Source organism: Flavobacterium sp. PLA-DH12, assembly GCF_059511845.1.
The window spans coordinates 1-112053 of record NZ_JCAMPD010000015.1 but is presented as its reverse complement, the minus strand read 5'-3'; the positions used below and the strand labels follow the sequence as shown (position 1 = coordinate 112053).

Here is a 112053-nt window from a genome sequence, read left to right as displayed (position 1 = left end):
GAATTATTACAATATTTATATTACTATAATCACGAAAGACCACATCAGGGAATTGATGGAAAAAAGCCAATTGAAATGATAAATCCGTTACCGAAATAAGTGACTTTTACAGAAATGACAAAACAGTGCGTGACAGTTCAAAACAACAGTCACAAACAAAAGAATAAAAGAATAAAAAACTAATAAATAAAAAAAACAAAAAATGAGTACTATTCCTTGGCAAGACAGACCCGAAAACAGTAAAGATGTAATGTGGAGATATTCTGAGAATCCAATTATCGATAGATATTCGATTCCTTCATCAAACAGTATATTCAATAGTGCAGTTGTACCTTTTGGAGACGGATATGCTGGGGTTTTCAGATGTGATAATAAAGCGGTTCAGATGAATATTTTTGCTGGTTTTAGTAAAGATGGTATCAATTGGGACATTAACCATGAACCAATTGAGATGAAATCTGGAAATACAGAAATGATCGAATCTGCTTATAAATATGATCCTCGTGTGGTTTGGATCGAAGACCGTTACTGGATTACGTGGTGTAACGGTTACAACGGACCAACAATTGGTATTGGTTACACTTTCGATTTTAAAGAATTTTTCCAATGTGAAAACGCCTTTTTACCATTCAACAGAAACGGAGTTTTATTTCCACAAAAAATTAATGGAAAATATGCGATGTTAAGCCGTCCAAGTGATAACGGACACACGCCATTTGGTGATATCTGGATTAGCTATAGCCCAGATATGAAATATTGGGGAGAACACAGATTGGTGATGAAACCAAGTCCGTTTGAGCAAAGCGCTTGGCAATGTACAAAAGTAGGTGCAGGACCAATTCCGATTTTAACTGTCGAAGGATGGTTAATGATTTACCACGGAGTGATCAATACTTGCAACGGTTTTCGTTATGCAATGGGGTCAGCACTTTTAGATGTTGATTCGCCAGATCAAGTAAAATACAGAACGCAACCTTATTTATTAGGACCAGCAGAGACTTATGAAATGGTTGGAGATGTTCCAAACGTAGTTTTCCCTTGTGCTGCTTTACACGATATTGAAGAAGATAAATTGGCAGTTTATTATGGTGCAGCAGATACTCATGTAGCAATTGCTTTCGGAAAATTAAGTGAAGTAATTCAGTTTACAAAAGATAATAGTTTATAATATAAAGATGCATAGTAGAGGTAAATTATTGTCCCTAGCCGTTTTTTTTGTTGGATTGATGAGTTACGCGCAATCTGAAAAACCGGTTACGCCGAAAAGTTATATTGCGTATAAAACTTCAAATGAAATTGTTATTGACGGAGACGGAGCAGACAAAGCTTGGGAAAAAGCGTCTTGGACAACTCCTTTTGTCGACATAGAAGGCGTTGAAAAACCAAAATACAATACTCAGGTCAAAATGCTGTGGGACGATAATTACTACTATATTCTCGCTAAAATAGAAGAACCTCACGTTTGGGCAAATCTAAGACAGCGCGATACTATTATTTTTTACAATAATGATTTTGAGGTTTTTATTGATCCCGATAATGATACGCACAATTATTATGAATTGGAAATTAATGCACTGAATACCGCTTGGGATTTATTCATCAATAAACCCTACCGCGAAAAAAATACGGTTTTAAATGACTGGAATATCGACGGATTAAAATCGGCTGTAAAGGTAGACGGAACTTTAAATAATGCTTCAGATACAGATAAAGGCTGGACATTAGAAATTGCCATTCCGTGGTCGGTTTATAAAACATCTTATTTTGATGATATTGTTCCAAAAGATAAGTTTTGGAGAGTCAATTTTTCTCGGGTAAATTGGCAGCATTCGGTTATTGATGGAAAATATGAACGAAAAAAAGATTCAGAAGGAAAGTTTCTCCCAGAATACAATTGGGTTTGGTCGCCTATGGGAGTCATCAATATGCATGAGCCCGAAAAATGGGCTTATGTATACTTTTCTTCAAAAGAAAGCGACGATAAATTTACAATTCCACAGGAAGAAAAAGTAAAATGGGAACTATATACCTTGTACCGTGCTCAAAAGAGATATTTCGATAAAAATAAATCTTGGGCAAAATCACTGCAAAGTATCAGCTCAAAAAATATAATTGTTGATGGAAAAGTTTTAAAACCAGTTTTAGAAAATCATTCGTCAGGATTTAATATCTTGGTAAAGAGTCCTTTTTCAAACAAAACCTTAATAATTAAAGAAGATGGAAAAATTATTACGAACGAATAAGCTGCAAAAACTATCAAAAGTTTTAGTATTAGCGCTTTCGCTGAGTTTATTCTCTTGCGGACAAAAAGAAAATAAAGAACAGGAAAACGGAAAATTCACTTTTGGTGTTTGGACCACTGCTGACGCTAAAAAATCGGATGCCGATTATTCGAAAGAATTCAAAAAATACAAAGACGGTGGAATTGATGAAGTTTTAATTAACACGCAAACCGATCCGAAACTATTAGCAAGATTAGTTCCGCTTGCAAAAAAAGAAGGACTAAAAGTGCATGCTTGGATTATGGCAATGAATCGTCCAAATGATTCAGTTTCTCTACAACATCCAGATTGGTATCAAGTAAGCAAAGAAGGAAAATCTTGTTTTGATAACCGTCCGTATGTAGATTATTACCAATGGCTTTGCCCAACTAAAGAAGCATCTAGAAATCACGTTTTAGGTTTGGTTGAAGGTTTAGCAAAAGTAGAAGGAATTGAAAGTGTACATTTAGATTATATTCGTTTCCCAGATATTTTCTTGCCAATTAGTTTGTTACCTAAATACAACTTAGTTCAAGACGTAGAATTACCACAATTCGATTTCTGTTATTGTGATGCTTGCGTAAGCAAATTCGAAAAAGAACATCACAAAAATCCAAAAAATAGCCACAACACTTCAATTGATATGGAGTGGAAAAATTTTAGATTAAATGCAGTAAAAGCGGTGGTTGACGATGCGTATAAAATCGCTCATAAACACAATAAAAAATTGACAGCAGCAGTATTTCCTTATCCAGAAATGGCAGATCACATGGTGCGTCAGCGTTGGGACAAATGGAATATTGACGAAGTATATCCAATGATTTATCATAGTTTTTATGATGAAGAAATTGACTGGGTAGGTTATGCAACTAAACAAGGTGTAGCCGATTTAGAAGGAAAACAGACGAAAATAAATACAGGAATTTATATTCCTGGATTAAAATCGGATGCAGAATTGAAAGAAGCAATTTTGCTGGCTAAGAAAAATGGTGCAACGGGAGTTTCATTTTTTGACGGAAATGCTTTATCAGAAAGTAATTTAAGGACGATTGCAGCCGTAAAATCGGTCATGTAGTAGATTTTACTGGGATTAAAAAAGATTACTGATTAATTTAGCAACGTTAAGAACATTTTGTTTCTGAAAGTTGAATTTAAACCAAAAGACATGTCAAATAGAAGAGATTTTATTAAGAAAACCACTCTAGGCACTTTAGCCATAAGTTCTGTTTTGGGCGTAAGCGGATTTGCTGCCAATCATGAAAATGAACCAGAAGCTGAATCAAAAGAAAAAAAACAGACCAAACCAATCATCATCTCGACATGGAATCATGGTTTGCCTGCTAATAAAGAATCTTGGAAGAATTTAAAAGAAGGAAAATCGGCTTTGGATGCTATCGAAGCTGGAATGAAAATACCTGAAGCCGATCCAACTGTTCGTAGTGTTGGTTATGGAGGATATCCAGATCGCGAAGGAAAAGTTACCCTTGATGCCTGTATCATGGATCACAACAGTAATTGCGGTTCTGTTTGTTTTTTACAAGGAATAATGCATCCAATTTCTGTTGCAAAAAGAGTATTGCAAAATACGCCTCACGTCATGTTAGCTGGGCAAGGTGCATTGCAGTTTGCTTTGTCTGAAGGTTTTAAAGAAGAAAATTTATTGACACCAGAATCTGAAAAAGACTGGAAAAAATGGCTGGAAGATTCCAAATACAAACCGGTCATTAATATAGAAAATCACGATACCATAAGCATGTTAATGTTAGACCAAGATGGCAACCTTTCTGGCGGATGTACCACGAGCGGTGCAGCTTGGAAAATGCACGGACGCGTCGGTGACTCCCCAATAATCGGCGCGGGTCTTTTTTTGGACAACGAAGTAGGCGCAGCAGCTGCAACAGGTTTGGGCGAAGCAGTAATTAGAACTGCCGGAAGTGCTATGGTGGTAGAATTAATGCGTCAAGGAAAATCTCCTTATGATGCTTGTAAAGAAATCACAGAGCGTATTTATAACAAACATAAAAACCACAAAGACATGGAATATCTCCAAGTTGGTTTTATTGCCTTGAATAAAAGCGGTGAATATGCAGGTTATAGTCTAAGATCTGGATTTAATTACGCCGTTTCTGATGACGTAAAAGGCCACAGAATGGAAGACGCGAAATTTAAAATGTCTTGGGATAAATAAAACTAGGCGTAAATATTTTTAAACACATAGAAACATAGAATTTGTTGTGGTTAAAGACGTTTCACTTAGAATAAATAACATGGCGAGTTTAGAACTTTGTCAAAGTTTCAAACTTTGACAAAGTTTAACGACACAGTTTTGTCATCCTGAGGAACGAAGGATCACACTCGGGATTCGACAAAGAATATACGCAATATTTGTCATTTCGACGAAGGAGAAATCTCCGCAAGAAACTCTACAAAGATTGGCGAGTTATTTTGAGGAGCTACTAACGAAGATTTCTCCTTACGTCGAAATGACAAACTGAAGTCAAAAACTTCAAAACATAAAAATGAAACCAGTTTCTATGTGTATTCATGCAAAGTGAAACGCCTTTTTTAAGCTTAAAAAAAACTATGTCTCAATGTGTTTAAAAAAATAACCGCAAAGAGAAACCAAAAAATAAAGATGAAAAAAGTACTATTCTTATTAACCGTAATTATTTCAATTTTCTCGGCTAACGCGCAGAAAGTTTACACGGAAAGTGATATTCGTATCATTCCGAAACCGACTCAGACTCTGATTAAAACAGGTGTTTTTGAATTTACAAAAGACACGAAGTTTGTCGTAAACGGTGATTTCCAGAAAGATGCTGCAAATGCTTTGGCTTCTAAATTTGGTACTGCCGCAGGATGGAAACCAGAAGTGACTACAAAAGCTCCTGCGAGTAATTATGTTTTATTAAAAACAGATCCGAACTTAAAGAATGAAGCTTACGTTTTAGATGTAAATCCAACTAATATTGTTATTTCTGCAAAAGGGAATAACGGTTTTTTATACGCCTTAGAAAGCATCAGACAATTACTTCCTGAGGCGATTGAAAGTCAATTTGCGATTACTTCTGCAAAATGGCAGATTCCAAGTTTAACGATTAATGATGAACCTCGTTTTAAATGGAGAGGTTTAATGCTGGATTTTTCACGTCATTTTTTTGATAAAAATTATGTTTTAGCCACAATCGATCGTTTGGCTGCACATAAAATGAATGTTCTGCATATGCATTTAGTAGATGATCAAGGCTGGAGAATCGAAATCAAAAAATATCCAAAACTGACCGAAGTTGGTGCTTGGAGAGTAGATCAGGAAAATGTTTCTTGGAATGCCAGATTAACTACAAATCCTGACGAAAAAGGAACTTACGGCGGATTCTTCACGCAAGATGAATTAAAAGAAATTGTAAAATATGCAGCTACAAAAGGAGTTGAAGTAATTCCAGAAATCGAAATGCCGGCACACGTAAGCAGTGCAATTGCGGCTTATCCAGAATTGGCTTGTTTTAACCAGAGAATTGGTGTTCCGTCAGGTGGAGTTTGGCCTTTAACGGATATTTATTGTGCTGGAAAAGAAACTACGTTCGAATTTTTGCAAAATGTAATTGATGAAGTAATTGCCATTTTTCCTTCAAAATACATTCACATTGGTGGAGACGAAGCGACTAAAACCAATTGGGCAAAATGTCCGCACTGCCAAAAAAGAATCAAGGATGAACATTTGAAAAACGTAAACGAATTACAAAGCTACTTTGTAAAACGTATGGAAAAATACATCAATTCAAAAGGTAAAAAAGTAATTGGTTGGGATGAAATCTTAGAAGGCGGTTTGGCTCCAGATGCTACAGTAATGAGCTGGAGAGGAACAAAAGGCGGAATCGAAGCGGCAGATCAAGGTCATGATGTAATTATGACACCAGAAACGCCTTGTTATTTCAACTTTTATCAAGGTCCACAAAATGAGGAACCTTTAGCATTTGATGCTTATAATCCGTTAAGTGAAGTGTATAAATTTGATCCTGTTGTTTCTACTATGACGCCACAAGAATCAGCGCATGTTTTGGGCGGACAAGCTAATTTATGGGCAGAACATATTGCAGGGCCGAAAGATTCTGAATATATGATTTTTCCAAGATTAGCGGCTTTATCAGAGACTTTATGGAGTCCGAAAGAGAAGCGCAATTGGAACGATTTTACCTCGAGATTGTTCTCAATGTTTAAACGTTACGATTATCAGGGATTAAATTATGCGAAAAGCGCTTATTTGGTAACCGCTTCTTCAACAGCAGATTTAGCGAATAAACAAGTGAAAGTGGAATTGAAAAATGAATTTCCAAATCCAGATATTCGCTATGTTTTAGGAAACCAAAGCATTGATCATCACGCTATAAAATATACTACTCCAATTGAAATTGCAGCAACTACAGTTTTAAAAGCTTCTTTATTTCAAGACGAAAAACCAGTTGGAAAAACATTTACAGATACTATTGTTTTTCATAAAGGATTTGCGAAGAAAGTGAAATACTTAACGCCTTTTAATGAAAATTATAAAGGAGATGCCAATACAATGGCTAATGTAATCAGAGGAAGCAAAAATTTCCATGACGGACAATGGCAAGCTTGGCTGGTTAATGATATGGAATTGGTAATTGATCTCGAGAAAGTAGAAAGTATTGAACAAGTTATAGTTGGAGCTTTAGAAAGTCAAGGTGCAGGAGTTAATTTCCCAATTCAAGTGAAAGTATTGATTTCTACTGATGGAATTAAATATACGCAAGTTGGAAAAATAACACGTCCGTATGCAGCAAATCCAGTTCCGGAGTTGAAAGATTTCAAAATCAATTTCCAAAAACAAAATGCACGGTTTGTAAAAGTAATCGGTGGCAACTTAAAGAAAAGTCCAAAAGGAGAAAGTTCTTGGTTGTTTGTGGATGAGATTTTGGTGAATTAAATATTTTTAAACACATAGAAACATAGATTTTTTTGACTTTGAAAAGAGTTTAGAAAGAAACTAGTTTCTAACACATAGTTTAACGTGAAATGCTTGTGACAGCTTTGTCAAAGTTTCAAACTTTGACAAAGCTTTAAAGTCATAAATGTATAATCTGAAAAAAAATGAATAAGATATTATTTAAGCTCGGAGTATTATTGATTTGCTTGATGCCGTTTTTTACAAAGGCTCAAACAAAAGGATTTTCTATATCTAATGGAGAATTTCAAAAAGATGGGAAGATTGTAAAAATACATTCAGGAGAAATGCACTATGAGCGTATTCCTAAAGAGTATTGGAGACATCGATTGCAAATGATTAAAGCGATGGGATTGAATACCGTGGCAACTTATGTGTTTTGGAATTATCACGAAATAGAACCAGGTGTATGGGATTTTAAAACAGGAAATAGAGATTTGGCAGAGTTTTTACGCATTGCTAAAAGTGAAGGATTATATGTAATTCTTAGACCAGGTCCGTATGCATGTGGTGAATGGGAGTTTGGCGGATATCCTTGGTGGCTGCAAAATAATCCAGATTTAGTAATTCGTACCAATAACAAAGCATTTTTAGATGCTTGTAAAACGTATCTAGAACATTTATATGCAGTAGTAAAAGGAAATTTTGCTAATCAGGGAGGCCCAATTATTATGGTTCAGGCTGAAAATGAATTTGGTTCTTATGTTTCTCAAAGAACCGATATTAGTGCTGAAGATCATAAAGCATACAAGACTGCAATTTACAATATACTTAAAGAAACGGGTTTTCCAGAGCCTTTTTTTACTTCTGATGGTTCTTGGTTATTTGAAGGCGGCATGGTGGAAGGCGTATTGCCAACTGCAAATGGAGAATCAAACATAGAAAATTTAAAGAAACAAGTTGATAAATACCATAACGGGCAAGGACCTTATATGGTAGCAGAGTTTTATTCTGGTTGGTTGGATCATTGGGCAGAACCATTTATTAAAGTTGGATCTGAGGAGATTGCAAGTCAGACCCAAAAGTACCTTGATGCAGGTGTTTCTTTTAATTATTATATGGTGCATGGCGGTACTAATTTTGGATTTACCTCTGGAGCAAATTACAATGAAGAGAGTGATATTCAGCCAGATATTACAAGCTATGATTATGATGCGCCTATTAGCGAAGCAGGTTGGGCAACACCAAAATTCATGGCTATTCGTGAAGTAATGCAAAAGTATTCTAAAACAAAATTAGCACCGATTCCTGAGAAAATACAAGTTACAAAATATCCTAATCAGCCTGTCAAATCAAGTATGGATGTTTTAAGTTGGATCAAAAAAGAAAAAGCGGTCGTAAATGATCAGCCTTTAACATTTGAAAAGTTAGGTCAGGGAAATGGATATGTTTTATATCGTAAACGATTTACGCAGCCAATTTCTTCTGGCAAATTGAAAATTGAGGGATTAAGAGACTTTGCTACAGTTTATGTAAATGGAGTTAAGGTAGGTGAATTGAATAGAGTTTTCAAAAATTACGAACTGACCGTTTCTATTCCGTTTAACGGTATTTTAGAAATTCTGGTTGAAAATATGGGACGTATTAATTACGGAGCCGAAATAGTACATAATACTAAAGGAATTATTTCTCCAGTATTCATTAATGAATATGAAATTAGTGGTGGATGGGAAATGTATAAAATGCCAATGAGCGAAGTGCCAGCTATTAAAAATGAAACGGTAAAATCGGGACGTCCAGTTTTATATGAAGCTACAGTAAACATCGATAAACCAGCCGATACTTTTCTTGATATGTCTGCTTGGGGAAAAGGAATTGTATTTGTTAACGGACACAATCTTGGTCGCTATTGGAAAGTAGGACCGCAACAAACACTTTATGTACCTGGCTGTTGGTTGAAAGCGGGTGAGAATAAGTTTGTTGTATTGGAGCAACTTAATGAAATTAACCAAACAGAATTAACTTTTACAGATCAGCCGATACTTGATAAACTAAACTAAAAAACAAAGAATAATAAATTATAAATTAGATTAAAGATGAAAAAAGGAATATTCATAATCGCCCTTTTATTTTCAGCTCAGATATTCGCTCAGGCGATTTATGAAGATGAAAGATACGTACCAGAAACTGATCCGTTAGTTTTAAAGAACTTAGACGAGTGGCAAGGCAAGAAATTTGGTCTGCTAATGCACTGGGGAACTTACAGCCAGTGGGGTATTGTAGAATCTTGGTCTATTTGTCCAGAAGATTATGGATGGTGTGAACGTAAAAAAGGAAGTAATCCGTCTAATTATAATGACTATATTAAAGATTACGAAGGATTAAGAAAGACTTTTAATCCTGTAAAATTTGACCCTGCAAAATGGGCAAAAGCGGCCAAATATGCTGGAATGAAATACATGGTTTTTACCACCAAACACCATGACGGATTCAACATGTACGATACTAAATATTCTGATTACAAGATTACTAGTAAAGATGTTCCTTTTCATACCAACCCGAAAGCAGACGTTTTAAAAGAGATTTTCAATTCTTTTAGAGGCGAAGGGATTTCAACTGGAGCTTATTTCTCTAAACCAGACTGGCATAACGAAAACTATTGGGATCCATATTTTCCTCCTTTCGACAGAAACGTAAACTACGATCCTTCTTTATATCCAGAAAAATGGCAAAAGTATGTTGATTTCACTCACAATCAAATCTTAGAAATTCTTTCTAACTACGGAAAAGTAGATATCTTATGGTTAGATGGTGGATGGGTTAGAAAAAGAGACCAAGTAAACATTAAAGAAAACTACGACGAGAAGTTTGCAGAAAACGAATCTAAAAATGGTTTCATTAAACATAGAGTTGTTGATCAAGATCCGAAAATGGATGAGTTAGTGATTAAAGCGCGTCAAAAACAACCAGGTTTAATTGTAGTAGACAGAGCGGTTCATGGTAAAAACCAAAACTATTTAACTCCAGAAGGACGTGTTCCTGAAAAAACATTGCCTTATCCTTGGGAATCTTGTATTCCAGCTGGTGGCGGATGGTCTTATTCTCCAGGTGCAACTTACATGACTGGAAGACAAGGAATTCATTTGTTGATTGATATTGTAGCTAAAGGCGGAAACTTATTATTAAACGTTGCTCCAAGTCCAGAAGGAGAATGGGATAAAGGTGCTTACGATTTATTGCAAGCTTATGGTGATTGGATGAAAGTAAACAGCACAGCGATTTACAATACAAAACCAATTGAGCCTTACAAAGAAGAAAACATTTGTTTCACACAAAATAAAGCAGGTAATGTATTTGCATTTTATTTAGCTAAAGAAGGAGAAGACAAAATTCCTACTGAAGTTACAGTAAAAGCTATCAGTCCTAAAAAAGGAACTAAGATTACGATGTTAGGTTCTAAAACTTCTTTAAAATGGACAAAAGAAGGAAACGGATTTAAAGTAATTATTCCAGAAAGCTTAAGAAATAATCTTCCTGCAAAAGAAGCGTGGACTTTAAAAATTGAAGCGATCAACAGATAAAAATGAAACCTATGGTTTTAAATACAAACAAATTTCAAACAGCATGTATTTTTTGCATGCTGTTTTTTAGCATTACAATTTTTGCGCAGGAACCTGCTGATTTCGTGAATCCGTTTATTGGAACTTCTAATTATGGAGCGGCTTTTCCAGGACCAATTGCTCCGCGCGGAATGGCAAGTATCAGTCCGTTTAATGTGGCTGGAGTAAAGAATACTCCAATGGAAAAAGACAGCCAGTGGCTTTCGAATCCGTATGTGAATGAGAATACCTTTTTGACGGGATTTAGTCAGGTGAATTTAAGCGGAGTTGGCTGTCCAGATTTGGGTGTTATTTTATTGATGCCAACAACTGGAAATATAGAAATCGATCATTTAAAATACGGTTCAACGTATTCTAATGAAGTTGCCAAAGCAGCTTATTACAGCGTAAACATCGACAAATACAAAGTTAAAGGCGAATTTACCACTTCAAAGCGAGTGGGAGTAAGCCGATTCACTTTCCCGAAAGGGCAATCTAATATTTTATTAAATCTTGGTTTAGGTTTAACAAATGAAGAAGGCGCGATGATAAAAGTGGTTTCTTCTACAGAAATTGAAGGAATGCGTTCGGTTGGTTCGTTTTGTTATAACAGTCCAGAAGATGCTTATCCGGTTTATTTTGTGGCTCAATTTTCTAAACCTGCCCATAAATTTGGAGTTTGGAAAAAAACTGCAAAATACAACGGCGTTGAAGCACAATGGATGGGTTACAACGGAAAAGCGAGAATAATGGAAAATACCATTAAAACCGTAGTAGGTGATAGTATTGGAAGTTATTTTACATATAAATTCGACAAACAAGAAACGGTTGAAGTGAAGATTGGAATTTCGTACGTAAGTATCGAAAATGCCCGTGAAAACTTAGCAAAAGAAGTTGGTAACAGATCTTTTGATGCAATTTACAAAGAAACCTACAACGAATGGAACGAAGAATTGTCTAAAATTTTGGTTGAAGGCGGTACAAAAGATGACAATACGATTTTCTACACAGCTTTGTATCACACTTTAATTCACCCAAATACTTTAAATGATATTAACGGACAATATCCCGTAATCAAAAGAAGTAAAATTGCTAAAACCGATGATACCCGTTATACCGTATTTTCTTTGTGGGATACGTATAGAAATGTACATCCATTGATGTCTTTGGTTTATCCAAAACAGCAATCTGATATGGTAAAAAGTATGTTGACTATGTTTGATGAAAACGGTTGGTTACCCAAATGGGAACTGAATTCGACTGAAACTTTTACCATGGTTGGAGACCCTGCAAGTATTGTAATTACAGATAGTTACATGAGGGGAGTTCGTGATTATGATGTTAATAAAGCCTATTATGCGATGTTGAAAGGCGCAGATAACATTGAAAATAATCCGCTTCGTCCTGGATTGAAAGATTATATCAAAAAAGGATATTTAACAACCGACAATAAAGGCCCAGTTTCTACAACTCAGGAATACAATATTTCAGATTATTCTATTTCGCTTATGGCCAACGAATTCGGTGACAAAGACAATGTAAAACGTTTTAAAGAACGTTCATTATCCTACAGAAAATTATTCGATAAAAACTTAAATCTGCTTCGTCCAAGAACTCCTGACGGAAAATGGTACGAACCATTTGATCCAAATTCAGGAGCTAATTTTGAAGAAAATGTTGGTTTTATAGAAGGAAATGCTTGGCAGTATGCTTTTATGGTTCCTCACGACATTATCGGATTAAAGAAATTAATGGGGGGTGATATACCATTTTCAGCACAATTGCAGAAAATATTCGACACCAAACAATTTGATATGGCAAACGAACCAGATATTGCCAATCCGTATTTGTTTAATTATGTGAAAGGCGAAGAATATAAATCTCAGGATATGGTAAAGAAATTGGTTCGCGAATATTTCAAAAATGAACCAAAAGGATTGCCAGGAAATGACGATACGGGGACAATGTCGGCTTGGCTAGTGTATTCGATGATGGGAATTTATCCAATATCGCCTGGAGATCCAATTTACACCATTACAACGCCAATGTTTCATAGAGTGACGATCAAATTAGATCCAAGATATTATAAAAAGGAAAGCATCGTAATTGAAAGACAAGAAAATAATGGCGGAAAAATCAATTCGATTGAGCTAAACGGAAAATCACTTAATACTTTCTTTATTTCACATGATGATTTTGTGAATGGCACAAAGCTTAAGGTGATTCAAAACTAAACACACAACACAACTATGTTACAATTAAGAATGAGAAAAACGGCCATTATTTTTGTAATGGCTGTTGGTTTTTTAAACCAGATCCACGCCCAGAAAAAGTATCCGTATCAGGATGCCAAATTACCAGTAGAAGAAAGAGTTCAAGATTTACTAAGCCGTATGACACTTGAGGAAAAAGTGCGTCAGATGGATATGTATAGAGGTGATTTTTTTAAAGATAAAGAAGATTTTGCTAAAGCTAAATCAGCAGAAAAAATCGGGAAATTAGGAATTGGAGCAATTCATGATTTATATCCGCGTTCGGCGAAAATGATCAATGATTTGCAGACGAATGTAATTAAAGGAAACCGTTGGGGAATTCCAGCTTTGATTATGTGTGAAATGCTTCATGGTTATTTAGACGAAGGAAGTACCGCTTTCCCAATGAACATTGGTCTTGGAGCAACTTGGGATATCGCTACGATGGACAAAGTCGGAAAAGTAATTGGAATGGAAGCCAGAGCTCATGGAGTTCATTTCGGTTTTGGACCCAACTTAGATTTAGGACGCGAACCAAGATGGGGACGTGTTGCTGAAACTTTTGGTGAAGATGCTTTCCTGAATAGCGAAATTGGTTTGGCTTTTATTAAAGGAATGCAAGGAGACGATTTAAAATCAGACCGTTCTATTATTGCAGAGCCGAAACACTTTGCCGTTCACGGTATTCCGCAGGCAGGAGGAAATTCTTCACCAATTTTGGTTGGAGAACGTTCTGCAAGAGAAGACCACTTACCATCTTTTGAAAAAGCATTTAGAAAAGGCGGTGCGTTAGGAACAATGTGCGCGTATTCAGAGTTAGATGGAATTCCTTGTGCAGCCAATCACTGGTTATTGACAGATGTTTTAAGAAAAGAATGGGGTTTTAAAGGCCTTGTAGTTTCAGATTTAGGAGCTATTAAATACATTCAAACCACTCACAAAGTGGCTGATTCTCCAAAAGATGCTATTAGAGAAGCGGTTTCGGCTGGTGTTGATATGCAGTTTTATGATTTTTCGAACGAATTCTGGCAAAATACAGTCATTGAATTGGTTAATGAAAAAAAATTGACAATAGAAAACATTGACCGTGCGGCGGGAGCAGTTTTGCGTTTGAAATTTTTATTAGGATTATTTGAAAATCCGTACACAGATAAAAATCTGATTAAAGAGCGTTTTCATACAAAAGAAAACCAAGCTGTTGCTTTAGAAGCGGCTCAGAAATCAATGGTTTTATTGAAAAATGAGAACAATATTTTGCCTTTAAGCAAAAACTTAAAAAATATTGCGGTTATCGGACCAAATGCAAATGCTTCAAGATTGGGAGGTTATGCTCCAAAAAATAGTGTCGGAATGACGGTTTACGAAGGAGTTAAGGAATTGGTTGGAAAAACAGCAAATGTAGTTTATGAAGAAGGAGTTCCTTTAATCGTAAAAGGACAAATTATTCCATCTAAATATTTATTTACTCCAGACGAATCTCAAAACGGATTAAAAGGAGAATATTTCAATAACAGAAATCTGGAAGGAACTCCAGCATTGACTCGTATCGATAGTCAGTTAGAATTTGACTGGCCTTGGGCACCTGGTGATGGCGTGAATGTGGATGATTTTTCTATCAGATGGACAGGATTTTTAAAATCAGATCAGGCTCTTGACGGATGGTTAGGTTTAAGTTCTGATGACGGAATTAGAATGTATATTGATGATCAATTGGTAATTGACAATTGGACAAAAGGTGCGACAAGCATGGTCACAACTCCAAAAAACATCGAAAAAGGTAAAAAGTACAAAGTCCGCATTGAAATGTGGGAAGGAGGCTGGGGAGCCAGAGCTCATTTCCGTTGGAATTTAGAAAAAGTAAACTTACAGCCAGCAATCGATGCCGCTAAAAAAGCTGATATTGCGATTGTGGTTTTAGGAGAATCTAACGAATTGGTAGAAGAAAACAGAGATGTTGCTTCTTTAGACTTATTTGGAATTCAGCAGCAATTAATTGAAGAGATTCAAAAAACTGGAACTCCAGTAGTTTGCGTTTTATTAAACGGTCGTCCGCTTTCTACAAACTGGATTGCTGAAAATATTCCGGCAGTTTTAGAGGGTTGGTTTCCAGGTGAATTAGGAGGTAGAGCGGTAGCTGATGTTTTATTTGGAGATTATAATCCAGGTGGAAGATTGCCAATTACAGTTCCAAAATCAGTTGGGCAGTTACCAATATATTATAACCAAAAACCATCTGCGATTCATAAATATGTAGCAGAAAGCGAGCATCCTTTATATACATTTGGTTACGGATTAAGTTATACGAAGTTTGAATATTCTAATTTAAAACTGAATACTAATGAAATTAAACCAAATGGAGAAGTAAAAGTTTCTGTTGATGTTAAAAACGTCGGAGACAGAGATGGAGATGAAGTAGTTCAGCTATACATTAATGATGTTTACAGTTCAGTAACAACTCCTGAAAAAACGTTAAAAGGATTCAAAAGATTAAATATCAAAAAGGGCGAAACTACAACTGTTGAGTTTACACTTACACCAGATGAGCTATCTCTTTGGAACAGAGAAATGAAGCGCGTTGTAGAGCCTGGAGATTTTGAAGTGATGGTCGGTGGAAATTCGACCGATTTACTTAAAACTAAATTCAAGGTTTTGAACTAAAAAACCAAAAACGCCGAAGATTTTTCGGCGTTTTTACTTTAAAAAAATGAATACAATTATAAAAGACCGAATTCTATTCAATAATAGAATTTGGTCTTTTAATTTAAGGCAGAGTAAGATTACAAATGAAAACGTTTTCTTTCAATAAAACGCTTAAGATTTACCTACACCTTTTCAAAATTGTCATTTGTCGAAATTATATTTTGTTAACAGAATGTATTCTTAAGTTTAACATGTTATTAACTCTAAAAAAACAACTAATATGATTAAAAACGTACTAAAATTACTGTTTGTCATATGCCTTTTCGGGTTTCAAGCCCTAGAAGCGCAGACAACAGTAAAAGGAACGATAACAGATGCTCAAAGCGGGATTCCGATTCCTGGAGCAAATATTATTGTTAAAGGAACTAAAACAAGTGCTTCAACAGATTTTGATGGTAAGTACAGCATTAGTGTTCCAAATCAATCAGCAGTTTTAGTTTTTACTTATGTAGGATCTGCTACAAAAGAAGTTGCTGTGGGATCACAATCTACAATTAATGTAACTCTTGGCCCAGATACGCAGCAGTTAGGAGAAGTAGTGGTTACGGCTCTTGGTATTAAAAGAGAGAAAAAAGCCATTACGTATTCTGCACAAAACGTTTCTGTAGATGAGTTATCTGAAGCAAGATCATTAAACGTTGCCAACTCACTTTCTGGTAAAGTTGCAGGTCTTAACTTCTCTACTACTTCAAATGGTGTTGGTTCTTCTTCTAGAATTACTTTAAGAGGTAACAGATCGCTTAACGGAAACAACCAGCCTCTTTACGTAGTAGATGGTGTGCCAATTTCTAACGGAACAACAAATACAAATCCTGATATTGATACAGGAGGAACTACACAACCTGATGGTATTTCTAACATTAACCCAGAAGACATTGCTTCGATGACTGTTTTGAAAGGTCCATCTGCAGCAGCTCTTTATGGTTCCAGAGCATCAAATGGTGTAATCGTAATTACAACTAAATCGGGTAAAGCTGGAAAAACTTCGGTTTCGTTATCATCTAACTTTATGGCTTCTTCTGCTTATAATTTGATGAACTTGCAAAACGAATACGGTCAAGGAACAAACGGAAACTATGTTTCTAACTCAAGCTCAAGCTGGGGTGCGCCTTTAGACGGACGTCAGGTATCTGCTTGGCAGTTGGTTCGTAATCCAAATTATGCGGGACCAGCTACACAAAGCTATTCTCCACAGAAAAACAACGTTATTGATTTCTACAAAACAGGTTATAATTTGGCAAACACTTTGACAGTTACTGCTGGTAACGAAAAAGCGCAAGGTTATTTCTCTTATACTAACACACGTGCTGAAGGTATTGTGGGCGGAAACCAAATGGACAGACACAATCTTAACTTAAGATTGACAAGCAAGATTACAGATAAATTAACTTTAGATGCTAAAACAAACTACATCGTTCAAGATATCGATAACTTATTGAGAACAGGTGAGGAGTCTATTGGAACATCTGCTTATTTATTGCCTCGTAGTATTGCTTATAACGATTATAAAGATTTCGAATATTTTGACGCAGCCGGACAAAGACAAGTAAACTATTTCCTTGACGAAACTGGAGCTCCTGGAGGAAACCCATTCTGGTCTGCTTTAAGAGATGATGCTCGTACAGATAAAAGAAATAGATTTATTGGTTTAGCGTCTCTTAAATATGAGTTTACAAAAACGTTAAGCTTACAAGGTAGAGCTGGTTTAGACCAAATGACAAACAAAAACGTAAGAAACAGATATGCAACTGCGGCTTTCAACAGTAACATGGGTTCTTATAGCGAATCTTATGAAACAGTAAGCGAATTAAACATTGATGCTTTACTTTCTTACAATGAAAAATTCGGAGATTTCTCTGTTGGTCTTAATGCAGGAGCGAGTTCATTACAGCAAAATAGTTCAGCTTTAAATTCTGGCGGTGTTTTAAGTAAAAGAAACTTCTTCGCGTTATCAAACGTTCAAACGGTTCAATCTACGTCTACAGCTTCAGAAAAAAGAATTAATTCTGTTTACGGATTTGGTCAAATTGGTTTCAGAAACTATTTATTCTTAGACTTAACAGCTAGAAATGACTGGTCTTCTACTTTGCCTCAAGATTATTTCTATCCATCTTTCGGACTTTCTGCTGTAATTTCAGATATGGTTACATTACCTGAAGTAATAAGCTTTGCTAAATTAAGAGCTTCTTATGCACAAGTGGGTAATGATACAGATCCTTATCAAACACAGCAAAGATTCTCTTACATTGGTGGAAACGGTGGTATGTTATACGGACAAAGCACAAAAGCAAATCCAAACTTAAAACCAGAGATTTCTTCTTCTACAGAGTTTGGTGCCGATGTTAGATTCTTCAACAATCGTTTAGGTTTAGATTTCACATATTTCAATACCTTGACTAATAATCAAATTTTCTACATCAATACACCAGAACCTTCTGGATATTCTAGAGCGATCGTAAATGGTGGAGATATTGAAAATAAAGGTATCGAGCTTACGCTTACTGCAACTCCAATTCAGACAGAAAACTTTACTTGGGATATTACAGCAAACTACGCTTCTTATAAGTCAAAAGTAAAATCTATCTTTGAAGGAAGAGATGAATTAGTTCTTGGAGAAGGGCGTTTAGTGAGAAGTAAAGTGGTTGTTGGAGGTGAATATGGTGATTTATACATTAAAGGTTTCCAAAGAGATCCAAACGGAAATATCATTGTAAATAGTGCAGGTATTCCATTAGCTACAAATGGTTTTGATGTTCGTGCAGGTAACTTTAACCCAGATTGGACTGCAGGTTTCAAAAACAACTTTAAATACAAAGATTTCTCTTTAAGCTTCTTGGTTGACTTTAGAATTGGTGGTGAAGTTATTTCATACACTCAAGCTAGACAAGCTGGTTTAGGGGTTAGCGATATTACTTTAGCAGGAAGAAATGGCGGAATTATTGTGGATGGTGTTGTAGCTAACGGAAACGGAACTTACTCTCCAAACACAACAAGCATCAATGCTGAACAATACTGGACAGCTATCGGACAGAGAACTCCAATTGCAGAGCCATTTATTTATGATGCTACAAACATCAGATTAAGAGAGCTTGTTTTTGGTTACTCAATGCCAAAACGTTTATTAGGTAACTCTGGATTTACAAGCATCGATTTCTCATTAGTAGGTAGAAATTTATTCTTCTTCTTAAACAAAGCTAAATACTTTGATCCAGAAGCGGGCGCAGGTACAGGTAACTTACAAGGTATAGAATCTTTCAACATTCCATCAACGAGAGATTATGGAGTGAATGTTAAATTCGGATTTTAATTAAAAAAGAGATATCATGAAATATAGTTTTAAAATAAAAACATTAGGAGTTGCATTAATGGCAGTTTCGATTTTATCAAGCTGTACTGGCGATTTTGATGAAATAAACAAAGATCCTAATTCGTTGACTGAAGATCAGTTAGATGCTACATTGGCAGGTCCTGCATTTGCATCTGCATTGTACGCAGGTATCCACAATGGTTCTTATTCATCACCAAGTGGTATAGATGATCAAGGTACGTGGGGTATTGCTACAGGTATTTTATCTTCAACTTTTATCCACTATTTAAACTGTGGATATGGAACGGAAAGAAATGCTTTCGTAAATGGATACGAAGGAAGAGGATGGACAAGATTTTACACTGTAGCGGCTCCAGCTTTATCAAATGCTTTTAAAGCATCTCAAGGAAACGCAGAAGCTACAGCTGTTCTTAAAATCTGGAAAGTTTTTATGTACAACCAAATGGTTGATGCTTACGGACCAATTCCTTATACTGAAGCTGGTAACGGAAAAGATAAAGTTTCTTACGATAGCGTAGAATTTATTTATGCAGATTTCTTTAAATTATTAGACGAAGCAAATGCAACATTAACTTCTACTTCTGCAACTTCAGTTGCTTCTCTTGCCCCAAATGATAGAGTTTATGCAGGAAGTGTTGACAAATGGAGAATCTTTGGAAACAGTATGAGATTGCGTTTGGCTTTAAGAATTTCTGATAAAGATCCTGCAAATGCAAAAACTCAAGCTGAAGCTGCCGTTGCTGCCGGAGTAATGCAAACAAATGATCAAAGTGCATTCTTTAAAGCAAGTAACATTACGCCAAACAACTTAAACATGATTGTAAACAGCTGGGGTTATGTAATGACATCTTCTATGGAAAGTATCTTAGTAGGTTACAACGATCCACGTTTAGCTAAATGGTTTGCACCAATTGCTTCAGGAGTGTATAGAGGAAATCCAGTTGGAGGTTTAGAAGATCAATTCGGAACTACTGAATTCTCTAAATTCAACAATAATGTTTTAGGAAATGGTCCTAATAATACACTTAGTGAAACTAAAAACATTGAAATCTTCATGGCTTCTGAAAACTATTTAAGTAGAGCAGAAGGAGCTTTAAATGGATGGAATATGGGAGCAGATGCTAAAACTTTGTATGAAACAGGTATTAGATTATCGCTTGCACAATGGGGAATTACAGAAGTAGCTGATGTTAACGCTTACATTGCAGGAACATCATTGCCAACATTGCCAAACATTCTGACCGTATATCCAACTTTAGATTTACAAGATATTCCAGTTAAATTGCCAGTGGCATGGTCTGCATCTACTGCTGATCAAAGAACTCAAATTGCAGTTCAGAAATACTTAGCAATTTTCCCAGAATCTTGGGAAGCTTGGGCAGATTTAAGAAGAAGCGATGCTAAAGTAATCTATCCAGTTTTAAATACTGATAATCCAGATGCTGGAGTTGGAAAATCTTTGATGAAAAGAATTATTTACACGACAAACGAGTACTCATCAAACAAAGCTGCTGTAGAAGATGGAGTTTCTAAATTAGGAGGTCCAGACTCTGGTGGAACAAGACTTTGGTGGGACACAAAATAATTAATTTGGTAAAGTAATAGATCGATCGATTTGTTACTTGAGCAGAAGGAGAGGTAACTCTCCTTTTGTTTTTATAGAGAAGTAAGTGAATTTTTGCCCCAACTTTAATTCATAAGCAATTCCCTTTGTGAGAAATTGAACAAATTTAATTTTAACACATAGAAACATAGGTTCTTTGCCTAAAAAGAAAAGCAAAGAGAAAAATATTTCTTTAGCATAGCTATGTGTGAGAAACTAGTTTCTTTATTCTTTTTTTTTAAATAAAATCTATGTTTCTATGTGTTTAATAATTTAAAAATAAAATGATTTTAAAGACAAAATATACTGTTGCAGCGCTATTGGCTTTATTTCTTTTTTCGAATGAAATAAAAGCACAGATAAAAGCTGTAAATATCGAAAGCAGTTATATTGCCGATCCGCCTGTTACTACAAACAGTCACGCCTCAACGTTGGTTGAATATAAGCCAAACGAAATTTTAGCAGCTTGGTTTGGTGGAAAATATGAAGGCGCAAAAGATGTCGGAATTTATATTTCGGCTTACAAAGACAAAAAATGGTCTGTACCAAAAGAACTGATTCAGCCTTTAATTAAAAACGGTGATACCCTGCCATGCTGGAATCCAGTTTTGTTTAAAAGCAAAAGTCAGAACTTATATTTGTTTTATAAAATTGGAAAAAATCCGAGAGAATGGTTTGGCGCTATGATGGTTTCAAAAGATAACGGAACAACATGGAGAGAACCAAAGTATCTTCCAGAAGGAATTTTAGGTCCAATTCGAAATAAACCAATCGAAACAACTCAAGGCGTAATTTTATGCGGAAGCAGTACAGAAAGTGTAAGTACCGATGAATGGCGTGTGCATGTTGAAGAATATACAGAAGCTACCGATTCTTGGAAGAAAATAGCGGTAGAAAACAATCAGAACTTTGATATTATTCAGCCAACATTTTTAATTCATAGCAAGAGTGATATTCAGATGCTGTCTCGAAGCAAACACAATAAAGTGGTTTCGAGCTGGTCTGGAGATAATGGTAAAAGCTGGATTAGAACCAACACCATAAATGTCATTAATTCAAATTCTGGAATTGATGCCTTAACAATCAATAAAAATCTGTTTTTACTGGTAAATAATCCGCTTCCAATTGGAAAAGACTGGTTTAACGGACGAAATATTCTAGATGTTGAATATTCTAAAGATGGTTTAAAATGGACGAAATTATTCGATCTTGAAAAACAGGAAAAAGGAGAATTTAGTTATCCAGCCATAATTCAAACTACAGATAAAAGAATACACGTTTTGTATACTTATGATCGAAAATATATTAAACATACCTCTTTTGATTTATAAGATAATAGTACGCTGATAAAACGGATTCACTTCGTGAAAACGCTGATTTTTACGGATTTTTTCATTCCATTTTTTGTAAAATATCTGTGTTCATCCGCGTCTTTGCAAAGCAAATCCGTGTCATCCGCGTTCCATTCTATAGACAACAAATTATGAAAAAACTCTCTATTGCAATTCTTTTCTTTTGCTACACTTTCGTGAATGCACAAATGGCTAAGACCTTTTACAAACATGACAAATATCTTTCATCAGATAAATTGGAAGGGCGTTTTGTGGGAACTAAAGGAAATAATGATGCGGCTGCGTATATCAAAAAATATTTTAAGAAATATGGTTTACAGCAATTCAATGATAGTTATTATCAGCCTTTCAAAGTGTTTGTCAAAGAAGGAATCAATAAAATGAAATGGGATAGTATGGCAACGCAAAACGTTGTGGGCTACATTGAAGGTTCTGATCCTAATTTGAAAAGAGAATACATCGTAATCGGTGCGCATTACGATCATTGGGGCTGGGGCGGACAAGGTTCTGGAAGTAAAAAGAAAGAAGCCTTTGCCATTCATAATGGCGCAGATGATAATGCCTCTGGAGTTTCGGCTTTGCTGTACATTTTAGAAGAAATCTCAAAACAAAAAGTAAACCCTAAACGAAGCATCATTTTTATTTCGTTTAGCGGAGAAGAAGAAGGATTACTCGGTTCAAAGTATTTTGTGAATCATCTTCCAGTTCCAAAAGAAGCTGTAAAAGTAATGCTCAATATGGATATGGTCGGAAGATTGAACGATAAAAAAGAACTTTATATGGGAGGCGCAGGAACTTTTCCAAACGGAGTTGAATTAATGAAAAAGCTGCAAGAAAATAGCGGATTAAATCCTGTTATTCATGCTGGTGATGTAGGCGGTTCAGATCATGTTTCATTTTATAAAGAATCCATTTCGGCCGTTGGTTTCCATACAGGCGGACATCCGCAATACCACACGCCAGACGATGATATTGAGCTGATTAATTCAGATGGAGGCGCATTAGTTTCAAAATATATTTTTAATGCACTTGTAGAAATAGCCAATTACGAAGAAGCTTTGGTTTTCATTAAACAGAACTAAACAAAGCACTATTCCATACAATAAATTAAGTCGACTAGTGAAATTAATGCCTGTTCAATTTTACAAAATGAGTTAAGTTAATTAGTTTTTGTTTGTTAGAAAAGACGGTGTCTATTAAGTGGTATAGACGCCGTCTTTTATTTAAAATCTAATTGATTGCTTCAAAATTCTAATCATAAAAAAAACATTCCGCTTACTATAAATAGAAGCGGAATGTTCGATTAAAAAAAAACTCAAGTGATGAATTTTTCACAGACCGTTTTCACAGCCGTATATTTTTAGAATACACCAATATAGTGGTTTCCAGGTTTGTTCAATAATTTGGCACCTTTAGTAACTTTTCCAGAAGGAATATCAATTACATAAATGTTACCGTCTTTTCCAACTGGAGTAACAGCAATGTAGAAGCTGTTTCCATCAACAACAAAACCTTGGTATTGTCCGAAATCTAAGTCAGCATCATAATCAATGCCTTCAACTTTTTGTGCTGTTCTAGCATTCAAATCAAGTCTTGCTACATAACCTTGATTCGTACCTTCAAAAGTATAAACCGCATAAGCAATTCCGTTTCCTACATATCTCCAAGCATCAATATAGCTTCCTTTTACTCCTAAAGCAGTATCTAAACTAAAGACATAATTGTCATCGTATTGATTGTTCTGATTGATTTTTAAAATATAAGAACCTTTTTGAGTATCTCTTTGTGTTGCCTGATAAATGTTTCCGTCAGTAGCCACAAAACTGTTAAAACTTCTGTATCCGCTAGTATCACCAAAAGCAACTTTTGAAGTAATTACCACTGGATTTTCTAAAGAAGGATAATCAACCACAACAGATTTTGAACCTAAACGAGTAAATGAACTTTCGTTTTCTTTTGGGTTAGTTATGTCTGTTTTACGCATCCAAGTTCCAATGATCAATTTGTTGCCCGCTTTGTTTAAAGTTGGAGCATCCAAACGGAAAATGTGGTGTCCTTGTGCTTCTTCTTCAGCAGTTAACGGAATGTCATATTGTTTGTAAGCAGAGATTAAAGTTTGTTTCATGTCTAGAGACAAAACAGTCGCTTTTCCTCTTGTATTTTTATATGATTTGTCTTCGTTTACACTAACAATTGGAGCAGCAATGTTTACTGCAACACCTGTTTTATCTCCATCAAAAAGTTTTACCCATCTTGGAGAAGTACCCGCATATTGAGAGATATTTACTTTAGCATCAGATTGTGCAAAATTGTTTCCTCCGTTTACTTTGTACGTCATAAATTCTCCACCATTTGCACCAGTATACGTGATGTTGAAAAGCGTGGTTCCGTCGACAGAAGATTGTAAACGTGCCGTTCTGCTAGATTGAACCGGTACACCTTGATCGTAAACATTTACAGAAAAATTAGGATCAATAGCATTCGCTTTACTAATAGCGTACACTTTTGTTCCGCCGTTTCCGTCTCCTGGATCGGTCTGCATTACTGCTCCAGCTACTGTAATCCAACGTCCGTCTGTTTCTGGGTTAACAGGTTCAGTATTTTTGTTATCGTCGCTGCTGCAAGCTGTTGTCAATGCAAATGCACCAATTAGCAAGCTAGAGGTAAATAATTTAAATGTGTTTTTTTTCATTTTTATTGCATTTAAAAATTAGTTATGTATTGAATGATTAAAATTTATTTAAGGTATAGTTGAGTTTTAAATAAAAGGCTCTTCCTGGCTTTTGAGCTGCGAAATTGTCATAAACCTGTTCGTCAAAAACATTTCTTGCATCAAAACTAACCGTGATCTGCTTGTTTGGAAAAACATAACTCAAACCTAAATCTTGCGGAAACTGGGCTGTAGTTCTGTCGGTTTCTAACCATGAAGTATAAAATGGCGCAACATAACCGCAGTAGTAATATAAATTAAGCTCTGATTTGCTCTGAATTACATTTCTAAAATTGTATTGAAGATTTCCATTTAAATTAAAGAAAGGCTCATTTGGAAGCTGTTTATTATAGTTCGGAAGAATGTTTCCGTTTTTATCATATTTATCTTTAAACAGCGAATTGAATTTTGAAAGATTCATACCCGCAAAAAAACGATTGTTGAAAGAGTATTGAAAAGAAGCTTCAAAACCTACAGATTGCGCTTTTCCTAAGTTTACGAAAGGTGAAGCTTGAATCGCTTCGTTTACACGATCACTAATCTGACGTACAATTTTATCTTCGGTATTTCTCCAGAAAGCGTTTCCTGAAACGGTAAATTTGTGATGATTAATTTCGTATGGACCAAAACGTAAACCGGCATTAAAATTATTGCTCTGTTCAGGTTTTAGACCAGAATTGCTGATGATGTTTTCTCCAGGATTACCAAATATTTCATTTTCAGAAGGAAGTCTGATTGCTTTTTCAGCAGAAGCCATAACCATAACTTTTGGCAGAATAGAGTAGGAAGTGGCCATTCCGTACCCAGTATAATTGGTTCTTTTAGAGGTAATGACTTCTTTTACTACATTTTGGCCGTTTTGAGTTACAACCTGAGGATCTCTCTGTTCATTTTTCAGATTGTAATTTTTTACGAAAAGATTCGCTCTAAATCGAGATTGAAACGCCGTCATTTCATAAGCAAATGAAGAAATGGTTTTAGCTAAATCTCTAGTAATTATAAAGTTTCTAGTAATTTCTGGCTGCATTTCATCATAATCATTTCGATCAAGAATGTAAGTCATAACATTCACCAAAACCTTGTGATTTTCAGTAATCGTATAACTTAAACCTGCACGAGTATTAAAAATATCCGATCTCATATGATTGATGGTTGGCGCGCCCTGTTGTGCTCCAGTATTGGTTAAAATGGGCTGACCATAGAGACCCAACGCTTTTTCGCCATTCCAGTTGTAGTTCCATTTTACGGTATCGTTGATCACATCGTTTCTGTGACTGTAAACCGAAATAAGAGAAAAATCAAGGTTTTTAATTAGGAAGTCTTTTTTGCTATAATTCAAGCTAAATACATTGGCTGCCGATTCACTAAAACGACCTTTATAAGGTTTAGTCATGTATTGCCCGTGCTGAATCTGGTTAAAATCTTGCGAACCATTGTAGCTGATAAGTAGATTATCTGCCCAATCGACATTGGTAAAACCAGCTTCTAATCGTCCCCCAAAAGAACGGTACATACTCTCAAATCTCTTCGCACGAATGTATTCGTAACGTCCGTTTGGAGCGATATTGTAAACCCATTTTCCCCAAACTTCATAATCATTATCCGAGTAATTCTGAAATGCATTTGCTTTTACTGTAAATCCGTTTTTATCTCGGTAAGAAGCATTCACATTCGATTGTACGGTATTGAATGATCCGTAAGAAACAGAAGCGTTTAGACTGTTTTTTGCTCCTTTCTTTAAAACCACATTGATTGCGCCTCCAAGTGAATCATCAGCTAAATAAGCTGGAACAACTCCTTTGAAAACCTCAATTCTTTCAATTAATGCAGGCGGAATACTATTTAAACTGAAAGAAGCGCCGTAAGTCTGAATCGGAACTCCGTCAATAAAAATTCGAATCGCATTTCCAGACATTCCGTTGATGTTGTACGTTACAGCAGAACCCAAACCTCCATTTTGTCTGATTCTTACTCCGCCAGAACGGTCTAATAAATCGTTGGTTTGCAGATTTCTTTTTGCAGCTTCTTGCGTTTCAATGACATTTACCGCAAATCCTTTTTCTATAATGTCTTTTTTGAATGTTTTCTTTTCAATTTTGACTTCTTTAAGCGCTTTCGGATCTGTTATTTTTTCTAATGCGATATTGATTTGATGTGATGGACGATTTACGGATATGTTTACTTTTTTTGGTTTTGCTTCCATTGAAGAAATTTCCAAATCGTAACTTCCGTAAGCCAAGCCTTTTATTTCAAATTGACCATCATTGTCAACGACAACAAATTTTTTAGTTCCCGTTATTTGAACTGATGCTCCAAAAGCGGTTTCATTATTGGCAAAATAGACTTTTCCTGTAATTTTTCCGGTTTGAGACCACCCAGAAAAAGTCATCATAAAAAAGAGAGCGTAAAGAATTCTCATGTAAGTTTACTATTTATAGGACTGCAAACTTATACGATAATTTAAATTTAATCTAAATAAAGCAATTAGAAGATTATTAGAATTTGGAGAAGTATTCTAATGTTATTTTAATGTTGTCTTTTGGAGTTATGAATTAAGAGTTATGAATTATGAGTTTCCAATTGATAATTAATAATTGATAATTCGGTTGTCTTCGTGAGCAATCCCGAAGTTTCGGAAGAAGGGTTTTCGTAAAGTGTTTTTATTAGTAATGCAAATGAAATAATCTCGCAATCCCGATAGTTATCGGGAGCAAGGCCTCAAAGCTTATTTATGAGTTGCCTCTAGCTTTAGCTGGAGGTTATTTTGAAAGGAAATGAAAAAGGCTTTAGCCAAAATAAGTTTGGCTAAAGCCTTCTTATGTAGATATATTTATACCTCCAGCTAAAGCTAAAGTCAACTCAAAACTCATAACTCATAACTTATAAGAGAAGTTCTTAGACTTAATAATTTTCCCTTTATCCGTAATCATCACACAACTGTAATCTGGGAATTTTTGCAATAAAAGCAAACCTTCTTTCTGACCTAAAACCATCATAGAAGTACTTAATCCGTTAGCGGTTTCAGCGTTTGGACCAAAGACTGTTACACTGCACAAACCAGTGGCAGGATAACCCGTTGCAGGATTTATAATATGTGAATAACGTTTTCCATTAAAAACTACAAATTTTTCGTAACTGCCTGAAGTTGTTACAGCACCGTCTATTAAAGGAACAGCTGCCAAAATCTTTTCTGGTTTAAACGGATTTGTGATTCCGATTTTCCAATCTTTTCCATTAGGTTGTTTTCCCCAAGTGCTCATATCTCCAGAACCATTTATAATTCCGGCCTGAACGTCTTTTGCAATCATCATCGCACGGCATTTGTCGGTTGCATAACCTTCACCTAAAGCGCCGAATCCAATTTTCATTCCTTTTAATTTTAAGAAAATAGTCGATTCTGTGCTGTCTAGAATAATGTTTTTATAGCCGACTTTTTCTACCGATTTTTTTATGGCTTCCGCCGAAGGCATTTCCGTCATTGAGCCGTCAAATTTCCAGATTCTGTCCATTGCCGCAAAGCTAATATCAAAACCGCCATTTGTAATTTCAGAAAGTTTGATGGCTCTTTTAGTCAATTCAAAAACTTCACGGTCCACTTTTACAGGTTTTATTCCAGCGTTCTGATTGACTTCAGAAACTTGAGAAGTGGGTTTCCAATCGGATATTAAATATTCAATTCGTGTAATCTCGGCAATAACTTCATCTATATTTTTTTCTGCCGAAAGAGAATCTTTGTCTACAATAGAAATATCAAAACGTCCGCCCATCAAAAGCGTCGTTCTTTTTCGTAATACTTGAGAATGTGTAGATACACAGCAAATAATTACAAAAAATAATGAAATTTTATATGATAATAAGTTATGCATGAAAATGTATTAAAAAGTCGAAAGTCAAAAGTCGAAAGTCAAAAGTCAAAAGTTGAAAATTAGAAATCAACAATCTAAAATCTAAAATTACTCTAATAACAATCTGTCAAAAATTGTTTGTTGGCTTTATATTCAGAGAGCGTTTTTAATCCTTTTGCTAAACACATTTCGCTCAAAATAGCTTCGACATCTTTCTGCATGGCAAGTGAACCACAAATCATAATAACCCCGCCTTTGTTTAATAAATTCACAAAGAAAATAGAATCTCTTTTAATCAAATCCATTACATAAATATGTTCAGCTTCACGAGATAGCGCCACATGAAAATTATCCAGATGTTCTTTTTGAATCATGATTCCAGCGAACTTTTTATACGCCATTAATGTTGGCGTTTCCATTCTAAATCCGCTGTACAAATGAAGTTCTTGTTTAGCTTTATTCTGTTCGATCATTCCTAAGAAAGGAGCAATTCCTGTTCCGTTAGAAATAAAAGCAACTTTTGAAGCTTTTTTAGGAAGATGAAAAGCAGGATTTTTTACAATCTGAGCTTTTATGACATTTCCTGGTTCTAACGAATTTAAAAAACCAGAACCTAATCCGTTTGGATGCAATTTTACAACCAATTGAATATTTCCAGAATGATTTCCGATAGAGTAGAGGCGTTCTCTAGAATCGTTGGCAGGATAAATTGCCAATAAATCGCCAGAACTGAATTTAACTCTTGCACTTGCTCTTAAAGTCAGAATGAAAGTATGTTCGGTATCAGAAATTGGCGTTTTGTCTAAAACCATTAATTTCTGTAAACCTTTTGGAATATGATTATATAGCGATGGAGTTGTTGCCAGCGGAATTCCCGTTTTTTCGCTCCATAATTTCACCCATTCTACAAATTCAACAGCCGATTTATCATTGACAGTTTTCAAATCTAAATAACGATCTGCCCACTTTTGTTTTCCTAAAAGCTGATCTATTTCAATTGCAAATTGGCAAAAATCAGGATAAGATTTAGAACCAAAACCAACCACAGAGAAATTAATGTTCTGATCTTGATTTTGTTTTTCTATTAATGTTTTGAATTGTGTTCCGTTAGAAGGTGCATCTCCTAAACCATGAGTTGAAGTGAAAACAACAATATGTTCAGCCTTTGGATAAGTTGTAAATTTATTCAGTTCGCTTACAAAGACTTTTTGTCCATTCTCAATTAATTGCTTCTGAATCGCATTGGCAAATCGGAAAGTGCTTCCGTTTTCGGAACCGATTAAAAAGATAAAAGTACTCTCGCTTGCTTTAAATTTATTTTTAATTCGGCTAGATCTTCTTTTCAAAGTAATTGCAAAACCAGAATAAATAAAGAATAGAATGTTGATACACGCAATTGCTAAGATTACAGCCCAGATTCCGTTAATTCTTCCCGTATGAAGATCAAGACTTAATGCAGCAAATTGAGCCGTCATTGGAGAACGTTTTTCAGAAATTATAGCACCTGTAACCTGATTGACTTCAATCTCGCGATCTTTTGTTTCAATGATATAATATTCTTCGGGATCGTCTGTAAAAGGAAATTCGATTTTTTTTACTTCAGATAATAAAGTGGTATTGAAAACTGAAGTTATTTTGGCGTTTTCTGAAAGTGCTGTTTTTATAGGTTTTGCTTTTTCTTCACCTATAAAAAAGTTGAATCTTTCGAGCGATAAATAGGTACCTGTAAGTGCAATAATCAAAATAGGAATAAGAGCCAATCTTCCTAAAAGAACATGGTAATATTGAGCAAAATATTCTTTGATTATTTTAGAAAAGAAATTTCGGATGCCACGCTGTCTTTTCAGAACTAGAACAAAACCCGAAATGGCAATTAATAACAAGCAAAAAGAAATTACACCCACAAAAAAACGCCCTGCTTCGTGAAGAAATAGCGAACGGTGAAAACTTGTAATCCAATTTATGAATTCGGATTTTTTTGCAGGAGTTCCTAATGCTTTTCCTGTTTTTGGATCAATGTATGCCTTAACATCATTTCCATCAGCATCAATAGCCTGAAGCGTTACAAACTGATTGTAATCGACACTTAATTCGGTAATTTCTGGGTACGCTTTCTTAAGAATAGGAAGGGTTTCGCCCAAAGTTATTTCATTAAAATTTTCAGCTTTGTACGGAAGTGTTTTTTCCTGAACCGCATCGACTGCCAGAATAATTCCGGTTACCGAAGCTAAAAGCAAAAAAATAGAAGAAAACAAGGCCAAAGCCAAGTGTGCGTAACGCCAGAAAGAAAGAGTCATTGAGTGTATTCTATTATAAAACGTTTAAAGCTTTGTCAAAGTTTAAAACGATGACAAAGCTCAGATTTTAATTCTAAGCACAAAAATAAAATTTGTACTCATTATAAGGTTAAAAAATAATGTGCTTAAGATTATATTTTGTTTAATCTTACATATTTGATGTAACCTTTACCGTCTGTTTTATCAGCCATAGCTTCTGTTGTAAGCGGAATTTCAAGATCGCTCACATAGTATTTCTGATCTTCGACAGCCGACTCAAAACGAAGTTTATATCCTTTGTTAATTTTAGAATTTTCAATTTCGATTGTAGTTACACTACGGTCTCCACCAGTTACAGAAGCTCCAGTTTTAGCGCTGATATCATCATTTTTCTGCGTATGGAATTTGTTCCATTCTTTTAGAGATTTGTACCATTTTTTATCATCGCCCATTACATAAAGCGTTTTTTCGTACTCACCAGCCGAATTAACAAGAGAAACAACGATATAAGCACCTTCTCCCATATAATTGTTCATTTGAAGCATGATTTTATACTTGCTCGATTGTGCCTGAGATTGGAAAGAAACTAAAAAGATAAAAGCGCCTGTAAGAGCAATTTTTAATATTGATTTCATGAAATTAAATTATGAATTATAAGTTATGAATTTTAATTATGATTTATGAGTTTTAAGTTATTAATTACGGCTTGAATTTTCCACTCATAATTCATAACTCAAAACTCATAATTTTTTTAAAGTTATTTTAAAAACTCAACTGAGATATTATTTTTTGTAAGCAGTTCATTTTCTTTTGCTAAAGCATAAGCAGTTTCGTCAAATTCTGTGCTGATGTCTTTTTTAGCACCAGCTGAAACTAGATATTTCAAGATGGCATCATCTTTAGAAGTCATTGCCGCTCTGTGTAAAGCTGTTAAACCGTCTTTGTTTTTAGCGTTGATGTCTACTTTTAAATCAGTAATTTTTTTAAGAAGAGAAACATCATTTTTAGTGATCGCTAAATGATATAAAGTATTTCCATCTTTTTGAGGAGCTGCAAGGTTTAAACCTTTATCCTGAAGTAATTTTGCTTTTGCATCAAAAGGGTCTGTCGCCGCTTTTTCTCTTCCTGCTGGACGATAAGATTGTACTAAATAAACACCTAAATTGTTTCCGTCTTTATCTTTCACATTTACATCGGCACCTTTTGCTAAAAGTAAATTTACAGCTTCTGGAGTTCCATTTTTTACAGCAAATGTCAAAGCAGATTCTCCTTTTAGATTTTGCGCATTTACGTTTTTAGCTTTTGGAAGAAAAAGTTCCAAAGCAGCTGCATCTCTTGCTGCGGCTGCAGCCATTAATGGTGTATTTCCTTCTTTATCTGCTTTATTAACATCAACACCTTTTGCTAAGAAATATTGAATAATTTCTGTCTGATTTGGTTTTCCAGCCAAAATATGCAATACATTTTGTCCCGCTTTATTTTGAGCAGTTGCTTTGATTTTTACTTCGTCAACCAAATATTTATAGGTTTCAAGAGTATTGGTTTCCCTTCTGCTTCCTTGCGCAGCAAATAAAAGAGCGCCATCAGTTGGTTTGATTCCTTTTTCTAAAAGTTTTTTCAAAAGAGCAATATTTCCAGATCTTGCTGCATAAGAGAAAGCTGTATTTCCATCATTATCCACATCTTTTAAAGACATTCCTTTAGTAGAAAAATATTCGGCAGCTTTTAAATCTTTATCAGAAGCAATAGCTAAGAGTAAAAGGTTTGCCCCATTAGCATATTTTTTTGTCGGATTAAGTCCAGCTTTAAAGAAAGTATCATACATTGCTGGAGCTGACTGACCGTTTGAAGCAGCAAAATCCGCAGGCGCAGTTCCGTGGCTGTCTTCATAATTTATATCAGAACCTTTAGAAATTAAATATTGTACTAATTCTGTATTTCCTCTATAAGCTGCCCAGTGCAGATAGATACGATTATCGTGAGTTAATTTTGTAACTGAATTTCCAGGCTGTTCTACCAAAAATTTGATAGTTGCAAAAGGCGCATCATTATTAATAGCGAAAGTAGTAACGTCAAATGCATTGGCATTAGCTTCAGCTGGATTATTTCCTTTAGAGATTTCTGATTGAACCGTTTCTACAGTTGGTGAAGTTTTCCAGAAAGCGGCATCTAGCAGAGAGTTTTTTTGTTGGGCACTTACAAATAAAGTAGCAGCAAATGCAAAAGAAACAAAAAGGTTCTTTTTCATATTTCGATAATTTATGGTTATAGAATTGTTCAAGATTGATTTAATTTTCGGAAATATTTTTAATCTATTTAGAATAAATAAAAATAAAAGCAAATGTAAAAATTAATATTCTTAAAGCAAGAATAATTTGCTGTAAAAAGGCATTTCGGCTTTAGTTTTTCTAAAAATTAAGGATTGCTTAAGTAAATTTTAATTTTGTTTTAATCTGGTTCGTTTTTGAACCATAAATAAAAGCGTCTTTTCTTAGAGAAAAAAGTGCTCTTTTTAAGAAGGGATTATCGTTTTTTCCTCTTTTTTGATGTAACTACTTTTGGAAATGAGATTTTAGTAGATTCTTCAGCCTTATTTCGTTGTTTTCTGTGAATTTCAAAACTTTTTTATAATATGTAGATATTAAATTACTGTAATAATGATTGTTATGTTTTTGCGGTTCAAAGTATTATTTAGAATAATTATTAATAACTAGCGTTTTTTCCAAGCAAAATTCTTCTTCAAATTTCTGTTTTCAAAATACGAATGTTGATAACTGTTTTTATTACTGTCTTCAAAAAGACCATTTTTTGATGTTGATAACTTGATATTAATTTTAGGGAAAATGCTAGTTCATTGCAAATTACAGAACATTATTTTCATGTTGATAAAATTTGAGTCATACCGAATTTTTGAAGTTTTAAAACTGTTGATAATTGGATGGATTTTTAACATCTAAAATGGGACAAAAGAATAACTGTAGGTTAAATTTGTAATTATAGAAATCACGCTAATCCCTCCCCAATTTAAGCGCTCATATTTCTGTCTCTAAAATAGTCACTTAAAACTCTATATATATGTCAATTTTTGATAAAAGAATCAATTACAAACCTTTTGAGTATCCTGAGGTTCTGCAATTTACCGAAGCGATCAATAAAGCGTACTGGGTACACACCGAAGTAGACTTTACTGCCGATACACAAGATTTTCATGCACATTTAAATCTGGCAGAAAAAACAGCAATTAAAAATAGTTTGTTGGCAATTGCACAGATTGAGGTAGCTGTAAAAAGTTTTTGGGGTAATATATATGAGCATTTTCCGAAACCAGAATTCAACGGTTTGGGAACTACTTTTGCGGAATGTGAATTTAGACATTCAGAAGCATATTCTCGTTTGCTGGAAGTTTTAGGATATAATGATGAGTTTGAAAAGCTGTTAGATGTCCCTGTAATACGCAGACGTGTAGATTATCTTTCGAATGTACTGAAAGATACCAAATCTCAGGATAACAGAAAGTATATGGTTTCACTGATTTTGTTCAGTATCCTGATTGAGAATGTATCTTTATTTAGTCAGTTTGCCATTTTGCTGTCTTTTACAAGATTCAAAGGTTATATGAAAAATGTGAGCAATATTATTGCTTGGACTTCGATCGACGAACAAATTCACGCTAATGGCGGAATCTATATCATTAATAAAATTCGTGAAGAGTTTCCAGAATATTTTGATGCAGAAACTTTAGAGTTAATTAGAGAAACAGTAAAAGAATCTATTAGTGTTGAAGCTGCTATTTTGGACTGGATTTTTGAGGATGGAGCGATAGAAACCATAAATAAAGAAGATTTAGTAAACTTCATGAAATTTAGAATTGACGAGAGCTTAAAACAAATCAATATTGAAACTATTTTTAATGTGGCTCCAGAAGAATATTCAAAAATGACTTGGTTTGAAGAAGAGGTTTTTGCAAACAGTTTAGACGATTTCTTTGCAAAACGTCCAGTAGAATATACAAAACACGATAAAAGCATTACAGCAAACGACCTTTTTTAATACAAGCCCAGAATACTTATGAATACGACAGACACAAACTCAGCAAATACTAATTTTGAAACGCAAAACGACAGTAAAATGTGGTGGAAAAATTCTGAAAGTGAACAGATTTTAAATCGTGGCTATCTTTTAAAAGGAGAAACTGTAGAAGGGGCAATCGATAGAATTTGTACGGCTGCAGCGAAAAGGCTGTACAAACCAGAATTGAAAGAATCTTTCATGGAAATGATCGAAAGAGGTTGGATGAGCATAAGTTCGCCAGTTTGGGCCAATATGGGAACCGAAAGAGGTTTGCCAATTTCTTGTTTTAATGTTCATGTTCCAGACAAGATTGAAGGGATTACACATAAACTGGGTGAAGTAATTATGCAGACTAAAATTGGAGGTGGAACTTCTGGTTATTTTGGTGAATTACGTGAACGCGGAAGTGCTGTAACTGATAACGGAAAGAGTAGTGGAGCGGTTAGTTTTATGAAACTTTTTGATACGGCAATGGACACTATTTCTCAAGGTGGAGTTCGTCGTGGTGCGTTTGCTGCTTATTTAGATATTGACCATCCGGATATTGAGGAATTTTTAAAAATTAAAAGTATCGGAAACCCAATTCAAAACCTGTTTACGGGAATCTGTGTGCCAGATTACTGGATGCAGGAAATGATTGATGGCGATGTTGATAAAAGACAAATTTGGGCGAAAGTATTGGAAAGCCGCCAACAAAAAGGATTACCGTATATTTTCTTTAGTGACAACGTAAATAAAAATAAGCCGCAAGTTTATAAAGATCAGAATCTAAGAATCAACGCCAGTAATTTATGCAGTGAGATTATGCTTCCGTCTACGCATGATGAATCATTTATCTGCTGTTTATCTTCTATGAACTTAGAATTATATGAAGAATGGAAAGATACTGAAGCGGTAAAATTGGCGATCTTTTTCTTAGATGCTGTTTTGCAGGAATTTATTGAAAAAACAGAAGGTAACTATTATCTTTCTGCAGCGAATAAATTTGCTAAAAGACACCGTGCGCTTGGTTTAGGAGTTTTAGGATGGCATTCTTATTTGCAGAAAAATATGATTCCGTTTGAAGGAATGGAAGCTAAAATGAAAACAACAGAGATTTTCAAACATATTAGCGATAAAGCAGATAAAGCTAGTCAAGAATTGGCTAGAATTTATGGCGAACCAGAATTGCTAAAAGGTTACGGAAGACGTAATACAACCACAATGGCAATTGCGCCAACAACTTCATCTTCTGCAATTTTAGGGCAAACTTCGCCAGGAATCGAACCTTTTAGCAGTAACTATTATAAAGCTGGATTGAGTAAAGGTAACTTTATGCGTAAAAACAAATACCTTAAAAAGTTGCTTGAAGAAAAAGGGCTAGACAACGAAGAAGTTTGGAGAGGAATTATGCTAAACGGAGGAAGTGTGCAACACATGGAGCAGCTGACACAAACTGAAAAAGATGTTTTTAAAACATTTAAAGAAATTAGCCAGTTAGAAATTGTGCAGCAAGCAGGAATTCGTCAGAAATTTGTTGATCAAGGACAAAGTTTAAATCTTAATATTCCAGCAGAATTGGCAATCAAAGATGTAAACCGTTTAATGATTGAAGCTTGGCAGCAAGGAGTAAAAAGTCTGTATTACCAAAGAAGCCAGAGTGTTTCTAAAGAATTGGTAACAAGTCTTGTTTCTTGCAGCAGCTGTGAATCATAAAAATCAAAAGGCCGAATCTTAATTTAGATTCGGCTTTTTTTTATTGTGAATCTTTACCGTAAAGATTCACTAAGATTTATATGCAAGAAACGCAAAGGGTTTCACGCAGATTTTAAAAGATTTAAGCTGATTAAGACAGATATGAATTGCCTCCAGCTTTAGCTGGAGGTTTTTGTTTTAAATTGTAAAAGGCTTTAGCCAAACTTTGAATTTGGCTAAAGCCTTCTTATTCTCCTTTTTGACCTCCAGCTAAAGCTGGAGGCAATTCATATTGAAATAATAATTTAATTAAATTTACGAATTGTTTCGCGCGTGGCTAAAAATAACTTAGAGTCTTAGCGTCTTAGTGGCTAAAAAAAAAGCTCTAAACTTTAGATTTCAACCTACTCAAAGTTTCCTGTGAAATATTAATATAAGAAGCAACAATTTTATTTGGCAATCTTTTCACAATGGAAGGATTTATTTTCAAAAGCTGATTGTATCTTTCTAAAGCATCCATAGTTGTAAAAGACATTAATCGATTGGCATTATTTACATAAGCTTTTTCCAAATAATTGCTGTAAAACTCACGCCATTGCGGAATTATTGTCATCAAATGATTGAAATTTTCATGAGAAATGCTCAGCAATTCTGATTTCTCCACAACTTGAATATTTTCTAACGCTGGCATTTTGGTGATAAAACTAACTAAAGCTGTTGCAAATTGATTTTCGAATGCAATATATCGCGTAGCATCTTTTCCTTCTTCATTAATAAAAAAGATGCGTAGACAGCCTTTTGCAACAAAAAATGTTTCTTGACTTACTTGGCCTTGAGCCAGCAAAATTTCATTTTTTCCTTTTTTGATAAGTTTAAAATAGGAGAGAATGGTTTCTAAATCTTCATCAGAAACGTTAATGCTTTTTCGAATAGAATTGCCAAGCTGTTCGTATATCATTTAGTTATAATCTCTAACGAATTTGCGGTAGTAAATAATATCTTCTATTGACAAAACCACTAAGTCGTGTTCTTGTGCAAAGCTAACAATTTTGTCTAGTTTCGCCATGCTACCGTCTTCGTTCATCAATTCGCAAAGGACAGCTTCAGGTTGTAAACCCGCCAATTTCATTAAATCGACACTTCCTTCAGTATGACCATTTCTTCCTAAAACACCATTATTGTTTGCTCTAAGAGGAAAAATATGTCCAGGTTTTGCTAAATCTTCTGGTTTTGCGTTTGCTGCAATAGCTGTTTTGATAGTGGTAGTTCGATCTTTTGCAGAAACTCCAGTTGTAACTCCGTTTCTGGCTTCAATTGTTATCGTGAAAGGAGTTTGAAAACTGCTTGTGTTTTCTTTTACCATGTAGGGAAGTTCCAATTCATCCGCTTTTTCATTCGTTAGGCAAAGGCAGACAATGCCGCTGCATTCGCGAATCATTAAAGCCATATTCTGAACAGTTATGTGTTGTGCAGAAAATATAAGATCTCCCTCATTTTCTCGGTTTTCATCGTCGGTTACCAAAACACCTTTTCCTTTTTTAAGCTGTTCTAAAGCATTTTCTACACGTTCTTTACTCGAAATTCCAAATTGTATTAACGGACTTAATTCTGTACTTGTCATAAAACCTTTTTAGAAATAATAAGAAGCAAATCTAAAGTTGTTTAAAGCCAAAAAGTTTGACATAAGTCAATAAATTGGTATTCTATTTTTTTAATTTAGTTGTCATAAAATCTTAATTTAGTACCCAAATTCCATAAATCAAAATCTAATCAAAACCATCTCAAATGGATAATATTACCGTTATCATAATGCTGCTTTTCGGTGTGGCTTTTCTTAGCCTTGTTAGTAAAAGATATAATTTTCCGATTCCTATTGTTTTGGTTTTATGCGGTGTTGTTATTAGTGTTGTTCCTGGACTTCCTGTAATTGCTTTAAGTCCAGAAATCGTATTCATTATATTTTTGCCACCTCTTTTATACCATGCAGCATGGCATACAAGCTGGTCAGATTTTAAGCAGTCCATACGTCCGATAACTTTTGCTGCTGTGGGTTTGGTTTTTTTTACAACAGGACTTGTTGCTGTTTCAGCACATTGGCTTATTGATGATATGTCTTGGCCGTTAGCTTTTTTGCTTGGTGCTATTGTTTCTCCTCCCGATGCCGTTTCGGCAACGGCGATTACAAAAGGGTTAGGGCTTAATCCGAGGTTAATTGCGATCCTAGAAGGAGAAAGTTTAGTAAACGATGCAAGTGGTCTGGTTGCCTATAAATATGCGCTTACAGCAATTACAGCAGGTAATTTTGTTTTGTGGCAGGCAGGATTAAATTTTGTATTAATGTCAGTTTTAGGTATAGCAATAGGCTTGGCTGTTGGATATATTATGTATTATATCCATAAAAGATTTGTTTGTGATGATATTATCGAAGTAACACTTACATTATTGACGCCATTTGCTTCTTATCTTCTTGCGGAGCATTTTGAAGGTTCTGGAGTTTTGGCTGTGGTAACAACAGGCCTTTTTCTGGCAGCAAGATCAGGAACTATTTTTTCGCATGAAAGCCGAATTATGACGAATACAATTTGGGATGTGCTTAATAATATTCTGAATGGTTTAATCTTTATTTTAATTGGACTTCAGTTAAGACAAATCATTGCAGGAATAAGTAATTATTCTGGCAGTTCGTTATTCATTTGGGGAGCAGTTATAAGTATTGTAGTGATTTTAGTTCGTTTTTTATGGGTTATTCCCGCTACAATTCTTCCTCGGGTAATCAGTAAAAAGATTCGAGAAAAAGAACAATTTGATTATCGAAACATGATCATTTTCGGATGGTCAGGAATGCGAGGTGTAGTTTCTATGGCTGCGGCTTTGGCACTTCCGTTAATGTTGAATAAAACAGAAGAATTTCCGCTTCGAAATTTAATTATATACTTAGTTTTCTGTGTAATACTTTCAACTTTGGTCATACAAGGGCTTACGCTTCCTTGGCTCATCAAAAAGTTGAAAATTGAGCGTTATTCAATACTTGCCGAAGAATATAATATACGAAACGTGATTGTTTCAGAAACGATCGCGCACATAGAAGATAATTTCTCTTTACTGAATGATGAATTGCTTCATAACATAAAAAGCAAATACGAAGTAAAATTCAACCGACTTCAAAAGACAGAACTTCCAGCTAATTTCTTCGGAAATGGAAAACTTCTTGGCGGTGAAATTTTCAATGATTTTACTAAAATCCAGATCGATCTGCTGAATGTAGAACGAGCAAAATTAGAATCGATGCATAAATTTGGTTCTGTCAATGAAGAAATCTTCCGCAAAATAGAAAAAGAACTCGATTTAGAAGAAACGCGTTTGTGGATGGAAATGTACGAGGAAAATTAATTGTTAATTGTAAATGGTGAATTGTGAATGTCTTCTTTGCATACAGAAAATAATTCACCATTCACCATTTACAATTCACCATTAAATAACCCCCATTTTCTGCATTAAGAATGTTGCGCTTTTGTTTTTACAGATTCCGTTTCGGAGTTTGTAATCAAAATGTAAATCGTTGTTTTGGATCTCAACTTCGAAACATTGATTGGTTAAAATTTCAGGATATTCATTTGTAGTCAAACAAACTTCAATGTCGTGTGTTGCGATGGCACCGATTGCTTTTTTAGAAATTATTTTCTTCACCACTTCAATTGTTCCGTTTCTTTTATCATCAGAATTCGTACCTCTTAAAATCTCATCTAATAAAACAAAAGCGGGCTGATTTTCAAGTTCATCCATAATCTGTTTTAAACGTTTAATTTCAGCAAAAAAGTAAGATTCAGAATCAGATAAAGAATCTGATAATCGCATTGAAACTAATACTGGAAGTGGATGTACTTTAGCTTCTGATGCACAAATAACTGAACCAATTCCGCTAAGTACCATATTGATTCCTAAACTTCTTAAAAATGTACTTTTACCAGACATATTAGATCCGGTCAAAATCACAAAAGATTGTGGATGAAATCGAGTGTCATTTCCAACTCTTGTTGCGGGGTTCAATAACGGATGGCTTAGATTTTTAAACTCGATTTTATAATCAGAATTGATTTCAGGAAAAACGAAATCTTCATTATTGTAAGCTAGATTAGCTAGACTATTTAACGCCTCAATTTCGCCAATTATAGCAATCCAATGATTCATTTCTGAAGCATAATCTTCTTTCCATTTTAAAAGTGCTTTTAAAACATGCAGATTGAATAAGAATGTTCCGTTGAATAAAGTGGCTGTTACAAAGTTGTTTATCGTATCCATTCTTGAAAATAACTCAGAAAGCTGTTTAAAATGCTGGCTCGCTTTTGCATTCTTAAAGTTAAGCTGTTCTTGTAAGCGAATTAGTTTCTTAGATTGGAAAGATTCATGTTCAATTTTTTCAATCAATAAACTGTATTGCTTTATGATGTTGGCGACATTATCAGCTTTTGCTATTTCCGATTGAATTCTCTTTACAGCTCTTCCTAAAACAATTAAATTGGCAATAAAGACATATGTTAAATAAGAAAGTATAATGGTTTTAGATGTAATAAAGTACGCAGCCAGAAATCCAAAAAAGGTTACTGGAAGAATTAATGATAATGCGACTAAAACTTTAGGTAAGGAATTATTTGTAAAAGAAGTCCAATGTTTTATCGCTTCATAAGATTGTTTAGAATCTTGACTTAAGATTGCTAAAGCCTGAAATTCTTGCCTCCAATCTATTTTGCTTTTTAATTCATTAATAGCTTCTTGATTTTCTAAAATTTCGGTTTCGGGTAGCGTATGCAGTAATAATTCCGCAAGTGTTTTTTTTCCGATAAAAGAGGCAGTTCTATTTAGGTTTTGAAATAAAGAATGGTCTCCAAAAATATCCAAATCGTAAGCATACGGATGATGAAAATCGATAAATTCAGCTCCGTTTTCAAAAGGTGTTTTTTCTCTTTTCAGAAAAGCAATTTCGTTCTGATTAATTTTTAAAAGTGTTTCTGCCAGCAATCTTTGAAATGATACTCTCGAATGTATTCTCATAAAAAAAATAAAACCAGCAAAAGACAAAACAGCTAGGGTAACATAAAGTATTTGATCTGTCTTGATGTAATAAAACATAAAAAACAAGAAAAGGAAAATACTTAATAGTCTCAAAAGACTTATGCTGTTGTATTTTTTGTTGGTTTTATTATAGAGTTCTGAGTATTTTGTAACGTTGTCTGGATATGCTTTCATTCTATTATTTTGGTTGAAATACAAATATAGCTTTTAAGTCACAAAATCATCACTATTGCCATTTAATCTTCATGCATAACCAAAATTGGAATGGTTACTTCTTTGGCAATCTTTTTTGAAAAGCTTGAATCAAATAGACTTTCAAAGAATGAGCGTTTATGTGTAATTGTGGTTAAAACATCAATGTCTTTGTAAAGAATAAAGTCAAGAATGGTTTCTTTGACGTCATCACTTGGTAAAACTAAAAATTCTACATTTTCTTCAGAGAATTCTTTTTCCCATTCTTTTCTAGTTTCTTCTGAAACATCTGAATTAGAAGTTTTAACGTATAAACTTTTTACCTTAGCACCGGTTTTTTTAGCGATTTTCAGAATTTTTTTCAGTTCTTTTTTATCTTTTTCACGGTAGCGTGTAGTAAAGCCAATAGTTTTTACTTTTCTGTATTTTGCATCGATAGGAATACACAGAACAGGAACTTCGACTCCAGAAATCACAGATTCGGTATTAGAACCTGTAAAGAATTTAGTCCAGTCAGAAGCGCTATTGGTTCCCATAATCACAAAATCGACTTGATCTTCTTCTACGGCATTTTTTAGGTTGTAGATAAGATCACCATCCATTAAACGGTGTTTGATTACAATATCTTCTAATTTACGTTCGGCAGCAATTTGGCGTAGTTTTGGAATTTCGTCTTTAAACATTTCAAATTTTGCCAATTCGATTGAACTGTATATAGAAGCATAATTCTCTGGAAAGAATTGGCTGTCGTAAACGGGAATCTCGAATGTATGAAGTAAGATTAATTCGGCGTTTACCACTTTAGCAAATTCTAAAGCATGGACAAATGCATTGGTAGCAGCATCAGAGAAATCGGTTGGAAATAATATCTTTTTCATAGTACTTAAGATTAAGGTTTGTCTCTCAAATTTACTCATTCTGCGAAGAAAACAACCTGATATTTATCAGTATTTTAACAATTAATAATTTATTAATCTCAATTAATTTGAAGATTTCTTGTTTGAATCGAGTTGCATTAACGCAGAAAAGAATTTGAGCGTTTTTTTATACCTTTGCAGCATGATAAATCAAGATTCTATAGTTGCTTTGGCCACGCCTTCGGGAGCTGGAGCTATCGCCATAATTCGTATTTCTGGAGCCGAAGCCATTACAATTGGCAATTCGGTATTTAAATCTATTAAAAACAAGGATTTAACAAAACAGAAGACGCATACACTTCATTTAGGGCATATTGTAGACGGAAGTAAAACATTAGACGAAGTTTTGGTTTCGGTATTTAAAGGTCCGAATTCTTATACGGGAGAAGATACGATTGAAATTTCTTGTCACGGATCGACTTATATTCAGCAGCAGATTATTCAGTTATTGCTTCGAAATGGCTGTAGAATGGCTGATGCTGGTGAATTTACATTAAGAGCTTTCTTAAATGGAAAACTGGATTTATCGCAAGCAGAAGCGGTGGCAGATTTGATTTCGTCAGACAACGAAGCTTCTCATCAAATTGCGATGCAGCAAATGCGTGGCGGATTCAGTAATGAAATTGCGAAACTAAGAGAAGAGCTTTTAAATTTTGCTTCTTTAATAGAATTGGAATTGGATTTTGCAGAAGAAGATGTAGAATTTGCAGACCGAACACAATTTCATGAATTATTAAACCGTATTGAATTTGTTTTAAAACGTTTAATCGATTCGTTTGCTGTTGGAAATGTAATCAAAAACGGAATCCCAGTTGCGATTGTAGGTGAACCAAATGTTGGTAAATCGACTTTATTGAATGCTTTGTTGAACGAAGAACGTGCCATTGTTTCAGACATTGCAGGAACTACGCGCGATACCATTGAAGACGAATTAGTAATTGGCGGTATTGGATTTAGATTTATTGATACTGCAGGAATTCGTGATACAAAAGACGTTGTAGAAAGTATCGGAATCAAGAAAACTTTCGAAAAAATAGAACAGGCTCAAGTTGTAATTTATTTGTTTGATGGATTAAAGTTTCAGACATCAAGTTCTGAATTTGTAAATGAAATTGAGCAGATCAAAAATAAATATCCACTAAAACCGCTGCTTATTGTAGTGAACAAAAAAGATATTCTATCTGCTGATGAAGTAGCTAATATAACCAATCAGTTAGAGAATTTAAATGCAAAATTGCTATTGATCTCTGCGAAAGAAAAAATAGGAGTAGAAGATTTAAAGAATGAATTGTTGTCTTTTGTGAATACAGGAGCGCTTCGAAATAATGAAACGATTGTTACCAATACAAGACATTATGATTCGTTATTAAAAGCTTTAGATGAAATTCAGAAAGTAAAATTTGGTTTAGAATCAGGTCTTTCAAGTGATCTAATGGCGCTTGATATTCGCGAAGCTTTATATCAATTCGGACTGATTACAGGACAAGTTTCTAATGACGAATTATTGGGGAATATTTTTGCGAATTTCTGCATCGGGAAGTAGAAGGAACAAAGAAACGCAAAACAAAAAATAACAAAAAGAGTTAAGGTGTTGGTAATTAACATTTTGACTCTTTTTTTATTGATTTTTATTTTGGAATATTTGGTATTGCTTTGCTTAAATCTGTACCTTATTTGTACCTCGGATTTCGAGGTACAAATTTTGTGACAAAAAGGGATAAATGATGGCACAAATGTACATTTTGCTGAGGTTTTCAAAGATCGGATTTTTGGAGGAGAAATTAGCAAAAATGTTATTTTTTGAGCATATCGTTTGTCTTGTGCCCTTATATTTTGGCAAGGCAGATTCCAGAGTTTGGAAAGTAACTATGGAAGTTCGAAGGACATTTAAGTGCAGTAGGAAACTTAAATTTAAAAATTATGGGTTCAAACATTAGGATTTCCAAAATCTGTCAGTTCTGTAATAGTGAATTTACAGCAAAGACAATTAAAACAAAATTTTGCTCGCTAACCTGCGGAAGCAAGAATTACAAGAAGAGAAGCAGCGAAAAAAAGAAAGAGGCCAGACGGCAAGAAATGAAATCCATACTTGACGCGGGTATCGAGCAGCTGGAAAAACTTGAAATTTTCACTATTGATCAAGCATGTCTTTTTATGGGAGTAAGCAGGAGGACGCTTTATAGGGTAATTTCAAGGAATGAAATTGCCATTAGTAAAATTGGAGGTAAAACTATTATAAGACGTTCAGATATTGATAGTTTTTTTGAACGGTTGTACGAAAGCAGAAAAAATGAAGAAACTTTTCAGAAATTTCCAGGAATTGAGCACTGCTATACAATTTCTGAAATACAGAAGAAGCTGAATATTTCTCCTGCTGCCTTATACGGCATTTTGCTGAGAGCAAGGATTGAAAAATACAGTGTAAGCAGGTTTGTTTATGTTTCCAAAAGAGATATAGATTTATTATTTAACATTCAGAGCCATGAGTAAAAGTATCGTAACACTTAGAAAGAAAGCTATTTCTCAGGGAAGAATGTCTCTCTATTTGGATTTCTATCCTCCCGTGTGGGATTCAAGAACAAACGACTACACCAGACGCGAGTTTTTGAAACTCTATATCTATCAGAAACCGGCAGATCAGTATCAGAAGCTGTCAAATTCTGAAAATCTGCATACGGCAGAACTGATCCGTGCAAGAAGACAGAATGAAATCAATAAATCGGAGATCTATTCTCCATTTGAAAAAGAACAGCTGCAGATTCAGGCCCGCGGAAACGAATCATTTCTCCAATACTATAAAAAGCTAGGAGAGAAAAAAACAGGGAATAATCTATCGATATGGAACTGTGCCATAGCGCACTTTGAAGCATTTTTAAATGGAAATGATCTGCTGTTTAAGGATGTTACGGTTACAGTTATTGAAGACTTCAGAGATTATCTTCTCAAAGCGAGAAGCATGCGAAAGAATAATAAGCAGATTTCTCGCAATACTGCGCTTTCCTATTACAATAAAATAAAAACAACTCTAAAAGGGGCGTATAAAGAGGATAAACTAAGAACAGACATAAACGCAAAAATTGGATCTATTAAAGAAATGGAATCTCAGCGCAATTTTATGACTATTGAAGAGACCCGAAAACTTTTTTCTACTCCCTGTCCAAATTCCTTAGTGCGTAAAATTTCGATGTTTTCTGTATTGACAGGAATACGTTATGTAGATATTGCGAAGCTGCTCTGGTCTGAGGTCCATTACATTGAAAATGATGGTTACTATATCATATTCCGTCAGAAAAAAACTCAAGGAGCTGAAACAATGCCTATTTCTGACAAAGCTTTTGAACTGCTTGGAAAAAGAAAAGGTGAAAAGGAATTGGTGTTTAAAGGATTAAATAAATGGGATGTTGACCGGGTGCTTCCAGTATGGGTAGCATTATCTGGCATTAATAAGCATATTACCTTTCACTGCTTTAGGCATACTTATGCAACGCTCCAGCTCACTGCGGGAACAGATATTTTTACCATTTCAAAAATGCTAGGACATAGGAGCGTTAAGACCACGCAGGTATATGTAAAAGTGATTGACCAGAAAAAAAGGGATGCCGCAAACAGAATATCATTAGAATAATATTTAAAAATAAAGCAAGCCTTATAATCAATAAGGCTTGTTTTTAAAAGTACTGACAGCTTAAAATTGGTTTTACAGCTAAATTAATAGGTATTAACTAAAAATTATTGTTTAAAAAGTTACAAGTTTTGCAATAAATTATTCCTTCGGGAGAGAGTTTTTTTTCCTGCCTAATTTTAGTAGGAGTGTGAATATTTTGATTCAATTGATCATCTTTTACGATTTCATCGCTTTCCGAATCTTTTAAAAAATGCTTCACTCTTGCTTCCGCCAAAATTCTTAAAAAAGATAATATTTCCGTAGCTTCTTCTAAGGTTACATTCATCCCTTCGTCAGTTAACATTTTTAATGCTTTTTGAGGTGTAATTTTTCCACGCTGATTTTCATTGTATTCCATTTCTTTATTATTTTACTGTTGTTTGTAATGTAAAGATATTCAATTGTTTATGGGGAATAAAGAATGGTTTGGTTTGTATCGTAAGGGGAGCCTTACGATACAAATTACAAACCATCATTTTTTGGATGATTTGGAAAGACTTTTAAATATAAATGAATCGTCTGATAATGTGTTGTTCTATAGTGAATTAAGTATAGCGGCTTAATTAATTTCTTTATTTTTAGAGAGCTTGAAAACAGCAAAATAATAGTGATGCAAACCTTTTTGCATCTATAAAACATATGCATATTATGAAACCATATAAATTTGAAGATTTGCCAGATATTTTAGGAACCCTTTCTTTGCGTATAGAAAATATTGAAAGGATTTTAAAAAATAACGCGAATGAGGATAAAGAGATTGATGATAATTTGCTTACTATCCAGGATGCTTCAAAACTCTTGAAGCTTTCTGTTGCCACAATATATTCTAAAGTATGCAGGAATGAACTGCCAGTAAGCAAAAAGGGCAAGCGGCTATATTTTCAAAAGACTGAATTGCTTGATTGGATTAAGTCCGGGCGGATTAAAACGATAGCAGAAATCCAAAAAGAAGTAAATAACAGGTTGGATAAAAGATATTAAAATTAAGAACTGCGATTTTTTTGCAGTTTTTTTATTTGTACCCCATTTGTATCTCTTGTCAATGCATCCCTTACAAATTCTGGAAAGTGAATTTCTGGAACTGATCCCAGCACTAAGAATCTACGTTAGTCAAAAAACTTTAAAGTTATCTTTAACAATTTCCTCCTTCTTGAAAAGTTAGTTAGTTAGTTAGTTAGTTAGTTAGTTAGTTAGTTAGTTAGTTAGTTAGTTAGTTAGTTAGTTAGTTAGTTAGTTAGTTAGTTAGTTAGTTAGTTAGTTAGTTTTTATGTTTTTCTTTTAGATTGATTTTAGTTTTTTTTTGATTTTGGCCGGTGATGGGAATGCTGGTGAAAAGGGATTTGTTTGAATGGACTGATGGTCTTATTGTTATTTGATTGCTGAGGATCTATTAGGGTAAAATCACTAGGATGCTAGTTAAATGGTTTATGTATGGAGTTTTACTCCTGCTAAAAACAAAAAAACTTCGGATCGCTGTGAAGCTTTTTTGTCTTTTTATTTCTTTTGGCCTTTCGTAATGAACCATTGCGGGCAATAACCTTTTTGAGACGCAGCGGCGGACTCTGTATTTTTCTTTAGTCTGTTACACGAAGATAATCGTAATCATCCTTTAGAACTGTATAAGCCGCCTTTGGATTAAAATTCTCTCCTTTGATTGTAATAGTATCGCCTATGTTGGCGGAATTGGACGAAATGGTCTGGATAGTGGGGGAGGCAATTCGGGATTTGGGTTCTGGACTTCTTCTTCGTTAGTGCCAGAACACCCAATTGAAAGGTATAGCGCTAAAAAGAAAAGCAGATATTTCGTTCTGAGAATTTTTTTTAAGGGAGTATTTTTTAGATGCTTGTATTTTCAAAAAGATTCCATAACGTCATGAGCTGAAATCTGGGAATCTTATACTTTTATATAACGGAGTTGGAGTGATTGTATTTTTTTTCTCCTCTTTTGATAGGCTTAAAAATCGATTTGATTTCACAGTTGTTTTTTTGGAGAATATTTTACAGTGCACTATCTAAACTTAAAAAAAAACAGCTTTGGCTGTTTGCGGCAGAAAGAGGGGCGGCTCCATCTTTACTGCGCCACGATGCTGCTATTCTGCTGCTGGCTCCATTTATATATTCTTGAAATCTCAAGAAATACTTAGATTAGTTTTTGTATAAGAAATAAGGTTTAATAGCTAGCTATAGAGAATAGGCCTGCAATGTTTTTTTTGCCCATTTTCCCCAGTCTTTCAAAGCATCCAAAAGTATTTTGTTTAGTCCTTTATTGTTAGTAGGCTTGCCTTTAACTGGTGGAGCTAAATCTTTGTCAGAAACTGGAATTTCAGTAACTTTTGTGGCAAACCATGTCATGTTTTCATGCGGGAGAGCCATGCCTAAAATTGTTCCGGGCAGTCCTGTGAAAGATTCAGGGCCTCCTGAGAATGGAATCTGAATTGTGTAGTAGGCAACAACATAAACAGAATCGAGAACTATAGCATTTGCTCTGCGGCATTCGTAACCCGCAATTTCTCTGGTTTCATCGGTAATTTTCCAATCAATTTTGCGCAAGCTGTCTTTAACTAGGTATAAATCATCGTATACGTTTTTTTGTGTAATGCTGGTTTGCGTATCAAGATCTGTGGCGATAACATTTTTTAAATTGGCCATTGCGTCGTCAGCAATCCAATGGTTGGTTGCTGGTTGATTTGTTTCAACCCAGTTGTATAAACTCTTGTTTTTTGAAAAACTGAGTGTGCTCTTTGTTGTTTTAAATTGTGGATTGTTTTTTTTATAGCTATCAAAAGCAGCTTGATAATAACCGTCAGTTTCTCCTTTTATTTTTTTTGTAATCAAAGCATACATATTCGATTTTTTCTCATATTCGATTACGCCATTTTCAATAAAGTGGTCATTTTGAGCAAAAGTATTGCCGCTTGCCAATACCGTTATTAAAATTAAGATGCGATTTATTATTGTTTTCATGGTTTTAGTTTTGTTTAATTTCTCCTCCGCCCATTTTGCTGAAATCCCAGCTTACAGAGAACATAAAGTATCTTTGGATAGTGGTATAAGTGCTTTGGCTGATGTTTCCATTATAAGCCGAACGATTAAATCCGACATTTTGGTTCAAAAGATCTCTTCCTGTTATTGAAACTTTTAAATTATCTGATTTTAAGAATTTTTTGGTGATAGATGCATTCAAAATAAAACGTTCAAAAGTTTCCTGAATCACTTGCGTTTTTCCATTATATTGATAATTGCCATCTGTACTAATTTGTAGTTTGAAAGGTAATTCTATACTGGTCCAGAAATTTCCATTAAAACCCCAGCCATTACTATCGCTATTTTCGTTGATGCTTGCATCTGCAACATTGTATGTGGGCCCAAAGCTGGTATTAAAATTATATTTTTTTTCTTTATACTTTGATAAGTTTAAATTAAAGGAATAGGTTGAGTTTTTAGTTTGATTCAGTTTTGTGTTTATGTAATTATAGTTTACATTTTTGTTGGCGCTTAAGCCAATTCCTGCTGTCATGTCTATGGCTTTGACTGTTTTGCCAAAATTACCGTTCAAATAATAACTTGTTGCTGCTTTGTTTTCTATGTTTACAAATTTTGATATGCTTTCTCCTCTATCATTTGTAATCACATTACTTATTATTGGATTTAGCGTAAAATTATATGATCCACTAATCGAAAAATATTGATTAGTGAGCACTTTATAGGAGTAATAGCTACCTCTAAAAATATTTTTAAAAGAAGGATCTAAATTTGGATTACCCACAATTGTATTCAATTGGTTTTGATTGTTTCGGATAGGCTGCAGCTGATCTAATGTTGGCTGTTCGATGTTTCCATTATACGATAGGCGCAATGATTCTCTTTGTTTGAAATTATATTGATAGTTTATCTGAGGCATGTAGTTCACAAATTTTTGCCTAAAATAATTATCTGTATAAACATCATATTGTTTAAAGTTTACACCGCTAAATTTAGAACCAAAAGAAAAAACAGTTTTATTTTTTTTATAGTTAAAAATTGCTCCAAGCTGGTTTATCGTTTGGTCTAATTCATAATTATTACTAAAGATGGAATCCAAAACATTATAATCGCCATCTGGAGATTGATTAAAAGATTTGCGATCAGCTTTTCCGTTGCTAATATTGAATCCATAATTAAGAATTAAAGATAGGCTTTTGGTTAAAGGCTCGGTATAGATTAAATTTGATTTAAAAGCTCTATTGCTAATAGTATTGACTTTATTTTGATCGACTATTTTGGTGCTATCTGGATTAATTATAGATGGTGTGAAAAATTCAGCTCTAGAATTTAAGTAACCATTACTTTTGCTATCTGTAGTTGATTGGTTTAAATTAAGAGATAATGTTCGTCCTGTTTTTTTAAGTCTTTTGGTTAATAAAGCATTTATATTAAATGTTTTATCATCAGCATCGTTTGTAGTTGTCTGTTGCAAATTATTCAATTGGTTGCCTTGTTCGTCAGAGCCTTTTCGCATTTCTGCTTCACTTGAATTACTGTTTTTAAACAATCCGTCTACATTTAATTTTAAAGTTAATGTGGTGTCAATTTTAATCTCATAAGTCAGATCAAGCTTGTTTTTAGTCATGTTTTTCTCAAAACCTTTGTCTGAAGTATTATAAATGCTGCTCGAACTTAAATTTTGCTGGTTAATATCATTTCGGTTTCCTGAAAGTTTAATATCGCCAATTTTATAATTTATATTGATAGATTCTTTATCACCGTTCCATTTATTGTCAAAATGTATTCCTCCAGTTTGAGCTACTGGAATTCCTTCACCATTAAATTGTCCATCCCAGCTTTCAAATTCATCATTTCCATTGTTTGAAAAATAAATACCGCCGTCATCAGTTACTTGATAACTGTTTTGGCCATATTTGTCTTTGTCTCCCCATCCTAATCCTACTTGTCCGGTATTGCCTAAAATGCCATATGCTGCTAATTTTTTCTTATCCCAAAACTTATTAAACATAGCCTGGCCTTTGTAAAAATTATCAGTTCCTCCTCCGAGTTCTGCTTTCCCAAAATAGCCATTTTTTTTGTCTTCTTTAAGCTTTACATTCAGCGTTTTGGTTTTCTGACCGTCATCAATTCCAGTAAAAGCGGCCTGATCGCTTTTTTTGTCGTACAGTTGCACTTTATCAACCATATCGGCACGCAGGTTTTTTGTAACTAAAGTGGGATCATCTCCAAAAAATTCCTCTCCATCAACCAAAACTTTGGTTACGGTTTCACCCTGAGCGGTTATTTTTCCGTCTTTATCAATTTGTATTCCTGGGAATTGCTTTATCAGATCTTCCACTTTTGCATTGGGCTCTATTTTAAATGCTTTTGGATCAAATTCTAATGTATCTCCTTTGATTTTCATAGCTGCCCTATTGCCTTTTATGATGATTTCAGAAAGCAGTCGGCCTTTATCAGCCAAATTGATTTTACCGTAATCTTTGGTTAGCTTTGTTGAATCAAGAGAAAATTGATCTACAAAATCAGCATATTTAGGATAGGAAATCAGCAGAATAAATTTACCGGGTTTAATATTATGCAGCTCAAAATAGCCATTTTCTTTGGCCCTGGTAAATTTTATTAAAATGGAATCCTGTGCTCTTAACAGAGAGACTGATGCTTTCGATAAAGGCGAATTGTTTATGGTGTCTATGGCATATCCTTTTACTGTGCCTGATGTTTGTGCCAGTAAAATATTTGATAAAAAAAGAAAGCAACATAATAATAGAATGGTTTGTCTCATTAATTGGTATTGGTTTTTTGAAAAAAGGCATGATCGTTCTATTCCATTTTTTGGAAACAGAAGTAAAATGCGCTTGCTGTGTGATTTGTTTTTGGGTAAGAAGGATTGCAGATTCTAATATGGAAATTGAAATGGCGCCTTTTGATGCAGGCAAACTGAAGTATAATGGCTAGATTTTATGGAATTCATAATTTTTTTCTGCTAGGTTTTGATGGTTAGAGGTGTGGTTTTAATAGTTTTAAGAGGCAATTGCCATTATAATAGTTAAATGTGAATATGGTCCAAAAGTATATAAAAATACTACAACATTAAAAAGAGACTTGCTTTTGCTTTCCTGATTAACCATTAACTAATTAATATAAGGAATACGCTTTTTTTTTAGTGCATTTGAGCAATATATAATAATTGGACATAGGGCTTATAAAGTTTCTTGCTATGAAAATGCGATATTGATTAGAGGATGTGCTTGATATTATTCGCTATACGTTCGAATTTTTTTGCCGAAGCCCAGCCTAAAAGGATATCACTCCAGTAGTGCCAGCAAGTTGTAGAATACTTTAAGGTACACAGTTTATCTCCAATTTTTTCCTTGGAAACCCAAATTCTGATTGTATAGCAAAATTTAAAATTCAACAAATTAATCTTTTATGTTCACCATTTTTAAGAGCTTTAAATACAAGAGTTTAATAGCACTGTTTCTGTTTATCCCATTTTGATTAAAATAGAAAACATCAGGAATGGGGTAGCTGGCTTTTTTATTCTTACAGATCACTTTATAATCTATCATATCATAGAATAGACATTCAAATTCATTTTTGAATATTATTGCCCCATTATCCCATCTGATCCTGTCAGACACACCCTGAGCTATTATATGATCAAAAAAGACTCTAAAATCGCCATTCATGTTTCCTTTAACGGTTAGATATGTCATACTTTGTATATTATCGGGGAAATCAAAAATAGAATGTCCCAAAGCTAATTCATGATAAAGAAAATTGCATTCCACGAAAGAAAAATGCTCCTCCTGCGTAAACACATATTTATAATCTCTGCTTTTCGTAAAAAGCAGATTCATTTTTTCCGTATTGCGGTAAAGACAGAAAGTTCCTGTTATAAAATCATGGCGACTATTTATTATATCATAGTTCTGGAGCAATTCATCTGTCAAAAATCCCCTTATGTCACCATACACCATATCTATATCTCCATGACCCCAAAAATCATATGAGTCAAAGATTTCTGAAAATAAATAGCCATATGCAGGTTTAAAATCACACATTTTATATGGATTATTTAGCGTAATCTCAAAACCTAGTTTATTCGAGGCATTAATCTTAAATTCTTCTAAAGTTTTATAAATGACTTTAACATTGGCAGGTTTATTCTTAATTTCATCCAGATTATCCGTTATTAGAATAAAATCAATTGAAGGGTTGTAAATACAAGACTTTATAAAATAGGGAAAATACCATGGATACTCTCCATACCAGCAAGTCATTATAGCAATTGAAGGTGATATCGTCATTTTTTTAATATTTTCGACATTGTGGAAATATTCCAGTGCAATTGGCTGAAAATACATTCAGCCAACTTGTTTTAACTTTATCCTCGATGGTAGCAGAAACCGTTATAGCAGACATTAAGCCCGTTTTGTCCATTACAGGTTATTCCTATGCAATTGATGTCAAAGGTGCAAGGACAATAACCCCATGGCGCTCCACTTCCTGCCATAATAGTTTTCATTTCGTTTCTCGATAACTTTGTCTGCGCATTTGCAAGACTCATTTTTAGTTTTTTCATAATTTATTTAATTTAAGGTTAACTAATATTTTTTTAGTTCAATCACGTGCACTTGATTTATTAAAAAAATTATTGACATTTTTTTTTCCAGTTTAAACTCTAAATGCTCTACGAATGTATAGATCTATGGTTATATTTATTGCCTTATTAAATTCCTTATGCAGGGATTAAACCAACTACTGTTTGTTGGAGTTTTGCAAAAAAAGCGAAGAGATTTAAATAATAGCTTTATTGGCAATAAGCAGGTCTTAAATTGGCGATTACAAATAAAGTAAAGTAAAAGAACATGACGCTTAAAAGACATCTCTCGAACTGGAGTAATTGGCCGAAATATTAATTCCAGCCAATTTAGATATTACCCTCTATGATGGCATACTCCATTATAACATGTGTCAAAGCCCCCACCATTGCAGCTCATGGACAGGCATTGCTCACTAAATGCACATGGACAGTAGACTATGGTGCCAGAATAGCTTCCTGCCATAATAGTCTTCATTTCACTTCTCGATAATTTTGTCTGCGCTGTGGCAAGACTCATTTTTAATCTTTTCATAATCTTAATTGTTTTATTTGTTTAATTATCTAATTACATTCCTTAATTTCAATCACGTGCACTTGATCTAATCTTAGAATATTTTTTGAGGACATAATCTAACTTACGCTGCTAAAATTATATAGGGCAATAATTGATTTTTTTTATGCTTAGGCAATTTTTACAATTTATTGACCATTTGAAATAAATTGAAAATGCTCTGCAATTAAAACATGATCAAATTCATCGGATAGAGCGACTCTGGTAATTTTTATGTTTTCTAGAATGTTAGGAATTATTTCAGAAATATAGAACAAAATCAATAGTGGATAAGTTTTTCGATGGATAAACGTAGGAAATCAGATATGATTTTTTACTGGCTAATGTTTAAAACTTTTAATTTTGATTTCTCCCACATCTTAATCACTAGCTACATTTTGAAAGCTAAAATCGTCTTCCATCAAGTCTTCTATAAAAAATACAAGATTTTTTCGTTCATACATGTACGGAAATTCATATCCATTTAGAAAAAGAACAGGAGTGAAATTATATCCATTTGTCTCACACCAATTATTTTGTGATTCCAATATATAATCAAACTTTTCGGTCACATCTAATGAAAACTCAAGGAGCCATTTTTGTAAATTCTGCTCATTAAACCAAGATTTTAGTGCATTCAAGAATGAAATTTGGCCTTCTTTAAAATAAATTTGCAACAGAATTCGGAATAATTTCTTTTTATCTTCGGTTTCATTGTTAAGATCTGTTTTAAATATCAGCTCAACATATATATCATCAAATTTCTCCAAAAGTCCGTCGATCATAATATGGGCATCTTTACAGTGTCCGCAGAAAGGATTGGAAATTAAAGTGATTTTTGTTTTACTCAATTTGCTACCAATAATTATTTGATCTTGTGTAAGAATTTTTTCTTTTTTCGACATTAGGCTGTTTCTAAACATATCGTAATTTCTCATAAATCGATTATTCGATATTTGCGCTTGTTTCAAATCTTTGGAGTGTTCCAGAACATGTTTTAAATAGGACCATGATAATGCTGTGGAACTTATAATGAAAAAATATGACACAATTAATAATTGTGAAAAAATCAAATTGACATCTTGAAGATAATAGATGTATACTAATTCGAATGCCATGGTACCAATTATAAGCAAGCAGACAGGGCACCATTTCTTTTCAATAAATTTTTGATAATACAGCGACACTGCTGCAAAAGGAGCTGAACAGATTAGAAGCATGGCCTGAAGGCTGAGAAAAATGCTGGCATTCCCTAAAAGAAGAAAAATAATTAGGCTAATAAATTGGGAAGCAAAAAAAACGATACTAAGATCACTAAAATTAATAACTTCAAAAAGTTTCCATTTTTTTGATCCAATAATACTGTTGCAGTCCGTAGCAATTGTTATATTACAGAATTTTGAAACAAGCTCATTTTGGATATTAAAAAGTTCTTTAAATGCAATAAAGGAAAGGAGAATTCCTGCTAAGGGCAAAAGAATAAAAAGCTTTTCCCCTATACCTGCTTGAGATTTAGATAATAGCGAAAGTAAGGCTAAAATAAATAATGCAATTAAGCAATTCATGTAATTGCCCTTATTCTTTTCTATTTCTTTTCCAGCATCATCCTGCTCTTTACTCAACAGCAAAACAACATTTCTCCAGCGGGACTCTAACTCTGCTCTGGAAAGCAGCAGCTTTTTTTTGTCTGTGTAGTAATAATAGTCATTTCCTTTGTGCTCTATAAAATATGGTTCCGAAACACCAGAACTTCCACTTAAAAATGCAACAAATTTATCGGGCAGATTATCTATCTCTTCCATTGGCATCTGAAAGGCAAAATTACCAATGTTAAAAAAAGTTACCGCATCGCATATTGCTAGTAGCGTGCCTCTGTTAGGATGAGATTCAACCTGAAATATAAATTCAGATCTATCTATTGCAATGTTCTCGTTTTCCAGATATTGGAAAAGAAAGTTAAAATTTTCAATCATGGGTTATGCGGTTAGATAGTAAAAGATTATTCAGTAAATTTAATTTCAAAAACACAGGGCCACATTTTTCCAGTAACCAGAAATGTTTTTTTTGTTTTATTATAAGCTATTCCATTCATTTCCAATGCCCCCACGAACCGGCTTTTAGCCTCTTGGCTTAAGGCATCTAGATTCATAGTTTTTATGACTTCACCATTTGAGGGGTCAATTTTGACTATATTGCTAGTCGTGTACACATTGGCATAGATGTATCCATCAACATATTCTAATTCATTTAAATTATTGATGGGTTTTCCATTATCTAGAACCTGAAGTCGGCTAATTGCCTTAAAACCATCAGGATTGACAAAAGTTAGATTATTTGTCCCATCGCTCATGATTAAAGTTCCATCTTCGGTATTAGTCAGCCCCCATCCCTCTTCACTTTCAAACTGAAAAGTTCCGATCTGTTTAAATGTCTTTGAATTGTAAATGAAGCCAACCTTATTTTTATAAGTTAGTTGGAATATCTTATCTTTAGATTTTGCAATACCTTCTCCAAAGAAAAACTTTTTATCTAATTCAGCTTTTATATCAATTGAGCCTGATTTTAGGTCTAAAATGCCAAAAACCGACTTCGTTTCCGGGAGATCAGCAGGGGAGCCTGTGCTTTCAAAAAGTGTTTCACCATCACAAAACAGTCCTTCTGTAAAAGAGTTCATGTCATGGGCATATATCGATATTATTTCAAAATCCTGCCTTTCAGGTTTGATGCTTTCAATAATCGGAGTTTCATTTTTTTTACATGAAAATAGAAAAAATGAAAGAACAGCAAAAAGCCTACAGAATAATTTAAAAGTAAAATTCATGTTTTCAGTAAATCAAATTTGGTAAGAAAATTATGCTGTAAACTTAGTTTTTTTTCTGCTTTTTTTTTAAGATTGACTTTTAAGAAAAAATATGATTTTAATGATTTATGTTAAAAACATAAGTTTTATATGATAAAAGCAAAAGATGAAAAAAAAACATGATGTGTTTTTGTTAAGTTTTTTTAAGATCATAATTAAGCTTAAATTGCCATCTGTACTGAAAATAATCAAGTTTTTTAACTATATGAATCTATTTACTGGCCTACTGGCCTTAGCGGTAAGAAACTTAAATGTTGCGGGAGTGCATAGAACTCATTTGCTACTGTAATGATGACACATAGCTGTGTGCAGAAAACATTTTAATACTAACATACAACCTTAATAATTATGGAAGGGGAGAATATAGCTGCCAGTTTTATGAGGTTTTTTTTAAAAAGGGATGCCATATGGCAAGTAAAATCATAAATGCTGCAATTTTTATATATAAAAAAAGGATTTAAAATTTTACAGGAGTGGAAGAATGGGAATCTATACTGCGTAAAATTCTAGAGTGACATAATTGTCTTTTTAAGCTGTAGTGTTTTAGAATGTAAAAAAAATGTAAGCAAATCTTGAAAATGTAGCAGAAGCAGTTTTTTATGCTGTAGCCACGTTTGAGATAGTAATGTCAGATATAACTAAAGACGCACCGATTTTGCCTTTTAAATACAATAGGCAGGTCATATTTTTTATAACTTTAAAGCCGGTATCTATATATCTAAAGAATAAGAAATTGTTTAAGCCTAATTGTAATATTTAATTAGGCATTATTAAATCTGTTCGAAAATACTTTTAAACTGATACAGTATCCGTTCGATCAAACGCAGATTTTCGGTTATGATTTCAGCGCTTCCTTTCATTTCCTGCTGGAAAGCAATCTTTTTATTGTATGATGTTTCTAGTCCGTTTGGAAGAGCAACATCTATAAGAATGTTTCCTTCCTTATCTGGCACCAATGAAATGTTTTTGATTTGGCCTTTCAAAACGCCAAATTCTCGATCTGGGTAATTTGCCAAACGTATATTGACTTTCTGCCCTATTTTTATTTTTCCTGAATTTAGAGCAGGCGCTTTCACTTTTCCTACATAACTGTTTTTAGCATTCGGAATTATAGAAAATACATTATCTCCAGCGCTTATGGTCTGGTTTTCATTCCAGACCTGAAGGAAAGTCACTTTACCGCTGATGGAAGACTGTAGTGCATAAGCCATTTCCCAGTCTCGTATCGTTTTTTTGAGCTGATAGAAAGACTGCGATACGCTGCGTCCGAGATTGGCCTCTTCTTTTGTGCTGTTTATCTGCAGATTATGGCTTGATTTTGCATTGTCAATCAGAGAGGATTTTAACTGCGAAATGGATGACAGCAAGCTTCTATAGTTTTTCTGCGCTTGGAGGAAATTTAGATTTTTGGCTTCCATTTCCTGCGCAGAAATGATTCCTTTATTAAACAGCGTTTCAAAACGGACCATTTCATTTTTCTGAAGTTCCAGCTCCCTTTCGTTAATTAGTTTCTGCTGCTTCAAAATTTCTATCCTTTCCGTTATCTGGATTTTTTCAGACTGCTGCGCTCTAGTGTCCACTTCAAAAGGGTGCAGGTCTTTATTTAGTTCCTGGGCCTGATAATCTTTTTGGAATGCCGCAAAAGCACTTTCTACCTCTCCTAATTGCTTGTTTTGCAATAATGCGAAAGGAAATCCTTTTTGGGAATTATTTATATCATATCTAGCGACAATATTTTTAAGCAGAAAAACATCTTTGTAATTTGCCGTGTTTTCAATAATGGCCAGTGTGCTGTTTTTAGCATTCTCTGTTTTATCTTTTACTAAAATTGCTTCAATTCGCCCAGAAGATTTTGATACAATCTTCTCTGGGGGAATATTGGTTGTAATAATAATTTCTGTTTTAACTGCATCAGGGTATTTGACAAACCAGGAGATAAAAAACAGTATTATGATGATGGCAAATATCAGAACAGTCCCCCATCGTATCATCCAATGCGGCACTTTGGTCAGGATATCCTGAACCTCTTCGCTTCTTAATTCAAATGTATCTTCGGCCATGATTAATTTCCTAATTGCAATTGGTTTCGAACCAGTTCAAAATAATTCCCTTTCTGTTCAACAAGCGCGGAGTGGTTTCCAATTTCAATGATTTTTCCTTTGTCCAAAACCACAATCTGGTCGGCGTTCATGACCGTGCTCAGACGGTGCGCAATGACCACAACAGTCTTATCCCTAAAGAAGATGTCAAGCTTCCGCATAATTTCTTTTTCGTTATTGGCGTCCAAAGCAGATGTTGCTTCGTCAAAAAATAAGATTTCAGGATTCTTGTACACCGCCCTTGCAATCAGCAGACGCTGTTTCTGTCCGGTGCTCATTCCTGTTCCTTCCGAACCGATTTTGGTATTGAAGCCCAAGGGAAGCCCGGTTATATACTGTCTGATATTCGCCACATCTGATGCGTAAACCAGCCTTTCTTTATCAATTTTATCTGCTCCAATAGCAATGTTATTGGCAATGGTATCGCTGAAAATAAAGCCTTCCTGCATAACGGCCCCGATATTGGATCGCCAAGCTTTTTGCGTGATATTCTTGAGCTGGGTATTTCCTATGGTAATTTCTCCTTTTTCCGGTTCGTAGAACTTTAAAAGCAGTTTCATCAGGGTTGTTTTTCCGCTTCCACTGGTTCCTACTATTGCAGTTATTTTATTGGCAGGAATTTTTAAGCTTAAATTGTCTAAAACCGGAATGTCTGAACCTAAATATCTGTAGGAAACATTTTTCAATTCGATATCCGAATCATAAGGAACATCATTTGACTGATCGTCTTCCTGCTGCGTTTCACTCTCTTTTTTATGAATTTCGGAAAGTCTAGCCAGCGAAATTTTAGCATCCTGCAACTCTCTTACAAATTCAATTAACTGGGTTATGGGGCCGTTCAGGCTTCCTACGATGGAACTGATGGCAAGCATCATTCCCAGTGTTATTAAACCGTCTATAACCAATTTGGCAGAAAGGAAAATAATAAATATATTTTTTAATTCATTAATAATTGAAGAACCTATTGTCTGCGTCTGTTCTAATACAAGACCCTTTATCGAGACCCTGAAAAGTCTTGCCTGGACATATTCCCAGCTCCAGCGCTTCTCCTTTTCTGCATTATGAAGCTTGATTTCCTGCATGCCGTTTATCAGCTCTATTACTTTACTCTGCTCATTTGAAACCTCGGAAAACCTTTTGTGGTCCAACGCTTCTCTTCTTTTTAAGAATAATATTATCCATCCAAAATAAAGAAAACTTCCCGCAGAAAATACTAAGAATATCTGAAGGCTATAATATGCTAAAACAGCGCCCATAATAAGCACATTGATAAGTGAAAATAATACATTTAATGAAGATGTGGTTAGAATTTTTTCGATGCGACGGTGATCATTTATTCGCTGCATAATATCTCCGGTCATCCGGACATCAAAAAAAGAGATAGGCAGATCCATTAATTTAATAAAGAAATCTGATATCAGTGAAATATTAATTCTGGTTGATAAATGCAGCAGAATCCAGCTTCTAATAAACTCCAGTCCAGTTCTTCCCGCAAAAAGGAACAATTGTGCAAAAAGGATGAGATAGATAAAGCTAATGTTCTGGTTCTGGATTCCCACATCAACAATGCTTTGGGTTAAAAAAGGAAATATAAGCTGCAATAAGCTACTGGCCAACAAGCCAATACTCAACTGAAACAAAAATGATCTATAGCGCAGGATATACTGCGATAAAAGGCCAAAACCGAAAGCCTTATGGTCTTCGTTATCTAAATCGGACTGAAAAAAATTAGGAGTTGGTTCCAGCAGCAGCACAATGCCATCCTGAGTATGGTCTTCAGTATTGCTGCCAATCCAGGATTTTAGAAAATCTTTTTTCTGATATTCTATTAAACCGAAAGCGGGGTCTGAAATGTAATAAGTTTCTTTATTGATTTTATAAAGCACCACATAATGATTTTTATTCCAATACACTATACAGGGCAAAGTGGCGTCTTGCAGACTTTCAATACTCAGCTTGACACCTAATGTTCTAAAACCGGTTTTCTCGGCGGCATCACTCAGAAAAAGGAGATTGCTTCCCCTGCGGGTAGTCTCGCTAATATTTCTCAGATACTGTATGTCTAATGTTTTACCGTAATACTTAGCAATAATCTTTAAGCATGTCGGGCCACAATCCTTCATATCTGCCTGTCTATAATGAGGAAATCTTTTCAATTTTACTTTCTTTTAAATATCTTTGTTAAAATTTGAGTATATTGCAATTTTGGCAGCCAGCATATTATGATTGCATTATCTCGAATGATAAATTTTTGTTTTGCTTAAATAATATTTATTCGGAATATTTTTGGGTGCTTTCTTCGCGAAATATTCTTTTTTAAACCAGAATAAATGGTACATAATCCCTTCAAATTTATTTTTATAATATACCCTTCCATTTTCAAAAGTTATTCGCCCTGTTAATCCTTCCAAGAGTATAAAATCAAAATGTGCTTTAATTTCTCCAGATGCGGCAGCTCCTTTTATTAAGTGCGTAAAACTTTCTATATCTGTTTTGATCTCGAAAATTGATTTCCCAATAGTCAGTTCGTCCCACGCAAAATTGCATTCATCAAAGCAATAATGGTCAGGATTGGAGAATACTGTTTTAAAATCCTTACTGCGCATAAAAAAGCGATTGATAGTTTCATTATTTTTGTAGAGCGCAAAACAGCCAGTGGTGTAATCATGTCGCATGCTTATAAAATCAAAATGCTCAAGTAGATCTTCAGTTAAGAAATCCCGAATGTTTCCATAAATTACATCAAGGTCACTTTGTCCCCAAAAATCATAGCCTTTTATCAGATCTGAGAATAAATATCCATAGGCCGGCTTAAAATCGCATAATTTGTAAGGGTAATCGATATTGACCTCAAAGCCGAGCTTGTCAGAAGCTAAGTGTTTAATCTGATCTAATGATTTATCAATTATTCTTACATTCGATGGTTTCTTCGGGATTACTTCTTTATTGTCAGTTATAATAAAGAAGTCGATACTGCTATTAAATGAACAGGAATGTATAAAATATGGAAAGTACCATGGATACGAGCCTGACCAGCATATAATGATGGCAATGGAATTAGATTTTTTTTTCATATAAACTTATTGTATTTTATGCGTTTTTTTTGGGAAAAAATAGAGGCCATATTTATGAGCGATGTTAAAGATCTAATTGAATGTATAGGATCAGTATCTTTTCTGCAAAATGATATAATAGAGATGGGTATCCAGAATTACTTCAAAAAAAGTAAGATTTTTTTTCAAATATTGTAAAAAAAATGATGGGGTGCAAGCATGAAAAAACATTGCTTAAATTTATTCAAAGAAATGTGTTTATTAAGGTTTTGATCTTTAAAGAGTTGTCTTTTTCTTGCGATACTACGGATGTGTTTTTGTAGTGTTTTTATTAATATATTCAAAAAAAGTTGTCTTGGAAATTTAGATGCGGAGTATAAATTAGCTTTGATTGCGTGTTATGGATTGTTTTCAGTTTGATTTTTAGACTATAGGTAAGGGAGTTCAGTTATCTCATTTAAGAGCTTTCATGATTATTGTGGCTGAGTGTCTTTGGTTGGTTGGTTGGTTGGTTGGTTGGTTGGTTGGTTGGTTGGTTGGTTGGTTGGTATTAGTTAGTTAGTTAGTTAGTTAGTTAGTTAGTTAGTTAGTTAGTTAGTTAGTTAGTTAGTTAGTTAGTTAGTTAGTTAGTTAGTTAGTTAGTTAGTTAGTTAGTTAGTTAGTTAGTTAGTTAGTTTTCTTTTGTTTCTTGTGAGTGTTTTTGATTTTTGTTTTAGCCGGCGATGGGGAGGTTGGTTGGAGAGGTTCATTATTTTTATTTATAGATTTCTTTTTGAATGTGTCATAGGGAAGCAGGAGTTTAATTGGGAGTAAAAAGCAGAGCGAGATATTATACATATTCGAAGGTGATATGGGTGGGTTTTGACCTTTCAATGCTTAAAGGATTCAATTAAATTTGTTTTTAAACTGTTGAAAGCTGCTTTTTAGTATTTTTGTTGCTAACAGATACATTTATTAAAATGATGATTAATTAAGCTAAAAATTAGAAAAATTTAATTTAGTTTAATAATAATGATATAATATGGCGAAAAATATAAATAATGCTGCTATTGTAGAAACTGATTTATTCAGTGAATTATCCCGGCTTGTGGAACAGACCCAGCAGCAGGTTATAGTTCAGAACAATAGTGCTCTAACATTGCTTTTCTGGGAGATTGGTTTTAGAATTAATGAAACGATGCTTCATAACAAACGCGCGGAATATGGAAAACAGATTGTACCTGCGCTGTCTGCAGAATTGAAGAATAAGTACGGAAGAAATTTCGAAGAGAAAAATCTTCGAAGAATGATGCAGTTTGCCGATCAGTTTAGAGACAGGGAAATTGTCGTGACACTGTCACGACAATTAAGCTGGTCTCATTTTTTAGTTATCCTGCCGATCAAAAATGCAGAGGCAAAACTGTTTTATGCCAGTCAGGTAAGCGACCAGCTGATGAGTGTCAGGGATTTGCGCAGGCAGATAGCGACAAAGGCTTTCGAACGAACTTCAATAGCTAACATCCAGACAGCTTCATCTGAAGATAATCTGCAGTATTCATTTAAAGATCCTTATTTGTTGGATTTTCTAAATTTAGGAAATGCCTATCTGGAAAAGGATCTGGAACAGGCAATACTGGATGAACTGGAAAAATTTATTCTGGAACTGGGAAAAGGATTCTCATTTGTGGAGCGCCAGAAAAGAATGATTATAGACGGTGAAGATTTTAATTTGGATCTGTTGTTTTACCACAGAAAGTTAAAGCGGTTAGTAGCCATTGAATTAAAGTTGGGCAAGTTTCAGGCTAAACATAAGGGGCAGATGGAACTGTATTTGCGCTGGCTGGATAGATACGAAAAACAGGATGGGGAAAATACACCGATAGGCCTAATACTCTGTGCGGAAAGCAGCAGGGAACAGATTGAGTTGCTGGAAATGCATAAAGACGGGATAATAGTTGCGGAATACTGGACCGATCTGCCGCCTAAAAAACAGTTTGAGGAAAAAATACATTCAATACTGGCTGAAGCAAAAGAAAAAATAGAAAGAAAATATCTGTCAGAATAAATTTTAAGTGCGATCATCTGCAGAGTGTATACACAATTTGAAGAACAAGTATAATTTTTCATAAAGGTCCGTTATCAATCGATTTATCATATGTCTTGGCTAATCTGGATCCTACTGGCATTTTCAGAAGTTTATCTCGATTTTTAATTTGTGCAAGCGCCTCTTGCACAAATCTATTAAGCATTATTATAAGCATGATGCGAAAAGGCAAGATGTAAAAGCTAAATTGATACCACAAAAAACATTAAGCAATTATATTGAAGTTATAAATGAAATCAAGTTCGATAAACTCAAAAAAAATCAATCATGAGAGAACACAAAACAACAACGACACCGACCCAGAAGAAGATTATAGAGGCTATGGATCAAGTTTCTGAAAAATTAATTGAGTTTAAAAAGAAGAATAACAGCGATCTAGTGGTTATGAAGGATGGTAAAATCGTAAGAATTAAAGCAAGCTCTTTATAAAACAGTATTCCAATGAAACTTGAAAGCTCTCAGAAATGAGGGCTTTTTTTATTCTTAGTTAGTTAGTTAGTTAGTTAGTTAGTTAGTTAGTTAGTTAGTTAGGTTTTCTTTTTGAGACTTCTTTGTGATATGGTTTCTTTTATTAGTCTTTCTAGCTTTATTTTGGCTAGTGATTGTCAAGTCCTAAGATGAGTGTGGTTGATTTTATTGGCAGATATTTTTTATAGTTACTTATTTGCAGATGATTAATAGGATTTACAAGATCAGGTTAAAGTTATGTAGCCTTTAGACTTATATTTTTCTTTTTTACAAGCTATATTTTTTTCTGTTCATTTTTTTCCCAATGGAGCATTATAAATCTAGACTTACTCCTTGCTGTTATACTAAGGTTGAAAGTCGGTTTAACTAAATTGGATCGCAGATAGAATATGAATAAAGTCTGTGAAAAGGAGAATATTATTTTTTTAAATTGCATTGCAATCCAAGCTCCTTCATATATCTCTTTACGGTTGTGAGAGAAATTACAAAGCCTTCATTTTGAAGCATCGCAGCAATTCTAAGGGCGCCGTATCGCTGCTGCGAGTTAAAAAAAGCCTCCTTTATCTTCTGCTGTCTTAGTGCTTTTAGCTTCTGCGTCTTGTTGGGTATATTTCTTTTCCATTTGTGGTAGAAAGATCTGTTAATATTTAATACGTTGCACATTAGCCTAATGCTGTACTCTTTTTCGTTTTTTAGGATAAAGTTCAAAAGTACGGCCGCTTCTTTATTTAAGTATCGGCCAGCGGCTTTTAGAATCAGGAATTTTTCATCCATGTGCTTTATTTTTTTTTCTAGTTCTTGAATTTTCCCCTTTTCGAGACGGAGCCTCGAAAAATATTCTGCCTTAAAATTGTCGTTTCCCCATTTCTCATGCTTCTGGCGCCAATCGGTCAGCAGGCCTCTATATAGGCAGAATTCTTTCTCCAGCTTTATGATGCTTTTGTTTCCGTAACTCATGATGACAAGCTTTTCTTTAAAATTAGGATCGTATTTTCGTCTCATTGTATTTCTAAATGCGAATTATAAATGGTTTGGTTTTCTGCTGCGAACTGCTCAATGGTCTTATAGTTGAGATAGGAATGGATTCTTTTTCTGTTATACCATGTTTCTATAAAATCGTAAATTTCTTTCCTCATCTGCCTTTGGTTTATCAGTTTGATCTTCTGATGAATCAATTCATTTTTTAAGGTGCTGAAAAAACTCTCGCATACCGCATTATCATAGGAATTCCATTTTCGACTCATGCTTCGGATGCAGCCGAATGAATCAAGAATGCCACTTAAGGCTTTGCAGGCATACTGCACTCCTCTGTCCGAGTGGAATATCATGTCCCGCAAAACTTTACGGTTTTTTATTGCCATCTCCCATGATGGCAGAATGGTATTTTCTGCAGATATGCTGACGCTTAGATTCCAGCCTATTATTTTTCTGTCATATAGATCCATTATGACAGTAAGATACATAAAGCGTTTTTTTGTTTTGATATATGTTATGTCTGAAACCCATACTTTTGAGGGAGCTTCTACAGTAAAATTTCTATTTAAGACATTGGGGGCGATGTAATGGTTATGGAAAGAATCGGTGGTTGCCACAAATTTTCTTTTTGGAATCCTTTTCAGCTTCAGCTGGCGCATGTAGAAATCTACCTTGGATTGTTTCAGATTGTATCCAAGCTTATTTAATTCGGATGTGATTTGTTTGCTCCCGTAGCGTTTGTTTGAGTTAAGGAATATTTTAATGATATTTTTTTTTAAAGCAATGATATGGCTCTTCTTCTCAGAGAGGCCGTTCTTTTTCCATATATTGTATCTTTTTTTACCTACATCCAGTACCTGGCACATCTGTACCAGGTCATATTTTTTATGGTTGTTTTTTATGAACTGGTAGATTTCTTCATTCCCGTTGTAGAGATGCGGAGTGGCATTTTGCAATATTTCGTATCTCAGTTCGGCTTTTTTTAATTTTTGTTCAAGTTCATATATGGTCTTTTGTTCAGGATGCACCTTTATTTGGCCTTTTCCGCAAAAGCTACCATCGCCGAATTGTCTATGCTCCCTACGCCATCTCTGGATAAAATGCATTTCTATTCCCAATTCATCGGCAGATTCTTTAGTGCTGTTCTTCTGATAGCTTAGCTTAACGGCATTTCTTTTGAAATCAGGGCTAAATACTCTTCTTTTTTCTACCATAATACTCTTTTTTAATATTATTAATAGAAGAAATTTAAAAAAAAATATTCTATTATAACAGGAAGATTTATAAAGTAATATGCTTATTCCTCTAAAAGGTAAGATATTGACAGGCATTCCTATGTCATTCCTTTTGGATTATTCCCTATGAGTGGTCAGCAGCTTGATAAAAAGTTTTTAAAATGAGAGCCCTTCGGTTTCTCGTCAAACAACTTCTGTATTTTCAGTATATGGTGACTTGTTAAAACTAATTATACATTTGTTTTTTGCTTAAAAAGTTTTAGTGTCGAGTTTGAAATTATGAATCTGGACTAATAATTAGTGGTAGTATCCTTAGTGCTGATATAATATTATAATAAAGATCGGTAGATTTAAGGCTTTTTAATTGAAACACAAAGACCTAATTCACACATGTACCTTGCCGTGGTTGAGCTTGAGATCTTGTAGCCTCTTTTTTGAAGTTCAGCGGCTATTCTCATATAACCGTATCTTTTTTTACTTTCATTAAAAAGAGCCGTTATGTTCTGCTGTAATTCTATTTTTCTTTTTTTTCTTTCGTGCGTATAATAGTGGTTTTTCCATCTGCTATAGGAACGCTGGTCTACGCCAAGAATTTTGCAAATTTGTTTTGCAGAACACTTTTTTTCAAATCTCTCAATGAAGTGATATATGGCAATTCGTCCCATAGAAAGATAAGGAACTGCATTTGATATAATTGAAGAATGAAGTTCCGCTTTCTCAATTCTTTTTTTGAGCAGATAAATTTTATTGTCTTCTGGATTTAGTCTAGGATTTCCACAACCAGGAAAGCTTCCTTTGCCATATTTATTAAAATCCTGCCGCCATCGATTCAGGAGTGTTTTTGTGATACCGAGTTCTTGCTCAACTTTTTCAATAGTACTTCCCTTATGACTCAACATTACAGCCATTACTTTGAAATCACGATCATAAATTCTTTGACTCTTTTTCATATAGAATAAAATTTTTGTGCAATATGGAAATTAATAAGTTTTATGGTTTATGGGAAGCATTAAATTCTTCAATAGTCAGATAATTGAGGGAGGAATGTATTCTTATTTTGTTGTACCAATTTTCTATGTAATCAATAATCAATATTTTAATATCCTTCCTAGGCAATAATTTGTTTTGATATATCAATTCTCTTTTAAGTGTATTGAAGAAACTCTCAGCATGGGCATTATCCAGTGAGTTTTTTCTGCGACTCATACTACGGATGATACCTTTATATGATTCCAGTCTGTTGGTAAAAGCTCTGCAGGCGTACTGTACGCCACGATCAGAATGAAATATTAACCCTTCTGAAACTGAGCGATTCACAACGGCCATGTCCCAGGCAGCAATTGTGGTTTTCAGGGCAGACATAGTAGTGCTAAGACTCCATCCAATTATTTTCCGGTCGTACAAATCCATGATGACCGTAAGATATAAAAACCTTTTATCGGTTTGTATATAAGTAATGTCCGAAACCCAGACCATTGACTCAGACGTAACATTAAACTTTCGGTAGAGAAGATTGGGTGATGTGTAGTTATTGTGTTTGGAATTAGTTGTGATTTTGAATTTCCTTTTTGCTTTTTGCCGCAGTCGCATCTCTTTCATGTATAACCCTACTTGGGTGTAAGATATTTTTGTGCCATTATTGGTGAGTTCTTGAGCAATTTTAGTGCAGCCATAAAATCCATGGGAATTTTTAAATGTCTCTGTTATCTTTTCTTTTAGTAAAATTATACGCTTCTTAGTATTTGAAAGTGGCTCGGCTTTCCAGATACGATAGCTGCTTTCAGATATTTGCAATACCCGACACATTCTATGAAGGGTATATTTTCTTTCATTTTCTTTTACGAACTCAAATACGGCAAGTCGACCTTTACGAAAGTAGGGAACGCAGTTCTTTAAGATTTCACAATTAAGCTCTGAATCGAGGCATTTTTTTTCCAGTTCAATTATTTTTTGGCGTGGGGGATCTATTCGGCTTCTGCCATTTCCGCAGAAACATCCCGGGCCAAATTTTTCATAGGTTTTGCGCCAGCAATGAAGACGTCCACCCGGTATATTGAGTTCTCTTTCCAGTTTTGAAATACTAGTACTCCCATAACTTTGCTGCACCACTTTCTCCTTAAATTCAGGACTAAAGAAAAGGTTCTTTGATTTTCTGCTTTTTTTTGATTGATCAGTAACAATAAAACTCTCCATTTTCACTTTAGGTTTGCCTTTACCGGGGAAACAATAGTTACCCAATAGTTCGTACTCCCTGCGCCATTTATGTAATAGACCTTGCGGTATATTGAGTTCTCTTTCAGTTTTGCTGTTATTGCTTCGGTTATAACTTAACAGTACTGCTTTTTCTTTAAACTCGGGATCAAAATAACGATGTGATGCTCCCATATAGATTTGATTTATTATTAAAATAAAACGTTTAATATATATAGTTTTAATGTAATTATTTGTAAAACAGCATGTTAATTATGTTGTGCTAAATTAAATAAAATCCCAATGATAATTTAGAGCATATTACAATTATGTTCAATTATTTATGACTGTTCAAAGTTGTAAGATTATTTCTTTTATATTTGCACTAACTACTACGTTAAATGTTCTGCGAAAAGGCTGTTATTTGACCAAATATTATCAAAATAACCAATATTGTTTTTTGTAAGATTTTAAAGTGTAAAATTTGTACCTTATTTGTACCTCGACATTGCTTAAACCTTATTAAATAAGGAAAGTTAATTTCTGCATCGGGAAATAGAGGGCGTAAAGAAACATAAAATAAAAATAAATGAAACAGTTAAAATGTTAATTATTAATGTTTTAGATGTTTTTTTTATTCAATTTTTTTTTGAATATGTGAGTATTTACGATCAAGAGATTAAAGCATTATGATGCAGTGGGAAAAAGGATGTTAAGTCAACTTTAAGTTTTATGTCCTTATTTTTTTACAACTTTAGTTATATAGAGCCTACTCTTTTAGTCACAAAAAAGTATCAACTCCATTTTTAAATAATTTTAATAGTGCAATTTGCAAAGGAAGATCATTTACGACTATATTTGACAACGACAAAACCTGCTTTTTAGAAGAATAAAAAATCGGTATTCTAATAAATGGTTTTAAGTAAACTTTTTTTACGCATAAAATGCTTCAACAAAAATTACAGAATTGGCTAAACCAATTTAAGCAGTACTTTTTTACGTACAGCAATGGTTTCTATCATCTTCCTTATAGCAGTAAATCTCCGCAGGATCTGGTAGAGAGTCTTGCCAACTACCCGTTTATGAAACACAATCGAGTAAAGCAGAGTGTTTATGCTAATACGCCATTTTGTTCAGGAGGTTTTAACTATCAAGAATTAGAAGAGGGCCTTTGGGTTATTTATTCTAAGATGAAATATAAAACGAATGTTGCCTTTGATCTTATTTATGATAATCCTCAGGAATTGAAAATTGAGGATGGAGGCTATTATATGCTTAGTCTAAATAATGTTACAACTCGTGTAGTAGCTGATATGAAAATCTGTGAAAAACAATTATGTTTCGCGAATTACAGTTGGACATTCTTTAAACCAAAAGAACGCAATTGTGATGTGAATTTTAAAGGCGCAAATAATAAATACATCACTCTGTATTTTAGTGAAGAATGGCTGCAAAAAAATCTTGTTCAAAATAGTTTGTTCTCTGAAGCGGGATTAAATGATTTTATAGCATCTGATACACCTTATATTGCTTGGCCGCTTGATGAAGAAGAAGAGGTATTGAAAAATTTTGGCTTGTTTGACGAAGTTATGAATATGAATAATGAATCAACTCATATCGATTTTCTCCAGTTTAAACTTTATACTTTGAATCTTATTTTTGATTTCTTGAAAATTTGCAAGAAACAAGAAGTGATTAAAAGACATTCTGTCATTGACTATAATGATAAATTTAGTATCAATAAAGTCGAAAACTATTTATTAGGTAATTTATTTGACAAATTTCCTGGAATTGATTTTTTGGCTGAAAAATTTAAGATTTCTGAAAGCAAACTCAAATCAGATTTTAAGCAGTTTTTTGGAAAACCCATCTATAAATATTTTCAGGAAAAACAGATGATCTTAGCCAAAGAACTTATTATAGAAAACAAACTTCTCATAAAGGAAATTTCATATAAGTTTGGTTACGAAAACACCAGTAAATTTAGTACCGCTTTTAAAAAACATCATGGTGTTCTGCCGTCTGAACTTCAAAAACAAGAATTAGAAGTAGCTCTATAAACTTCCTTTTTGCTTTGATTATATAGTCAAAATGACTTTTTGGGCTATAGATTTTTTTGAATAAAACTTTTTGGAGTATCTCTTACCATAGCCTCTATTTTACTTTTGTCTGCAAAAAATAGAATATGACAAAAATTACTTATTCGCTGAGAGTGGTCTTAAAAAAAACACGCGATCGGCTGCTTTCCAGATTATCGATACTGATGGTTTTTATTTTGCTGAATTTTGCCAGCGGGATAGCACAGACATCTCAATCATTTTGCGGTTCTGCAACTGTTACCAATTTGAGTACAGGGACTACTGTCGGCAGTAGTTATAAATGGTACAGCTCCGACATCAGCCAAACAGCATTGAACTCAACTACAGCACTCGCTACTGGTACTTATTATTTAGAAGAAACATTTGCTCCCATAACATTAGGAAGTGGCTTCAATAAAGAAACTTCAATTGCCGTAGATGCAGCAGGAACTATTTATGTGTCAGATCAGCTTAATAACGCAATAAAAAAAATGTCTCCTGACGGGCTTACTATTACAACTTTAAAAAGTGGACTCAGTGGTCCATTTGGTATTGCTTTAGATGCCGCCGGAAATGTTTATGTAGCAGAAAGTACTAATAATGCAGTTAAAAAAATATCTGCTGACGGAAGTACTGTTACAACTTTAGGAGGCAGTTTTAACAGACCTTGTAATGTGGCTGTAGATGCTGCTGGATACATTTATGTAGCAGATCAATTTAATAATGCTATAAAAAAAATCTCTCCTGATGGCGTTACTACAACAACATTGGCAATTGGATTTAATCATCCGCAAGGAATTGCTTTAGATGCTGCCGGAAACATTTATGTATCAGATACCAACAATAATGCTATTAAAAAAATAGCTCCTGATGGGAGTGTTAAAAGTTTAAGGACTATTGGAATTAATAATCCAATTGGACTTGCAATAGATGCTTTTGGAAATATATATGAAGCAGATTACGGAACAAACAGCATTAATAAAATATCTCCTGATGGACTTACTATGTCAACTGTAAGAAATGATTTTAACCGTCCGTACGGTGTTTTTATAGATGGTTCGGGAAATATTTTTGTAGCAGATACCAACAATAGTCTCGTAAAAAAAATTGTTGTTACCAGAAATGCAGTGAATGTTGCTGTAAATCCTGTACCTGCCGCACCTACTGTGTCTACTCCGGTAGTTTATACTCTTGGAGCAACGGCGTCTGCCTTAACTACGACAAACGGTACAAATTTGAAATGGTATACAGATGCAACAACAAGCACAAGCGTTTCGACAATTACGCCTTTAACTAGTGCTTTGGGAACAACTTCTTATTGGGTTTCGCAAACTGTAAACGGTTGCGAAAGTACAAGGGCGAAAATTAATGTTACGGTAAATCCAGCCGTACCAAATATTTCATATGCGGGAGTTAAGACAACATATATTACGGGAACTGCTATAGCATCTTTGACTCCTACCAATACAGGAGGTACACCGGAACCAAACCCTACAAAAACTTATACAATTAGTCCGGCTTTACCTGTCGGTTTGTATTTTGATACTACATCGGGTGTTATTTCGGGTACACCAACGGCTCCAACTGCCTCAAATACTTATACTATTACTACACAAAATGCTGGTGGTGTAAATAATACAAAAATCACGTTTGCTATCTCTGTGCCAATTGTAACAAGTGTAGATGTTCCTGCAAATAAAATATACACTGTTGGGAATAGCCTGGATTTTATAGTTAATTTCAATGGAAATATTACGGTTACCGGCACACCTCAATTGGAAATAGCCATTGGAGCAACAACGCGCCAGGCTATTTATATGAGTGGTTCGGGGACGAGTGGTTTATTGTTTAGATACATTGTTCAATCTGGGGAATTAGATAATGATGGTATTACTATCGGTACTTTAGTTCTTAACGGAGGCACTTTAAAAGACTCTGGAACAAACGATGCTGACTTACTATTAAATAATGTAGGTGAGACTACAGCTGTTTTAGTTGATGCTGTCGGACCAACCGCATATATAGTGGTTGCAGATATAAACTTGACGATTGGTAAAACGAGTTTGGTAACTTTTACTTTTTCAGAAGCAGTGACAGGTTTTACCAATGCTGATTTTACAGTAGAAAGCGGAACAGTAAGCGCAGTAAGTTCATCAGATGGCGGTGTTACTTGGACAGCCTATCTTACACCAACACAAAATATTACAGATGCAAGTAATATTATAACATTGAACAATGCTGGCATAACAGATCTAGCAGGTAATGCAGGGAACGCTAGGACCTATTCTAATAACTATGCCGTAGATACAGCTGCACCAACCGCATCTATAGAGGTTGCAGATACAAATTTGAAGATTGGTGAAACGAGTTTGGTAACTTTTACTTTTTCAGAAGCAGTGACAGGTTTTACCAATGCTGGTTTTATAGTAGAAGGTGGAACATTAGGTGCAGTACGTTCATTAGATGGCGGTGTTACTTGGACAGCCTATCTTACACCGACGCCAAATATTGCAGAAGCGACTAATATTATAACATTGTTCAATACTGGTGTAACAGATGCAGCAGGTAATACAGGAATCGGAACTACCGTTTCTAATAACTATGCCATAGATACAGCTGCACCAGAAGTAATAAATTTGACTGTACCTGTAAATGGAACATATACAACTGGAAATACTCTAGATTTTACGGTTAATTTTCCTGAAAGTGTATTCGTTAGTGGCACACCGCAATTAGCAATAACTATTGGGGCTACAACTCGCCAAGTTGATTATTTTAGTGGCTCAGGTTCGAGTAGTTTAACCTTTAGATACATCGTTCAAGCTGGAGAATTAGATACTGATGGTATTGAGATTGGCACTATAAGGCTTAATGGAGGAGCTTTAAGAGACTTTGCAACAAACGATGCAAATTTACTGTTGAATAATGTAGGTGTGACTACGGCTGTTTTAGTCGATGCAGCTATTAGCCCTACGATTACTTTTGCAGATATTAGCAAAATCTATGGCGATGCTGATTTTGATTTAACTGCAATTTCTGATTCTCCAGGAAACATCAGTTATTCTATAATTGCAGGAGGAACAGGTTCGGTAATTTTGTCCGAAACAAATAATAAAAAAGTTACATTAGTCAATGCTGGTACTGTAACAATACGTGCGACTCAGGTTGCTGATGGGAATTATAGATCAGGATTAAGAGACATTACTCTTACTATTGAAAAAAAATCAATTTCAATCACAGCAGATAGTCAAACAAAAACTTACGGCTCAATCGATCCTGCTTTGAGTTATATGTCTTTACCGGGTCTAGTTGGAAGTGATACCTTTACAGGAGCTTTATCAAGAACAGCAGGCGAGAATGTAGGATCTTATACTATCGGACAAGGAACCTTAAGTGCTGGTTCAAATTATGCAATTAGTTTCACAGAAAGCAATCTTGCAGTTACCGTTAAACCAATTGCAGTTACAGCAGATAGTCAAACCAAAATCTATGGTTCTGCTGATCCTGTTTTGACCTATACATTTTCACCGGGTTTAGTTGGAAGTGATGCCTTTACGGGGGCCTTATCAAGAACAGCAGGTGAGAATGTAGGATCTTATGCTATTGGACAAGGAACCTTAAGTGCTGGTTCAAATTATGCAATTAGTTTCACAGAAAGCGATTTTGCAGTTACTGCTAAACCAATTTCAGTCATAGCAGATAGTCAAACAAAAACTTATGGTTCTGCTGATCCTGTTTTGACTTATACATTTTCACCGGGTTTAGTTGGAAGTGATGTCTTTACAGGAGCTTTATCAAGAACAGCAGGCGAGAATGTAGGATCTTATGCTATTGGACAAGGAACCTTAAGTGCTGGTTCAAATTATGCAATTAGTTTCACAGAAAGCGATTTTGCAGTTACTGCTAAACCAATTTCAGTCACAGCAGATAGTAAAACCAAAATCTATGGTTCTGCTGATCCTGCTTTGACTTATACATTTTTACCTGGTCTAGTTGGAAGTGATGCCTTTACGGGGGCTTTATCAAGAACAGCAGGCGAGAATGTAGGATCTTATGCTATCGGACAAGGAAGCTTAAGTGCTGGTCCAAATTATGCGATTAGTTTCACAGAAAGCGATCTTGCAGTTACCGCTAAACCAATTGCAGTCACAGCAGATAGTAAAACAAAGGCTTACGGTTCAGCTGATCCCGTTTTGACTTATACATTTTCACCAGGTTTAGTTGGAAGCGATTACTTTACAGGAGCTTTATCAAGAACAGCAGGCGAGAATGTAGGATCTTATGCTATCGGACAAGGAACCTTAAGCGCTGGTTCAAATTATGCAATTAGTTTCACAGAAAGCGATCTTGCAGTTACTGCTAAACCAATTGCAGTGACAGCAGATAGTAAAACAAAGGTTTACGGTTCAGCTGATCCTGTTTTGACTTATACATTTTCACCAGGTTTAGTTGGAAGTGATTACTTTACAGGAGCTTTATCAAGAACAGCAGGCGAGAATGTAGGATCTTATCCTATCGGACAAGGAAGCTTGAGCGCTGGTTCAAATTATACGATTAGTTACACAGAAAGCGATCTTGCAGTTACTGCTAAACCAATTGCAGTGACAGCAGATAGTAAAACCAAAATCTACAGCTCTGCTGATCCTGTTTTGACTTATACATTTTCACCGGGTTTAGTTGGAAGTGATGCCTTTACAGGAGCTTTATCAAGAACAGCAGGCGAGAATGTAGGATCTTATGCTATCGGACAAGGAAACTTAAGCGCTGGTCCAAATTATGCGATTAGTTACACAGAAAGCAATCTTATAGTTACCGCTAAACCAATAACTGTAACGGCAGATGATTTTCAAACAAAAGTATACGGAGAAACAGATTCAACTCTTACCTATTCGGTTTCACCTGCTTTAGTTAGAAATGATATTTTCTCAGGTACATTAAAAAGAGCAATTGGAGAGAATGTTGGAACTTATGAAATAGGACAAGGAACTTTGACTGCGGGTAACAATTATGCCATTACGTATATAGGCAAAGACTTTGAAATTACCAGAGCAAATCAGGTAATCACTTGGAATCAAACTTTAGTTTCGAATTGTGACGGAGCAACTACAACTGTATTAACTGCTAGTTCAAATAGTGGTTTACCAATAAGTTATGTTTCTTCGAATATAGATGTGGTAACGATTTTCAATAATGAATTAATCTTTAAAAATTCTGGTTCAGGAACAATTATGGCTTCACAAGCTGGTAATAACAATTACTATGCAGCTGAAAGTATAACGTTACCAGTTTTAAATAGCCAGCCAAATTTAATCAGGCAACAGTTTGACAATGTTATTTTCTTTGACAATAGTTCAAAAGAATTTACATCGTATGCGTGGTACAAAGACGGAATTCTTGTTGCAGGTCAAACTTTGCAATATTACAAAGAAGCTGGAGGTTTAAATGGAACATATTACGCAGTTGCTAAAAAATTAGACGGAACATTAATCACTTCTTGTCCATTAAAGTTGTCTTCAACTGCAACAAATGAGGTGATTAAAATTATTCCGAATCCAGTTAAAAGTAATGAGACTTATCAATTGGTTACCAATTTTGATCCAGCTAAAATGATAAATTCTCGTGTTGACGTGTTTAGTATAAGTGGATCGTTGGTAGATCAAAAAGTGACCAATGAAAATGAGACTACTTTACTGGCTCCAGCTGTTGAAGGTGTCTATATTGTAAGGCTCACTTTAACAAATGGTAAAACGTTTACAAAAAACCTTTTAGTGAAAAACTAAATAAATGAATGGGTATGAAGTCCCCATTATTTATAAATGGGGATGGATTATTCTGGTAAAAAATAACAGACATGAAATTTAATCGTAAACACATATTAGGAATTATATTAGCGCTTTTTTCTACAATTGCGAATGCTCAATTTTACGTTGGGGTACAAACAGGAGCGGCTAGTCTTGAAAGCAACGTAGCAGGAACAGTAGCCGAAACTAAAATGGGAGGAGCTGTAAAAGTTGGATATATCTATTCCTTTACAAAAAACATCGGAATTGGATCAGGATTAGAATTCTCACAATACAAGCAAAATGTATCTTTGGTTTCTTCTTCTACTACACTGACAAATTATGAAGTAGATGCTTCTGGTTCGGCATTTATTTATAGTGTTACTACCAGTAATTATAAAGAAAAACAAACATTGCAGGCCCTTCAAATCCCACTTTTTTTGCAATTTAAAATGAACATTAACAAAGGGATTGATTTTAATTTTAGAGGAGGAGTAAAGTATTTTTTACCGGTTAGTTATAAAATAAAAGCGACTGCAGATAATGTAAATGGTAGTGCTTATTATCCTGATTTTAATTTGACAATTAATGATTTACCAGAATATGGAATAGGGCAGGGAAGCAGTTATTCTGGATCAGGGGAATATGAAACAAAAGGTATTTTTATGAGCTCTTTTGAGTTCGGATTTACATTTGATATTGGTAAAAAGAATGCTTTATATGCTGCGATGTTTCTCGAAAACGGATATGGAACCATACTTGATCAAAACAAGAATCAGTCTTATGTTGGATACAATCCAGCATCAACCGCCGACAGAAAAGCTAATGGTTTGTATAGTACAGAACAAAATGCTAAAATCACTCCAGCAGCATTTGGTTTGACATTGGGATGGAATTTTAAATGATAATATATCAAATGTTTAGGCGATTATTATTCTGTCAAACATTTGCAGATAATTAAGAAATAATAGAATAAAATTAAAACAACTTTCGGGTTGTTTTTTTTATTTAATAATGTTTTTGCAGTTTACATTCTAATCTCAGATGAAGCTTTTAAACTAAGAAAGAATGTTTATAATAATGTTATATTTAAGGATAAAAATATATTTTCGTTTTAGTAGATTTGTTATAAATTAGAGCAATTTGGGTTGTCATAATTTAAGAGGAAAAAATGATACTATTTTGTATTAGAGTTTAGTAGTATTTGCATGTTTTAAAATTTCATCATATAATAAATAGTTCAATCAATGGAAAATTATAACAAAGACGTTACAGATTACATTGCAAAAATGGCTGACTTTGCAAAGCCTATTTTAAACCATTTACGAGAGATAATTTTTAGTGCCTGTCCCGAGGCAGAGGAGAATATTAAATGGGGAACGCCACATTATTCTTACAAAGGCGATCATTTAGTTATGATGGGCGGTTTTAAACAGCATTGCTCATTTAGTTTGTATAAAGCTGAATTAATGAAGGACAAAGAGATTCAGGCAAGCGTGCAGGCGGGCAAGAAATTTGGATATTTAGACAAGATAAAAGACTTATCTGAATTGCCAAGCAAAGAAAAATTAATTGCGTATATTAAAGAAGCAATGGTTTTAAATGAGAATGGCACTGCTAAACCTAAACCAGTAAAAGAAAAATCAGCTGCAGAAGTTGTCGCTCCTCAAGAATTTATAGATGCATTGAAGAAGGATGGTAAAGCGACTGAAATTTTTGAAAGTAAATCGCCATCATTCCGTAAAAATTATATTATCTGGATTGCAGACGCAAAAACAGATGAAACTAGAAACAAGAGAATTGCGCAATCTCTAGAATGGATTGCAGAGGGGAAAGATAGATTTTGGCAATCCAAGAAATAATAAGGTGAGATTAGTTCAATTGTTTGCATTTGCGCAGTGACTCTTATTGATGCCAGTTGTTGGACAGAAGGAGTTTTACGTATATTGCCAATAAAATATCTGACTTACAACGTAAATATTTTTTCTAATTTATCTGTCCATGAAAAATAGTATAGTCCTTTTAATAACACTAATAATTTCTGTTTGTTCGTGCCAGCTAGTTAGAGCTTTAAAAAAAAATGAAATCATGCAAAAAGATATCCTGCATTTGGTGCATCAGAATGATACCTTAGGAGTTGTGAAAGCTTTAGAGAATGGAGCGAATGTAAATACCACGGACAGTAATAAACGTTCTCTACTGCTTATTGCCACAATGGGTAAGCAAGTAGAAATGGCGAAGATTTTAGTAAAGCATAAGGCAGATGTGAACCAGCAAGCTGAGAACAAGGACAGCGCTTTTCTATATGCTGGTGCAAGTGGTCAGACTGAATTGGTGCAGTTATTTTTGAATAATGGTGCACGTTTTGATATTTTCAACCGCTATAATGGATCGGCACTTATACCTGCCTGTGAACGTGGTCATATTGAAACAGTGAGATTGCTTGCTAATACCAAGAACTATCCGATTGATCATATTAACCGTTTAGGATGGACCGCTTTAATGGAGGCTATTGTACTAGGAGATGGAAGCTTGAAATACCAGCAGATTGTTCGAATTTTGAAAGATGCAGGAGCGAAAATGGATATCCCTGACCACGATGGCGTAACCCCATTACAGCATGCGGAATCAAAAGGGTTTAAGGAAATCGTGGCTATCATAAAATCATAAATATACTCGATGAGGTAGCGTATTTCCTGCGAAGCTTATTGGCTTATTTATGCATATTAGAAGTAATGAAAGAAGTTCCAATTGCTCATGATGTTAAATTTCCTTCAGCAAAAAAGTAAGCTTTAACATCTTGCTTACGTTTGCGGTCTACGGTCTACGGTGCAACCGTAGACCGAAACCACAATAAAATAAATAATAAAAAGTGATAATTCGCGACAGCGAGGTTTGGTTTATTGTAAATACTAACAATAGTAAATAGTTAGTATTATAGTTTGTAAAAGCTTAATTTTCAAGAGTTATGGTTTTTCCGTTAAAATTTATTCTTCCGCTTTGAATGTCATTAGATCCATCTGGTTGTTTTCCTCCAACAAAAATGGTAAACCAGCCAGGTTCTACAACTCTCTGTTTTTTCTTATTGATCATAGAAAGCTGTCTTGGAGTAATGGTAAAAGTAACGGTCTTTGTTTCTCCTTTTTTAAGATGAATTCGCTCAAAACCTTCTAACTGGCATATCGGACGTGGAGTTGAGGCTTTTTCGTCTTTAATGTACAATTCAGCCACTTCATCTCCATCGCGTTCCCCTGTATTGGTTATGTCAACAGAGACTTTAAAATTTACATCAGAATTGAAATCTTTAGGAAGATGTAAATTAGAATATTTAAAAGTCGTGTAGCTTAAACCAAATCCGAAAGGATAAAGAGGTGTTTTATGAAAATATCTATAAGTTCTGCCTTCCATATCATAATTTTCAAATTTAGGAAGCTGATCTACAGATTTGTAATATGTTACAGGAAGTCTTCCAGCTGGATTGTAATCTCCAAAAAGAACATCTGCAATTGCATTACCGCCTTGCTGCCCTGGATATCCCGCCGTTAAAATAGCAGGCAGATTATCATTGGCCCAATTTACAGAAAGTGCACTTCCATTAATTAAAACTAAAACAACAGGTTTACCGGTAGCTTTAACCGCTTTCATAAGTTCTTCTTGATTGGCGGGAAGATCCAAACTTGTTCGGTCACCACCATTAAAACCATCCGCTTCCACTTTCATTTCTTCGCCTTCAAGACGCTCATTAAGCCCTAAAACAAGAACTACGGCATCTGCTTGCTCTGCTGTCTGGACTGCCTTTTGCAATATGTCTTCTTCAGGTTCTGCCCATAATAGCTGTGCAATGGCATCTCCATAGAAGTTCTGGTATTTAACTTCTATTTTATATTTTTTGCCTGCCTCTAAATCTATTTTCTGCGGACGAAAACGAGGATGATGATTATTTTTTCCTCCAGTAGTTTTTCCGCCTTCAATTTCAACAGTCATAAAAGGTTTCGACCATTCTGAAATATTGTAAGTTCCCGTTTTAGGAACCGTTAGATAACCAGTCCATTTTACACTATAGTTGCCCATTTTCAAACGAGGATCAGGAGTGTTGATGTCCCAATGAAAATCAACATTGTCGTCTATACGAGTGAAAAGAGGTATTCCGTTCCATTCACGGTTGGCATAATATTCTCCAATTAAACCTTGCGTTCCGTTTTCATTCTGGAAATATATTGATGGTATAATTTTCATTTCAGGAACTCCTTTTGCTAAATCAGTTCCTTTAGCATATAAAACTTTTGCATTTGGCTCCAATTTATTCTGAATTCCTTTTAAAACGGTAACAGGATTACTTGGAACTCCGCTATAATTTCCCCATAAAGATTGAATGTCATCAGCATTTGGTCCAATAACAGCAATCGTTTTGATATCTTTAGAAAGCGGCAATGCGTTATTTTGGTTTTTCAAAAGAACAATGCTTTTTTGCGAAGCCGTCCTGGCTAGAAAATCGTTTGCCGCATTATTGTTTACTGAAAATGGAATTTGCGCAAAAGGAACAATCTCATCTGGATCAAACATTCCTAACTTAAAGCGAGCAGTAAATAAACGCTTCACGGCAGTATCAATGTCTGCTTCAGCAATTAATTTACGGTCAACAGCTTCTTTCAGAGATTGGAAACTGCTTCCACATTCTAAATCTAAACCATTTTTTACCGCCAATGCAGAAGCACTTGCGGCATCATTTGTTATTTTATGATATTTCCAAATATCCGTGACAGCGCCACAATCAGATACGATATAACCCTTAAATCCCCAGACATTTCTCAAAATATTGAAAAGAAAAGGGCTTGCACTGGCCGACTCCCCTCTAAAACGGTTGTACGCGCCCATTACAGAATAAACATGCCCCTCCTTTACCAAAGTTCTAAAGGCAGGAAGATAAGTTTCATAAAGATCAATATCGCTCGTATTCGCATCAAAAAAATGGCGGGACGGTTCTGGACCAGAATGCACGGCATAGTGTTTGGCTGTAGCGACTACTTTTAAATATTTTTCGTTATTGCCTTGAAGGCCATTTACATAATTAAGACCTAATTGGCTTGTTAGAAACGGATCTTCCCCATACGTTTCATGTCCGCGTCCCCAGCGTGGATCGCGAAATATGTTCACATTAGGTGACCAAAAAGTCAATCCCTGATACATTCCGTGCTGTCCTCTTCGTAGATATTCATGATGTTTGGCACGAGCTTCATCAGAAATTGCGTTTGCAACATCCAATATCAACTGGCGGTCCCAAGAGGAAGCAATTGAAATAGATTGTGGAAAAACAGTGGCAAATCCTGCGCGAGCAACGCCATGCAGCGATTCGTTCCACCAGTTGTATTCTGGAATTCCTAAACGGTCAATTGCAGGAGCAGAATCCATTAACTGATTTATTTTTTCGTCTAATGACATTCTCGATACCAAGTCATTGACACGCTGTTCTGTTGGCAGATTTGGATTTTTGTACGGAAAACTTTCTTGCGCAAAGGTGGTTATAGCAAAAAAATGTAACGCAATAACTATGGATTTTCTTTTCATAGGTTTTGGATAGTATTAGGTTTATTATTTTTTGATTCGCTGTTTTTACAACAGGAATACGAATGAGCAAACATCAATAGTAAAGCAAAAAGCTATTTTGTTTTCTGCTGACTTACAAAATTAGATTTTTATACCTCTAAAGTTGGGATAAATTACTAATTAAAGTATGCTATAAAGCTTTACATTAATAATTTATGATTTTTGCTCAAAATGAAGAAGGGAGACAAATTGCTATTTTTATGGTGGTATTTTGCTGCAATAGTCACTTCTCCTAGGTTAGGAAAAGAATTTTGATATTTTTGTGATCTACTTAATTTTATAAAGTTTTAAATGAAAAGAAATCTACTCGTATTTTTTTTTTGCTGGATAGGCGTTTTGTGCATCGCACAGCCTTCTGGTACATTGACTCATTTTGCAAACGATTTAAAGTTAAGGCAATCTCGTATTCTTGATATTCAGCAAGACAAAAAGGGATTTATTTGGCTCTCTACTTTTAACGGATTGATTCGTTACGATGGAAACACATTTCAGAAATTTAGAGTAAAACAAAACAGTTCACTGAATTTAATTTCCAATCGCGTTTTTAAATTTAAGTTTGATAATAGCGACCGAATTTGGATTCAGTCTGAGAAAAATGATATTTATTATTTTGATACTCGCGAGTTAAGTTTTCATTATCCAATTGAAGTCGTGCCCTTAAAGACTGCAAATATTGCATTTGTAGATTTTAAGGTAATGCCTTCGGGAAGAGTTTGGCTTTTTCCCGAAGAAAAAAATTATGTGATTGCTTTTGAAAAAAATAAAGAAGTTAGGAAAATTGCCTTTGATCCAGCAAAGCGCTGTGGAAAAATCCGTGATATTTTTGAGGATAAACAGGGAGCAACCTGGTTTTTTACCGAAGCAGGCACTTGCAGATTAGACAAGTCTGGTAGAGAGCCTCAATATTTCTTTTTTAATGGAAAACCTTGTTTGTACAATTCATTTTTAGAAACCAAAGAAGAGATCATCTTTGGAGGAAACAATGGAGAACTGGCACGTTATAATAAAAAAGCAAGTACATTTTTTGACTTTCTCCTTGATATTAAGCAAGATATCATTTATACCGAACTTGTTGCCAATACTAAAATGCTTATAATAACGGCAGGGCAGATTTTTTATTTTTATGATCTGAAAACAGGAAAGTTAGATGCATATAATAGCAAAACTTTAGCGGGATTTCCAAATAAAAAAATCAATTATTTAGGCTCAACACGTTCCAGACAATTTTGGTTTGAAGCTCAAGGAGAAGGTGTGTTTCAGTTCGATCTGCTGACCAAAAAGATCACGCGTATGCTTGTTGATTACAGTGATTCTGCAACAGCTGGAGGGCAAAGGAAGAGTTTTATGATTACTTCTCCAAATGGAACGGTTTGGATACAATCTGGAAATGCTCCATTTTCTTATTGGGATGAAAAAAATAATAAACTTTCTTCTATCATTAGATGCATTAACGAATCAAAAGAGTCGGTTTCAGATTTAATGCATACGGCAATGTTTGACAGACTAGGAAATCTTTGGTTTTGCTCTTTTAAACAAGGACTAGATTTGGTGACTTTTAGCAACAGCAATTTTTCGACTCTAAACCTCGATTCTTCAAATGATCATCATAAACACAATGTGCGAAGTTTGATGAAAGATAGCAGAGGGAATCTTTGGGTTGCAAGCCGAAAAGAGAAAATCGCTTTGTTTGACAGTCAAAAAAAGAAAATCGGATTTCTGGCTTCTGACGGAACATTATCCTCTTCAGGGCCGGGTTGGGGAGCCGATATTTACAGTATGCTTCAGGATAACAAAGGCAGAATTTGGGTAGGAACTAGAGGAAACGGATTATTTTGCCTATCTCCAACTGATCAGTCTTTTAAATATAAAGTTGTTCATTACAAATACAATGAAAATGAAAATGACAAATACGGTTTAAACTCAGATGATGTTTTTAAAATCTTTCAAGCTTCAAATGGACAGATTTATATTGCAACTTGGGGTGGCGGGGTCAATATTATTCGTGAATCAGGCGGCAGAATTCAATTCATTAATTTTAAAAATGAATTAAAAAACTATCCAATAAAAACAGCAGATAAAGTCCGTTCGATTGTAGAAAACAAAGACCATAAGATATTTTTTATTTCATCCTATAAATTGTTTTCTTTTTCAGAAGATACTAAATCGACAAACAAAATAAAATTTAATGAATATTCTCAAGTTTCAGGAAACGATATTTTGGATATTCTAATCACCCATGACAATCAGATGGCATTGGCAACCAACGGCATGGGATTGATAATGGCAGATTTAGATAAAAAAGGACAATTGAATGTTAAATCTATTTGGAATGAAATGGTTTCTTTTCCAGTTGAAGGAGTTGTAGCCATTCAGGAAGATAAAGCGGGTAAAATCTGGCTCATGAGCGACAATCAGATTGTTCGTTTTGATCCTAAAAATAACAGCGCCGAAACGTTTCCAGAATTAAAATCAATTATTGGAACCGAGATATTTTCTGAAGCAACAAAATGCGAACTTTTAAATGGAGAAATAGCTGTAGGATATTCTAATGGCGTAATTTATTTCAAACCAGAAAATATAAAACCTTTCCATTTTAAACCTTATTTAGCGATTTCTGGATTTTTGGTGAATAATAAAGAATTACACGAAATAAATCCTGAAACTCCAAAAAATCCTGATTTGCTGGAAGAAGTTACGCTGGAGCACAATCAGAATTTTTTCAGAGTGCAAATTTCGGCTTTGGATTATTTAAAAAGCGAAAATATTGTATACCGCTACAAATTGGAAGGTATTGATAAACAATGGAACTACATTAAAGGCGGACAGTCTATTAACTATACCAATTTGGGCAGAGGAAGTTATACGCTTTTGGTTTCTTCTACAAACGGACATAATTTATGGATGAACAATGAAAGGCGAATTAAGATCACGATTCGACCTTCGATCTGGGGAACTAATTTTGCTTATTTCTGCTATTTAATATTAGCTGGAGGTTTATTTTTCTTAACAAGAAGAGCCATTATTACTATTTTAAAACTTCGAAATGATGTGAAGCTTGAAAAGCAAATGAGCGAATTGAAACTAAAATTCTTTACTGATATTTCGCATGAAATTCGCACGCCGCTTACTATGATTGCAGCACCTTTGGAAGTGATGCTTGCAGATGATGATTTGAAAGATACTGCAAAAGGACAGCTGCGTATTATTGAAAAAAGCAGTAATAAATTATTGAACCTCGTCAATCAGATTTTGGATTTGAGAAGAGTTCAAGATAAAAAACTGGCTATTCGCGAAATCAATCTGGGAGAATTCGTATCTCAAATGTGTGAGGATTTTAGTGAGATGAGTACGCAGAGCAATATAAATTTGAAAGTTGATATTAATTCTTCAGAATCAAAAATTTGGGTAGATCCAGACAGTTTGGATAAAATTTTAATCAACTTACTTTCTAATGCTTTTAAATATTGCAACAAAGGAGATTCTATAGAGGTAAAAGTAGAAGAATCTGAGAAACATGTCTTTTTAACTGTAAGCGATAATGGACCAGGAATTAGTCCGACACTTCAAAAAAGGCTATTTGTGCGTTTTTCAAATTACAATGAAAACTTTTCTAATCCGAGTACAGGTCTTGGACTTTCTATTATTAAAGATATTGCCGATAAACATGGAGCTGAAATTTTAATTGATAGTATTCAAGGAAAAGGAAGCAGTTTTCAAATTGCATTTTTAAAAGGTTATCAGCACTTCAAAGACGATGTTGATATTTTATTGGAAGAAACGGAAGAGCATTTTTCTGATGAAATAAATCAAGATTTCGAAACGGAGCAAGAAGCAATAATTATAGAAGAATCTGCTAGAGAGCATCCAATTGGACTTGTTGTAGAAGATGATCCAGAATTGCGCGCCTTTATTGTTTCTATTTTAGAAAGCGATTATACGATTTATACTGCCGAAAATGGTGATGGAGGTTACATAAAAGCAGAAGAGATTTTGCCAGATTTTGTTATTAGCGATATTATGATGCCAGAAAAAGACGGAATCGAAATGCTGAAGTCCATTCGAGATAATCTAGCAACCAGTCATATTCCTGTTATTTTACTTAGCGCTAAATCATCGATTGAAAGCAAATTGGAAGGTTTAGAATATGGAGCAGATGATTATGTGACCAAACCGTTTAATGTCAGTTTGTTAAGAGCAAGGGTAAAAAATGTTCTAGATCAGCGTGCTCGTTTGCAGCAATTGTTTTCTAGCGGAAGCACAATCGAAATTTTCAAAGAAGAACCGCTTCAAATATCCAATAAAGACCAGAAATTTATGTTTCAGGTTATTGAATTCGTTAAAGAAAATATGTCAAATTCTGATTTTTCTGTTGACGAATTGGGGAAATTAATGTGCATGTCACGCGCTAGTTTTTTCAATAAGCTCAAAAGCATTACAGGTGCTTCTCCCGTTGTTTTCATTCGAGACATGCGATTAAGTGAAGCTGCAAGACTTTTGAAAGAAGATGATTTATTGATAAAGGAAATCTGTTTTGAAGTAGGTTTTAATGATCTAAAATACTTCGGAAAATGTTTCAGAGCAAAGTACGATCATACTCCAGCAGAATACCGCCGACAATTTAATTGATTCAGTTATCTAAATAAAGACTATTTATATAGGAGCCTCATTATTTTAATGAGGCTTCTTTTTTAAAGAAAATAAAATAATCAAAAATAAGTCTTTAAATAAGCCATTACGATATCTCTTTTTATTGATGCTGTTTTTTTTGCATTGTATAAAAAAAAGTAAGAAAATTTATTGAATAACTGTTTCTGAGTGCTTAAATAGCGATTTGTACCATTTCGAAAAGCAAAAATTACCCCATTATCAGATATGCGATTTCTAGTTTTGCTTCATAATCTTGATTGATTTTTAACTAACTAACCTTAAAACCAAAATTATGAACCAAACTAAATTTAACATTCAACTGCCTATTTTGGACTGTAGTCCTAAATATGAATCAAACAGAAAATTTTCATCGTTTTTAAATTTTTAGAGATATGAAAATGATCAAAAATATGATTCTTGGAGCGGGGATTTTTTTTCTTCTTAATTCTTGCTCTAGTGACGACCTTAAATATGAAAGCCATACAGTTAAAAAACTAGATTTTCAATTAAACGGAGAACCTTGGAATTTAAACGTAGGCATTTCAACCAGACCTGTTTTTGTATATAAGGAAAACGGAGAATATTTTGCGAACTACAGTTCGCTGTATCCTTTTTCTTTAGACGATGGAAAATACAAATTGATAGCAACAGATTATCCAGAGCAAATGGTTCCATCTCCAACGAACCTTAACGAATTAATTGTTCCGCAGCCTGCATTGGCAAACCAGCCAGTAAATTTATCAGATGCGATGCCTTACGCTTCGCCATTTGAAGAACCATTGACGCTGAATATTGTTACGAGAACAGGAATTCTTCGTTTGAAGACTTTAGACATTGTGGCCGATAAAAGTTATACCACAATTAAGACTACAGTTTTGGTGAAGCGAAGTGGCTACAAAGTGGTCGACGGAACTTACATAAAAGAAGACATGTTTGTAACTAGAAGCAAAGCAACAACAAGTGGAGGGATAAACTACACAGATGATTTTGTTTTATTTCAAACAGGAGAAGAGGCAAATAACGTTCGTGTTAAAATAGAATGCCTCAACCAGAATATGGAAGTTGTGAAAACAAAAGAATTGCAAGGAACTTTTGCTATTGAAGGCAGTAAAGTTACAAGTGTCGACTTCCTTATAAACGAACCTTGATAAACTTCTTGTCAAGATAAACTAAAACCAAATACTATTAGCCGCCATTGAATTTACTGAAACGTAAATACGATAGCCATAGAAAGTTATAATCTGAGCTTTGCTATGTTTTATCTAATAATTCAAACAAAGGCTTTTAATCAAATAAAAAAATATTCTAGTTATGACTATAAAAAAATATATCTGGAGCATTTTAGCCGTCCTATTTTTGGCAGGAGGTGCTTATGCTCAGAAGCGTGTAACCGTGAGCGGTTCGGTTAGAGATAACATGGGAGGTATTCCTGGCGCAACAATTATGGTAAAGAATGAAAAAACCAATGGAGTTACTGATTTTGATGGGAAATTCAGTATAACAGTAGCAGATCCAGAAACAGCGGTTTTGATTATCAAATTTGTTGGTATGAATGATGAAGTAGTGCCATTAAAAGGACGCGTATCTGGAATTACAGTAACAATGAAAGAATCGAATAGCGAGTTAAATGAAGTTGTTGTAATTGGTTACGGTACGCAAAAACGTAAAAACTTAACTGGAGCAGTTGCCAGTATAAAAGGTACCGAATTGGCAAAAGTACCAACCTCAAACGTAGCTGAAGCCTTGACGGGAAGACTTCCTGGAGTGCAGGTTACAACGGTTGATGGTTCGCCAGGATCTGAAGTAAAAATTAGAGTTCGTGGAGGAGGGTCTATTACAGAAGACAATTCGCCATTAATTTTGGTTGATGGTTTTGAGGTTGCCAACTTAAATGATATTCCGCCAACAGATATCGAATCGGTAGAAGTTTTGAAAGATGCTGCGTCTACAGCCGTTTATGGTGCAAGAGGAGCAAACGGAGTTATCATCGTTACAACTAAAGTTCCAAAAGCTGGAAAAGTTTCGGTAAACATTCATAACTATACACAAATTAAAACGCTTGCCAATCACTTGGATGTTATGGATCCTTATGAATTTGTGATGATGCAGTACGAGTTTGCGCGCAAGGGAACTTCTAATCCAACTGCATTTTATAATATGTATGGCAAACCAAGCGAATTTTACATTTATAAAGGAAATAAAGGTACAGATTGGCAAAATGAAATTTTCGGAAGCAATCCAATTGCAAGATACACAGATGTTAATGTAAATGGCGGAAGCGAAAAAACGAAGTTCAAATTTACGTTTGTAAATCAGGATCAGCCTGGTGTTTTGGTTGGAACAGGTATGCGTCAGAATTATATTTATCTGATTTTAAATTCAAAATTAACAGACAATCTTACGTTCGAATATCAAACCCGTTTAACGAATCAAACCATAGACGGTTCAGGAACAGATGGAGTGAGCTTGCTTAGAGCTTTACGTGAGGCGCCAACAGGAGGTTTAGAAGATTATATGACTTTACCTGAAGATAATACTTATTTTGATCCAGACGATTATGAAATTAAACCTCGTTTTAATCCATTCGAAGAAGCAGAGAAAAACTATCGTAAACGTACTACGAGAATATTTAACACTACTGGAGCTTTAACATGGACAATCAAAAAAGGATTGACCCTTCGCTCTTCATTCGGTTACGAATATAAATATCAGGAAGATGGTCGTTTCTGGGGAACAGATACTAAAACAGCATTAGAGAATAACAATATGCCTCTAACATATTGGTCTATGACCCAATCGCCACGCTGGCAGCTGAATAACGTATTGAACTACGGGTTTAAATTAAAAGAGCGCCACGATTTTCAATTGATGGTTGGACAGGAAATAAAAGATCAGGAAAGTTCAATTAAGTTTTTTCGTACCCGTTATTTCCCTGAAGATATAACTGGAGAAAAAGCTTTAGACAACCTAGCTTTGGGAACTCCTTTTGATAATGGTTCAAATGCAGAATCTCCAAATAGAATTTCGTCGTTTTTTGGAAGAGCGAATTACGGTTATGACGATCGTTATTTATTTACGTTTACAGTGCGTACCGACGGTTCTACAAAATTTGGTCCAGACAATAGATGGGGAGTTTTCCCAGCGGGAGCTTTTGCTTGGAGGGTTTCGAATGAAAGTTTCCTAAAAAATAGCGAAACGGTTTCGAACTTAAAACTTCGTTTGAGTTATGGAGCTTCGGGTAACGATAGAATTAAAGGCGATTTATATGCAAAATATTACGGCGTATCTAGAGATCGTTCTGTAGGATGGGGAGAAGAAAACCATTACTACTATAATTTTTATAATGACAAATATCTGAACAATCCAAACGTAAAATGGGAAACAACTTATACGGCAAACGTAGGTCTAGATTTTGGGTTTTTCAAAGAAAGGCTTACCGGAACTTTAGATTTCTATCACAATAAAGTAAAAGATTTATTAGTGCCATCTGATATTGCTTCCGTTTCTGGTTTTACCAAAATGATGACCAATGTTGGGCAGACTTCTAATAGAGGTGTTGAATTTGCAATTAACGGAAGTGTAATTAAGAAAAAAGATTTTCAAGTTGATTTGACTTTTAATATTGGTTACAACAAAAATAAAATTGACAAACTAGCGAGCGGCGAACAAGAATGGATTTTAAGTTCGGGCTGGGCAGGAACACAATTGTTAAATGACGATGATTATCGTGCTTATGTAGGCGGAACAAAAGGCCTGATTTATGGTTTCGTAAACGACGGTTTCTACACAATGGATGACTTTGAATCTTTTGATGCAGTAACTAAAACGTGGAAATTAAAAGAGGGTGTTGCCAATTCAAAAAATCTTTCGGGAGATCCAGTTCCAGGAAATGCTAAATTTAAAAAACTGACTCCTGTTGATCCTTCAGACCCAAATAGCTATGTAATTGGAGATAAAGACAGAAAGGTTATCGGAGACACAAATCCTGATTTTTCTGGAGGTTTTGGTGTAAATGCGATTTGGAAAAATTTCGACTTGACCGCATTTTTCAATTTCATGTCAGGGTTTGATGTATACAACGCCAATAAGATTATGACGACTTCTTTCTTCCAGAACAACCAAAACAATTTCAGTATGGATGTAGGATTGAACAATCGTTGGAGAAATTATGATGACATGGGCAACGATCTTCGCTATTCGCCTGAACAGCTGGCAAAACAAAACGAAAATGCTACGATGTGGAATCCTGTTTCTATTGGACGTCCTATTGCTATGTCTTATGCAGTTGAAGATGGTTCTTTCTTGAGATTAAACACTTTGAGCATTGGTTATACCATTCCAAAACAAAACAGTTCAAAAGCAGGATTCAGCAGAATTAGACTATATGTTACAGGAAGCAACTTATTTGTTTGGACAAACTATTCAGGATACGATCCAGACATCAATCTGGAAACAGGATTAACACCAAATATTGATTACAATGCTTATCCAAGAACGCGCAATTATGCTTTTGGAGTGCAATTGTCATTTTAATTAAACAATATTAAATCTCACAAAGATGAATAAAAAGATAATATTTAGTTTGCTGCTAGTTGTTGCGCTGTCTTTTACAGCCTGCGATGAATATCTAGATGTACAGCCAGGATCTGGCTTTACCCAAGCAGAAGTTTTTAAATCAGAGAAAGACATTCAGTCTGCGGTTGCAGGTGTCTATACGCTTATGCTGACTGATGATGCTTATGCTAACCGTCTTGCTTTTGTTTTTAATATGAATACAGATGTAGAAATGTCTGGCGTTTCGACCAATACAGTAAACGGAAACGGTTCTGATATTGCGTGTTACGATCCAAAACCATATTGGACTACTTTAAATGGTACTTGGAGTGCGATGTACAAAATAATCAATACTGCCAATGATGTAATTGAAGGAATCGAAAGTTCTGATTTGTATAAAGCAGATCCAAAAAATGCTCCTTCTACTATTATGCAGATGTATGGAGAGGTAAAAACAATTCGTGCAATGGTTTATTTAGACATTATCCGTATTTGGGGAGACGTTGTCTTTCGTACCAAATCTTCAACTGGTGATGAGAATTTTGCTGTAGGAACTACGGATCGAAATGTGATTCTTGAATTTTTAATTGACGATTTAAAGTCAGTTGAGCCTTATATGAAAAATGCAAACGAATTGGATTATGGAGTGGAACGTGCTTCTAGAAGTTTCAATCAAGGTTTGATCGGATTATTGGCGCTTACAAGAGGAGGATGGACGCTTCGCCCAGACGAAAACAATCCAGCAAGTATTGGGCACATGGAAAGAGGAAAAAATTACGAGGAATATTATGATATCGCAATCCAATATTTGGAAAAAGTGATTTTAGGCAGACAGCATGATTTAAAATTGAGTTATAGAGATTTCTGGATGAAACAGAATAATTGGGAAACACCAGTTAATGACGACGTTATTTTCTCAATTCCGATGCTGAAAAACTCTACAGGAGAGTATGGATATCTTGCTGGAATTCCGATTGCAGAGGGGAATCATCCTTACGGAAGCGCTTCTGGAACTCTTAGTTTATGCGGAGAATACCTTTATTCATTTGACAATAAAGATTTAAGAAGAGATGTTACCTGCGCTCCGCTTTCTTATGATCAAAACTTAAATCAGGTAATTCGTCTGGATTTGGCACGTTTGGCAGTGGGAAAATGGTCTAAATTATGGATGAATGATCCGTTGGGAAGCACGAGCCAGAAAGGTACGGGAATCAACTATTCTTGGATGCGTTTTGCAGATGTATTGTTAATGTATGCAGAAGCGGTGAATGAACGTTTTGGACCTCGCGAAGATGCACGTGAATGTTTGAGACGTGTGAGAAGAAGAGCTTTCGCTCAAGCAGATTGGGCAACTAAAGTAGATAATTATGTAATGTCTAAGTCATCGCCAGATTTATTCTTTAAAGCTATTATGGACGAGCGTAAATGGGAATTTGGTGGAGAAAGCAAACGTAAATTCGATTTGGCCCGCTGGAATAAATTCAGCGAAGTGATTTACAATCAATATTTCAAACTGTATAATTGGGGACGTGTAGCCAATGGAGCTTATGTGGCTGGAATTGATCAAGTTCCGGGAAGTATTTATTACAAAAATATTCCAGATCCTATTAACTCAGGTAGAACAATCTTAGATATCAAAGGAATTGATGAAATTTTACAGGCTCGTCCTGCGGGTTATACAGAACTTCCGTTTGCAGTAAGCTGGTATTCATTAAACAACGAAACAGCAAGTTACGAACCAAGAAACGATATCAAATGGAGTTTTAGAGGATTCATCAATTACAACAACGCTTCATCGGTATCTCCAACAGATCCATTACGTTATTTATGTCCGTATCCTTCTAAGGTAATTACAGACCATAGAGGAGCTATTCAAAATTATTATGGATTTAATTTTTAAATCGAGCCAAGCATGAAAAAATTTAGAAAAATACTTTATATATTATCTCTTCTTGGTATCATTGCCTGTGGAGAAATGCTGATATCTTGTGAAAACGATGAGTTTAAATATCCGCAAGAACAAGATCTGTTTCAGCCAAAATTTGTACTTACAGCTCCTTTAGTAAAAGGCAACTCAATAGCTATTGTATGGTATAAAGTCAACGATGCGAAATCTTATACCGTAGAGTTGCATTTAGACAATTATTATAAAAGTTTGTACAAATCGTATACAACGACAGAAACGCAGCTTTTGATGGATGATATTCCATATAAAACCCAGTTTTATATTAGGGTGAAATCTAACCATGTAATTGATGGACATAATTCACAATGGTCCTATACCAATGCTTTAACAGAAGAGCGTCCGCCGTTTGATCCAATTTTGCATACAGTAGAAAAGGTTAATATTACAGAAACTGAAGTTACAGTAAACTGGGATATTTCTCCTCAGAATCCAGTAGACAGTATTTCTGTTTCGCCTGCACAATCTGCTGAAATTCCTGCAATTGGTCGTAAGCTAACTTCTGCGGAAATTGCTAAAGGAGAAGCAACAGTAGTTGGCTTAGAAAAAAACACATTGTACAATGTAAATATTTTCGACAACAACAAACCAAGACGTTACGATAAGCCTTATAATCAGGTTTCTTTCCGTTCGGCAGGTCCTTCAACATCAACTATTATTGTAACAAAAGGAATGGACTTAGATGCTTTATTGAGAACAAACAATGATGATCCGACCATTCCAGAAGGAACAGAATATTTCCTTGAAGCAGGTTCATTGTTTAAAATTACGCCTTTTACCATTTCAAAAGGATTTAAACTTACAGGAGGAACTGAAGGAGAACGCCCTCAGATCGAAATGAACGGAAACTGGAATATTGCAGAAGGTTCTTATTTATCAGAATTGGCTTTTGAGAACATTCGTTTTTATCAGACTATTGATGCAAGTTATTTCTTTAATAGCGGAACAGCTTGGAAATTAGATAAAATTACTTTCTACAATTGTGTTTTCAATTATTTCAAACGTGGATTCTGGAGACATCAAGGAAACGGAAAATACAAAGAAATTGGTGAATTTGATATGAGCTACTGTACGTTTGATCAGGTTGGAGGACACTCAGGACCATACGGAACATTTGTATTCGGTTCTGCTGGAGCTGATAATGTGAAGAAAGCCAAATTCTCAAACTGTACTTTCATGAGAGATTATTATCAGACAACAGACAAGAATCGAAACTTTAAAAACCTGTTTGATTATGGCACATCGGCTTATCCAATTCAATTAGAATACCAAAATATTACGATTTATGATTATGCATATAATAGGTCATTAATCAATATTCCGAATGCTGTCGGATCTACTTTAATCTTTAAGAATGTGTTATTGGCATCTTCTTGTGGTAAAGTAATTCAGGCAATTGCAGCCAATACACCTGCAACTTACGGAAACAATTATACAACAACAGATTATCTATTAGGTGCTGCTGCAATTCAGGGAACCGATCTGGGTATAAGTGCACAAAATTTATTTGTTGATCCTGCAAATGGCAATTTGATGATTAAAGATCCAAATTCTCCAATTGTAACCAATAGAGTAGGAGATACAAGATGGTTGCCTTAAGTTTTGTTAATTAAGTGGTTTCAGTACTTTCATGAAGTATCCTTGTGGTTGAGGATACTTCAGTGTACTGTATTCCCGAGATTAATAAAAGGAAATTAGACTTTAAAACAGCAAGACTTTTTTGTTGATGTTTTAATGAAGCGAATTATATAATAAAAATCAATACAATGAAATTCAAACAATTACTATTCGCCTTAGGATTATTTTGGTATTTAGGAGCAAATGCACAAGGCTGGAACGCCGATTTGGGAAATGGAAAATATAAAAACCCAATCTTACATGTAGATTATTCTGATCCCGATGTTTGTGCTGGAGAAGATGGTTATTACATGACAGCCTCTAGTTTTAACAGTGTTCCGGGACTTCCAATACTTCATTCTAAAGACCTTGTAAACTGGGAATTGATTGGATATGCATTGCAGAATCTATTTCCGATAGAACATTATCAAACCGTTCGTCATGGCGATGGTGTTTGGGCGCCGTCTATTCGTTACCACAATGGTGAGTATTTTATTTACTGGGGAGATCCTGATTTTGGAATATTTATGGTAAAAACTAAGAACCCTGCTGGTGTTTGGGATGAGCCTATTTTAGTAAAAGAAGCAAAAGGAATTATAGATACGTGCCCATTTTGGGATGAAGACGGAAAAGCGTATTTATCTTATGCTTTTGCAGGAAGCCGCGCCAATGTGAAAACAGTTTTAATGCTGTCTGAAATGGCACCAGACGGAACGAAACTAATTGGAAATCCAGCTTTGGTTTTTGACGGGCATAATGGTCACACTACTGTCGAAGGTTCAAAAGTGTACAAACGTGAAGGATACTATTGGATTATGGCTCCTGCAGGTGGCGTAAAGCCAGGATGGCAATTGGCAATGCGTTCAAAAAATGTTTGGGGACCTTATGAATATAAAGTGGTTCTTCATCAAGGAGATTCACCATTTAACGGGCCTCATCAAGGCGGATATGTAGAAACTCCAAACGGAGACGGATGGTTTTTGCATTTTCAAGACCGTTGGGCTTACGGGCGCGTGGTTCATTTGCAGCCTGTGATTTGGAAAGACGGTTGGCCAATTATGGGAAAAGATTCCAATAAAGACGGAATTGGAGAGCCTGTTATGGAATGGACAAAACCAAACGTAGGAAAAAATTATCCAGCAACGCCATTAGTTTCTTCAGATGAATTTAATAGCCATCAATTGGGACTGCAATGGCAATGGCAAGCTAATCAGAATCCTGCGGAGCATTGGGGATGGTCTTCTGCAAATCTTGGTTTTATGCGTCTAAATTGTATTCCGAAAAAAGAAGGAATAAAAACCATGTGGATGATGCCGAATCTTTTATTGCAAAAATTTCCCGGTGCCAATTTTACGGCAACAACAAAATTGACTTTCGAAAATAATCCAGATGCAGGAGTAAGCGGTTCAGGCTTGATTGTATTTGGCGAAGATTACGCTTACATCGCAATAGAACAGGATAAAGCTGGCAATTTAAATTTGGTGCAACGCATTATGAAAAGCGCCAGAACTTCTAAAGAATTGGAGAAAGAAATGGCATCGATTCCTGTCAATAAAAAAGAAGTGAGTCTGCGTACCAAAGTAGAAATGGTTCAGAACAAAGAACCTTTTGATGCGAGAGTCACTTTTTACTACAGTATTGATGGAAAGAATTTTAAAAAACTGGGAGAATCTTTCAAGCCAAGCGCGGGAAGATGGGTTGGAGCTAAAATTGGACTTTTTGCAACAGGATCGAAAACTATAAATGACAGCAGTTATGCCGATTACGATTGGTTTAGAGTCGAAGAAAATTAGAAATAGTATGAAGTATAAAATGAAATATTGTTTTCTTGCTTTGTTCGTTAGCATCATTTCTTTCGGGCAATCAAGATCTGCAGATAAAAAAGAATTATCTCCAATAGAATGGGCAATTAAAATGGCCGATTCAGATCAAAAACGTGTTCCAAATCCAGTATTTCTGGATGGCGTCAAATATCCCAAATGGAATTATACCAATGGCTTGGTGGCTCTTGCTAATCAGAAATTGTACGATTATACTAAAAATCAGAAATATTGGGATTACGGACTTTCTTATGCCGAACAATTAATTGACAAAGATGGAAACATATTAGGAGGCTATGAACTCGATAAATACAGTTTGGATCTGATAAATTCTGGAAAAATACTTTTTGAAATTTATAAAAAGACAAATGATTCGCGCTATAAAAAAGCGATGGATTTATTGCACAAACAATTAGAAGGACATCCAAGGAATTCTGATGGTGGTTATTGGCATAAAAAGAGCTATCCATGGCAAATGTGGCTGGATGGCGTTTATATGGCAGATCCTTTTTCAGCGCAATACGGAGAAGTTTTCAGTGATCCAAAAGCGATTGATGATGCTATCCTTCAAGCACAATTAATTCAGAAACACACTTTTGATGCTAAAACAGGTTTGAATTTTCATGGTTACGATGAAAAACGTGCGCAATTCTGGGCAAACAAAACAACCGGAACTTCTTCACATGTATGGGGACGAGCACAAGGGTGGTATTGTATGGCTTTGGTCGATATTTTAGACTTTGTTCCAGAAAATCATTCCAAACGAAAAGATTTAATCAAAATTGTTCAACAGGTTTTTGATGCTGTTCTAAAAGCGCAAGATTCTAAAACAGGAGTCTGGTGGCAAGTAATGGATCAGCCAGGAAGAAAAGGCAATTATCTAGAATCGACTTGTTCTGCAATGTTTGTGTATTCTTTTGCTAAAGCTTACAACAAAGGGTATGTAAACCAAAAGTTTCTGAAATCGGCAAAAAAAGGTTTTAACGGAATTCAAAAAGAATTTATAAAAGACAATGAAGACGGAACTATTTCTATTTCAAAATGTTGTGCCGTTGCGGGATTAGGAGGTAAGAATCCTGAAGATAGAAACGGTTCATTTGAATACTATATTTCTGAACCTATTAGAGATAACGATGCAAAAGCAGTTGGTCCTTATATTCTAGCTGGAATCGAATTGCAAAAATCTCTAGACAAAAAATAATATATCAAAATTACAATTGGTTATGATAAAAACTAAAAGCACACTTTTTATAACAGCATTTCTTTTTATGGCTTTTTCATGTATTGGACAAAAGAAAGGAACTGTATATGGGGCAGATAAAAAAGCTAAATCAAGTTTGAAAATCCCTTTCAAAATGCCAGAAGTGCAAATTCCAGAGTTTAAAAGAGACACTTTAAATATTCTCGATTTTGGGGCCATACCAAATACAGAACAGCTTTGTACAAATGCTATTAATTCGGCAATTGAAAAATGCTCTAAGTCGGGCGGAGGAGTTGTGGTAATTCCTGCTGGACTATGGACAACGGGACCAATAAAACTGAAAAGCAATGTAAATCTGCATACGCAAAATGGCGCTTTTGTTTCTTTTACAAGCGATTTAAAGCAGTACAAACTAATAGAATCCTATTTTGAAGGTAATAAAGTCGTTCGCTGTGAATCGCCAATTATGGGAGTTGACTTAGAAAACATTGCCATTACCGGTCAAGGAATTTTTGATGGAAATGGCGCTGTATGGAGACCAGTTAAAATAGGAAAAATGACTGCTGGGCAATGGGACGAATTGGTAAAATCTGGCGGTGTTCTGTCTAAAGACGGAAAAATCTGGTATCCTTCTAAAGGAGCTTATGAAGGGAATGAGGAAAGAAATAAATTACCTAAAAAGGAAACCGTAGAAAACATGGAGCCTTATAAAGAAGCGCTTCGTCCGGTTATGGTGAGTTTGGTTAATTGTAAAAAACTGCTTTTAGATGGTGTCACTTTTCAAAATTCTCCTGCTTGGAATGTGAATCCGTTAATGTGCGAGCATCTTACTCTACGAAACTTAACAATTCGCAATCCTTGGTATTCTCAAAATGGAGATGGTTTAGATTTAGAATCTTGCCGAATAGGAACGGTAACCAATTGTCGTTTTGATGTTGGCGATGATGCGATCTGCATTAAATCTGGAAAAGATAAAGAAGGAAGAGACCGTGCAAAGCCAACCGAATTTTTTGTGATTACAGATTGTGTAGTTTATCATGCACATGGAGGTTTTACAATTGGAAGCGAAATGTCTGGAGGCGTTAAAAATATATTTGCCAAAAACCTCACATTTAATGGAACAGACTGCGGACTTCGTTTTAAATCTGTTCGAGGACGTGGCGGTGTAGTGGAGAATATTTGGATGGAAGACATTCGCATGAATAATATTCCAACAGATGCCATCAATTTTAACTTGTATTATTTCGGAAAATCTTTATCAGAAGATAAAACAACAGGCGAAATAACAGTCGCAAAAGAAGCTATTTCTGATGATACGCCTGCTTTTAAAAATATGTATTTCAAAAACATTTATGTAAATGGTGCGGCTCAGGCTTTGAAAATTATGGGAATTCCAGAAATGCCAGTTACTAACATCGAATTTGATAACATGATTATCCGTTCAGATATTGGAGTTCAGTTGAACTATACCAGCAAAATCACTTTTAGAAATCTTGATTTAAGATTAGACAAACCTGGAATCGCGGTAAGTTTTTCAAACAGTCAGAATGTGAGTTTGGATGGTTTGAAATCTACGGGTGAAAATCAGATGTTTTGGGTTGGAGGTTTAGAAACAAAAGATATTTCACTAAAAACCAACGGCAAAAAAATGGTTATGGATAAAGATCTAAAAGTGCTAGAATCGATTAAAGGCGAAGTAAAAGTGATGGACTAAAACAGAAAAAAATGATACTATTCAAATTTGTGGCCGTTTCCATCTTCTTTATGAATCTTTCGTTTGCAAATGATTCTACAACAGCAACCAAGTCTTACGATATCGTTGTGGATGCAGATGGAAAAGGAGATTTTAAAACTGTTCAAGAAGCGTTTAATTCGGTGCCATTATTAAAAACATCAGAAACTAAAATTTTTGTAAAGAATGGAATCTACAAAGAAAAACTAGAATTGGCCTTAAACAAAAATAACATTACGCTGATTGGCGAAAGCAGAGGAAATGTAATCCTGACTTATGATGACTACGCATCCAAATCGAATGGTGCAGGAGGAACAGTGGGAACTTCTGGATCTGCCAGTTTTATTGTTGCAGGTAATGCTTTTAAAGCGCAGAATATTACGTTCGAGAATTCGTCTGGCCCAGTTGGACAGGCGGTGGCAGTTAGAATTGACGGAGACCGAATCATATTCGAGAATTGCAGATTTTTAGGATTTCAAGATACTTTATATCCTAGAGAAAGTGGCAGTAGACAGTATTATAAAAACTGTTATATCGAAGGAACAACTGATTTCATTTTTGGAGGTTCGACCGTGATTTTTGATCAATGTGAAATCTTCTCTAAAAAAGGAGGTTCTTATATTACTGCTGCCAATACGCCAGAATCCAGCGCATACGGATTTGTATTCCTAAACTGCAAACTGACTTCAAATTCAGGAGATAACTCTTATTTCTTAGGAAGACCTTGGAGAAATTATGCCAAAACTGTTTTTATAAGATGTGAAATGGATTCACACATTAAACCATTAGGATGGCATAATTGGGGAAAACCAGAAGCCGAAAAAACGGCTTTTTATGCCGAATATCAATCTACAGGAGCAGGAGCAAATGCTGCATCAAGAGCCAGTTGGTCACATCAGCTTTCAGCAGCACAATTAAAAAAGGAATATTCGATGAAAGCCATTTTTAAAGATTGGAAACCGAATTGAAGTTTTTAAAATCCATCTTTCAGAAGTATAATCGATTAAATAAATAAAGAATGAAGTTTCAAAACAGAAAATTAAAAGCAGTATTTATTTGGGTCTGGATCTTATTTCTTCAAAAGATGAACGCGCAATATTTGCAAGGATTGACTCAGGTTAGAGACACTTTTTTCAATAATAGAAGCGCATTCAAAAAAACATTGAAATACTTTCCTAATATTTCTCTCGTTTCCGAAATGCATTTTGACGCTCTTGTACAGAAAAACGACATTGTATATTGCACTTACGGCAAACGGAAAATGAAACTGGATGTTTTTTTTGATAAAAATAAAAAAGAAAAACAGACTGCTATTATATTGATTCATGGTGGAGGATGGCGATCTGGAAGCCGAGAACAGCATCATCAGATGGCGCAGAAATTGGCAAGCCTAGGTTATGTCTGTTTTACGCCCGAGTACAGACTTTCTACAGAAGCGCTTTTTCCAGCAGCAGTTTACGATATTAAAGCTTCGATTCGCTGGGTAAGAGAAAATGCCGATACGTATAATGTTAATCCAAATCAAATTGTTTCCCTTGGATTTTCTGCTGGTGGAGAACTGGCAGCTTTTATGGGAGTAACAGGCAATATGCCTCTGTTTGAAGGAGAAGTAACAAATTCAAGCTCAAAATCTCAAGTCAACGCCATAATTGATATTGACGGAACACTATCTTTTATCCATCCTGAAAGCAGTGAAGGAAATGATACTAAAAATATTTCGGCAGGGACCTATTGGTTCGGCTATTCTAGAAAGGACAATCCGAAATTATGGGAAGCCGCTTCTCCGCTGTCTTATGTAAACGCTTCAACTCCGCCCACTTTATTTATTAATAGTTCCATTCCTAGAATGCATGCTGGAAGAGATGATTTTAGAAAAGTTTTGGCAGAAAACGGAATCTATTCGGAGGTTCACGAATTTGAAAACTCACCACATGTCTTTTGTCTTTTCAATCCTTGGTTTGAACCGACAATTCAATATATAGATCAATTTTTAACTAATGTTTTTAAAAAATAAAGAATTATGAAATCAAGATTCATTATTTCAATTCTCTGTATGGCTTTAGCGTTTGCAGTAATGTCTTTTATAAAACCCAAGCCCAAAACTACGGTCTATTTGATCGGGGACTCTACTGTGGCTGATTATGCTAACAATTATGAAGAAGGGAAAGACTATAAGAAAACGCGATATCCTGTTACAGGCTGGGGACAGGTTTTTCAGCAGTTTTTAGTAAAAGACAGTCTAAAGAAAATCAATAAACTGATTAAAACTGACAGTGCTTTTGTTGATGATAGAGCCAGAGGTGGGCGAAGCACTAGGACTTTCTTTCAGGAAGGTAGATGGCGTCTGGTTTACGAAAATCTAAAAAAAGGTGATTTAGTTTTAATGCAGTTCGGCCATAATGATGCCGCCGAAGATAAGCCTGAACGATATGTAAATATTGAAGGTTATAAGGAATTTCTAAGACTTTTTGTAGAACAGACAAGAGCAAAAGGAGCAAAACCGATTTTGATTACGCCTGTAGCGAGAAATTTTCCGTGGAAAGACGGAAAACTGCAGAATATCCATGGTTTATATCCGCAGGCAGTAAAAGATATAGCCAAAGAATTGGATGTGCCATGTATTGATTTAAACCAAAAATCAATTGATTTTTTCACCAAAAAAGGACAGCCGTATGTGAGTGAAAATTATTTTATGAATTTCAAAGGAGGTATATACGAAGCTTATCCGGAAGGACAAAAAGATAACACACATTTTCAAACTAAAGGAGCTGAAGAAGTGGCAAGATTAGTTTTTGAAGGAATGAAAGAATTAAACTAATATTTTATTTAAACCGTCAGAAGGGTTTGAGATACCAGAAAAAACTCTTTTGAAAACTATTACTAACTAAAACCATATTTAAACCAAATGAAAAAACAATTTTTTATTCATCTATTCCTCGTACTGTTTACAGTAATGGGGTTTTCTCAAACCATTGAGAAGATTGAAGCTGAAACATTTAACCAGGCTTCGGGAGCAAGGGCAGAAACCAATGCTGCTCGCTCGGGAGGCGGAAACGTAGGGTATATTAAAAACAATACCTGGATTAAATTTAATGCAGTTAATTTTACCGAATTTGTTACTCGCTTTGATATTGCGGCGGCGGGAGCAACTGGCGGAACTATAGAATTTAGATTGGGTTCTGCAACAGGAACTTTGATTGGTTCTGCAACGATATCAGGAAGTACAAGCTTTACCGATTACAAGAAGTTTTCGGCAGCCATTACGCCAACGAATGGTTCATTCGATCTATATCTCGTTTTTCTTGGACCTGGAACAGGATATTTATTTAACGTAGATTATTTCGAAAAAGTAACCGACAACCCAAATGCTGTGACGCACAAATTGACTGTAGATGTCAATCCGGCTTCATCTGGAACTGTTACACTTAATCCCGCTGGAACTACATTTGCAAAAGGAACCGAAATAAAATTGACTGCCAATAAAAATTTCGGCTACAATTTCAAGCAATGGGTAGATGATAAAGGAGCTGTTATTTCAACAACCAATCCGTTAACATATACTCTAAATGCAGACATGACCTTAGTTGCGCAATATGATGCTGTACCAACATATACTTTAAGCGTAAATACAAACGGAGCTTTTGGTTTAGGCGACTATACGGTTTCTCCCGCAGGAAAAGACGGTGCATTTTCGGTTTATGAAACTGGAACCAATGTCACGATTACGGCAGTGGAGAACGATATTATAAAATTCAGCAATTGGGCTGATGGTTCCACTTCATTAAGTACTTCTGTAGTGATGAATGAAAATAAAACAGTTACAGGAACGTATGCCAATCAGACTTTTATTGCGGGATGGACGTTTAAAAATGATCAATATGCAAATCCGAGAGTGGCCGAATTGTATTCTAAGGTAGAAAATAGACCACAACTATTTGCCTATAATATAGCAGACAATGTTTTTGCACCTAATGTTAGACTTCAAAATAGAGGAGGAAAGAACGGATTTTGTGTCTGGAATAATGAAAGAGGGAATTTTTATTATTTTATGACAACACTTTCAACTGTGGGATATAAAAACATAAATGTTGTTTCGGGTTTGTTGGGGTATTATTATGGGTGTGATGAGTGGACATTTCAATATTCATTAGACGGAGTGAATTTTGTGAATGTTTCGGCTTTAACGACAATCAATACAGGAACAATAACCAATATTGGAGGAGTTCTTCCTGCTGATGCAGAAGGAAAGGAAAAGATCTATTTAAGATGGATTCCAAATATAAACGGACCCAAACACGGATCTGCAATTGATGTTACAGCAACAATTCTATCCAATTTAATGATTAAAGCCGATGAGGTTTTAGTTAGTGATACTGTTGCGCCAGTTTTAGAATCTTCATTTCCAACAGAAGCGGCAGGTTCTGTGGCAGCCAATGGAAGCATTATTTTAAATTATAATGAGCAGGTTCAATCAGGAACAGGAAATGCAGTTTTAAATGGTAAAAATTTAAATGCCGAGTTTGTAAACAAAACTGTAAAGTTCAGTTATTTCGGATTGGAGTATAACAAGCAATACACATTTACGATCCCAGCTGGATTTGTAAAAGACCTTTCTGGAAATGACGGTTCAGCCCTTACTTTGTCATTTAAAACAATGGAAAAGCCAATTCCTGTCAAACGTAAATTTGATCTAATTGTAGATGCAGATGCTACAGCAGATCAAATTGCCTCAGGAAAATATGTAAAGACAATTGCAGAAGCTTTTAATGCTGCACCTAATAATTCGGCATCAAGATTTTTGGTACTAATTGCCAACGGAACTTATAATTTGGGTGGAGACGGAACTAACCCGCAAGATGTGGTTTTAAAGCTTCCATCAGGAAAAAATAACGTTTCGCTGGTTGCACAATCTAAAGACAAAGTTATTCTGCAGGGAAATCCAGGATGGGGAATTAAAAATGCGGTTCTCTCTATTGAAGCAAATGATTTGTATATGGAAAATGTAACTATAGAACACAAAGACGGGATTACAACTTCTGGACAAAGACCTGCATTAAACCCTGCGGGAGATCGAAATGTTTATAATGGAGTTCGCCTTAGAAGTAAGCAAGACACGCAAGTAACAGGAGGAAAAAGAAGTTTTTACTATAAATCTACGATCGAAGGAGATGTTGATTTTATTTGTGGTGGTGGAACGCATTGGTTTGAAGAGTGTAATTTGGTTTCGGTTGCTTCGGGGTATATTGTAGCTCCTAATCATGATACAGCAACTCAATATGGTTATATTTTCAACAACAATACTATTTCGGCAACTACAAGTTATTATTTAGGACGTCCTTGGCAAAATGCACCAAGAGCCGTTTATCTCAATACAAAAATGATGACCGAACCTAATACAGCCGGTTGGGCAAGTATGGGAACTGTACCAGCACTTTTTGCCGAATACAATAGCGTAAACGGAAATGGCGTATTAGTAAATACTGATAACAGAACTAATATATTTACTGTAAACGGCGTTGCTCAGACAGGAAATTATAATCCAGTTTTAACCAAAGCGCAAGCTGATGAATTTACGATAGAAAATGTATTAAGCGGCACAGACAAATGGGATCCGCGCAGAGTGGTTGAGCAAATTACAAAACCTTCAAATCTTGTGGTATCTGCAGCTAATACTTTAAAATGGGATGAAAATCCGTATGCAATATGTTATGTGATTAGCAAAGAGGGTAAAGTTTTAGGCATTACAACAGAAGCTACTTTTGCAGATCCTTCAGCGGTTGCGGGAACTTATACATATACTGTTCAAGCAGCAAATGAATACGGCGGATTAAGCGATTTGAGTAGTATTAGTATGGCTATTAATGGAGGAGCGACTAAATCTTCAATTACTTATTTAAATTCAATTGATGGAACTCCTTTATCAGGTTTAACTCCGATAGAATATACTGAGGGTACAATAGCAAAATTGCCAACTCCAACTTTAGTAGGATATACGTTTTATGGATGGTCGTCTTCTGGCACCACAGCAAATACATTGAATGAAATTGCTACTACAGCAACAGGAAATCAAACTTTATATGCTTTCTGGGGATCTGGAGGGAATAATAAGCCAAATGAAGTTATACCACCTTCAAATTTTGATTACGAATTTACTGCGGCAGTAAATAAAAGTTGGGACAATGCAGGAAATTATAATCCAGCTGTAATGCCAGTTGCAGGTAAAACCGTTTCTTGCACCAAAGAAATCGAAACAACCACAACAGTTTTTCCTGCCGATATGACTTTATCTGATGCAGGAACGCTTCGCTTGAGAGGTGCTCATAAAGCTACAGGTGTATTGACTTTTAAAGAAGGAACGAGAGTATATTATAATACAAGTGGTGCAGGCATGGCTTTAGAAGCGCCGATGGTCATTTCTGGAAATGTGAAATTCGAAATGATTTCGGGTATTGCCAATCAAACCATAATGACTTTAAGCGGTCCCGTATCAGGAAACGGAACCATTTCGCCTTTAAATATCGGTCAAGGTGTTAATGCCAATACAGGAACTCTGCTTCTTAAAGGTGATAACAGCGAATTTATCGGTACTTGGGATCTTACACAGAAAAGCACAAAATTCCCAGCATTAAATTATCCAACGGTAATTGAAGGCGCTTCTGCAAATGCTTTTGGTTCTGGGACTATTAAAATAGGTCAGGATAATTATGTTATTTTCAGCCATGAACGTGCAGCTGGTTCCACTTTAAATTTAAATATCACAGAAAATGGTAAAGCGTCATTAAATATTGTTTTAAATGTTCAAAAACTTACTATTAATGGAGTAGATTTTAAAGAAGGAACTTACGATAAAACGACAAATCCTGAATTCTTTAACGGAGAAGGAAAGATTGAAGTTAAAAAAGAAGTAACAGGAGGAGGGACTGAAAGCATTCCTGCATTTCCAGGAGCCGAAGGTTATGGAAAATATGTAACAGGAGGCCGTGGCGGAAAAGTAATTTATGTAACAAATCTAAACGATTCTGGAGCGGGCTCGCTTCGTGATGCGATTGGTCAGGCTGGTCCTAGAATTGTTGTTTTTAAAGTTTCGGGAAATATTGAATTAAAAAGCGAATTAAATATTACTGATAATATTACAATTGCAGGACAAACAGCTCCAGGAGGCGGTATAACTTTAAAAGATTATAATGTTAAAGTAAGAGGAAATAACATTATTCTGCGCTATTTGCGCTTTAGAATGGGAGATACTCATGATGTGGAGAACGATGCTTTAGGAGGACGTTTTCAAAAAAATATCATTGTAGATCACTGCTCTATGAGCTGGTCAACAGACGAATGTGTTTCTTTTTATCAAAATGAGAACTTTACGCTGCAATGGTGTATCATTTCTGAAAGCCTTAGGAATTCTGTTCACGCAAAAGGAGCCCACGGATATGGCGGTGTTTGGGGTGGTAGAAACGCTTCTTTCCATCATAATCTGTTAGCGCATCATGATAGTCGTAATCCAAGGTTGGGAGAATATGCAAATGATATTTTTGCAAAAACAGATTTGGTTGACATTCGTAACAACGTTATTTATAATTGGGGCGGAAACAGCTGTTATGGCGGAGATGCCATGAATGTGAATTTGGTAAATAATTATTGGAAACCAGGACCTGGGACTTCAAATTCGACTAAAGAACGTATCCTGTCAACAGGAAGAAGTTTGGACACTACTTCGCCTTTATACGGAATTTGGGGAAAATATTTTGTTGACGGAAATTATGTTGTTGGATCAGAAAGAGCCACTCAAGATAACTGGACATACGGAGTTTATAGCCAATTTCATGGCAGCCAGCTTCCTGTGAGCGATGCAGATAAAGCTTCAATCAAAATTAGCGCACCTCATGCTTTTGGAGAAATCACGACTCATAGCGCTACAAAAGCGTATGAATTGGTTCTAGAAAATGCAGGTGCCAATTTATACAGAGATACTGTAGATAAAAGAGCAGTAGAGGATACTCGTTCTGGTACGGCAAGTATTATGAATGGTGGAAATGGAAGTACAAACGGTTATATCGATACGCCTTCAGCAGCTGGAGGGTGGCCAGTATTACCTTCTGGAGAAGCTCCAACAGATACAGACGGTGACGGTATGCCTGATAAATGGGAAACAGAAAAAGGATTAAATCCTGCCAGTTCAGCAGATGGCAATTTAAAAACGATTGACGGTAAGTATACCAACGTTGAGGTTTACATCAACAGTCTTGTAAATCATATTACAGAGAACCAAAACGGGAGTTTAGATGTTTATGTAAACCCTCAGAATTTTGTTGAAAAATACAATGCTGCTGAAAACGGATCAAAATTCATAATGGCAAGCGGTACTTATACAGCTTCAGCTGATCTTGCTGTTAAAAACCATAAATATACATTTATTCCAGATGCCAATGCAAAACCTGTTTTCGCAGCATCTTTCGCTTCAGAAAACCCAGAAATTGTTTCAGGAAGCTTCAGTTTTGATGGTGTTGATTTTGATTTAACGAATGCTGGTGCAAGTTTGCTTCAATTGAAAAAAGGGGCAAGTGTGTCAAGTTTTGAAATTAAAAATTCGACTATAAAAGGAATTAAACAAAGTTTATTAGTGACGGAAGGAGTTTCAGAGAATGCGATTTCTAAAATTGTTATAGAAAATTGTATTATTGACGGAAGCGCGGCAACAGGAGGAAGTTTTATTCAGCCAGATTCGCATATTGTAAATTCGATTTCGGTTAAAAATTCGACTATTTTCAATTACGAAAAAGGAAATAATTTCTTGATTCTTCAAAACAAAAATGAAGCAACGCAAACAGTTAATATTACGTTTGAAAGCAATACGATTTACAATTCAGGTAATCAAACCGGAAACGGATTTGTGTTTGTAGACAATCAGTATAATAGTGCTTCTGTTTATTCTTTCAAAAATAACATTATGCAAGACGAGCGAGAAAATGCAAAATCGCTTTATTTGTTTAATTCTAATAATGTTGCTGGAGCAGGAAAAGTGGTTTTAGACAATAATCTTCTTGTTGGAGTTTCCTCTCAGATAGTGAAAGGAGCGGTTACTGTGGGAGAGTCAAATGTTAAGACGTTATTAGGTTTAGGCATGGTGGCACTAGTGTACCCAAATCCAGCGCAAGGCAATTTTAGCTTTTCTAAAAATTCTCCCTTGGCTAAGGCTTCGTTAGAAGGAAATGTTTTGGGAGATCCAAGATGGCTGAAAGCAGATGCTAAGTTTTCCAAAATAAGTTATATTAATTCTTTTGGCGGAAAAGCCATAATACTTGATCCTGCTGAATATATGGAAGGTGCGATTACGAACTTAAAAACGCCAAAACTTGAAGGTTATACTTTCTTCGGATGGTCAGCAACAGCAACAACGCCTGGATTATTAAAAACGATTCCAGCAACTGCTACAGGAAATCAAGTGTTTTATGCCTTTTGGGGAGAAGGAGGAAACAACAAACCAGATCCAAAACCCATTGTTAAATCGAGTGTTTCTTATTTAAACTCAATTGACGGAAAACCTATTTTAGGACTAGAACCAATTGAATATACAGAAGGAGCGGCAGCAATGTTACCAGTTCCAACGATAAAAGATTATACTTTTTACGGATGGTCTGTTTCACCAACAACTCCTAATACTATAAAAGAAATTGCCAGCACTACAACAGGAAATCAGACCTTTTATGCTTTTTGGGGAGTGGGAGGAAACAATAAACAAGATGAACCTCCAACTTTTTATAGCATTTCGTACTTGAACTTGCCTGCAGGAGCGGTTAATCCAAATAAAACAACTATGCAAACAGGGATTGCTTTTACATTAGAAGCAGCACAATGTTCAGGATATCGCTTTTTAGGTTGGTATGCAGATGCTGTATACGGAAAAGAAATAACAGGTTTTAGTACTACGCAGAAAGATAATTTTACGCTTTACGGACGCTGGAAAAAACTTGGAGAGTTTTTAGTTTTCCCAACAGTAGCTACAGGAAAAGTGAGCTTGAAATCAAGTGCAGAATTTGATCAATTGGTTATTTTCAGTATGAACGGACTTTTGGTTAAACAAGTTGATGTAATTGGCTATGAAACTGAGATGTCAGTTTCTGATTTGGCTTCCGGAAGTTATTTCATTAAAAGTCTTAAGACTGGACAGACTGCTAGAATTATTGTTAAGTAAGGTTAAGAATTCGGGATGGAGCTTTAATGCCTATCCCGAATAATCTAAAACTGATTTTTTAAAATAAATTATCATAGATATGAATAATAGTATAAAAGTATTAGTATTGATTTTCATTGCATTACTATCATCTTGTTCAAGTGATGATGAAAGCCATCAAAGTAATACAAATAAAGGATTCTTAAAAATTGGTAGCCAAACGGTGGAATTATCGCAAGGTTATCTGGAAAATTATGGCATTCGCGGAAATGCATATAACATTGATTTTTCGCTACGATCTAAATCTATTTCTGCAACTGAGGATGGAGCAGTAGTTTACTTCGAATTGTTTTCTTCTCTTCAAAATAATTTAGCGAAAGGAGATTATAGTTATGGAGGTTTTTCTGAAGCTACAGCTTATACTTTTACAAAATGGGGACAATCTTTATTAGGTACAAATATCAATACGGCAAAAGGAGCTTTATCGGTTACAAATGGAATTAGTATTCAACCTACTGCCGGAACTTTTAAGGTTTTAGAGAATGGAGAAAAATACAAAGTGAGTTTTACAGGAAAAGGTACAGCAAGCGTTTATAAAGACGGTGTAATCATTTCAACCCAGAATGATGTTGCTTTTAGCATGAATTATGAGGGTGATGTGAAGAAATCAGTAGGAAACACATTTACTTCTACGGCTAAAAATGCCAATTCAAATTTAATTGTTAAAGATCATTCGGTTATTTTTAATTGACTGCATAAACATTTTATATAAGTTAATATCGGAAAGTCGGAAAAAATCAGACCTTATTGACTTATATAAGTATAAATTATTTTCTGAGACAGATATCTGTGTAATAAAGGGTTTTGAAGACTATAATATAATGTTATAGTGAATCGGGAAGTAGAATACACAAAGAAAAATGCATAGGAAAATAGCAAAAAAGAGTCAAAGTGTTTATTAATAGTGCTTTGGCTCTTTTTGTTAGGTAGTTGTTTGAGATGTTTAGTATAAATGGTCAATTCTGTTCAAGAATTCAATTTTGATATTAAGGCTTTTATAATGGAATTAAAACTCACCTAGTTTGATACAATATGTCTTTTTGGACTACCATTTTTCGATTTAAACTATTTTGAAGGAAAAGATTTCAATGTTTAAAAAAAAGTCGGTCTGTAAACCATCCGTTATCAGTGCGTTAAGAAAAAAGGCGAAAAAAGATCAAAAAAACCCGGTAAAAAAGCTTGGAAAAGCGGAAAAAGGTTCTACTTTTGCACCCGCAACAGCGAAGGCGTTCATCGAAATACCGGCAGGAAGGAAGGATCTGAAGAAAAGAAATTTTCAGAAAAAAAAGATTCGGAAAAGCT

67 protein-coding genes are annotated in these 112053 nt (G+C 34.9%); 41 read left to right on the top strand and 26 right to left on the bottom strand.

The genetic code is table 11. The features are described 5' to 3' along the window. Positions 1–202: 202 nt before the first annotated feature. The 13 genes from AC5ZCW_RS21950 to AC5ZCW_RS21890 all read left to right on the top strand — a co-directional run bounded on the left by AC5ZCW_RS21950 (position 203) and on the right by AC5ZCW_RS21890 (position 23083). Positions 203–1168 carry a glycoside hydrolase family 130 protein gene (locus AC5ZCW_RS21950; protein WP_496121774.1) on the top strand — a complete coding sequence of 322 codons (966 nt, stop codon included), beginning with the start codon at positions 203–205 and terminating at the stop codon, positions 1166–1168. A gap of 7 nt (positions 1169–1175) precedes the next feature. Continuing rightward, positions 1176–2243, top strand: a complete 1068-nt coding sequence (locus AC5ZCW_RS21945; RefSeq protein ID WP_496121772.1) for a carbohydrate-binding family 9-like protein — start codon at positions 1176–1178, stop codon at positions 2241–2243. Next, positions 2218–3336, top strand: a complete 1119-nt coding sequence (locus AC5ZCW_RS21940) for a putative glycoside hydrolase (RefSeq protein ID WP_496121770.1) — start codon at positions 2218–2220, stop codon at positions 3334–3336. The genes AC5ZCW_RS21945 and AC5ZCW_RS21940 overlap by 26 nt, the downstream gene beginning before the upstream one ends. A gap of 90 nt (positions 3337–3426) precedes the next feature. Beyond that, a complete protein-coding gene (locus tag AC5ZCW_RS21935; RefSeq protein WP_496121768.1) occupies positions 3427–4449 on the top strand; it encodes an isoaspartyl peptidase/L-asparaginase family protein in 1023 nt (340 codons plus the stop codon). A gap of 447 nt (positions 4450–4896) precedes the next feature. Next, complete coding sequence (locus AC5ZCW_RS21930) at positions 4897–7209, top strand: beta-N-acetylhexosaminidase (protein WP_496121766.1); 2313 nt, start codon at positions 4897–4899, stop codon at positions 7207–7209. A 164-nt stretch (positions 7210–7373) separates the two neighbouring features. Then, positions 7374–9227 (top strand): glycoside hydrolase family 35 protein, encoded by a 1854-nt coding sequence (locus AC5ZCW_RS21925; protein ID WP_496121764.1) that lies wholly within the window; start codon positions 7374–7376, stop codon positions 9225–9227. Between the two features lie 36 nt (positions 9228–9263). Then, positions 9264–10748 (top strand): alpha-L-fucosidase, encoded by a 1485-nt coding sequence (locus AC5ZCW_RS21920; protein ID WP_496121762.1) that lies wholly within the window; start codon positions 9264–9266, stop codon positions 10746–10748. Between the two features lie 11 nt (positions 10749–10759). Beyond that, positions 10760–13000 (top strand): GH92 family glycosyl hydrolase, encoded by a 2241-nt coding sequence (locus AC5ZCW_RS21915; protein WP_496121760.1) that lies wholly within the window; start codon positions 10760–10762, stop codon positions 12998–13000. Positions 13001–13015: 15 nt separating this feature from the next. Then, a complete protein-coding gene (locus AC5ZCW_RS21910) occupies positions 13016–15676 on the top strand; it encodes a glycoside hydrolase family 3 protein (RefSeq protein WP_496121758.1) in 2661 nt (886 codons plus the stop codon). Positions 15677–15938: 262 nt separating this feature from the next. After that, complete coding sequence (locus AC5ZCW_RS21905; RefSeq protein WP_343543976.1) at positions 15939–19025, top strand: SusC/RagA family TonB-linked outer membrane protein; 3087 nt, start codon at positions 15939–15941, stop codon at positions 19023–19025. 16 nt (positions 19026–19041) lie between these two features. Further along, a complete protein-coding gene (locus tag AC5ZCW_RS21900) occupies positions 19042–20631 on the top strand; it encodes a SusD/RagB family nutrient-binding outer membrane lipoprotein (RefSeq protein ID WP_343543977.1) in 1590 nt (529 codons plus the stop codon). Positions 20632–20933: 302 nt separating this feature from the next. Next, entirely contained in the window at positions 20934–21980 is a 1047-nt protein-coding gene (locus AC5ZCW_RS21895; RefSeq protein ID WP_496121755.1) for a sialidase family protein, read from the top strand. Positions 21981–22132: 152 nt separating this feature from the next. Next, positions 22133–23083, top strand: a complete 951-nt coding sequence (locus AC5ZCW_RS21890) for a M20/M25/M40 family metallo-hydrolase (protein WP_496121753.1) — start codon at positions 22133–22135, stop codon at positions 23081–23083. 278 nt (positions 23084–23361) lie between these two features. On the opposite strand, the gene AC5ZCW_RS21885 is transcribed toward AC5ZCW_RS21890, so the two are convergent. From AC5ZCW_RS21885 to AC5ZCW_RS21860, 6 genes are all read right to left on the bottom strand, one after another. Then, complete coding sequence (locus AC5ZCW_RS21885) at positions 23362–24693, bottom strand: DUF4374 domain-containing protein (protein ID WP_496121751.1); 1332 nt, start codon at positions 24691–24693, stop codon at positions 23362–23364. 37 nt (positions 24694–24730) lie between these two features. Then, positions 24731–27130: a TonB-dependent receptor gene (locus AC5ZCW_RS21880; RefSeq protein ID WP_496121749.1), complete on the bottom strand. Its 2400-nt coding sequence runs from the start codon at positions 27128–27130 to the stop codon at positions 24731–24733. A 454-nt stretch (positions 27131–27584) separates the two neighbouring features. Then, positions 27585–28577, bottom strand: a complete 993-nt coding sequence (locus AC5ZCW_RS21875) for an FAD:protein FMN transferase (RefSeq protein ID WP_496121747.1) — start codon at positions 28575–28577, stop codon at positions 27585–27587. 92 nt (positions 28578–28669) lie between these two features. Continuing rightward, on the bottom strand, positions 28670–30853 hold the full coding sequence (locus tag AC5ZCW_RS21870; protein WP_496121745.1) for a PepSY domain-containing protein: 2184 nt from the start codon (positions 30851–30853) through the stop codon (positions 28670–28672). A 131-nt stretch (positions 30854–30984) separates the two neighbouring features. Next, the gene (locus AC5ZCW_RS21865; RefSeq protein ID WP_496121744.1) at positions 30985–31467 is read right to left on the bottom strand and encodes a DUF2271 domain-containing protein; all 483 of its coding nucleotides are present in this window, start codon (positions 31465–31467) and stop codon (positions 30985–30987) included. Positions 31468–31589: 122 nt separating this feature from the next. Further along, positions 31590–33080 carry an ankyrin repeat domain-containing protein gene (locus AC5ZCW_RS21860; protein ID WP_496121743.1) on the bottom strand — a complete coding sequence of 497 codons (1491 nt, stop codon included), beginning with the start codon at positions 33078–33080 and terminating at the stop codon, positions 31590–31592. 827 nt (positions 33081–33907) lie between these two features. On the opposite strand from AC5ZCW_RS21860, the gene AC5ZCW_RS21855 reads away from it, so the two are divergent. Both AC5ZCW_RS21855 and AC5ZCW_RS21850 read left to right on the top strand, forming a co-directional pair. Next, complete coding sequence (locus AC5ZCW_RS21855) at positions 33908–34882, top strand: ribonucleotide-diphosphate reductase subunit beta (protein WP_281632907.1); 975 nt, start codon at positions 33908–33910, stop codon at positions 34880–34882. A gap of 18 nt (positions 34883–34900) precedes the next feature. Next, on the top strand, positions 34901–36598 hold the full coding sequence (locus tag AC5ZCW_RS21850) for a ribonucleoside-diphosphate reductase subunit alpha (protein WP_343543986.1): 1698 nt from the start codon (positions 34901–34903) through the stop codon (positions 36596–36598). A 364-nt stretch (positions 36599–36962) separates the two neighbouring features. Here AC5ZCW_RS21850 and AC5ZCW_RS21845 read toward each other — a convergent pair whose 3' ends face one another. Both AC5ZCW_RS21845 and ribB read right to left on the bottom strand, forming a co-directional pair. Further along, a complete protein-coding gene (locus tag AC5ZCW_RS21845; protein ID WP_496121741.1) occupies positions 36963–37535 on the bottom strand; it encodes a Crp/Fnr family transcriptional regulator in 573 nt (190 codons plus the stop codon). Next, on the bottom strand, positions 37536–38198 hold the full coding sequence (gene ribB, locus AC5ZCW_RS21840) for a 3,4-dihydroxy-2-butanone-4-phosphate synthase (protein ID WP_343543988.1): 663 nt from the start codon (positions 38196–38198) through the stop codon (positions 37536–37538). 164 nt (positions 38199–38362) lie between these two features. On the opposite strand from ribB, the gene AC5ZCW_RS21835 reads away from it, so the two are divergent. After that, the gene (locus AC5ZCW_RS21835; protein WP_281632903.1) at positions 38363–39967 is read left to right on the top strand and encodes a Na+/H+ antiporter; all 1605 of its coding nucleotides are present in this window, start codon (positions 38363–38365) and stop codon (positions 39965–39967) included. Between the two features lie 81 nt (positions 39968–40048). On the opposite strand, the gene AC5ZCW_RS21830 is transcribed toward AC5ZCW_RS21835, so the two are convergent. After that, complete coding sequence (locus AC5ZCW_RS21830; RefSeq protein ID WP_496121739.1) at positions 40049–41821, bottom strand: MutS-related protein; 1773 nt, start codon at positions 41819–41821, stop codon at positions 40049–40051. Between the two features lie 62 nt (positions 41822–41883). Further along, on the bottom strand, positions 41884–42717 hold the full coding sequence (locus AC5ZCW_RS21825; protein WP_281632901.1) for a universal stress protein: 834 nt from the start codon (positions 42715–42717) through the stop codon (positions 41884–41886). A gap of 181 nt (positions 42718–42898) precedes the next feature. On the opposite strand from AC5ZCW_RS21825, the gene mnmE reads away from it, so the two are divergent. The 3 genes from mnmE to AC5ZCW_RS21810 all read left to right on the top strand — a co-directional run bounded on the left by mnmE (position 42899) and on the right by AC5ZCW_RS21810 (position 46381). Further along, positions 42899–44299, top strand: a complete 1401-nt coding sequence (mnmE, locus tag AC5ZCW_RS21820) for a tRNA uridine-5-carboxymethylaminomethyl(34) synthesis GTPase MnmE (protein ID WP_281632900.1) — start codon at positions 42899–42901, stop codon at positions 44297–44299. Positions 44300–44676: 377 nt separating this feature from the next. Further along, the gene (locus AC5ZCW_RS21815; RefSeq protein WP_496121738.1) at positions 44677–45246 is read left to right on the top strand and encodes a helix-turn-helix domain-containing protein; all 570 of its coding nucleotides are present in this window, start codon (positions 44677–44679) and stop codon (positions 45244–45246) included. After that, positions 45239–46381 (top strand): site-specific integrase, encoded by a 1143-nt coding sequence (locus AC5ZCW_RS21810; protein ID WP_496121737.1) that lies wholly within the window; start codon positions 45239–45241, stop codon positions 46379–46381. The genes AC5ZCW_RS21815 and AC5ZCW_RS21810 overlap by 8 nt, the downstream gene beginning before the upstream one ends. A 97-nt stretch (positions 46382–46478) precedes the next feature. On the opposite strand, the gene AC5ZCW_RS21805 is transcribed toward AC5ZCW_RS21810, so the two are convergent. Further along, positions 46479–46778, bottom strand: a complete 300-nt coding sequence (locus AC5ZCW_RS21805) for a hypothetical protein (RefSeq protein ID WP_496121736.1) — start codon at positions 46776–46778, stop codon at positions 46479–46481. Between the two features lie 290 nt (positions 46779–47068). Here AC5ZCW_RS21805 and AC5ZCW_RS21800 point away from each other — a divergent pair, with 290 nt between their 5' ends. Further along, positions 47069–47401 carry a helix-turn-helix domain-containing protein gene (locus tag AC5ZCW_RS21800; RefSeq protein WP_496121734.1) on the top strand — a complete coding sequence of 111 codons (333 nt, stop codon included), beginning with the start codon at positions 47069–47071 and terminating at the stop codon, positions 47399–47401. 593 nt (positions 47402–47994) lie between these two features. Here AC5ZCW_RS21800 and AC5ZCW_RS21795 read toward each other — a convergent pair. The 10 genes from AC5ZCW_RS21795 to AC5ZCW_RS21750 form a co-directional block, all read right to left on the bottom strand. Then, a complete protein-coding gene (locus AC5ZCW_RS21795; RefSeq protein ID WP_496121776.1) occupies positions 47995–48123 on the bottom strand; it encodes a hypothetical protein in 129 nt (42 codons plus the stop codon). A gap of 478 nt (positions 48124–48601) precedes the next feature. After that, a complete protein-coding gene (locus AC5ZCW_RS21790) occupies positions 48602–49384 on the bottom strand; it encodes a GLPGLI family protein (protein WP_496121733.1) in 783 nt (260 codons plus the stop codon). A gap of 4 nt (positions 49385–49388) precedes the next feature. After that, positions 49389–52187 (bottom strand): outer membrane beta-barrel family protein, encoded by a 2799-nt coding sequence (locus tag AC5ZCW_RS21785; protein ID WP_496121732.1) that lies wholly within the window; start codon positions 52185–52187, stop codon positions 49389–49391. Between the two features lie 637 nt (positions 52188–52824). Beyond that, positions 52825–53772, bottom strand: a complete 948-nt coding sequence (locus AC5ZCW_RS21780) for a DUF6625 family protein (RefSeq protein WP_496121730.1) — start codon at positions 53770–53772, stop codon at positions 52825–52827. A gap of 20 nt (positions 53773–53792) precedes the next feature. Further along, positions 53793–53990 (bottom strand): hypothetical protein, encoded by a 198-nt coding sequence (locus AC5ZCW_RS21775; protein ID WP_496121729.1) that lies wholly within the window; start codon positions 53988–53990, stop codon positions 53793–53795. A gap of 951 nt (positions 53991–54941) precedes the next feature. Next, positions 54942–56534, bottom strand: coding sequence for a vitamin K epoxide reductase family protein (locus AC5ZCW_RS21770; RefSeq protein ID WP_496121728.1), 1593 nt, complete (start codon positions 56532–56534; stop codon positions 54942–54944). 26 nt (positions 56535–56560) lie between these two features. Continuing rightward, on the bottom strand, positions 56561–57382 hold the full coding sequence (locus AC5ZCW_RS21765; protein WP_496121726.1) for a glutaminyl-peptide cyclotransferase: 822 nt from the start codon (positions 57380–57382) through the stop codon (positions 56561–56563). An 809-nt stretch (positions 57383–58191) separates the two neighbouring features. Beyond that, a complete protein-coding gene (locus tag AC5ZCW_RS21760; protein ID WP_496121724.1) occupies positions 58192–59481 on the bottom strand; it encodes an HlyD family secretion protein in 1290 nt (429 codons plus the stop codon). Between the two features lie 2 nt (positions 59482–59483). Then, the gene (locus AC5ZCW_RS21755; RefSeq protein WP_496121722.1) at positions 59484–61676 is read right to left on the bottom strand and encodes a peptidase domain-containing ABC transporter; all 2193 of its coding nucleotides are present in this window, start codon (positions 61674–61676) and stop codon (positions 59484–59486) included. A 75-nt stretch (positions 61677–61751) separates the two neighbouring features. After that, a complete protein-coding gene (locus AC5ZCW_RS21750) occupies positions 61752–62594 on the bottom strand; it encodes a DUF6625 family protein (RefSeq protein ID WP_496121720.1) in 843 nt (280 codons plus the stop codon). 1000 nt (positions 62595–63594) lie between these two features. Between AC5ZCW_RS21750 and AC5ZCW_RS21745 the strand changes: the two genes are divergently transcribed. Together AC5ZCW_RS21745 and AC5ZCW_RS21740 are read left to right on the top strand one after the other, a co-directional pair. Beyond that, positions 63595–64617, top strand: coding sequence for a PDDEXK nuclease domain-containing protein (locus AC5ZCW_RS21745; RefSeq protein WP_496121718.1), 1023 nt, complete (start codon positions 63595–63597; stop codon positions 64615–64617). A gap of 306 nt (positions 64618–64923) precedes the next feature. Beyond that, entirely contained in the window at positions 64924–65085 is a 162-nt protein-coding gene (locus AC5ZCW_RS21740; RefSeq protein ID WP_433831304.1) for a hypothetical protein, read from the top strand. 456 nt (positions 65086–65541) lie between these two features. On the opposite strand, the gene AC5ZCW_RS21735 is transcribed toward AC5ZCW_RS21740, so the two are convergent. The 4 genes from AC5ZCW_RS21735 to AC5ZCW_RS21720 all read right to left on the bottom strand — a co-directional run bounded on the left by AC5ZCW_RS21735 (position 65542) and on the right by AC5ZCW_RS21720 (position 69719). Next, positions 65542–66081 carry an IS3 family transposase gene (locus AC5ZCW_RS21735; RefSeq protein WP_433831302.1) on the bottom strand — a complete coding sequence of 180 codons (540 nt, stop codon included), beginning with the start codon at positions 66079–66081 and terminating at the stop codon, positions 65542–65544. 41 nt (positions 66082–66122) lie between these two features. Next, positions 66123–67313: an IS3 family transposase gene (locus AC5ZCW_RS21730; RefSeq protein WP_496121716.1), complete on the bottom strand. Its 1191-nt coding sequence runs from the start codon at positions 67311–67313 to the stop codon at positions 66123–66125. Positions 67314–67684: 371 nt separating this feature from the next. Next, complete coding sequence (locus AC5ZCW_RS21725) at positions 67685–68284, bottom strand: IS3 family transposase (protein ID WP_496121714.1); 600 nt, start codon at positions 68282–68284, stop codon at positions 67685–67687. Between the two features lie 40 nt (positions 68285–68324). After that, the gene (locus tag AC5ZCW_RS21720; RefSeq protein WP_496121712.1) at positions 68325–69719 is read right to left on the bottom strand and encodes an IS3 family transposase; all 1395 of its coding nucleotides are present in this window, start codon (positions 69717–69719) and stop codon (positions 68325–68327) included. Between the two features lie 749 nt (positions 69720–70468). On the opposite strand from AC5ZCW_RS21720, the gene AC5ZCW_RS21715 reads away from it, so the two are divergent. From AC5ZCW_RS21715 to AC5ZCW_RS21695, 5 genes are all read left to right on the top strand, one after another. Beyond that, positions 70469–71584, top strand: coding sequence for a helix-turn-helix domain-containing protein (locus AC5ZCW_RS21715; RefSeq protein ID WP_343543991.1), 1116 nt, complete (start codon positions 70469–70471; stop codon positions 71582–71584). A 125-nt stretch (positions 71585–71709) separates the two neighbouring features. Next, positions 71710–77382 (top strand): MBG domain-containing protein, encoded by a 5673-nt coding sequence (locus tag AC5ZCW_RS21710; protein WP_496121710.1) that lies wholly within the window; start codon positions 71710–71712, stop codon positions 77380–77382. A 71-nt stretch (positions 77383–77453) separates the two neighbouring features. Then, positions 77454–78287, top strand: coding sequence for a hypothetical protein (locus AC5ZCW_RS21705; RefSeq protein WP_496121708.1), 834 nt, complete (start codon positions 77454–77456; stop codon positions 78285–78287). A 342-nt stretch (positions 78288–78629) separates the two neighbouring features. Further along, a complete protein-coding gene (locus tag AC5ZCW_RS21700; RefSeq protein WP_496121706.1) occupies positions 78630–79244 on the top strand; it encodes a YdeI/OmpD-associated family protein in 615 nt (204 codons plus the stop codon). A 226-nt stretch (positions 79245–79470) separates the two neighbouring features. Continuing rightward, a complete protein-coding gene (locus tag AC5ZCW_RS21695) occupies positions 79471–80052 on the top strand; it encodes an ankyrin repeat domain-containing protein (protein WP_496121704.1) in 582 nt (193 codons plus the stop codon). A gap of 282 nt (positions 80053–80334) precedes the next feature. Here the strand turns inward: AC5ZCW_RS21695 and AC5ZCW_RS21690 are convergent, their stop codons facing one another. Continuing rightward, positions 80335–82947, bottom strand: a complete 2613-nt coding sequence (locus AC5ZCW_RS21690) for a beta-glucosidase (protein ID WP_496121702.1) — start codon at positions 82945–82947, stop codon at positions 80335–80337. A gap of 330 nt (positions 82948–83277) precedes the next feature. Here AC5ZCW_RS21690 and AC5ZCW_RS21685 point away from each other — a divergent pair, with 330 nt between their 5' ends. The 14 genes from AC5ZCW_RS21685 to AC5ZCW_RS21620 all read left to right on the top strand — a co-directional run. Continuing rightward, complete coding sequence (locus tag AC5ZCW_RS21685) at positions 83278–87612, top strand: hybrid sensor histidine kinase/response regulator transcription factor (protein WP_496121700.1); 4335 nt, start codon at positions 83278–83280, stop codon at positions 87610–87612. Between the two features lie 413 nt (positions 87613–88025). Next, the gene (locus AC5ZCW_RS21680) at positions 88026–88781 is read left to right on the top strand and encodes a hypothetical protein (protein WP_496121698.1); all 756 of its coding nucleotides are present in this window, start codon (positions 88026–88028) and stop codon (positions 88779–88781) included. Between the two features lie 163 nt (positions 88782–88944). After that, positions 88945–92166 carry a SusC/RagA family TonB-linked outer membrane protein gene (locus tag AC5ZCW_RS21675; RefSeq protein ID WP_496121696.1) on the top strand — a complete coding sequence of 1074 codons (3222 nt, stop codon included), beginning with the start codon at positions 88945–88947 and terminating at the stop codon, positions 92164–92166. A 25-nt stretch (positions 92167–92191) separates the two neighbouring features. Further along, positions 92192–94087, top strand: a complete 1896-nt coding sequence (locus tag AC5ZCW_RS21670) for a RagB/SusD family nutrient uptake outer membrane protein (protein ID WP_496121694.1) — start codon at positions 92192–92194, stop codon at positions 94085–94087. 12 nt (positions 94088–94099) lie between these two features. Beyond that, positions 94100–95749: a DUF5123 domain-containing protein gene (locus tag AC5ZCW_RS21665; protein WP_496121692.1), complete on the top strand. Its 1650-nt coding sequence runs from the start codon at positions 94100–94102 to the stop codon at positions 95747–95749. A 167-nt stretch (positions 95750–95916) separates the two neighbouring features. Next, positions 95917–97560 carry a glycoside hydrolase family 43 protein gene (locus AC5ZCW_RS21660; protein WP_496121690.1) on the top strand — a complete coding sequence of 548 codons (1644 nt, stop codon included), beginning with the start codon at positions 95917–95919 and terminating at the stop codon, positions 97558–97560. Beyond that, complete coding sequence (locus AC5ZCW_RS21655) at positions 97511–98788, top strand: glycoside hydrolase family 88/105 protein (protein ID WP_496121688.1); 1278 nt, start codon at positions 97511–97513, stop codon at positions 98786–98788. Before AC5ZCW_RS21660 ends, AC5ZCW_RS21655 begins: the two co-directional genes overlap by 50 nt. A 22-nt stretch (positions 98789–98810) precedes the next feature. Beyond that, positions 98811–100502: a glycoside hydrolase family 28 protein gene (locus AC5ZCW_RS21650; RefSeq protein ID WP_496121686.1), complete on the top strand. Its 1692-nt coding sequence runs from the start codon at positions 98811–98813 to the stop codon at positions 100500–100502. Positions 100503–100513: 11 nt separating this feature from the next. Further along, positions 100514–101488, top strand: coding sequence for a pectinesterase family protein (locus tag AC5ZCW_RS21645; protein WP_496121684.1), 975 nt, complete (start codon positions 100514–100516; stop codon positions 101486–101488). 50 nt (positions 101489–101538) lie between these two features. Further along, positions 101539–102534, top strand: coding sequence for an alpha/beta hydrolase fold domain-containing protein (locus AC5ZCW_RS21640; protein WP_496121682.1), 996 nt, complete (start codon positions 101539–101541; stop codon positions 102532–102534). A 6-nt stretch (positions 102535–102540) separates the two neighbouring features. Next, entirely contained in the window at positions 102541–103338 is a 798-nt protein-coding gene (locus AC5ZCW_RS21635) for a rhamnogalacturonan acetylesterase (protein ID WP_496121680.1), read from the top strand. A gap of 87 nt (positions 103339–103425) precedes the next feature. Beyond that, positions 103426–110712: a pectinesterase family protein gene (locus tag AC5ZCW_RS21630; protein WP_496121678.1), complete on the top strand. Its 7287-nt coding sequence runs from the start codon at positions 103426–103428 to the stop codon at positions 110710–110712. 79 nt (positions 110713–110791) lie between these two features. Next, positions 110792–111442, top strand: a complete 651-nt coding sequence (locus AC5ZCW_RS21625) for a hypothetical protein (protein ID WP_496121676.1) — start codon at positions 110792–110794, stop codon at positions 111440–111442. Positions 111443–111821: 379 nt separating this feature from the next. Then, positions 111822–112053: hypothetical protein (locus AC5ZCW_RS21620; protein WP_496121674.1), on the top strand; the 232-nt coding region annotated here is incomplete at its 3' end.

Bases quoted from the DNA above. Each gene is read 5' to 3' on its own strand.
- AC5ZCW_RS21825 (WP_281632901.1), bottom strand. From the start codon at position 42,717: ATGAAAAAGATATTATTTCCAACCGATTTCTCTGATGCTGCTACCAAT.
- AC5ZCW_RS21695 (WP_496121704.1), top strand. From the start codon at position 79,471: ATGCAAAAAGATATCCTGCATTTGGTGCATCAGAATGATACCTTAGGA.
- AC5ZCW_RS21790 (WP_496121733.1), bottom strand. From the start codon at position 49,384: ATGAAAACAATAATAAATCGCATCTTAATTTTAATAACGGTATTGGCA.
- AC5ZCW_RS21730 (WP_496121716.1), bottom strand. From the start codon at position 67,313: ATGGTAGAAAAAAGAAGAGTATTTAGCCCTGATTTCAAAAGAAATGCC.
- AC5ZCW_RS21925 (WP_496121764.1), top strand. From the start codon at position 7,374: ATGAATAAGATATTATTTAAGCTCGGAGTATTATTGATTTGCTTGATG.
- AC5ZCW_RS21725 (WP_496121714.1), bottom strand. From the start codon at position 68,284: ATGAAAAAGAGTCAAAGAATTTATGATCGTGATTTCAAAGTAATGGCT.
- AC5ZCW_RS21780 (WP_496121730.1), bottom strand. From the start codon at position 53,772: ATGTATTTTCAGCCAATTGCACTGGAATATTTCCACAATGTCGAAAAT.
- AC5ZCW_RS21655 (WP_496121688.1), top strand. From the start codon at position 97,511: ATGACAGCAGTTATGCCGATTACGATTGGTTTAGAGTCGAAGAAAATT.
- AC5ZCW_RS21950 (WP_496121774.1), top strand. From the start codon at position 203: ATGAGTACTATTCCTTGGCAAGACAGACCCGAAAACAGTAAAGATGTA.
- AC5ZCW_RS21845 (WP_496121741.1), bottom strand. From the start codon at position 37,535: ATGATATACGAACAGCTTGGCAATTCTATTCGAAAAAGCATTAACGTT.
- AC5ZCW_RS21665 (WP_496121692.1), top strand. From the start codon at position 94,100: ATGAAAAAATTTAGAAAAATACTTTATATATTATCTCTTCTTGGTATC.
- AC5ZCW_RS21855 (WP_281632907.1), top strand. From the start codon at position 33,908: ATGTCAATTTTTGATAAAAGAATCAATTACAAACCTTTTGAGTATCCT.
- AC5ZCW_RS21880 (WP_496121749.1), bottom strand. From the start codon at position 27,130: ATGAGAATTCTTTACGCTCTCTTTTTTATGATGACTTTTTCTGGGTGG.
- AC5ZCW_RS21865 (WP_496121744.1), bottom strand. From the start codon at position 31,467: ATGAAATCAATATTAAAAATTGCTCTTACAGGCGCTTTTATCTTTTTA.
- AC5ZCW_RS21800 (WP_496121734.1), top strand. From the start codon at position 47,069: ATGAAACCATATAAATTTGAAGATTTGCCAGATATTTTAGGAACCCTT.
- AC5ZCW_RS21710 (WP_496121710.1), top strand. From the start codon at position 71,710: ATGACAAAAATTACTTATTCGCTGAGAGTGGTCTTAAAAAAAACACGC.
- AC5ZCW_RS21670 (WP_496121694.1), top strand. From the start codon at position 92,192: ATGAATAAAAAGATAATATTTAGTTTGCTGCTAGTTGTTGCGCTGTCT.
- AC5ZCW_RS21625 (WP_496121676.1), top strand. From the start codon at position 110,792: ATGAATAATAGTATAAAAGTATTAGTATTGATTTTCATTGCATTACTA.
- AC5ZCW_RS21675 (WP_496121696.1), top strand. From the start codon at position 88,945: ATGACTATAAAAAAATATATCTGGAGCATTTTAGCCGTCCTATTTTTG.
- AC5ZCW_RS21885 (WP_496121751.1), bottom strand. From the start codon at position 24,693: ATGAAAAAAAACACATTTAAATTATTTACCTCTAGCTTGCTAATTGGT.
- AC5ZCW_RS21735 (WP_433831302.1), bottom strand. From the start codon at position 66,081: ATGAGTTACGGAAACAAAAGCATCATAAAGCTGGAGAAAGAATTCTGC.
- AC5ZCW_RS21890 (WP_496121753.1), top strand. From the start codon at position 22,133: ATGAAAAAACTCTCTATTGCAATTCTTTTCTTTTGCTACACTTTCGTG.
- AC5ZCW_RS21810 (WP_496121737.1), top strand. From the start codon at position 45,239: ATGAGTAAAAGTATCGTAACACTTAGAAAGAAAGCTATTTCTCAGGGA.
- AC5ZCW_RS21935 (WP_496121768.1), top strand. From the start codon at position 3,427: ATGTCAAATAGAAGAGATTTTATTAAGAAAACCACTCTAGGCACTTTA.
- AC5ZCW_RS21705 (WP_496121708.1), top strand. From the start codon at position 77,454: ATGAAATTTAATCGTAAACACATATTAGGAATTATATTAGCGCTTTTT.
- AC5ZCW_RS21660 (WP_496121690.1), top strand. From the start codon at position 95,917: ATGAAATTCAAACAATTACTATTCGCCTTAGGATTATTTTGGTATTTA.
- AC5ZCW_RS21690 (WP_496121702.1), bottom strand. From the start codon at position 82,947: ATGAAAAGAAAATCCATAGTTATTGCGTTACATTTTTTTGCTATAACC.
- AC5ZCW_RS21875 (WP_496121747.1), bottom strand. From the start codon at position 28,577: ATGCATAACTTATTATCATATAAAATTTCATTATTTTTTGTAATTATT.
- AC5ZCW_RS21680 (WP_496121698.1), top strand. From the start codon at position 88,026: ATGAAAATGATCAAAAATATGATTCTTGGAGCGGGGATTTTTTTTCTT.
- mnmE (WP_281632900.1), top strand. From the start codon at position 42,899: ATGATAAATCAAGATTCTATAGTTGCTTTGGCCACGCCTTCGGGAGCT.
- AC5ZCW_RS21905 (WP_343543976.1), top strand. From the start codon at position 15,939: ATGATTAAAAACGTACTAAAATTACTGTTTGTCATATGCCTTTTCGGG.
- AC5ZCW_RS21700 (WP_496121706.1), top strand. From the start codon at position 78,630: ATGGAAAATTATAACAAAGACGTTACAGATTACATTGCAAAAATGGCT.
- AC5ZCW_RS21860 (WP_496121743.1), bottom strand. From the start codon at position 33,080: ATGAAAAAGAACCTTTTTGTTTCTTTTGCATTTGCTGCTACTTTATTT.
- AC5ZCW_RS21750 (WP_496121720.1), bottom strand. From the start codon at position 62,594: ATGAAAAAAAAATCTAATTCCATTGCCATCATTATATGCTGGTCAGGC.
- AC5ZCW_RS21740 (WP_433831304.1), top strand. From the start codon at position 64,924: ATGAGAGAACACAAAACAACAACGACACCGACCCAGAAGAAGATTATA.
- AC5ZCW_RS21640 (WP_496121682.1), top strand. From the start codon at position 101,539: ATGAAGTTTCAAAACAGAAAATTAAAAGCAGTATTTATTTGGGTCTGG.
- AC5ZCW_RS21900 (WP_343543977.1), top strand. From the start codon at position 19,042: ATGAAATATAGTTTTAAAATAAAAACATTAGGAGTTGCATTAATGGCA.
- AC5ZCW_RS21760 (WP_496121724.1), bottom strand. From the start codon at position 59,481: ATGGCCGAAGATACATTTGAATTAAGAAGCGAAGAGGTTCAGGATATC.
- AC5ZCW_RS21685 (WP_496121700.1), top strand. From the start codon at position 83,278: ATGAAAAGAAATCTACTCGTATTTTTTTTTTGCTGGATAGGCGTTTTG.
- AC5ZCW_RS21770 (WP_496121728.1), bottom strand. From the start codon at position 56,534: ATGATTGAAAATTTTAACTTTCTTTTCCAATATCTGGAAAACGAGAAC.
- AC5ZCW_RS21910 (WP_496121758.1), top strand. From the start codon at position 13,016: ATGTTACAATTAAGAATGAGAAAAACGGCCATTATTTTTGTAATGGCT.
- AC5ZCW_RS21715 (WP_343543991.1), top strand. From the start codon at position 70,469: ATGCTTCAACAAAAATTACAGAATTGGCTAAACCAATTTAAGCAGTAC.
- AC5ZCW_RS21945 (WP_496121772.1), top strand. From the start codon at position 1,176: ATGCATAGTAGAGGTAAATTATTGTCCCTAGCCGTTTTTTTTGTTGGA.
- AC5ZCW_RS21830 (WP_496121739.1), bottom strand. From the start codon at position 41,821: ATGAAAGCATATCCAGACAACGTTACAAAATACTCAGAACTCTATAAT.
- AC5ZCW_RS21635 (WP_496121680.1), top strand. From the start codon at position 102,541: ATGAAATCAAGATTCATTATTTCAATTCTCTGTATGGCTTTAGCGTTT.
- AC5ZCW_RS21805 (WP_496121736.1), bottom strand. From the start codon at position 46,778: ATGGAATACAATGAAAATCAGCGTGGAAAAATTACACCTCAAAAAGCA.
- AC5ZCW_RS21645 (WP_496121684.1), top strand. From the start codon at position 100,514: ATGATACTATTCAAATTTGTGGCCGTTTCCATCTTCTTTATGAATCTT.
- AC5ZCW_RS21895 (WP_496121755.1), top strand. From the start codon at position 20,934: ATGATTTTAAAGACAAAATATACTGTTGCAGCGCTATTGGCTTTATTT.
- AC5ZCW_RS21785 (WP_496121732.1), bottom strand. From the start codon at position 52,187: ATGAGACAAACCATTCTATTATTATGTTGCTTTCTTTTTTTATCAAAT.
- AC5ZCW_RS21745 (WP_496121718.1), top strand. From the start codon at position 63,595: ATGGCGAAAAATATAAATAATGCTGCTATTGTAGAAACTGATTTATTC.
- AC5ZCW_RS21920 (WP_496121762.1), top strand. From the start codon at position 9,264: ATGAAAAAAGGAATATTCATAATCGCCCTTTTATTTTCAGCTCAGATA.
- AC5ZCW_RS21930 (WP_496121766.1), top strand. From the start codon at position 4,897: ATGAAAAAAGTACTATTCTTATTAACCGTAATTATTTCAATTTTCTCG.
- AC5ZCW_RS21850 (WP_343543986.1), top strand. From the start codon at position 34,901: ATGAATACGACAGACACAAACTCAGCAAATACTAATTTTGAAACGCAA.
- AC5ZCW_RS21940 (WP_496121770.1), top strand. From the start codon at position 2,218: ATGGAAAAATTATTACGAACGAATAAGCTGCAAAAACTATCAAAAGTT.
- AC5ZCW_RS21815 (WP_496121738.1), top strand. From the start codon at position 44,677: ATGGGTTCAAACATTAGGATTTCCAAAATCTGTCAGTTCTGTAATAGT.
- AC5ZCW_RS21835 (WP_281632903.1), top strand. From the start codon at position 38,363: ATGGATAATATTACCGTTATCATAATGCTGCTTTTCGGTGTGGCTTTT.
- AC5ZCW_RS21720 (WP_496121712.1), bottom strand. From the start codon at position 69,719: ATGGGAGCATCACATCGTTATTTTGATCCCGAGTTTAAAGAAAAAGCA.
- AC5ZCW_RS21765 (WP_496121726.1), bottom strand. From the start codon at position 57,382: ATGAATTTTACTTTTAAATTATTCTGTAGGCTTTTTGCTGTTCTTTCA.
- AC5ZCW_RS21775 (WP_496121729.1), bottom strand. From the start codon at position 53,990: ATGAAAAAACTAAAAATGAGTCTTGCAAATGCGCAGACAAAGTTATCG.
- AC5ZCW_RS21630 (WP_496121678.1), top strand. From the start codon at position 103,426: ATGAAAAAACAATTTTTTATTCATCTATTCCTCGTACTGTTTACAGTA.
- AC5ZCW_RS21650 (WP_496121686.1), top strand. From the start codon at position 98,811: ATGATAAAAACTAAAAGCACACTTTTTATAACAGCATTTCTTTTTATG.
- AC5ZCW_RS21870 (WP_496121745.1), bottom strand. From the start codon at position 30,853: ATGACTCTTTCTTTCTGGCGTTACGCACACTTGGCTTTGGCCTTGTTT.
- ribB (WP_343543988.1), bottom strand. From the start codon at position 38,198: ATGACAAGTACAGAATTAAGTCCGTTAATACAATTTGGAATTTCGAGT.
- AC5ZCW_RS21915 (WP_496121760.1), top strand. From the start codon at position 10,760: ATGGTTTTAAATACAAACAAATTTCAAACAGCATGTATTTTTTGCATG.